Source organism: Glaciibacter kafniensis (genome assembly GCF_039538945.1).
Classification (GTDB): domain Bacteria; phylum Actinomycetota; class Actinomycetes; order Actinomycetales; family Microbacteriaceae; genus Cryobacterium; species Cryobacterium kafniensis.
Map to the genome: position 1 here is coordinate 961,478 of NZ_BAABCN010000002.1, position 112,884 is coordinate 1,074,361.

The following is a 112,884-nucleotide window of genomic DNA, read 5'->3' on the forward strand; positions in this document are numbered from 1 at the left end:
CTACACTTGATCTCATGCCAGAGATGACGACGTCAGACGCCTCAAGCACGCCCGCCGAGCAGAATCCGTATGGAGCGGCTCCGGCCGGACCCAAACGGGTGCGCACTCGGCACTTTCAGACGGCGAAGCAGCAAGGCATCCCGATCACGGGTTTGACCAGCTACGACATGCTGACCGCCCAGATCTTCGATCAGGCTGGCATCGACTTTCTGCTCGTCGGCGACTCAGCAGGCAACAACGTCTTCGGCTACGAGAGCACCCTGCCGGTCACCGTTGATGAGCTCATTCCGTTGACCCGTGCGGTGGCGATGGCTGCGAAACGTGCGCTGGTCGTCGCCGATATGCCGTTCGGCTCGTATGAAGGCGGCAAAGAGGAGGCCCTGCACACAGCGGTGCGGTTTATGAAGGAGTCTCACTCGCACGCGGTCAAGCTCGAGGGCGGGGTGCGCAGCCGCAAGCAGATCAAACGCATCGTCTCAGCCGGAATCCCGGTGATGGGACACATCGGGTTCACGCCGCAGAGCGAGCACGGCTTGGGCGGCCACATGATCCAGGGACGCGGTTCTTCCGGCGCCGAGAAGCTGATCGAGGACGCCTTGGCCGTGCAAGACGCCGGCGCGTTCGCGGTGGTGCTGGAAATGGTTCCGGGGTCGGTCGCCGCCGAGGTGACCAAGCGGCTGGAGATCCCGACGATCGGCGTCGGCGCCGGGCCGGATGTCGACGGACAGTTGATGGTCTGGTCCGATTTTGCCGGAATGACCGAAGGCCGGGTTCCGCGGTTCGTCAAGCAGTACGCGAATCTGCACAGTGTTCTCACGGATGCGGTGAATCACTTCAGAGACGACGTCGCGACCGGTGCCTACCCGGCACCGGAACACAACTACGAGTAGCGGCGGTTCTCGCTAGCGGTCGTCTTCCCGGTCTTCCTCAGCCCACTTCGCGCTGTTCGCACGGAGCTTCTCGAGTGCGTGCGATGCCTCTTCGCGCGTCGCGAAGGGACCGACGCGGTCGGCTGACGGCGACACGAAACCTTGCTCGACGTCACCCGTGCGCATGTTGTACCAAAACTGGTGCTCAGTATCTTCGGCCATAAGCTTGATCCTATGCCTAAGGATTCAGCCGGTCACCTCGTTCCTGGAACGGTCTCAGCGACCCGCCCTGTACCCAGTTCTATTCCGCGTCCGGAATACGTCGGAAAGAAGGGACCTTCTCCCTTCACCGGCTCTGACGGGTACTCGCCGGAAAAGATTGCGCTCATTCGCGAGTCTGGTCGGATTGCCGCACAGGCGATCCAGGCAGTGGGCCGCGCCATCCGCCCCGGTGTGACGACCGAAGAGCTTGATGCCATTGGGCATGAGTTCGTGATCTCTCACGGCGCCTACCCGTCGACCCTCGGTTACCGCGGTTACCCCAAGTCGCTCTGCAGCTCGGTGAACGAGGTCATCTGCCATGGCATCCCCGATGACACGGTTCTCGAGAACGGTGACATCGTCAACATCGACATCACGGCGTTCAAGAACGGCGTGCACGGGGACAGCAACGTGACGTTCATCGTCGGCGAGGCGAGCACAGCGGTGACCGATCTCGTCGAACGCACCCGTGAGTCACTCGCCCGCGGCATCAAGGCCGTCGCTCCCGGCCGCGAAGTCAACGTGATCGGCCGCGCCATTGAGTCCTACGCCAAGCGCTTCGGCTACGGCGTCGTGCGCGACTTCACCGGCCACGGCGTCGGCGAAGCATTCCACTCCGGCCTGATCATCCCCCACTACGACTCGGCCCCCGCCTACAACACCGTGATCGAGCCCGGCATGGTCTTCACCATCGAACCGATGCTCACGCTCGGCACCCACGAGTGGGACATGTGGGCCGACGACTGGACCGTCACGACGAAAGACAAGAGCATCACCGCGCAGTTCGAACACACGCTCGTGGTGACCGAGCGTGGCGCTGAAATTCTGACGCTGCCGTAGCCCGGCGCACCTGAACTCACGAGTGCGACCTCGCCCAACGAGACCTCGCCCAACGAGACTTGCCGAGTTTGACCGTTTCGGTCGAGAATCCCTGGTAGAACAGGGGTTCTCGACCGGAAGTGTCAAGCTCGGCGGAAACAGCGGAACGGGCGGGGCGACTAGTCGAAGATCGGTCCGCGCGTGCGCGTGCGCTTGATCTCGAAGAAACCGTCGTACGCCGCCGCCGCGACGACGCCGTCCCAGAGGGCGAGAGCCTGCTCGCCCTTCGGCGCCGGCGAAATCACCGGGCCGAAGAAGGCGACGCCGTTGACCGAGATCACGGGGGTGCCGACATCCTGGCCGACCCGGTTGATGCCCTCGAAGTGGCTCGCCCGCATCTGCGGGTCGTGCGCATCACTGTCGGCGTGCGCGGCGAACTCGGCCGGCAGGCCGACCTCAGCCAAGGCGGCGGGAATGACCTCGGCGGGATCCGTGCTCTCGCCCGGGTGAATCCGGGTGCCGAGCGCGTCATAGAGGGGCTTGACGATCTCCTGACCGTGCAGTTCCTTGGCCGCGGCGACGAGCCGGGTGTACTTGAGCGCCCGGGGGAAGAACGCCTTGTACTCGTCGCTGACGTCTTTGTCTTCGTTCAGCACGGCCAAGCTCATCACGTTCCACGTGACGTCGAGGTCGCGCTGCTTCGCCACCTCGTCCACCCAGCGGGATGTCATCCAGGCCCAGGGGCACGACGGGTCAAACCAGAACTCTACGGAATCAGTCATTCGACTACCCTAAGCGTGCCCACCTGCATGCAACACCGACTCCCAGCGTGGCCGTCGTAGAATTATCTGATGACCTCGGAGCCTCTGTCCCCCGCGACCGCCTCGCACATCGATCCTCACGATCTTGAGGTCGCCCTCCGGGTTCTGGCCTCCCTCGCCGACGTCGATCCAGACGACCCCGACTTCACGACCGTGCGCCAGGCGACGGCCAAGATGTTCAAATCGGTCAAGGTCGTGCGCCGCGCCGAGAAGCGCCAGGCGATCGCAGAAGCCGACCGTGACGTCATCGCTGCGACGGCGACCGGCGCTCCGACCCGCATCGACGACGAGACACGTGGCGCGCAGCTGACGCGGGGCACGGATGCGCCCACCGCCGGCGAGCTGCTCGTCGCACGCCCCTGCTACATCTGTAAGCAGCGCTACACCCTGGTCGATGCGTTCTACCACCAGCTCTGCCCGAGCTGCGCGGCCATGAGCCACGCCAAACGTGACGCCCGCACCGACCTCACCGGAAAGCGCGCCCTGCTCACCGGCGGCCGCGCCAAGATCGGCATGTACATCGCACTGCGTCTGCTGCGCGACGGCGCCCACACCACCATCACCACCCGGTTTCCGCGCGACGCCGTGCGCCGTTTTGCCGCGATGCCCGACTCCGGCGAGTGGCTGCACCGTCTGCGCATCGTCGGCATCGACCTGCGTGACCCGGCCCAGGTGATCGGCTTAGCGGATTCCGTGGCCGAGCAGGGACCACTCGACATTCTGATCAACAACGCCGCGCAGACCGTGCGCCGCTCCCCCGGCTCCTACTCGCCGCTGGTCGAGGCCGAATCGTCGCCGTTGCCCGAAGGCGACATGCCCGAGATCGTGAGCTTCGGGCACACGAACGACGCGCATCCGCTCGCCCTCGCCGCCTCGGTCGCCAGCCACCCCATTTTGGCCGCTGCATCACTCGCCGGTGCGGGTCCGCTCACTGCCGAAGATCTGACCAACCTGGCGTTGGCTCCCGGCTCATCGTCGCTGGCCCGTCTCGCCGACGGCACGGCGATTGATGCGGGCGGCTTGGTTCCCGATCTGCACAAGGAGAACAGCTGGACCGCGAACGTCGAAGACGTCGACCCGCTGGAGATGCTCGAAGTTCAACTCTGCAACACGACGGCGCCGTTCATCCTGGTCAGCCGGCTGCGCGCATCCATGGCCTCGTCGCCGGCCCGACGCACCTACATCGTCAACGTGTCGGCGATGGAGGGTGTCTTCGGTCGCGGTTACAAGGGACCAGGCCACCCGCACACGAACATGGCCAAGGCCGCGATGAACATGCTCACGCGCACCAGCGCCAAGGAGATGCTCAGCGACGGCATTCTGATGACCAGCGTCGACACCGGCTGGATCACCGACGAACGACCGCACCCGACGAAGGTGCGACTGGCCGAGGAAGGCTTTCACGCTCCGCTCGACCTGGTGGATGGCGCAGCGCGCGTCTACGACCCGATCGTACGTGGTGAGGCCGGCGAGGACCTCACCGGAGTCTTCATGAAGGACTACAAGCCCGGCACCTGGTAGGCCCGTCGCTGGGTCGGTCGGGCTGTGGGTGCGGGATTGACGCCGCTTTGACTACAGCGATGCGGTGCCCGCTGCGCGGCGAGCACTCCCTGCGCAGCATGCACCGCCTCGAATGTCAGCCCTTCTTGATGTGCGCGACGGGGTCGGCCTCCTCGGCGGGATGAGCCTTCTCCCTCTTGTTCGCGCGTTTCTGTTTGATCGTCAGGCCGTGCTTTTTATCGTTGTGATGGTGTGGCGACTTGTCAGGCATTTTCTGCTCCTCCGTTGGGGGCCCGGAGGCCCTATTGGCTGTGCAAATTGCTACTGCGCACGGTACGCCTTTTTCCTCGAAACGCACCGGGTACACCTCCATTGCGGCAGCCCTGACGTCCTCCAATGAGGAGCCCGGCCGCATCACCTTGTGCCTCCTTCCGACTCCGACGGGCAGTGACATCGCTGCGTGGCTTGGCGAGCGACAGGCGCCGCAGTGACCGAGCGTATGTACGTGACCTTCACACTCAAGAAATGGATGTGAATCGGCGGCTCACTCAGACCGTGTAGCGACAGCCCCTGCCTCCCGACGCCCGAGGCGCGTATCGTGAAGGGAAGACATCGATGGCCTCGTCAAGGAGGACCCTCATGAACACGACACACCTTCCATCCATCGAACTGTGGTGGCCACGGCTCGACATCCCGGCCAAGCGCTGGCTTCTTGCCCACGAGGAGGAGCCGCTGCCGCCGCATATCCTCGCTGAAATCTCCGCGCTCTGTGGTGTCGATGCCTCCGGGTCGGAGGAGACGATGCTCACCGTCGCCGACCGCAACTACATCGCCACCCAGATGGAGTCGGTGGACTGAGTTCGGTTGCTGCGTTCGGCGACTGCATTTGACGACTGCGTTTGACGTCTGCGTTTGACGTCTGCGTTTGACGTCTGCGTTTGACGTCTGCGTTTGACGTCTGCGTTTGACGTCTGCGTCGCCCGCTGAATTGCGCCCTGCGCGTCCGTTCTGACGGGGTGGCGGCGGTCAGACATGGCTAGGCTTGATCTCTGTGCACCGGCGCCACGAGCGCCAGTGATTCCTTGAACTGAATTGGAGAAATCGTTGCCCGGAGAAAACCTGACCAGGGTCGAAGCCCAGGAGCGTGCCGCGCTCGTCACCGTTCACAGTTACGACGTCTCGTTGGACCTGACCACCGGTCCCGAGACCTTCGCGAGCACCACCACCGTCACCTTCGCCTCGACGCCGGGCGCCTCGACCTTCATCGACGCGATCACCCGCACCGTGCACTCCGTCACCCTCAACGGAGTCGAGCTTGACCCGTCTGTCGTGAGTGACGGCATCCGTATTCAGCTCGATGATCTCGAAGACGAGAATGAGTTGACCGTCGTCGCCGACGCGGTGTACACGAACACCGGCGAGGGCCTGCACCGTTTCGTCGACCCCGTCGACAATGAGGTCTACCTCTACAGTCAGTTCGAGGTTCCAGACTCCCGCCGCATGTTCGCGGTCTTCGAGCAGCCAGACCTCAAGGCATCCTTCGCATTCACCGTGACCGCGCCGGCCGCCTGGGAGGTCGTCTCCAACTCGACTACGCCCGAGCCGACGGATGCCGGTAACGGTGCCAAAACCTGGGCCTTCGCCCCGACCCACATCATGTCGAGCTACATCACCGCGCTGGTGGCCGGCCCCTACGCCGTCGTGCGCAGCGAGCTCACCTCACGCGACGGTCGCACGATCCCGCTCGGCGTCTTCAGCCGCAAGAGCCTGTCGGAGTTTCTCGACGCCGACTACATCTTCGAGAAGACCCGCCAGGGCTTCGGCTACTTCGAGGAGAAGTTCGACTTCGCCTACCCGTTCGACAAGTACGACCAGCTCTTCGTTCCCGAGTTCAACGCCGGCGCCATGGAGAACGCCGGCGCTGTCACATTCACCGAGAGCTACGTCTTTCGCTCGAAGGTTACAGACGCCATCAAGGAACGCCGCGTCGTCACGATCCTGCACGAGCTGGCCCACATGTGGTTCGGTGACCTGGTCACCATGAAGTGGTGGAACGACCTCTGGCTGAACGAGTCGTTCGCCGAGTGGGCGTCGACCATCGCCACCGCCGAGGCCACCGAGTGGACCGAAGCCTGGACCACCTTCGCCGCCATGGAGAAGAGCTGGGCCTACAAGCAGGACCAGCTGCCGTCGACGCACCCCGTCGTCGCCACGATCAACGACCTCGAAGACGTGCTCGTCAACTTCGACGGCATCACCTACGCCAAGGGTGGTTCGGTGCTCAAGCAGCTCGTCGCCTGGGTCGGCATCGACGCGTTTTTCACCGGCGTCGCCGCGTACTTCAAGAAGCACGCCTGGGGCAACACCGAGCTCAGCGACCTGATGGTCGAGCTGGAGGCCGCCAGCGGACGCGACCTCTCGGAGTGGACGAAGCTGTGGCTCGAGACGGCCGGCGTGAACACGCTGCGTCCCGAGATCGAGGTTGACGCATCCGGAATCATCACCGGATTCGCCGTGCTGCAGAGCGCCGCTGCCGACTACCCGACGATTCGCCCGCACCGCCTGGCGATCGGTCTGTATAACTTCAACACCGCGAATTCTCTGCAGGGCGGCGCGCTCGTGCGCACCAACCGCATCGAACTCGACGTCGACGGCGTACGCACGGATGTCCCCGAGCTCGTTGGTCAGGCACGTCCCGACCTCGTTTTGCTCAACGACGACGACCTCGCCTACGCCAAGATCCGGCTCGACGCTGCATCGCTCAGCGTGGCCATCGAGAACCTGGCCGCGATCGAAAGCCCGCTGGCCCGGTCTCTCGTCTGGGGTTCGGCGTGGGATGCGACCCGCGACGCCGAGACGTCGCCGCGCGACTTCGTGCGCCTGGTACTGAACAACATCGCCACCGAAACCGAGTCGACCACGCTGCGCACGGTGCTCGGCCAGGTCGTGCTGACGGCGACCAACTACGTGTCGGAGGCGCACCGTGCCGAGACCGTGACCGAGGTTGGCGACGCGCTCTGGGCTCTGGCCCAGAACGCCGAAGCCGGCAGCGACGCGCAGTTCCAGTTCGTGAAGTTCTTCGCAGCCATTGCCTCGACCGACGCGCAGCTTGACGCCATCGCGGCCCTGCTCGACGGTTCGGCGCCGTTGGCCCAGCTGGAGATCGACACCGACCTGGCTTGGGAGCTGCTCACCGCCCTCGTCGCAGGTGCACGTGCCGGAACCGCCGAGATCGATGCGGCGTTGGCGAAGGACAACACCGCGAACGGCGCACAGTCGGCCGCTCAGGCTCGGGCTTCGATTCCGACCGCAGAAGGCAAGCTCGCCGCATGGGCATCGCTGATCGACGTCGACACGGCGCCGAACACGATCGTTCGGGTGACCGCAGCCGGGTTTCTGCGCGCAAACGACACCGCGCTGCTCGAGCCGTTCGTCGCGAAGTACTTCGACGCACTGCAGACCGTCTGGGCATCGCGTGCTTACGCGATCGCCGAAAAGCTGATCATCGGCCTGTACCCGTCGCCGCTGGCGAACCAGGAGCTGGTCGACGCGACTCACGTGTGGCTGAACGCGAACGCTGAGCCGCCGGCCCTGCGTCGCCTCGTGATCGAGAACGTCGCCGGTGTTGAGCGTGCACTCGCTGCGCAGGCGCGTGACGCGCAGTAGCTAGCCCGCTCGACTGCTCGATGTCGACAGGCTCGATCACCGGTTCTCCGGTGGCCGGGCCTGTCGGTCGTTAACTGCCGCGGGGGGCGGGCGCGAGCCTCAGGGTTTGCCGAGGTGGCCCTCGGTAGACTGGTCCGAATATGAATCTTGACTCTTTCTGGGCCTCGGTCGACGACTTCTTCAAGGTCCCGTTCTTCGGCAATCTTGTCGCCATCGTCATCATCGTTGCCATCGCTTTTCTCATTCGCTGGGTTTTGCACTTCGTCATTGATCGCGTTGTGCAACAGATCGTCACCGGGGCGAAAAAGAAGCAGAACGCCGTCGACACGCAGGCGCTGATCGTCTCTCCGGTCGCCGCAGTGCGGCTGGTGCAGCGCACCCGCACCCTGGGCTCGGTCCTGACCAACGTCGTCAACGTCGTCATTCTGGTCGTGACGGTACTGCTCGTTGTGAACAAGCTCGATTCCACAATCCTCGGCTCCTTTGCGCTGCTCACCGCCGCCATCGGTGCCGGTCTCGGTTTCGGCGCCCAGAACATTGTGAAGGACACGCTCAACGGCCTGTTCATGGTGATGGAAGACCAGCTCGGAGTCGGCGACGTCGTCGATGTGGGCCCCGCGACCGGAATGGTCGAGGCTGTCGGCATCCGCATCACTCAGGTGCGTGACGTGAACGGCATCCTGTGGTTTGTGCGCAACGGCGAGATTCTGCGCGTCGGAAACATGTCACAGGGCTGGGCCCGCGCGATCATCGATCTCGCCGTGCCATACGATACGGATGTGGACGCAGTGCAGACCGAAGTGCTGCGCGTTGCCACCGACATGGCCTCGAACGGAAAGTGGCGTTCGCGCATTCTTGAAAAGCCCGAGGTCTGGGGACTCGAGTCGATCTCTGACGATGCGCTCGTCATCCGTCTCGTGGTGAAGACGCGTACGTCGACCAAGGATGACGTGTCCCGCGAGCTGCGTCTGCGGCTGAAGAGGGCTCTCGACGACATGGGCGTCAAGCTTCCGTCGCTCACCAGCGTCGTGCTGACCGGTTTCGATGGCGCCGACAGCATTACCGGTGCACGCCCGCCGCGCACCCGACCGATGCCGATCGTTCCCGAGCTCGTCAAACCGTTGCGCAAGTCGAAGCGCTCCGCGTCGGCAGCCCTCGCAGCCACCGCCACGTCGAGCGCCGACAGCTCGACCCCGGCCAACTCGACCCCGGCCAACTCGACCCCGACGACCGCGCACCCTGCATCCATGCCCCGCGTGCGCCCCACGACCAAAAACACCACACCGGAGAATCCTCATGAAGCCTGACCCCACCGGTGTGCACCTCCGCGACGGAGAAAACGGCGCCGCCATCGGGCCGTCGTTCTACGAGCAGGTCGGCGGCCGTGAGTTCTTCTCGGCACTCGTCACCGAGTTCTACCGCGGTGTCGCCGGTGACCCGGTACTCAAGCCGATGTATCCCGAAGAGGACCTCGCCGGGGCCATTGAGCGATTCACAATGTTCCTCGAGCAGTACTGGGGCGGACCAGGCACCTACAGTGAGCAGCGCGGCCACCCCCGTCTGCGGATGCGCCACCAACCGTTCAAGGTGAACCCGGATGCCCGCGATCGCTGGCTCGGGCACATGAGCGATGCGCTCGACACCATGGAGATCTCCCCGCTGCACCGCGAAGTGCTCTGGGACTACCTCGACCGCGCCGCGCACGCCATGGTCAACACGTTCGACGCGTAGGCGCCAGCGCAGCTCGGGATGCCCGGTGCTAGCCTCAAAGCATGACACCGTATGAGCTCGAGAACCTCGCGCATCTGCGTCGGGCACGCGATCTGATCGACCGGGACTATGCACTCCCCCTCGACGTACCGTCACTCGCCGCTCATGCGCTGATGTCTCCCGCACATTTCTCCCGCCAGTTTCGGGCTGCCTATGGCGAGACGCCGTATGCCTACGTGATGACCCGCCGGATCGAACGCGCTATGGCACTGCTGCGCGCGGGAGCCAGCGTGACCGACGCCTGTATGGCTGTCGGCTGTACATCGTTGGGCTCGTTCAGCTCGCGCTTCAGCGAACTCGTCGGCGAGTCACCGAGCGCGTACCGGGCCAGGGAGCACGAGGCCGTCGCGGCGATGCCGTCCTGCGTCGCGCAGGTGCGCACCCGGCCGGTTCCGATGAAAACCAGACCGAGCAGGATTCAAGAAGCGGTCTGACTTCGGCGATTCTAGAGTGGGTTTCATGTCAATCTCACTTCACTACACCAACATCACCGTCAACGATCCAGACGAGGCGCTGCCGTTCTATCGCGACGCGCTCGGACTTGAGGTGCGCAATGACGTCGCATCCGGCGGTCACCGCTGGGTGACGCTCGGTAGCGACGCCCAGCCGGAGGTCGAAATCGTGATCTCCGACCCTCACGCCGGCCGCTCACAAGCCGACGGCGACGCCATGCAGGAACTGCTGACCAAGGGCGTTCTGCCGATGCTCGTCTTTCGCACCGATGACCTCGACGCCACCTTCGAGAAGGTACGCGCGTCGGGCGCCGAAGTGCTGCAGGAGCCCATCGACCAGCCCTGGGGACCGCGCGACTGTGCTTTCCGTGACCCGTCTGGCAACGTTGTGCGCATCTCGCAGGCCGCTACTCAGTGACGGTGACCTCCGCGGCATATCCCGCACACGATCCCCCGCCGTCATCACAGTGATCGGCCGGGCTTCCGGTCACGATGATGTACGCAGTTCCGATCGGAAAATCTGACGGGACAGCAATCTGTTCACTGAATGATCCGTCGGTCGCGACCGAAACGTCAACGGCCGGCGACTGGACATCCTTCGCCATGATGCTGACCGAGTAGGTCTTTCCCACCTCGTAGTGCACATCGCAACGGGATTTCGGACTCGACAGTGTGACGACTCCGCCCCGCTCCACGTCGTGGGGAGACGCCGTAAGCTCCGCCGGCATGCAGCTTCTCGGGGAGATCGAGCAGCCTGTGAGCCCGAGGCCAGCCCAGGCCAGGACCACGACCGCGCCTGCCGCGATTACTCCCCGACGCATCGCGATCTACATTCCGCTCGTCTGAACTTTGGGGATGTCGCCGCAGCTGGAGCCCATCGCCGCCACAACCTGGGGATCGGACTCTGGCAATCCGGTTGCCACTGTCGATGACGTGCCGTTGGTCGCCAGGAGTCCGTCACCGGACACCGTCACGACGGTGTTCACGATGCCGTAGTTGCCGCTGGAGTCACGCGCCGCGAGCACGCCGATCAGCTGGCGCCCGCCGTTGCCGTCGCTGCATTCCACGCCAGTGCCGGTCTCGCCGAATCCGTTGAGCAGAAAGCGGTACGGGTTGCCGTCGACTCCCTTCGTGGTGACGAAACCGCAGTCAACGAACGCGTGAAGCGTGGCGGTGCGCCCATCGTCCAGCACGGTGATCACTGTCTCGTTTTCGAGTAGTGCCGACCAGCCGCCGTGCCGACCGGGCCCGGCGAGGTCATCGGCCAGCGAGATCGTCGCGCCGGAGGCCGTCTGGATGCCGTACTCAAACGTCGGCGACTCCGAGTAGTACTCGACGTCTGGTTTGCCGTCGCCGTCGACGTCTTCAATCGTCGCGGTGTCCGCGCCGGCCGGGATGCTCGCACCGTTCGGCGCGCATCCCGTTGCAGTCGTCGACGTCGGAGTCGGAGTCGAGGGAGAGGTCGTCGCATCCGTCGGTCCGGCGCTCGGCATCACCGTAGCGCCGGTCGCGCTGGGCAGAATCGGGCCTGGCGTGCCACCGGTCGGCCCGGCGCATCCCGTGACACCAACTGCCACGCACGCAGCCAGGAGAACGGGAAGACCCAGGTTTCGCATGTGGACGCTCATTTCAGTCAGTCTGGGCTGAAGAGCGGGCGGTGTCCACCTTTTCGACCGCGCGATTCTGAATCGTAACTCTGTCGCGGAGGAGTCCCGCAGCGAGTATCGAAACCCACCCATTCGACGGAGATTGATCGCCAAACAGGCCATATTGGGCTGGATACGCTCGCGACGGGAAAATTCTCCGTCGAATGGGTGGGGGCGAGACCGCTCTGGGTGGTTCGAACACCCGCGCTGTTCTCCCCGTCGCAGCGAGACTCTCCCCTTAGAATCGGCAGACATTGTGACGAAGGAGACACGCATGTCGTACCCACCCACCGAAGCCGATGTCATCGTTGTGGGAGCCGGCCTGGCCGGGCTCGTCGCCACGGCCGAGCTGGTGGATGCCGGCAAACGCGTGCTGCTTGTCGATCAGGAACCCGCCGCCTCATTGGGCGGCCAGGCCTGGTGGTCATTCGGTGGACTCTTCTTGATCGACTCCCCCGAACAACGCCGGATGGGGGTCAAGGACTCGCTCGAGCTCGCCAGCCAGGATTGGCACGGGAGCGCGGGTTTCGACCGCGAAGAAGACGCCTGGCCGAAGCGCTGGGCCGAGGCCTACCTCGACTTCGCCGCCGGCGAGAAACGCGCCTGGCTGCACGAGAAGGGCGTGCGCTTCTTTCCCGTCGTCGGCTGGGCCGAGCGCGGCGGCTACACCGCCCTGGAACACGGCAACTCGGTGCCCCGATTCCACATCACCTGGGGCACCGGCCCCGGCGTGCTCGAACCGTTCATCAACCGGGTGCGTGAGGGTGTGCAGGCCGGCCTGGTCACCGCACTCCACCGCCACCGCGTTGAGGAGCTCATTGTCGACAGTGCGGGAGGTGGTGCCGTCGTCGGTGTGCGAGGGAGCCGACTCGCCGAGTCGAACGCCGCCCGCGGCGAGGCCAGTTCACGGGATGTGGTCGGCGATTTCGAGCTGCGCGCCCCTGCCGTGATCGTCACGAGCGGCGGAATCGGCGGCAACCACGACCTGGTGCGCGAGCAATGGCCGAAGCGGATGGGCACTCCCCCGGCCAGCCTGCTCTCCGGCGTTCCCGCACACGTCGACGGCCTCATGCTCGGCGTCGCCGAGAAGGCCGGCGCCCGCCTGATCAACGGCGACCGGATGTGGCACTACACCGAGGGAATCACCAACTGGAATCCGGTCTGGGCGGCCCACGGCATCCGGATTCTTCCTGGTCCGTCATCGCTGTGGCTCGACGCGACGGGTAAACGACTGCCCGGCCCGCTGTTTCCGGGCTTTGACACGCTCGGTACACTCGAGCACATTCTGCAGACCGGCTACGAGCACAGCTGGTTCGTGCTCACTCAGAAGATCATTGAGAAAGAGTTCGCCCTCTCAGGCAGCGAGCAGAACCCCGACCTGACCGGCAAAGATCTCAAACTCTTGGCCAAGCGCGTCACCCCAGGGGCGCCCGGCCCGGTCGAGGCGTTCAAGGAGAAGGGCGTCGATTTCGTCGTCGCGAACACGCTGCCAGAACTGCTGGCCGGAATGCAGGAACTCTCGCCGGAGGTCGCGCTCGACGTCGAGCGGATCGAACGCGAGATCACCGCGCGCGACAGAGAGGTCGACAACGACTTTTCGAAGGATGCCCAGATCAACGCGATCCGGCAGGCTCGCCACTACCGCGGCGACAAGCTGATTCGGGTGGCCAGTCCTCACAAGCTGCTCGACCCGGCGGCCGGACCGCTGATCGCCGTGAAACTGCACATTCTCACGCGCAAGAGCCTGGGCGGCATCGAAACCGATCTGTCAGCGCGCGCGCTGGGATCCGACGGACAACCAGTGCCTGGGCTCTATGCGGCTGGCGAGGCAAGCGGGTTCGGCGGCGGCGGCGTGCACGGCTACCGCTCGCTCGAGGGCACCTTCCTCGGCGGATGTCTCTTCTCGGGTCGGGTGGCTGGGCGGGCGGTCGCTGCGGCGCTCTGAGGAGCGGCGCTGTATGGAGCGGCCGGCACGATCGCGTGACCATTCCGTTGATCGAGGAGCGCGCGAGCTTGCGAGCACGCGTCTCGAGATCTCGCGAGCCAATCCTTGAACTCGGGTTGAGTTCGAACATCGGCTCGCGAGGTCTCGAGACACTCGCTGGCGCTCGCTCCTCGACCACCGGAATGGTGATATTCGTCCACCACCATGCCGCGCAGAGGCCCGGAAGCTCGAGATCGCGCGAGCCAATCCTTGAACTCGGGTTGAGTTCAAACATGGCTCACGGGGTCTCGAGACTGCCGCGGGCGGCCTCCTCGACCACCGAAATGGTGATATTCGATCGACGAGATCAGACGACCGCCGCCTCCACGATTTCAGCGACCTGCGCCTTCGGATCAACCAGCATCTCGGCGGCCGGCCCCTCCCAGAGACGGTGCAATGCCGCCACCATGGCATCCGCCTGAGCGCGGGTGTCGAAGTCTAGGTCGATCATGACTGCACCCTTGTCATCGACCGGCCGCATGACCCGGTAGGACTTCGCGCCAGACCCTCGTCGGTCAAGCGGATCGGCGTCGAACATGCTCTTCCACGCGTCGTAGCTGTCGACGACATGCTCAACTCGCACGGTAAACATGGGTTCCTCGCTTCTGTCGGCGCGACTCGTGGCCGACCTGGCGCCAGCATATCCCCGTGCATCGACCGCCGCCGCGCCCGACGAAGACGAGGGCGGCGGCCGAATCTGCTACCGGCGGCGCCGACGCCCGATGCTCGCCGGGGCATTCGTGCTCAGCGTCTCGCCCCGGAAGAATGCCGGGCGCAACTTGGCCTGCACCAGCATGATGACAGCGCCGGCGACCAGGATGACCATGCCGAGCACGAAGACCAGGCCGATTCCGAACACGTTCGACCCGCTGCCGTAACCCGGGTCCATGCTGTCGATCAACGTGGTGAAGAACAGGATGCCGAGGATCACGCCACCGACCAGCGGAAACAGGAAGGTGAAGAAGACGTTGCGCACCGAGTCGAACCACTGCTTGCGGAAGTACCAGACGCAGGCGAACGCCGTGAGCCCGTAGTAGAAGCAGATCATCATGCCGAGCGTCGTGATCGTATCCCAGAGCACATCTTCGCTGATGAAACGCATCACCGTGTAGAACACCGCTGCAACGACCGCCGAGACGATGGTGGCGTAGCCGGGGGTGAAGAAGCGTGGGCTGACCTTCGCGAACTTCTGCGGCAGGGCGCCATAGTGGCCCATGGCGAGCAGGGTACGCGCGGGCGAGACGAACGTCGACTGCAGTGACGCAGCGGAACTGGAGAGCACCGCGATCGACACGAGAATGGCGAGCGGTCCGAGCACCGGACCGGCCAAGGCGAAGAAGGTGTTGCTCTGGATGTCGGGGTTGCCGAGTCCGACGCCTGCGCTGCCCGTTCCGGCGAAGGCAATCAAACCCATCGCCACGAAGAGGTAGAGCGCGACGACCAGGGTGACAGTGATAGTGGCTGCCTTGCCGGGAGTTGAGCTCGAACCCTTGGTCTCCTCTGACATCGTGAGCGTGACATCCCAGCCCCAGAAGATGAAGAGCGAGAGCGACAACCCGGCGACGACGGCGGAGAACGAGGTGACAGCGAATGGGTTGAACCACTCCAGCGTGACCGGAGTGGCATCGAAGGCGGTGCCGTTGCCGACGTGCACGAATGCCGCGATGCCGAAGCCGATCATCACGAGAATCTGGAATCCGACGAGCCAGTACTGCAGCTTTTGAGTGGTCTGCATATCGCGATAGGAGACCCAGGTCGCGGCGCCGATGAAGACCAAACAGGTGGCGACGTTGATGAGCGGATTGCCGGCCATCGCCGCGATCTCGGGGTTGTTGCCGAAAATCTGCGACAGCATCAAGAAGAAGAAATCGACCGCGATACCCGCCAGATTCGACAGCACCACAATCGTCGCCGCAATGAGCCCCCAACCGGCCATCCAGCCGATCCAGGGCCCGAACGCACGGCTCGCCCAGGTGAACGAGGTGCCGCTGTCTGGCATTGCCCGGTTGAGCTCGCGGTAGCCGAACGCGACGAGCAGCATCGGGATGAATCCGATCAAGAAGATCGCCGGCAGATGAACGCCGACCTCGGCGACCGTCGGACCGAGCGCTCCGGTCAGCGTGTACGCCGGGGCGATGCACGAGACTCCGATCACGATGGCACCGACGAGTCCGACGGAGCCGGCGCTCAACCCTTTTGAGGAGAGCCCGGTCTTCGTGTCGTCGGTGGATGCTGCGGGTTCAGCGGCTTCGATGGCGCTGTCTTGTACTGTCACTTCGTGTCTACTTCCCCACCGTAACGGTGGAATCTCGCGGCACCACGATCATGGGTACCGGCAGCTCACGCAGCATTTTTGCAGCGATGGAACCGAGGAAAAGATGGTTGGGTTTGGCCAGACGGCTCGAACCGACGAGCACAATTTCGGCCGGATCCCAGTGCAGGGTGCGTACGGCCTCTTCGATACTGTCACCGGATGCGACGCCGGCACTGACCTCGACCTCGTCGGGCAGGTGTGCGCTGGCATAGTCGAGCACCTCCCGAGCGTGCAGAGCGCTGTGCCGTGAGACGAGCGGGTCGTCGAGGCCGCCGGGCAGATCGAGCGCGACGAGCGAGACCAGCCGGAGGGGCGCATCCGTGGTGCGTGCGACGGCGATTGCCGTGTTCATCAGCACCTCTGCGCCGATTTTCGTGCCGACGGCGCAGGTCACCCTGCTCACGCCCTTGTCAACGTCGAGCTCGCGCGTGCCCTCTGGCGCCAGCGCGACCGGCACGTGGGAGGCGTGGAGCAGCGCGCTGGCGACGCTGCCGACGGTGAAACGACCGAGAAGCCCATTGCGGGCCGCTCCGACGACGATCATGTCTGCCTGGTCGTCACGCGCAGCGTCGAGGAGTCCCTGCGCGAATGACTCGGCGTACACGATGTGCGTCTGGGCAGCGACATCAGCCGGAACCGATGCCGCAGCCTCGCGCAGCCACTGTGCTGCCGTCTTCGAGAGGTAGTGCTCGTAGCCCGGATCGGTGGGAACGAGCGTCGCTCGTTCCTCACTGTTCAAGACGATGACGACGTCGAGCGAGGCGCCGCCAGATCTGGCCAGGCGAACCCCGAGCGCAAGCGCGTCCGCCCCGGCGTCGGTCGCGGTGTATCCGACCAGAATTCGCATCGGAGTTATGCCTTCAGGTCGGTGATGATGGCTGCGGCGGTCTCGCGTCCGACGCGGATGGCGCCGTCGACGTGCTGGTAGCCCTTGCCGGCCATGTCGCTGCAGGAGAAGGAGATCGGGCCGACCGGCGTGCGCAGGTCAGCGCCGTAGCGGGCGAGCCCACCCATGTCGAAGCTGGCCGCGTAGGCGCCGCGGGTCCATTCTTCGCTGCCCCAGTCGCTTTCGTAGTAGACGACCGGGCTGAGTGCCTTGTCGCCGTAGTAGTGCGAGAGCGAGGTGAGGATGCGGGTCTTGCGCTCCTCGGCCGTCAGGGTGAAGACACCGTCGGCGTGCTCATCGGAGACGAAGCCGACGAGCGTGCCACGCGGGTCTTCGAAGTTCGTGTTGTCGTAGGCCTCGTGCACGAGCTCGTAGGGGCTGAACGCGGTGCCGGACAGGCCGTCTTCGCGCCAGAACGGCGTTTCGTAGACGGCGTGAACCTTGATCACGAAGCCCATCGACAGGTGCTGGTGCAGCTGCTGCTGGCGGCGCGGCAACGGGGGCTCGAACGAAATGCGGCTGATCAGAATCGGCGGAACAGCGATGATCACGCGGCGCGCGTTCACCGTCAGTTCGTCGGTTACCGCGGTGACACCGGCGTCGCTCCAGCGCACGGTGCGCACCGGCTGGCCGAGGTGCACGTCGTCACCAAGGCGCTCGGCGAGCAGAATCGGCACCTGCTGCAGGCCACCGACAACGCGCGCGTCGAGAATGAAGTCGGCGTCAACGAGGTTGCTGAAGCTGCCGGCGCTGGCGGCCATCAGCAGAGCCTGCAGTGCCGAGAAGGCGTGGGCCGGCTTGGTGAGCATTGCTCCGGCGATGAACATGCCGATGTTTTCGATGGCTTCGGCGTCGTCGGTCTGGGTCTCGAGCCAGCGGCTGAAGGAGATCTCATCGAGTTCCTTCGCACGCGGGTGTCCCCACGGGCGGTCAGGGTCGATCTCGGCGACGAGCGCGTCGAGCTTCTCGATCAGCGAGACGATCTCGTGTTCGGTCTGCGCCGGAACCGGGAAGATGTCGCCTTCGAAGCGGCTGAGCTCGCCGGTTGCGTTGATGTAGACGTTCTCGCCCTCGCGGTACCGGTCGTAGGTTTTCAGGCCCAGTTCGGCCAGGGTCTCCTTGAGGGCATCCTGGTCTGGCGAGACCCACTGGCCACCGATTTCGAGCATGGCACCGTCGATGTCGTCGGTCCAGAGACGGCCGCCGACACGGTCACGAGCTTCCAGCACGGCAACGGTGAGGCCGGCCTTCTTCAGCTCGGTGGCGGCGGTGAGGCCGGATGCCCCGGCGCCGATGATGATGACGTCACGGTCAATCGTGGTCATGGTGTACTCCTGTGGTGCTGCATTAAGAGGGTGGTGAAGAAGAAAAGATAGCAAAACAGCCAGGCTGCCCGATCTCCGGACAGCCTGACTGCGGTGATTAGGAGAGCGGGCTCAGCGTGTATTTCGTGGAGAGGTACTCGTGGATTCCCTCGAGACCGCCTTCGCGACCAAGGCCCGACTGCTTGACACCGCCGAACGGTGCCGCCGCGTTCGAAACCAGGCCGGTGTTCAGGCCCATCATTCCGGTGTCGAGCTTGTCGATCATCCGCTGCCCGCGGGCGTGGTCGGTGGTGAACACGTAGCCGATCAGGCCGTACTCGGTGGAGTTCGCCAGGCGAACCGCTTCGTCTTCGTCGCTGAAGGTGGTGATGCCGACGAGGGGTCCGAAGATCTCTTCCTTCAACAGTCGGCTGTCGGCCGGCACATCGGTGAGCACCGTCGGCGGGTAGAACGAGCCGGGGCCGTCGGGACGAGCGCCACCGATCAGGAGTGTGGCTCCGCGGCCGAGGGCGTCCTGAACCATTGCGTCTGTCGAATCGACCGCTGCGTCGTTGACGAGTGGGCCGATCGTGACGCCGTCTTCGGTGCCACGCCCGATTTTCAATGCGGCGACACGCTCGGTGAGGCGACGACCGAACTCGGCGGCAATCGACTCGTGCACGATGAAGCGGTTCGCCGCTGTACAGGCCTGGCCGACGTTGCGGAACTTCGCCAGCATCGCGCCGTGTACCGCCTTGTCGAGGTCGGCGTCTTCGAACACGACGAACGGGGCGTTGCCGCCCAGTTCCATGCTCGTGCGCAAAACACCCTGTGCGGCCTGCGCGAGCAGACGCTGACCGACCGGGGTGGAGCCGGTGAAGCTCAGTTTGCGGAGGCGCGGGTCTCCGATGATCGGTGCCGAAACCGCTGACGACGTCGACGTGGTGATGACGTTGACGACGCCGGCGGGCAGGCCGACCTCTTCGAGCAGTTTGACGAAGTACAGCGTCGTGAGTGGCGTGAGCTCGGCGGGCTTGACGACGACGGTGCACCCGGCGGCCAGCGCCGGCGCGATCTTGCGCGTGGCCATGGCAAGCGGAAAGTTCCAGGGCGTGATCAGGAAGCACGGACCAACCGGGCGCTGCGTCACGATCATGTGGCCGGTGCCTTCTGGATTCATCCCGTAGCGGCCGCTGATGCGCACCGCTTCTTCGCTGAACCAGCGCAGGAACTCTCCGCCGTAGCCGACCTCGCCGAGGGCTTCCGCATAGGGCTTGCCCATTTCGATGGTCATCAGCAGTGCGAACTCTTCTTTGCGCTCCTGCAGCAGGTCGAACGCGCGGCGCAGCAGTTCGCCACGCTGGCGGGGGGCCGTCGCGGCCCAGGAATCCTGAGCGGCGACAGCCGCGTCGAGCGCCGCTGCACCGTCTTCGACGGTCGCGTCGGCGATGCTGAGCAGGTCGAGGCCGGTTGCCGGGTCGGAGACAGTCAACGTCTTACCTGAGCTGCTCGGACGCCATTCTCCTCCGATGAATAGACCAGTCGGAACCTTGGCGAGCAGGGCAGTTTCTTTCTCAGACACGGGTGGTGCTCCTTTGCTCACGGGTAGAGTCCGCGAATGAGGTGGGCCTCGGCGACGCGTTCGACGGCGAGGATGGTGGCGGCGGCGCGCAGCGTGAGCTCGCGCTTGGCCGCATAGTCGACGACCTGACGCCAGGCTGCGAGCATCCGCTCGGCCAGTTTGTCTTCGACTTCTTCGGCGTTCCACCAATAGGCCTGGTTGGCCTGCACCCACTCGAAGTAGGACACAATGACGCCGCCGGCGTTGGCGAGAATATCGGGGACCACCAGAATACCGTTGGCCTCGAAGATGCGGTCGGCGACCGGGGAGGTCGGGCCGTTGGCGCCTTCGACGATGACCTTCGCCTGCACTCGGGAGGCGTTGCCTTCGTGCAGCACGCCTTCGACGGCGGCGGGCACCAGCAGGTCGACGGGCAGTTCAAGCAAGGCGGTGCCGTCGATGACCTCGGAGCCGGGGAATCCGACAACCGAACCTGTTTCGCGCAGGAACGCGCTGAGCGCCGGCACGTCGAGGCCGCGCTCGTTGTAGATGGCGCCGTACTGGTCGCTGATGCCGACAACCCGCACCCCGGCCTCCGCCAGGAAGAGCGCGGCGTCGTGACCGACCTTGCCGAAGCCCTGCACCGCCGCTGACGCACCGTCAACACGGATACCGCGGTGGGCGAGAGCGGCCAGAGCGATGTGGGTGACGCCGCGCGAGGTGGCGCTGGCACGACCGTGCGACCCGCCGAGACTGATCGGCTTTCCGGTGACGATCCCGGGAACCGTGTAGCCCTTGTTCACCGAGTAGGTGTCCATGATCCAGGCCATCGTCTGCTCGTCGGTGCCGATGTCGGGGGCCGGGATATCGCGCTCCGGGCCGATGATCGGCAGGATCTCGCTGGTGTAGCGACGCGTCACCCGCTCGAGTTCTGCCTTCGAGTGCTGGCGTGGGTCGATGTTGATGCCGCCCTTGGCGCCGCCGTATGGCACGTCGAGCAGGGCGCACTTCCAGGTCATCCACATCGCCAAGGCGCGCACCTCGTCGAGGTTCACGCCCGGGCTGTAGCGCAGCCCGCCCTTGGCCGGGCCGCGGGAGAAGTTGTGCTGCACCCGGTGGCCGATGTAGAGGCGGCTCGAGCCGTCATCCATGCGCAGCGGCACCGACACCGTCAGTTCGCGGCGCGGGGTGGAGAGCAGCTGGTAGATGCCTTCGTCGTAGCCGAGCACGGCCACGGCCTCGGCCAGCTGAACCCGGGCGTCGTCGAGGGGGGTGGCTGCCGGCGCGATGCCCTGGCCAGCCAGAATCAGGCTCATGCCGACGCCAGCGCGTCGGCAATGACGCCGATGCCCTCGATGAGCAGCTCGTCGGTGATCGACAGCGGCGGGAGGAAGCGGATGACATTGCCGTAGGTGCCGCAGGTGAGCACGATGACGCCCTGCTTGTGGGACTCGGCGGCGATGCGGTTGGTGAGTGCGGCATCGGGCTCACCGGTGACCGGGTCGATCAATTCGATGGCGATCAGGGCGCCGCGCCCACGCACATCTCCGATGCGGGGGTCGTTGACGCGCAGTGCGTTGAGACGACCGGTCAGGATGGCGCCGATCTCCCTGGCGCGCTCCACCAGGTTGTCCTGCTCGTAGCTTTCGATCGTGGCGAGAGCAGCCACACAGGCCAGCGGGTTTCCGCCGTACGTTCCGCCGAGGCCGCCGACGTGGGCGGAGTCCATGATCTCGGCGCGGCCGGTGACGGCCGACAGCGGAAGGCCGCCGGCGATGCCCTTGGCCGTGACGATGACGTCGGGAACGATGCCCTCGTGGTCACTGGCGAACATGTCGCCGGTGCGAGCGAAACCGGTCTGCACCTCGTCGGCAATGAAGACGACGTTGTTCGCGGCGGCCCAGGCGACCAGGGTCGGCAGGAAGCCGTCGGCGGGAACGATGAAGCCACCCTCACCCTGAATCGGCTCGATCATGACGGCGGCGAGGTTGGCGGCACCGATCTGCTTCTCGATCATCGAGATGGCCTTCTTGGCGGCGGTCACGCCGTCGAGGCCGTCGTGGAACGGGTAGGACATCGGGGCGCGGTAGACCTCGGGGGCGAACGGGCCGAAGCCGCTCTTGTACGGCATGCTCTTGGCTGTGAGGGCCATCGTGAGGTTGGTGCGACCGTGGTAGGCGTGGTCGAACACGACGACGGCCTGCTTACCGGTGTAGTGACGCGCGATCTTGACCGCGTTCTCGACGGCCTCGGCACCCGAGTTGAACAGGGCGCTGCGCTTGTCGTGGTCGCCCGGCGTCAGGCGGTTGAGCGCCTCGGCGACCTCGACGTAGGAGTCGTACGGAGCAACGGTGAAACAGGTGTGGGTGAACTGGTTGAGCTGGGCGGTGACGGCAGCAACGACGCGGGCGTTGCTGTTTCCGACGCTCGTCACGGCGATGCCGGAACCCAGGTCGATGAGGGAGTTGCCGTCGACGTCGACGAGCACACCGCCGCCGGCTGCGACGGTGAAGACGGGGATAGTGGTTCCGACACCGGATGCCACAGCAGCGGCTTTGCGCTTCATGCGCTCGATTGACTTCGGGCCGGGAATGGCGGTCACCAAGCGTCGTTCCTGCGGCAGCGACGGGCCGCCAAGCGGAATGTCGAGGGACGAATCGAGGCGGGGGGAATCGACGATGGTCATGGCTACTCCAGTTCTCACAGCACTGTGCACCGTCGCCCGGAAGGCAACGGTGCCGATACCGCAATGCTAGAGAGCAGCGACGCTCAACCCGGCTGCCGCGTCGTATAGTAGGGCTACCATTGTTCGCCACGCTGTACAAATGCCGCGTTTCTGGAGGAATTCCTCGTGCTCCCCACTGTTCGTCACCTGCTCAGTCAGCCCGACCTGGACTTGCGCTTGCTCACACCCGCGACGACCCTGCCCGAGCGGGCGCTGGAACAGAGCGTCGAATGGGTGCACAGCTCCGACCTCAGTGACCCCACTCCCTTTCTCTCCCCCGGCCAGGTGCTCCTGACCACCGGAACGCAGTTCGACACCGAGGCACACGGCGACGAGCTGTACACCGCCTACGTCGCACGGCTGCGACAGCGCGGCATTGCAGCACTCGGCTTCGGAACAGAGGTCATTCGGGACGGAACGCCGGACGGCCTCGTCGATGCCTGCCTTGCCGACGGCCTTCCCCTGTTTGAGGTGCCATACCGCACCCCGTTCATCGCGGTGGTTCGCTCAGCAGCCGACATGGTTGCCGAGGAACGCTACGCCAGGCACACCTGGGCGCTCAGCGCTCAGCGGGCCATCTCACTCGCGGCGCTTCGGCCAGACGGGTTGAGTGCGACGCTGAGCGAGCTCTCCCATCAGCTGCACCACTGGGTGGCACTGTTCGATGCCAGTGGCACCCTGGACCGTGTTTTTCCGCGCGATGCCTTCGCCGGGGCTGGCCTCCCCGGCACCTCCTTCGAGACGGTGCAGCGCGAAGCCGGCCGGCTGCTCGGGCGCGGTCAGCGCGCCAGCGCCACGGTCTTGGCCGGGGGCGAGACGCTCACCCTGCAGACCCTCGGGCGGCGCGACCAACTGCGTGGCGTGCTCGCGCTCGGCGGCGTGCGTGAGCTTGATGCGGCGAGCCAGGATGTCGTCACCTCGGTGATCGCACTCGCCGGCCTCGCCCTCGAACAGAACCATGCGCTGGCCGGCGCCCGCGGGCACCTGCGGGCCGGCCTCCTGCACGCACTTCTCGGCGGAAGCCGTGACCTCGCCGAGACCATCTCGACCGAGATGTGGGGACCGCTGCCATCCGCTCCCGTGCAACTGGTCGTGACCGATGCTCCGGCCGGACGACTCGATGCGATCATCGAGTTTCTCGAGTTGCGGGTGGAGGAGCAGCCGGATCGACTGTTCTTCGCCACCCAGAACGACCGCGTGGTGCTCATCCTCGACCGCACCGGGCGCCTTCTGCTCGAGGATCTCTGTCGCACCTTCGGACTTCACGCTGGGCTCTCGGATCAGACCGACTACCGCGATCTCCCCCGTGCGCTCGCCCAGGCGGAGCAAGCCTGCGAGCGGTCGAAGGAGGGCGAGGCGGGCGTGGTGGAGTTCGACGACATTTCAAGGCAGGGAGTGCTCGCCTTCCTGGCCCGCACCGATGCACGCGAAGTGGGACGGGCGACCCTTCTGCCCCTGATCAACCACGACGAACTGAACGGGTCAGAATTGCTCAAGACCGTGCAGGTCTGGCTGCAACACAATGGTGCCTTCGATGCCGCCGGCCGGGTGCTGGGCGTGCACCGCCATACCGTGCGCAGTCGGATCGAGCTCGCCGAGACGCTCCTCGGTCGCGATCTCGGCACGTTCCACGCGCGAGCGGATGTCTGGGCGGCGCTGTTGGCGACGGCATCGGTGCCCGGTTAGCTCTTAGCCCTTGAGGGTCCAGGCCTTGCGACGCACGAGAATGTGCCCGCGGCTCGTCGTCAGACGGGTCCAGGGGCCGGTTTCAAAGAGCTGAACCGGTTCGTCGCCGGCCAGAAACCCGAGGCTGAACGCCGCGAAACCGGCTCCGGCCGGAATATGTTCCAGTCCGTCGATCGGTCGACCCCACACCTCGGAGCGCACGCGCTGCACGATCTGCTCACCGGTGCCGGTCGGGATGACGGAGGCGACCTCATCGATGCCGGCGCGGGCCGCGGACTCCAGACGCGCGGCATCCGTCTGCCCCTGCGCCTGCCACCCGCCCTTGGGCGGCGAGATTCCCGCCCAGGTCACCGTGCTCACCTGAAGCGGTACCGCGATCTTCACCGGCGCGTCGGCTTCGTCGCCGCGGGTTTTCGCCGCGGTGTGAAGTCGGGCGACCCGGTCGAGCAGGGAGCGGATCGGCACGACGACGTCGAGCTCCACCGGCTCGCTCAACGCGAAAGTGCGGAGCGCCAGCACCGTGGGGCTCGAGTCGAGCAGCCCGCGCGGATAGAGGATCGCGGTATAGACGGCGAGAACGCCGGCCGCCGAAATCAGGCGCACCGAACCGTCCTCGACCCGGCTAGCGCGTGCCAGATAGACCTGAAGGTCGCCGAGGGAATGGGAGTCTGTGAGGGAGAATGATTGGCTCATCTCCTCCTAAACTACCAAGGTGGCGTGCGGTTGACGATGCAATCGCGCCGCGAGCCTGAGGAGGCAGCATGAACAAGCCGATGGAGGGTCTCCTGGCCGCCCTGGATCTGACCGATACGGGTGCACGTACCAACGAAGACATCTTCACCGGCCCCTCACAGTGGATGCCGCTCGGTCGCGTTTTCGGCGGACAGGTTCTCGCCCAGTCACTGATTGCCGCCATGCGCACGGTGGCCGACGACCGTAGCGTGCATTCAATGCACGGCTACTTTCTGCGCCCGGGCGACGTCAACCACCCGATCACCTTTTCGGTCGACCGAATTCACGACGGCCGCTCCTTCTCGACCCGCCGCACCCAGGCGTACCAGAACGGGCTGCCGATCCTGTCGGCGATCGCCTCGTTCCAAGATGACGACGAAGGCCTCGAACATCACCTCGAGATGCCGGCTGACCTGCCTGACCCCGAGTCGCTGCCGACCGCAGCGGAAACGCTGAGTCAGGTCGACCACTCGATCGCCCGCTACTGGGCGAGCGAACGCCCCTTCGACATCCGTCACGTGCCGTCGCCGATCTATCTCAAGGTCGACGGCGAACACACCGCGCGTCAAGCCGTCTGGATGAAGACCTTCGACGCCCTTCCCGACGACCCGAACATTCACCGCGCCGCCCTCGCCTACGCCAGCGACTACTCGATCATCGAACCGATCCTGCGCCGCCACGGCGTGGCCTGGGCCACGCGCGGGCTCAAGGCGGCGAGCCTCGACCATGCGATGTGGTGGCACCGTTTCGGCCGCGCCGACGAATGGGTGCTGTTCGTGCAGGACTCCCCGTCCGCCCAGGGCGGGCGCGGCCTGTCGACCGGCAGCATTTACAGCCGCGACGGCCTGCTTCTGGCCAGCGTCGCGCAGGAAGCCATGATCCGGGTTCCCACCAACCAGGAGTAATGACGGGCTCAGCGCCATCGGGAGGAGTTCACCCGAACCCACGTCACTCCATCGTCTGGAACGGCCACACCTCCGTCGGTAGCGTTGTCACCCGCGTCGCTCGATCGGCCCAGGCGACGGCCGCGGCACGATCGGGCACGTCGACGATCCAGAACCCGCCGAGGTGCTCCTTGCCCTCGATGTATGGTCCATCGGTGGTCATGACTTCCCCGTCCTGCATGCGCAGAACGGCGGCGTCGCCGGCGGGGCGCAGTCCCCCTGTAAACACCCAGGCTCCGGCATCACGGATCTCCTGGTTCAGAGCCTCCAGCTGTGCCATCACCGTTTCGAGATACTCCGGGGGCGGAACGACGCCATCCGGCTGATACATCGCGAGTAGATACTGAGTCATGAGCTGCTCCTTCTTCGGTTGCATGCCGGACCATTCCGGCCTCTCACTCTTTCTACGAACAGCTTCGACAGAAATCGACACCCTCGCCAGATCTCACGCGAAACTCACGGCCCGAGGTGCGAAGAGAGAAGCACGTGACCGGTTGCCACCGAACGGATGTCCACACTCGCGATGTCGCCAGAGGCCACCTGGGTCGTTCCCACCGGTTCGACCGTCGACCCCGGACCGGCTACCCAACTCGCCACCAGGCTCGACGCTCCAGTCCGATCCGTCACGTACATGGCGTAGCCCTGTACCCCCGATCCGTAGTTCCGGCCCGGCGCGGACGTGGGATCAGGGGCCGCGTAGCTGCAGGTCGATTCGATGCGGGTTCCCCACGGCTCGGAGACCAGCCGAACGTCGGCAGACAGCGGGCTCGGTTGCACCTGTGTCAGGGTCACCGGTGGGGCGGCACTGGGCGCCGACTGTTCGGCAGGTGCAAGGAGACCCGGCAGCACGAGTGCCACCGCGACCACTGCCGCGGCAGCGAGAAGCACGGTTGCGGTGACATACCGCCGCGTGCGCCGGCGCTGCGCGCGTGCGGCGTCGCGAAGCCGCGGCCAGCCGCGGGTCGCCGGCGACGCGTCAGCAGCGACGTGATCAGGGCCGGTCGGGGCGGCATCCGTCAGCGCCGCATCCGTCGGAAACACGGCTGTCGCCAGCACCTGATCGGCGGGAACCAGAGCCAGAAGCGGCGGCACGCCCGCCAGTTCGGCCAACGACCGGGCGCACGTCGCACAGTCGGCGAGGTGCTGCTCATAGGCCCAGCGTTCATCAGGCGCCAGTGCGCCCAACAGGTAGGCCGCATCCCAATCCGCGAATTCGTCGGACTCTCGAGTCATGGCGCCGTCACCCCCCGCTCTTGCAGCGCCAGGCGCATGGCCCGCAGCGCGTAGTGCAGGCGCGATTTGACGGTTCCCGAAGGAATGTCGAGCGCCTCGGCCGTCTCGGCCACCGAACGGCCCTGGTAGTACGCAGAGATGACGACGGCGCGATGGTCGTCCGACAAGCCGGCCAGGGCATCCGCCACCAACCAGGCGTCGAACACGGCGTCGGTTCGGTCAGGATTCTCCCGCTCGGGAAGGGTATCGGTGGGTATTTCATGCTGCGCACGGGCTGAACGCCACTCGTCGATCACGAGGTTGCGGGCAACGGTGAAGAGCCAGGCGCGGGCCGAAGTCTCGGATTGGTCGAGCACCTGCGGTCGGCGCCAGGCACGCAACAGGGTTTCTTGCACGACGTCATCGGCGAAGGCGGTGTCCCGGGTCAGCCTCACGACATAGCGCCAGAGCGCCGGTGCGTGCTCATCGTGGAGCACACGCAACAGTTCGATCCGATCGTCGACCATTGCACACCTCCGAGAATTAACACGGGATGCCGCTCTGATCGGTTCAGTTACTCTTACTGAACCAAACAGCGATCCATCCCGTTGTCATAAAGAAGCAGTGCCAACCTACTCGCAGAGCTTGATGAGGAGCACCATGACTCACCTTCCGGATGTCTCACGCCGCACCGCGATCGTCGCCAGCGGCGTCGGAACCGCGCTCCTTCTCGCCGCGTGCGCGCCAACGCCCACCGCGCCCTCTGACGGCAGCCCGGTCAATCCGACGCCATCAGGTTCCGCACCAGACGCGGGCGGCGCGACGTCAGGGCCGACCGGCGGCAATCAGGTGGAGGTCGCGCTGCTGTCGGACATTCCCGTAGGCGGCTCAATTTCTGCGACCCTCGACGGAGATCCGATTCTGCTGGCCCAGCCCGTCGCCGGCACCGTCGTCGCCTTCAGCGCGATCTGCACCCATCAGGGTTGTGTCGTGCTGCCGGCGAAGACTGAGTTCGATTGCCCGTGCCACGGGTCCCGGTACGACGCGGCGACGGGCGCGGTCTTGGACGGTCCGGCGCCGTCCCCGCTTCCGGAGATCGCGGTGACACTCGACGGTGACTCGGTGCGAGCCGGCTGACCGCCATGGACATCTATCAGGTGAACGGTCTCCCACTTCACGTTCTGCTCGTACACGTCGTGGTCATCCTGGTGCCCGCCACCGCGCTCTGCCTGGTTCTCTTCGCCCTGTGGCCGGCCGCTCGTCGCCGGTTGGGGATCGTCATGGCGATCCTCGGCGCCATCGTGATCGCCGTGGTTCCGGTTACCGCTCAGGCCGGCCAATGGCTGAAAGACCGGGTCGCCGACACTCCCCGAATCGACGCCCACGCGAATCTCGCCCGCGGCCTCTGGCCGTGGACGTTGGCTCTCGGGATTCTCGCAATCGCGTCCTGGCTCTGGTACTTCTTTCTGTCTCGGAGAGACACTCAGCGCGCACCTCGCGCAGGCACTCGGCGCGCTATCGCCATTCTGATCGCCGTGCTCGCGATCGGCATCGGTGGGTACGCCACGTACCAGACCGTGCTCATTGGCGAGGCAGGGAGCCGAGCGATCTGGGAGAATTCGTTTAGCGATACTCCGTTGCGCTAGCGACCTGGACGACTGGACGAAGCGTCAGCCCGAGGCGTCAGTCCGACTCGTCAGTCAGACGAGCGTGACGGGCGGCGAGCGAAAACCACTGTCTCGTCTAGATACGGCGTCCACGCAGATCGCTCAACATCATTGATGCGGCGCGGATGGTTGGTCTCGGCATCAACTAACACAATTGTCGTGCTGGCCCGGGCATACAGCACGGCCGGCTGCTCGCCGCCCGGACCCCAGACCTCGTAGCAGACCTCGAGGCTGGCACCCCCGAGGTTACCGATCCAGAGTTGGATGTCGATCGGCTGGCGCAGGTAGGGCACCGGCGCCAGATACTCGATCTCCTGGCGCGCGATCAGCGTGAGCGTCGCCGCCCCCGGGCGGCCGTCGAGCACCGCAGTGCTCGCGCCGCCCGCGGAGACGGTTCCGTCAGGCTCATCGGTTGCCCAGAACGCTTGGATGCGCGCCTCCTCCAGGAGGCGCAACATCACAGCGTTATTCACATGGCCGTAGGCGTCGAGGTCAGACCAACGCAGCCGGATCGGCACATGCAGTTTCATCAGTTGCAGACTAGTCGCGCGTCAGCTTGCGGTACGCGGAGCGGTGAGGCTTCGCGGCATCCGGTCCGAGACGCTCAATCTTGTTCTCCTCGTAGGACTCGAAGTTGCCCTCGAACCAGTACCAGTTCGCCGGGTCTTCTTCGGTTCCCTCATAGGAGAGGATGTGGGTGGCGATGCGGTCGAGGAACCACCGGTCGTGAGTGATCACCACAGCGCAACCCGGGTACTCGAGAAGGGCGTTCTCGAGAGAACCGAGGGTTTCGACGTCAAGGTCGTTAGTCGGTTCGTCGAGCAGCAGGAGGTTTCCGCCCTGCTTGAGCGTCAGGGCCAGGTTCAGACGGTTGCGCTCACCACCGGAGAGCACACCTGCCTTCTTCTGCTGGTCAGGACCCTTGAACCCGAAGGTCGACACGTAGGCACGCGATGGGATCTCAGTCTTGCCGACCTGGATGTAGTCCTGGCCGTCGGAGACGACCTCCCACAGCGACTTGTTCGGGTCGATGCCGCCACGGCTCTGGTCGACATAGGAGATCTCAACCGTTTCACCGATCTTCAGCTCTCCGGCGTCGAGCGGCTCGAGGCCGACGATCGTCTTGAACAGGGTGGTCTTACCCACACCGTTCGGGCCGATGACGCCGACGATGCCGTTGCGCGGAAGGGTGAAGCTGAGGTTGTCGATGAGCACGCGCCCCTCGAAACCCTTCTGCAGCTTCTTCGCGTCGATGACCTGAGCGCCGAGGCGGGGTCCGACCGGAATCACGATCTCTTCGAAGTCGAGCTTTCTGGTGCGCTCTGCTTCGGTGACCATCTCTTCGTAGCGGGCGAGGCGAGCCTTCGACTTGGCCTGACGGCCCTTGGCGTTGGAGCGCACCCAGGCGAGTTCTTCGGCCAGTCGCTTCGACAGCTTGGCGTCTTTCTTACCCTGAACCTGCAGACGTTCCTGCTTCTTCTCGAGGTAGGTCGAGTAGTTGCCCTCGTACGGGTAGAGGTGACCGCGGTCGACTTCGGCAATCCACTCGGCGACGTGGTCGAGGAAGTACCGGTCGTGGGTGACGGCGAGCACGGCGCCCGGGTACTTGGCGAGGTGCTGCTCAAGCCAGAGCACGCTTTCAGCGTCGAGGTGGTTAGTGGGCTCGTCGAGAAGCAGCAGGTCGGGCTTCTGCAGCAGCAGCTTGGTCAGCGCCACGCGGCGCTTCTCACCACCGGACAGATTGGCGACCGGCGAGTCTCCCGGCGGGGTGCGCAGGGCGTCCATTGCCTGCTCAAGCTGGGAGTCGAGGTCCCACGCGTCAGCGTGATCGATCTCTTCCTGCAAGACACCCATTTCGGCCAACAACGAGTCGAAGTCGGCGTCAGGTTCGGCCATCGCAAGAGAGATCTCGTTGAAGCGGTCGACCTTGGCCTTGATCTCGCCAACGCCTTCTTGCACGTTTTCGAGCACCGTCTTGGTCTCGTCGAGCTCCGGCTCCTGCATCAGAATGCCGACGGTGTAGCCAGGTGACAGCTTGGCTTCACCGTTGCTCGGGGTGTCGAGCCCGGCCATGATCTTGAGAATGGTGGATTTTCCGGCACCGTTCGGCCCGACCACGCCGATCTTGGCGCCGGGGAAGAACGACATCGTGACGTCGTCGAGAATGAGCTTGTCGCCAACCGCTTTACGCGCTCGGACCATCGAGTAAATAAATTCGGCCATAGTGTCTACCAGTCTATTTGGCGGGTGGTGCCCACGAGACACATCCCGGTGGCGAGAATCGGTGCAACCATGCTGTGATAGCCCTGCGTGGCCGGACCATTCTGTCCGATCAGGCATTGGTCGTTGATGCGCACAGAGAATTGAATCGAGTCGGCCGCGAGGTCGACGGCAGTGCGATCGAAAGTGACCTGCATCTGCGTCTTGTCGAAACCATTGGCGCTGAGGGCATTGATGAAGTCAGCTCCACCGGCTTCCGCGTTCGCGGCGAGGACTCCCATCGACACATGGTCGAAGAACGCGAGGTTGGCTTTCGCATCCCCGGCGGGATCCAAAGTCGGCACTGCGGTGGGAGTCGCGGTCGGGGTCGGCGACACCGAATGACTCGCGGTCGGTGCCGTCTTTGTCGACAGTGCGCTGCAGCCAGACACGATGATCACCAGCGACACGGCGAGCACGCCGGCCCCCGCTGCACCGAACTTCCGCCGTTTCGCGCGCGCGATTTCTGACACCCGTGGTCCTCCCCTGACCGCCTGGCGGTCGACTCCCTCCGAGTCTACGAGACGACAGTGATCAGGCTCGACGGTTCATTCGGCAGAAATCCGTCGCCCGAACCGTCACCCGACTCGTCGTCCTGCCCAACTTCCAAGCCGTCATGCACCTCTTCGTCAGACAGAGTCGTGGGCCATTCAACGGCGTCGTTCGGAGGGAACTCGTCTCGGTCGGGAGCCGACTCCGCGTCGCGAGGCGTCACCGGTGCGCTCTTGCCAGGGGCGCTGCGCAGAAACCGAGTCGTGCACCAGGTGAGATCGTGACCGATGCTCTCAGCCTCAATCTCCACAGTCGTGCCCTTGCGTTCGCCGTTCTCCCACTGCCGAATGCGCACGCGGCCGCTCACGATCACGTGCTCACCTTTGTTCACCGAGTTCTGAACGTTATGTGCCAGGTGTCGAAAAGTGGAAACGCTGTACCAATTGGTGTCTGCGTCGACCCAGGCGTTCTGAGCGCGATCGAATCGGCGTTGCCCTGAGGCCAGCCGAAACGAGGTGATGGCGAGTCCGTTGGTCGTGACGAGATGGTTCGGAGTCGTTGCCACGATTCCCGTCAACGTGATGATGTCGCTCATGTTTTCTCCCGGCACGGATGCGTGGGTGCCCAGCGATCGCTCGGCACGCACGACCCGAGGGTGACCACTCGTGCCAGGTTTTGCCACACCCGGGTCGCGCACCTCTGAGTGTGCGACGACGCAAACGTTGAGATCCGGCGGGTTGGCGATCGGTGCACAAGTCGACAACGTCCCGTGTGTGGAGGCCAGCTGCATCGCCAAGAGTTTGCGCGGTCCTAGAGTATTCGCATGACCTTTGTCGCCGATGATGACCGCTATTCCTCAATGAACTATCGCCGCACCGGACGAAGCGGCCTGAAACTGCCCGCTCTGTCGCTTGGACTCTGGCACAACTTCGGGCACGAACGCCCAATCGACACCCAGCGGGCCATCCTGCGCCGCGCCTTCGACCTCGGCGTGACCCACTTCGACCTCGCCAACAACTACGGGCCCCCTCCCGGAGCCGCTGAGACGAACTTCGGCAAGATCTTCGCGGAAGACTTCAGGTCATACCGAGATGAGATGATCATTTCGAGCAAGGCCGGCTACGACATGTGGCCGGGGCCGTACGGAGAATGGGGATCCCGCAAGACCCTGCTCTCCTCACTCGATGCAAGCCTCGGACGGCTCGGACTCGACTACGTCGACATCTTCTACTCCCACCGCCCCGACCCGAACACGCCGATCGAAGAGACGATGGGAGCGCTGGCCACCGCGGTTCAGCAGGGCAAGGCGCTCTACGTCGGCATCTCGAACTACTCCCCAGCACAAACTCGCGCTGCCTACGCGGCGCTGGCCGAATACAAGGTGCCTCTGCTGATTCATCAGCCGCGCTACTCGATGTTCGACCGCCAGAGTGAAGACGGGCTGTTCTCGACAATCGAGGAACTCGGGATGGGCAGCATCGCCTTCTCGCCTTTGGCACAGGGGTTGCTCACCGACCGCTACCTCAACGGCACCGTGCCCTCCGGCTCTCGCATCGCGACGAGTCACTTTCTTACCGAATCGGCGCTGTCGGAGACGTATCTGGCGCGGGCGAATGCGCTGAACGCTATCGCCGCGTCACGCAACCAGACGCTCGCGCAACTTGCGATCACCTGGATCCTGCGCCAGCCGGCCGTGACAAGCGTGCTCATCGGCGCGTCGAGCGTTCACCAGCTGGAACAGAACATCGCTGCCCTCGACGCCCCGGCGCTGGCCGCCGATGAGATCGCCGCAATCGAGCCCCACGCCGTGCACGGCACCTCGCGGGACTAACGGTTGGGCTACGTCTATGCGCTCGTAGCCTCACTGCTGTTCGGCCTCAACGGAAGCACGACCAAGGTCATCGTTGAGGCCGGACTCACCCCGGCACAGCTCACTTTCGCCCGCGTCACGATCATCGCCGCGCTCGCGGGCGCGGCGCTGCTCCTCACCAACCGGGCAGCGTTTCGTATCGAACGCCGGCAGCTCGTGTCGCTCGTCATCCTCGGTGTCGCCGGTGTCGCCCTCGTGCAATGGTTCTACGCCGTCGCCATCAGCCTCCTGCCGGTCGGCATCGCGCTGATGCTCGAGTATTCCGGCGTGCTCCTTGTCGCCCTCGCCGCACGCTTCATCTTTCGGGAGCGAGTCAAGGCCCGCATCTGGGTGGCGATCGCAGCGGTTCTGGTCGGGATGGCCGTTGTCGCGCAGATTTGGGCAAGTCCACTTTCAGGGCTCGGTGTTGTAGCCGGTCTTCTCGCCGCACTCTGCCTGGCCGTCTATTTTATCGTGGGCGAGCGCCAGGTCGCATCCGCTTCGCCGTTGGCCGTCTCCTTCTGGTCGATGCTCTTCGCCAGCGTGTTCTGGCTGTTCTTCAGCGGATGGTGGCTCATCGAACCGACAATCTTGACGGCGCCAACCACCCTCGGGGGTAATCTCGACGCGATCACCGTGCCCCTCTGGGGAGTTGTGATCTGGAACGGGGTCGTCGGCTCGTTCCTGCCCTATCTACTGTCCTATCTGGCGCTCGCTCGCCTGAGCGCGACGGCAGCAGGCATCGTCTCGGCATCCGAGGTGATCTTTGCCTTTGGATTCGCGTTTCTCTGGCTCGGTGAAACGCTCGACGGGGTGCAGTTCGTCGGAGTTCTCCTCGTGCTCACCGGCATCGTCGTGGCCCAAACTGCCCGCGCTGGCAAGACGATTGACCTGGATCTGGCGCGCCGCGATGTGACGGTGACGAAGCTGCGCTGAGCGGGCCGGCCGGGATGCGGCACGGATGTCGGTGGCCGCGCCTAGCGTGACACTCACACGACACTCGGCCGCTGACGTTCGGAGGAATCATGGTTTCATCGCTCACCCTGGCACGCACGAGCACCATCACTCTTGTTCCCGTTCGAACCGGCCTCTGGCGGGTTACCCATCGCTCCGGATCCGTGCTCGGCCACATCGAACGCCGCAGCGACCCGGCAGGCGACAGCTTCGCTGCTCGCCGGCTCACCGCGACAAGCCGCACGATCGACGTGGGAACGTTCTGGCGTCTCGATGACGCCACAGACTGTTTTCGCTGAGAGCAACTCACTGCTGAGAAAAATGGGCGGATGTGGCACGCCGCCGCCGCTCCCCCCGAATGGGATTGAAGACCGGTAAAGTGCGGCACATGTACTGGTGGAATAGTTTCTATGCCTGGTTGACCAATGTCAGCACTGAGCCCGTTTTCTTCAGCACAGTGTTGTTCGTTCTCGCGATCATTCTCGCCGGAGTTCTCTCCGCCTGGATCTCGCGAGCGACGCTCAAAAGCCTGATCGACCAGCGTGATCGCGAACAGAAGGCGGCGGCAATCGGCGCTCTCGTCGACGCGGCGACCGAAGCGTCGGTATGGAACTCGCTCACTCCACAGGAGCAAGTTCTGGCCGATCGAGCCGTCGGCCAGGCCGACATCCAGGTGCGGCTCCTGCCCATCAAGGGAGCGGCAGTCGCCGCGAATTGGGCAGCGCACCAGCTCGCTGAGCTCAAGCGCACCTCCGCCACCTTCGGCTACCAGCTTGAACCAGCGGTTCACGAGTTCCGTGATCGTCTCGTCGAGTGGCAGAACAAGCCGGGCAAGGCGCGCAAAGTGTTTCTCGCCGATCTCGCCCGGTGGGGAACCCAGACCTCAACCCCAGAGGGCGCCTTGGTCGCCGAGCAAGACGCCTGGGTCGCGAAGCAGCACCACAACCAGTTCTCGGCCACCGAGGCGACGCCGACCTCACGACCTCGCGCATCCGCGGAAACGACGTCGACAGAGGCGCTTCAGCTTCTCGACGATGTCAAGGCGCTCGATGTACGGCCAGCCCCGGCAGAGCCGCTTCCGGCCAATCCGGCGTAGGTCTGCTTCATCGCCCAGCGGTCAGCTCATGACCGCCCGATAGCTCGGCCCTGCCGCATTGGCCGGCCCAGCAAGGCCGATACGGTAGGGGGATGCCTCACACTCGCTCCGTCCGCGTCTGGGACATCGTGTTGTCCATTGTTCTCATGCTCGCCATGTTCGCCGTGGCCGCATTCGCCCTGATCTTCGCCCTGTTCTTGCCGATGGTGTCAGACGGATGCGGCATCGACTGCAATGTCGACCAGATCCAAGTTGGCTTCATGCTGGCACTGCTGCTGCCTCCGCTGCTCATCACGGCGGCGACCGTGACCACGATCGTGCTGCTGGTCAAGCGTCGGCTGGCCTACTGGGTGCCCCTGGCCGGCATCGGCGCCGTCGTGGTGAGCGGTGTCGCCGGCTCCGCCATCGCGATGCTCGCGGTGCCGAGCTTCTTCAGCTGACACGCACGCGGACGGGCCCCGGTGAGGCTGCCGGCAGCACACCAGCTTGACTGCGAGAAACTGAAGTCTGTTTCTGGGGCCCGGCTGCCGGCGCACTCGGCTGCTTGGTTGCTTGGTTGCTTGGTTGCTTGGTTGCTTGGTTGCTTGGTTGCTTGGTTGCTTGGTTGCTTGGTTGCTTGGTTCCTAACGCCACCAGCTGTCGAACAGAGACGCGGGGACACGGCGTTTGTGTTCGGTGGCGAGGTATCGGGCCTCCACGGCCTCGGCAACGGACTGATCGACCTCTCGACCTTCCAGGTAGTCGTCGATGTCGGCGTAGCGAAGCCCGAGGTTCGCCTCGTCGGTTTGTCCGGGGTTATCGTCGAGTAAATCGGCAGTGGGCAGTTTGAGGTAGAGCCGTTCGGGTGCACCGAGCTCGATGAGCAGAGCACGCCCCTGACGCTTGGTCAGTCCCGACAGCGGGAGAAGGTCAGTCCCCCCGTCGCCGTACTTGGTGAAGAAGCCGGTCACGGCTTCGGCGGCGTGATCTGTTCCGACAACCAGCAGACCGTTCTGGCCGGCCACGGCATACTGGGCGATCATGCGTGACCGCGCCTTCACATTGCCCTTGTTGAAGTCAGTGATCGGCGTCGCAACGCTCTCGGCATACTCGGCTTCGAAGCCTTCCACCGCACGCTGAATGTTGAAGTTGACAGAGGACTGCGGCTTGATGAACTCCAACGCGAGTGCGGCATCGTCTTCGTCGTGCTGCACCGCATGGGGAAGTCGCATCGCAATGAACCGGGCCGGCCGACCTGAAGCGTCAAGCTCCTCGACGGCGAGCTGGCAGAGCCGCCCGGCGAGGCTTGAGTCTTGGCCACCACTGATTCCGAGCACAAACCCTGACGCGCCGGTGCGCACCAGGTACTCTTTCAAAAACTTGACCCGACGCCGCACCTCGGCGGCCGGATCGATCTGGGGTGATACGTGCAGCTCCGCGATGATTCGCGCCTGAAGATCTCGCATGGCTCATAATCTACCCGAGGTGTGCCGGTCACGATCGGCTCCGGCATCCGTTGCAGCGCTACTCCCCCGTCATCGACATGCCGCAGCATTCTCGCCTTCAGCCGGAGGCGTAGTAGTCTCGTCTGGTCGCCCCCGTAGCTCAGGGGATAGAGCAGGAGCCTTCTAATCTCTTGGTCGCAGGTTCGAATCCTGCCGGGGGCACACACAAAGCAAAGCCATCGCGGTGCTTCTCATCTCTTGGTCGCAGGTTCGAATCCTGCCGGGGGCACACACAAAGCAAAGCCATCGCGGTGCTTCTCATCTCTTGGTCGCAGGTTCGAATCCTGCCGGGGGCACACACAACATCGCAGCGCACGAGGGCACAGCCCTCGCGGTGCTTCTCATCTCTTGGTCGCAGGTTCGAATCCTGCCGGGGGCACACACAAAGCAAAGCCATCGCGGTGCTTCTCATCTCTTGGTCGCAGGTTCGAATCCTGCCGATCCCCAGGCGAGATCCAGTTTCAGAGAACTGCTCGCCAAGTTTCGAGACGCGGCCTCCTTCGTCGGCTGCTCCTCAACCAACGAACGGTCGCAGGTTCGAATCCTGCCAGGAACGTTCTCGGATCGTTGTGCGAAGAAGTTCAGGCCGCTGCGATGATTCCACGCCCGAACGTGAACGCGCGGATGATCTGCACAATACCCAGGACGATCAGCGCGATACCCGTCAGAAGAAACAGCAGTTGCGCGCCCCATACCGGCGCAAACAGCAGTGCGATTCCGGCGACGATGCTGATGATGGCAAAGAAGACAGCCCAGCCCTTTGATGGCGTGTCACCGAGCTGCGCCAGAGTTGCCACGCCTTCGACGATCCAGAGGATGCCGATCATGATTCCAAGGAAGACGGCAAGGAACGCCACGGTGCCCGACAGATTAGCGAACGCCAGGCCGGCGCCAATCAAGAAGAGCACACCGACGAAGATGTCGAGCGTCCGAGCCCCACCCGAGATTCCCCGGGAGAAAATGCCGATGCCGAGATACATCAACCCCGCGAAGATGAAGTAGACGCCCAACAAAATGGCGATCGTCGCGGCCGCCGCCTGCGGCTGGAACGTGATCAAGAGTCCAATGATGAGCGCGACAGCGCCACCGACGCCCAGCGCAACGCGGATGCTGGTGACAGCGGACTTCGTGAGCTCAGCTGCGTCGAGCGAGAATCCGCCGAGTGACGAACCGGATGATGTGGTCATGTGAAACCTCCTGCTGCAACGGGTGATCAGTTGTGCTCAGGCTATTCCCAGATTCGCTCCCGCGCCACAATGCTGTGAAGGTAGCTCGTAGATCGCTGGATCTCGCCTCAGGCACTTCGAAAGGGGCAGCAGTCTGTGCGGAACGCGGCTACGGCAGTGCTCAGCACGTTCTCAGCACGTGCTCAGCACGTGCTCTTCACGGCATCCTGCAACGCCGTCAGCGAGGCACCCAACGTCTTGACAGCTGTACTGACGTCAGTGATCCCTTGCACCGAAGGCGAGGTAATGGCCGCGTTGACGCTGGAACTGACCGAGGCAGAAGCCTGCTCGACGGCATCGATCTCGGGGGCGAACTCATCCTTGGCATCTTCCTTGACCGTGGCCAAGTCGGACTTCACCTGGGTGAGGTCGTCTTGCACCTCCGTCAGTGCGCCCTGGTCAAGATCCACGTGCGTCACGGCCGAGACCGACGTCCTCAGCGAGTCGACCGCCGAACAAACCGCGGGCGGTCCGTTCGTACTGCATCCCGCGGTAATCGTTGCCACCAGGAGAACTCCAGCGGCCAGAAACGAAGCAGTGGCCCGATTCATCATGGCGGTCATGGTACTCCCGCGGAGCGGCAGAGGCGAGCCGACTCTGGGCCCAATATCGCTCGGCTTTCTCCGGGGATTCACCATCGTCAAACGGCGCGAAAACCGCCCTGCAGTACGACTTCGAATGTCTCGTCGACGACGCCGAGATCGGCGTTCGGCTCGCCATCGAGTCCCCATTCCTTGAGGCACACGGCGTTTCAGGACGATGGTCGCCTCGACGAGCCTTCCATCAGCGGTTCGACGGGCAGCGAGCCGATCTCGGACAAGGACTCGACCCGGATGAGCCCGTTCAATGACGCCTGTCGATCAATACCGACAGTCCGAACGCTCCAGAAACTTCGCAACAGCCATCGCGAAGCAGCCAGACCGAGGAGGTCCTCCGGCCTCAGAAGGCGTTCGACAAGCTCGCACTTGAAGCGACTATCCAGCAACCGGTGCTGTGGATGCTCGAGAAATTCTGCGACCTCGTGAACCACATCCGACCGACCGCCACTCTCGAAATCCACGAGGTGGGCGACCTCCTGGTCCCAGAGAATATTGTCGAGTGCGGGATCCCCACGACCGACACACGAACGCCGGTTCTCGGCGCCCAGTAGCGCTGGCACGCGAAGCCGATCTGAGCTCGACTCCCAGTCGGCTCGCGCTTGCTCCCCCAGGGCTTCGCCGATCATCGAACTCGTTCTCGCCAACATGCGCAACGGCGGCCAGGCTACGTCCGGCAGGTGCATTGAACCGGGATCGACTGCATAAAGTTGCGTCAGCGTCGCGAGAATGCCGACGGCCAACTTCCGCGAGATGTTGCCGTCAGTCACGGGGATTCCTGGAATCTTGGACATGAGCACACTCGTGCTGTCTTCGTCGGCAGCAAGAACAACGGGAACTTTCGAGGTCATCGTCGCGGCGAGCACACGCAACAGTGTCACTTCGCGATGAAAACCATCTCGGCGGTCATCCCGAAAGAACTTGATGCAGAGTTGCTGTTCGCTACCGCAGACTTCATAGACCTCATTGTTCCGGCCGCCCACGAGCTGCGGCCCCAGCCACAATTCGGAGCCCTGCATGCCGGCGATCGCGGCACAGTTTCGGAGCCCCTCAGAGACACGTATCGCGGAGAGCTGAGTCATGGCTCAATACCCTTCAGGCCGCCCGGCTCGCCCATCAGCGAGGCCACACGCTGGTCCACACGCCGCGCCACGGGTTACAGCGCCTTGGCCGCCGCCACCAATACCTGATCGAGCGTCGGGGCGCCGACAGCCCTGAAGACTTCAACACCTTCGGCTGTGCGAACCAGCACGGTCGGCGTTGAACGGATGCCGTTGGCCTCCGCCTCGCCGTTGTCGCGCGCCACGTCGAACTCAATAACCGTCGCCTGGGGCACCATCCGTTCGACCTCGGCGAGTACCGCGCGCGTCTGAGCGCACGGCTCGCAGAATGACGACGAGAAGAGAATCAGGTCCATCGCAGCTCCTTAGCCGGTGATGAGGGCGACAACCCCCACGATCAATGAAACAACAGCCAGCACCAGAGAAATTCCTATCAGCACCGCATGCACAATCAGAAACTTCGTCGGCTTGCCCGCGGCATCCCTGGCCCGTGAATCACGGCTGACCCGCTTGTAAAACTGAGGCCAGACCACAAAATTCCAGGCAGCGTTGACGATGAGCAGGATGGCGAGTGTCGTAAGCATTGCCTCAAGTCTACGAACAGCGCCGGCTCACGCACACCGCGTCAGCCGGCGCTGTCTGCACCCCCCGTTAGACTCGGGGCATGACAAACAGCAGTGACCGGTTGGTATGGATCGATTGCGAAATGACCGGCCTCAATCTTGAAACAGATGAGCTCGTCGAGATCGCCGTCGTGATCACCGACTACGACCTCAATCTGGTTGACCCTGGCATCAACATCGTGATCAAGCCTGACGCTTCGGCGTTGGAGCAAATGGGCGACTTTGTGCGCAACATGCACACCACCTCGGGTCTGATCGAAGAAATTCCCAACGGCGTGACCGCTGCCGAGGCCGAGTTCGAGGTGATTGAGTACCTCCTCAAGTTCATCCCTGCCGAGCAGAAGGCACCATTGGCCGGCAATTCCATCGGTACAGACCGGGGGTTTCTGACCCGCTACATGCCCCGCCTCGACAACCACCTGCACTATCGCAACGTCGATGTCTCGTCGATCAAGGAACTTGCGCGCCGCTGGTACCCGCGCGTGTACTTCCAGGCGCCTACGAAAGACGGCGGACACCGGGCTCTTGCCGACATTCTTGAATCAATTCGAGAATTGGCATATTACAGAAAAGCCCTGTTCGTGGGCGATCCTGGACCGTCAACTGACGAGGCGAAGGCCATTGCAACCGAGGTGGTGAACAACTTCACTCCAAAGATGTAATAGTATTCTTGAGTTGCCTTCGCCGAGAGGTGGAGAACAACGCATGGTGGGTATAGCTCAGTTGGCAGAGCGCCTGGTTGTGGTCCAGGAGGTCGCGGGTTCAATCCCCGTTACTCACCCCATGTAGCGCCTGGTTGTGGTGCAGCACCCAACAACAGGTCGCGGGTTCAATCCCCGTTACTCACCCCATGTAGCGCCTGGTTGTGGTGCAGCACCCAACAACAGGTCGCGGGTTCAAACCCCGTTACTCACCCCATGTAGCGCCTGGTTGTGGTGCAGCACCCAACAACAGGTCGCGGGTTCAAACCCCGTTACTCACCCCAATGAAATTCAAGCCTTCGGGCTTTTCTCCGACAGCATCCGAGTTCGCCGTCCTGATTGGCACGCGAGTCACACAGGTCGTGAGAAGCTAAACGGATGCTGCAGCTCGATTCTGACGAATTCGAACGTCTCGTCATCGATGAACTCGATCTTCTTCCCGACGACATGGTTGACGGTCTCGACAACCTGATCTTCGTGGTTGAGGATCGTCCGGAAGACGGAACGCTCGATGTGCTCGGCCTCTACGATGGCGTCGCCCTGACCGAACGCGGTCAGTACGGCTTCGGCGAGATGCCCGATCGGATCATTCTCTACCGCGAGCCACTTCTGGCCATCTGCGAGTCGTTCGACGAGCTGCGCGACCAGATTCACATCACCCTCGTGCACGAAATTGCTCACTTCTACGGGATCGACGACGACAGGCTGCACGACCTCGGCTGGGCGTGATCCCGGCTCCGATAGCCTGAGTTATGGGCACATTTCGGGTAGGACGTTTCGTCGGAGTATTGGGCGGAGCCGTCGTAATCCTGGGCGCAGGAGTCTATGGCCCTGCCACCCTTCTCGGTCCGCTCCCCGCGGCGTCGGTGACTCTCCTCACCCCTCATGCCGCTCCCACCACCGACACTCCCCCGGTGCTCCCCGCCGCCGGCGCAAGCGCCATCGCAGCACTGCCACTGGCCGATTCAGCGGCGGATGCTGGGGCTACCGATGCCGCGGCGACGGCTGATACGGCAATGCCCGTTCCGATTGCCTCCGCCGGCAGGGCGACGGCTCTCCCCATGGCCTCAGCCGCAAAGCTGATCACCGCGCTCGTCACGCTCGATGCGCATCCGCTCGCACCCGGCGAAACCGGAGAATCATTCGCTGCAACTCAGGACGATTTTCAGGGCTATCTCGACTATGCCGCGGCCGGCGCACGCACCGTCTCTCTGTACCCCGGGGAGGTCTGGACCGAGCGAGAGCTCCTGCAGGCTGTGATCCTCGCCTCCAGCAACAATCACGCCGACACGCTCGCCCGCTGGGCCTTCGGCTCACTCGAGAAATATCGTGCCGAGGCTTCCGAGTGGCTCACAGCCCACGGGCTTGACGACACCACCGTCGTCGACGCCACCGGGCTCGACGAAGCGAGCGCCGGCACCGCCGCCGACCTCGCCCGGCTGGCCGGTCTCGCTGCCGGCAACCCGACAATCGCCGAGGTCCTCACAAACCCTGAGTCGAAACTTGCCGACCGAAGCGGAGTCGACAACACCACAGCGACCCTTGAGATCGACGGCGTGAGCACGCTGGCACGCAGCTACACGGATGCCGCGGGCGTCTGCTTTCTGTTCACGGCAACGGTGGGCAGCGATGCATCGTCATTCACCATGTCAGGAGCCTTCCTCGGCGAGCCAGACTACGACACGCTCACTGCCGATCTCACGGCCCTGATGGCGAGTGCGCGGGCGGGAGTCGCCCTGCAGCCGGTTCTGAGCGCCGGCGACGCCTACGCTCGTTTTGAAACACCGTGGGGTGACACCGCTGACGGAGTCGTGCGCGCGACGAAGACCCGACTGGGCTGGCCGTCGAGCGCCGCAGACACCGCGTCGGCGACGGTCGAAAGTGTGACGACGGGTCGCACGGGCCAACGCGTCGGCACCGTAGAGTTGGCCGCCGGCCCGGCGGGGACTGGCATCTCCGCCCCTCTCGTGCTCGACAGCGGTCTCAGCGATCCCGGTCCCGGCTGGCGCCTGCTCAATCCGATTCCGATGATCTCCGCGTTGATTCACTCACAACAGAGCGATACAACGGGCGACGATGCGGCGGAGCCGACGCCGTAGCCCCGTCCGCTCCGCGTCTTGCTTGAGATGCAGCCTTGCTCGGGACGCAGCCTTGCTCGGGACGCAGCCTTGCTCGGGACGCAGCCTTGCTCGGGACGCAGCCTTGCTCGCGATTCAGTCTTGCTCGTGATTCGATTCGACCGGGTCGCTCTCACCGCTGTCGAAGGTATAGCGCACGTGCAGCCGACCCTGCACATCCCGCTGCTCGGCTTTGTCGTACCAGAAGAGCGACTCCAAGCCGTCGACCGCCGCCACCATGCTGATGCGCGGTTCCGCAGCTCCGCGCACAAGAACCCGCGTATCGGTCTGCCCTTCCAGGGGGCCGTCGAGAAACTCGGCGATGTAGTCCACGCTGTCTGAATCTGGTGCTGTCATGGCACCAACTTAGTCCTCGGCGGGGCTCGGCGGGCCTGTCCCGCCCAATTCTCTTGACTCAGCTCGGAGCGAAAAGCCTCAGAGTCGCCTCCTCCGCGGGGTTTTCGCGCAGCAGATAGCTCTCCCATTCCTGCTGCCACTCATCCCAATGCGCAAGAAAACGGTCACCATCACGCGCAATGGCGCGGCGCTTGCGACTCTGATCCTCGGCGTCGAGCCAGACCCTGATGTCAGACAAAGCGGTGTTAGCCCTGGCCAGCGCTCCGCACCCTTCCACGATGAGCGGCAGACCTGGGTCGACGCTGTGCCATTCCAATGGTGCTTCGACGGTCCAATCGAATCGTTGCCATGCTGCGGGGCGACCCGCGCGGCGCGGGGCGAGAACGTGCCTTTCTAGATGCACGATGCCGGCATCGAGCCCTCCCCAACCGGGATAGATGTCGTCGAGACGTATCAGCGTCGGCCGACGATTCCCCGGCCAAGCGGCAAGCACCTGGTCCGCGAGCGTGGATTTTCCGGCTCCGCTCGGTCCGTCGATGAGAACCACGGCCGTGGCCGGGGCAGCCGCCACGGATGCGAGCACGTCGGCAGCGAAGTTGGTCTCGGCCAACCGCGCATCGCTATCTCGCGCATCCACATCTCCCGCATCGATATCTCCCCCATCCGACGCCGCGAAGGCGCCGATAGTGAGCGGACGCGAAATCAGATCAGGCGAGGACAAAGTTCCAACTTCCCGTTGCAATCGACACTCCTGCGGCCAGCAGGGCGATGCCGAGGCCCAGTGCGATCAGGGCCCATTCACGCAAACCGAACGGCGAGGGCCGGGCCCAGGTGCGCGGTGTCGGGGCGCCGAAACCCCGCGCCTCCATGGCGGTTGCAAGTTTGCTTCCGCGGCGAATCGACAGCACGAGCAAGGCGAACGCCTGACCGGCCAGACGACGCAGAACGTGCCCGTCGGCGATCCCTCTGGCCCGCCGCGCGAGTTCCAGAGCGCGCCAGTCTTCGATGAACAACCCGACAAGGCGCAACCCGGCGAGCCCACCGAGCACGAAGCGGGCCGGAAGTCTGACGACCTGTGCGAGCCCATCGGCCAGATCTGTCGGGTCGACGGTGATGAACAAGACAACCGCCGGAAGACCAATGGCCAGCACCCGCAACGTCGTGGCGATGGCGAGGCCGATAGAGCCGTCGGTGATTTGAATCAGACCGAACGACCAGTACTCGGCGCCTGCGGCTTTTCCGTAGAGCAGGGTGGTCAACCCCGTGGCGGGTGCCGCGATCCAGACGAGTGCGGTGCGGGAGAAGAAGATACGCGGGGAGAGCCCGACAAAGAGAAAGAGCACGAGCTCGCAGCCGAGCGCGACCGCCGCCGACACCCAGTCGATCGTCAACACGAGAACCGCGGCGAGTACGAGCGCGGCGGCCAGCTTGGCCACCGGATTGACCCGGTCGATTGCCCGAAGCGTCGGAGTCGTGATGGTGGACGCGATGGCGGTCATCGGTCGACCTTCCCTGTGCGAGCAGCGCCGAGGCTCGCCGCACCGAGCCGGTAGTGTTCGTCGGCGATCGCTGCCACGAACTCGGGGTCGTGTGACACCGCAACCAGCGCGGTGCCCTCATCCAGCAGCTCGGTGAGCAACACGATGATCTCCTGCCAGGTGCGAAAATCTTGACCGAACGTCGGTTCGTCGAGAATCAGCACGCGGGGTGCACTGGCCAGAACTGTCGCTACCGACAGGCGCCGTTTCTCGCCTCCGGACAGCGTGAACGGATTCGCCTCGGCCAGATGATCGAGTCTCAGCCGAGCGAGGAGTCCGTCGACTCGCGTCGCGATCTCGGTGTCGGCCAGGCCAAGAGCCTTCGGACCGACCGCGAGTTCGGCACGCACCGTCCCTGCAACGAATTGGTGTTCCGGATCTTGAAACACCGTGCCGATGCGGGTCAGCAGCTGCGACGACTTCCAGTCGATCGGTGACGCGGATGCCCCCTGGGCGAGATCGGAGCCGGCGACGACGTGTCCGCCGCTCGGCTTCAGCAGCCCAGCCAAGGTCAGCGCCAGTGTCGACTTGCCGACGCCGTTCGGGCCCGTCAGGGCCAGCGCGGCGCCGGGACGCACCTGCAGGTCGATGGCTCGAGCCACGTCGGCGCCCTTGACCCGCGAGACTGCCAGGTTCTGTGCCGTCAGCAACGGATCGAGCGCGCTGCTGGGCGTCCGTCGGCGAACCGGAAGCGCATGCTTGACTCCGGGTACCCACACGCCGGCCTGGGCCAGCCGTTCGCCCTGCGACGCAAGCACCTCATCGGGGTGACCGTCGGCAGCGACTCCGCCTCCGGCATCCAGCACGACAACACGGTTGACCAGATGGCGCCACACGTCAACCCGGTGTTCGATCACGACGAAGGTGGCCTCCGACGACTCAAGCACACGGGCCACGGAATCGCGCACCTCACGCACGCCGTCAGGGTCGAGGTTCGCCGTCGGCTCGTCGAGCAGAATGAGGCTGGGCCGCATGGCCAACACCCCGGCCAAGGCCAGCCGTTGCTTCTGCCCTCCGGAGAGGCGTGACGTCGGGTGATTCAACGGCAGGTCCAGGCCCACCATCTGGAGCGCGTCGGCCACACGCCGCCAAATCTCGTCACGCGGCACGCCGAGGTTCTCACAGCCGAACGCGACGTCGTCGCCGACCCTGGCCAAGATCACCTGTGAGTCGGGGTCTTGCAAGACCAGGCCAACCTGGCCACGCGCTGCATCGGGTTGGCTGCCGCTGATGAGCAGCTCCCCCGTCTGCTCCCCTTCTTCGTCGCCACCGAGCACACCGGCGAGGGCGTGAAGCAGCGTTGATTTACCGGCTCCCGACGCACCGAGCAGCAGGATGCGTTCGCCCGGCTCAATCCGCAGATCAAGCCCGGAGACGGCAAAGGCGCGTCGTCCGGCGTGACGCCAGCCCCAGCCGCGGGCGTCGACTGACGCGCCCGCGGCCGACGCCGACTGTGAGTACGGAGCAACCATTGACAGAGCCTTAGACCTCGCGTGTGATCTGACGCCCGGCGGCGAAACGGTTGAGCGCCCCGGTTCGGGCCAGTCCGCGCATGGCCAGCCACGAAAGCACACCGGCCACGACCGCGCCAGAGACCAGAGCAGAGATCACGTAGATGATGCTGAATTCGTTGCTTGCCCCCGGGTACCAAAGGAGCAGGTCATTGACAGCCATCGCGAGGCCGGCACCGGCACCGGCGAGAATCGCGACGTAGAGGCGGTAGTTGGCGTAGAGGAAGAGCGCGAAGACAATTTCGGCTCCGAGGCCCTGAACCGCGCCCGACACGAGGGTCAGCGGGCCCCACTCGTTTCCGCCGACCAATGTCGAGACGACGGCGGCGACCAGTTCGGTGAAGAGCGCGGCGCCTGGCTTGCGGATAATGAGACCACCGAGCACTGCGGCGAAGAGCCAGCCGCCGCCGAGCAGCGCCTGCAGGCCAGGCAGTACAGGGCTGAGCACCGCGCTGAGCGGATTCGAGGCCTGGTTCCAGACAATGAAAATAAGGCCGCTGGCGACGCCGATGACGCTGGCGACGACGATGTCGACGACCCGCCAGCGCAAAGAGCGCGGCTTACGTTGAGTCGACGAGGTGTGAAGAGTTGTTGATGCGTGCACTGTACGTGCCCTTTCCGTAGTTGAATACAGGGCACGGGTTTGAGAAGCCTTCCTGCGCTGGCATGATCCAGATCAGGTTCGACGGTCGAAGCTTGAGAAGCTTCCTCTCAGCCCGGCTCACCGGACTCCCGTGTTCACTCCTCACTATACCGCCGCCTAGAATCGCTTAGATGGGTTCAGTCGGCACGCGCGCGGGCACACGCCGCACTCTACGTCGTCAGGGCGGTCGAAAATGATCGTTCTGCTGGTGCTCGCCGTCTTGATGCTGGTGCTCATCCGGTCATTCATTCGCCGCCGGCGTCGACAGCATCTGGGTCTCCCGGTGCACGGCCCCTGGCATATCCCCGAGTGGGTGCGTCAGCGCTGGCAGAACCGCCGGCTGATTCGACTGCGGTGCCCGGGCAAAAGCCGCTAGCGCGAGAGCGTGCGAATCGCCCTAGCGCTTGAGTGCGCGGATCACTCGAGCAAGAGCATGGCCGCTCACCCAGACGAACGGGATGCCGACGGCCAGCAGCGAGATCAGGTTCGGCTCGAATCGCGCACGACCGTTCTCGGTGACGTACGCACCGACCGGAATCGACAGCCCGCCGCCGCCACCACCGCTGGATGACGCGCCGCGCTCCTCGCTGTCGGCGTCATCGCCGTTGTCTTCTGTACCGCCGTCTGTGCCGGCGCCGAACCCAAATTGCACAAAAGCGACCGGAAGAATGGTCACCCCGTCAACGGTGACCGGCTCCCCATAGGCAGCCTTGACGCCGATCGTGCCGATGTTCTCTGCGAGCTTCACAATGAGATTGGTCATGCGGTTCAGGCTACTCCCTCGGTCCAGGTGGGCGCGAAGATTTCAGCTGCGACGCAGGCCTCACGGTGCCGCGGCCGAACCGGGCGGTCAAAGAATCGACCGCCAGCTCGGCTTCTCGCCAGCCCTCATCCGGATCCCAGAGACCGAGTCCCACGCCGTCTGGGTCGCCCAACTGTTCGATACGCACCCCGATCAAGCGCACGCGGATGCCGGAGCGCGCGAGAGTGTCGAAACTCGCGACCGCTTCCTCGTAGATCCGCCGACCGACATTCGTTGATTCGGCCAGCGTGCGCGAGCGCGACACCGTGCTGAAATCGGTGTACCGAAGCTTGAGCACCACCGTTCGGCCGACCAACCCGGAGCGGCGCAGCCGAGCCGCCACCTCGTCGGACAATCGCAGAATCTCGCTGCGCAACTGGGCGACATCCGTCACATCGTGTTCAAAGGTGACCTCATGCCCGATGCTCTTCTCTTCGCGTTCGAGGGAGATTTGGCGCGGGTCACGGCCCCAGGAGAGCTCGAAGAGCTTCTGCCCTGACGCGACCCCCAATGTCGATTGCAAAACCGGCAGTGGCGTGTTGGCGATATCGCCGATGGTGCGCAATCCGAGCCGGGTGAGATTTTCCTCAGTGCTGGCGCCGACACCCCACATCGCGGAGACCGGCAGCGGGTGCAAGAACGCGAGGGTATCCTCGGCGGGAATCACGAGGAGGCCGTCAGGTTTGGCCCTGCCAGAGGCGAGCTTGGCAATGAACTTGGTGGATGCAGCGCCCACCGAACAGGTGAGCCCGGTTTCGGCCTGCACCCGGCGTCGAATCAGCGCGCCGATCTCAGCCGGGCCGCCGTGCAGCCGTCGGGCACCGGCCACGTCGAGAAACGCCTCGTCGATGCCGAGGACCTCAACGAGCGGAGTCACGTCCCCGAAAATCTGCATCACCTGGTGCGACAGCGCCTTGTAGCGGTCGAAGTGAGGTTCGAGTACGACGGCGTCGGGGCAGCGGCGCAGCGCGACCGACATCGGCATGGCCGAGTTCACGCCGTAGCGGCGGGCCACATAGTTGGCGGCGGTGACGACCGAACGCCCCGAACGGTGCCCGACGACAACCGGTTTGTTCACCAATTCGGGGTGGTCGAGCAGTTCGACAGACGCAAAGAAGGCATCCAGGTCGATGTGCAACATTGTGGCTGAGCGATCATCGACGGTGTGCGCCGAGACTTGTCTGCCCCGCCCATCCTGTTTGCTCATACTGCGACCCTAACCCGGTCGGCTGAAGAGTCACGAACTGAGGGAATGCCTGGGGCGTGGCGACCGTTGCAGAAGACAAGATTGATCGAGAGTTACTGAAAAGCGCGGAGGAAACGCCCATGTCGAGTGACTGGTTGACACTACAAACGCAAGCCCATCGCGAGTTCTCTGACCGAGTCGCCGCCATCACCGATTGGGACGCGGCCACTCCCGACACCGAGTGGAGCGTTCGGGACTTGGTGCGGCACGTCATCGTGGAACAGCAGTGGATTCCGCCGCTCCTGCGGGGGCTGAGCCTACGCGATGCCCGACGGGAGCTCGCTCCGCTCGGAGCAGATCTGGCTGCCGAGTGGCAGAAGCACTCGGCCCTCGCGACGGAGGCGTGGCGTTCGACGCCGCCGCATGTCTCTGTACAGCTTTCGTATGACACGGTGACAGCCGAGGACTACCTGCGCGAGCAGGTGTCGGATGTCACGATCCACAGCTGGGACCTCGCCCGTGCCACGGCGGCCGATGAAACTCTCGACGACGCCTTGGTCGCTGCGGTGTGGACGGTGTTCGAGCCGCAGAAAGACACGCTGCAGGCGAGCGGGTTGTTTGCCTCACCCGTGCCGCTGGCCGATGACGCTCCCCTGCAGTCACGCCTGCTGGCGTTGACAGGGCGCGACGATCGCGTCAGATCTGCACAGGTCGGCTAGGCGCCGGATGGTCGGCTAGGTCGACGAGGTCGCTAGCCGACCGACGGGCTAACCGACCGACGTGCCGAACAGCAGACCGAGCAGGTAGGTCACTCCCGCCGCACCGAGACCGATCGCCACCTGCCGAAGTGCACGCTTGAGCGGCGGAGCACCGGAGAGCAATCCGACGATCGCACCGGTGCCGAGCAGTGCGATTCCGACGAGAACCGCGGCAACAACGACGGCAGCGATCCCCTGCATCCCGAAGAGGTACGGGAGAATCGGGAGCAAGGCACCAGAGGCAAAGAAGCAGAAACTCGAGATCGCGGCGCTCATGCCGGTTCCGACCGCTTCGTGCTCGTCGACATCCGCCGCAGTCGGCGCACCGTCTGCCGCGGCGCCGCCGGCGGTCACACTGATCGAGCCTGTCGCCAAGGCAACGCCCCGCAGCACCTCTTCGGCATGACGAGCAGCCTCATCGGGAGCCATGCCGCGTGCGCGGTAAACCAAGGTCAGCTCGTTGGCTGCCAGGTCGAGATGCGGAAGCGCGCTCTGCGTCTCGGGGTTAGGCGAGGATGCCTCCAACAACTCGCGCTGGGAGCGCACGGAGACGTACTCCCCCGCGCCCATCGACAGGGCGCCGGCCAGCAGACCCGCGACCCCGGTGAACAAGATCGTCGAGGCGGGAACACCCGTCGCTCCGATACCGAGCACCAGAGCGAGGTTGCTGACAAGTCCGTCGTTGACACCGAACACCGCGGCGCGAAAGGTTCCGGAGAGGCGCTTGCGGCCACGGGCGGCCAATCCCCTGACCACCTCTTCATGGATGCGTTCATCGGCGGCCATCGCGTCGGTGGCGTCGACATCCGCTTCGTAGGGTGATCGCGACTCGGCCCGCTGCGCGAGCGCCAACACGAACACCGACCCGAACCGGCGGGCCAGAAACGCGAGGAACCGGGTGCGCAATGCCCCCTTGCGCGGCGCGCCGACGTTGTCGCCCAGGAGGATGCGCCAATGCTCCTCGTGACGGCCTTCGGCCTCGGCAAGAGCCAACAGGATGTCGCGCTCCTCGCCGGCGCGTCGACCGGCGAGGTCGCGGTAGACCGCAGCCTCGGCCTGCTCATCGGCCAGGTAGCGACGCCACCGGCGAATCTCAGCCTGGCTGGGGATGCGGTCAACCATCACGTCGGTCACGCCTCAGGCGCGATCGACAACAGACTTTCGGGCACCTTGACCGATTCGTGCGGACCGGAGCCGTCGAGCGCAAAGAACGGCTCGTCGAATTGCACCTCCCAGATCGGTTCTCGAGCGCTTACCGGCGCAAGGAACGCGGCGCCCATCATTTCGCCGGGAGCCACGATCACGCCGACGGGGTCGCTGATCTCCGTGTCGGGGAAGCGGCTCCGGTCGAGGCGCACGACGACCTGCACGCCGACACCGAATCCGGTGCCGGCGGGCGTTGAAGTGCTCGAGTCAGTCGAGCCGTGTCGTCTCCACATAGCTATTCGGCGCTTCCGGCTCGTTCGAGAACCAGCTCGCGCACCCGGGCGGCATCCGCCTGGCCGCGCATTGCCTTCATCACGGCGCCGATCACTGCGCCAGCGGCCTGCACCTTGCCGTCGCGGATCTTCGCCAGCACGTCGGGCTGCGACGCGAGAGCCTCATCGATGGCAATGATCAGCGGGCCGTCGTCGCTGACAACAGCCAGGCCGCGGGAGGCAACAACGTCGGCAGGGGTGCCCTCACCGGCGATGACGCCTTCAAGTACCTGGCGGGCCAGACGGTCGGTCAGCGTGCCGTCATCAACGAGTGCGATCAGGGCAGCGACCTGCGCGGGGTCGACGAGGGTGTCGGAGGCGACACCAGCGGCGTTGGCGAGACGAGCGATCTCACCAGTCCACCATTTGCGGGCAGACTGCGCACCAGCACCGGCGGCGACGGTCGCCTCAACGGCGTCGAGCAGCTCGGAGTTCACGACATCCTGGAACTCCAGGTTCGCGAAGCCCCAGTCGGCCTGCAGGCGCTTGCGGCGGGCGGCGGGCGGCTCGGGCAGAGTGGCACGCAGCTCCTCGACCCATTCGCGCGACGGCGCCATCGGCAGCAGGTCGGGCTCCGGAAAGTAGCGGTAGTCGTCGGCATCAGACTTCGGCCGACCAGCGCTCGTGACGCCGGTGTCTTCGTGCCAGTGCCGGGTCTCCTGGGTGATGGTTCCCCCGGCAGAGAGCACTGCAGCCTGACGCTGGATTTCGTAGCGCACCGCGCGCTCGACCGAGCGCAGCGAGTTGACGTTCTTGGTCTCGGTGCGGGTGCCGAGCACGTCGGAGCCACGCGGGCGCAGGGAGACGTTGGCGTCGCAACGCACGTTTCCCTCTTCCATGCGGGCGTTGGAGACGCCGAGCGCTTTAACGATCTCCCGCACGGCGGCGACATAGGTCTTCGCGATCTCGGGCGAGTCGGCCTCGCCGCCCTCGATCATGCGGGTCACGATCTCGACGAGGGGCACGCCGCCACGGTTGTAGTCGACCAGCGAGTAGTCGGCGCCCTGGATGCGTCCGGTCGAGCCACCCTTGTGGGTGAGCTTTCCGGCGTCGTCTTCCATGTGAGCGCGCTCGATGTCGACGGTGACCAGACGGCCGCTTTCGAGTTCGATCGTGAGCGAACCATCGAAGGCGATCGGATCGTCATACTGCGAGGTCTGAAAGTTCTTCGCTGTGTCTGGATAGAAATAGTTCTTGCGGGCGAACCGCGAGTTTTCGGCGATCTCGCAGCCCAAGGCGAGGCCCAGACGGATGCTCGACTCGACCGCCTGCTTGTTCACCTGCGGCAAACCACCGGGCAGGCCCAGGCAGGTCGGGCAGGTATTGGTGTTGGCGCCCTGGCCGAATTCGTTGGCGCAGCCGCAGAACATCTTGGTCTTGGTGTTGAGTTCGACGTGCACCTCGAAGCCGAGCACCGGCTCGTACAGTTCGAGGGCTTTATCGAAGTCCATCAGTTCAGCCTTCTTCATCAGAGGACTCCCCCTTCGGTTGCGAATGCTGGGTGGGACAGGGTGGAGCCGGACAACGCGGGCGCCTGGCTGAGCAGTGTGTGACCCCAGGTCTGCTCCTGCAGACGCTCGATGGCCGCGCCGATGGTGTAGAGGCGGGCGTCTTCTCTGGCCGGAGCCATGATCTGAAGCCCAACCGGCAAGCCGTCTTCGGGGGCGAGCCCGATCGGCAGGCTCATGCCAGGGATGCCGGCCAGGTTGGCCGGAATCGTGGTCACGTCGTTGAGGTACATCGCCATCGGGTCTTCGCGCTTCTCGCCGAACTTGAACGCGGTGGTCGGGGCGCTCGGGGAGATGAGCACATCCACCTGACTGAACGCGGCTGCGAAGTCACGCTGGATCAGCGTGCGCACCTTCTGCGCGCTGCCGTAGTAAGCGTCGTAGTACCCGGCCGACAGCGCGTAGGTGCCGAGGATGATGCGGCGTTTGACCTCTGGTCCGAAGCCGACGTCGCGGGTGGCCGCCATCACGCGCTCGCTCGTCATCGGCCCGTCTGCCGGGTCGACACGGATGCCGAAACGCACGGAGTCGAAGCGGGCGAGGTTGCTCGAAGCTTCGGCCGGCAGGATCAGGTAGTAGGCCGCGACGGCGTACTCGAAGTTCGGTGCGCTGACCTCGGTGATCTCGGCGCCAGCAGCGGAAAGCAGAGCAAGCGTTTCGTTGAAGCGCTGCTTGACTCCGGCCTGGAAGCCTTCGCCATTCAGTTCCTTCACCACACCGACCTTGACGCCCTTGAGGGCGCCGTCTGCCAGGCCTGCGCGAGCGGCAGCGGCCATCGAAGGCCAGGAATCGGTGAGCGAGGTGGAGTCGAGCGGGTCGTGCCCGCCGATGACGTCGTGCAGCAGCGCAGAGTCGTACACGGTGCGGGAGACTGGGCCGACCTGGTCGAGCGAGGAGGCCAGGGCGATCGCGCCGTAGCGGGAAACGCCGCCGTAAGTCGGCTTGACGCCGACGGAACCGGTGACGGCTGCAGGCTGGCGGATCGATCCGCCGGTGTCGCTCCCGAGCGCGAGCGGTGCTTCGAAGGCACTGACGGCGGCAGCTGAGCCACCACCGGATCCGCCGGGAATGCGGTCACGGTCCCACGGGTTGCGGGTCACACCGTACGCGGAATGCTCGGTCGACGAGCCCATCGCGAACTCGTCCATGTTCGTCTTACCGAGCGGAATCAGGTCGGCGTTGCGCAGACGGGCGACGACTGTCGCGTCGTAGGGCGGAATCCAGCCTTCGAGAATCTTCGATCCGGAGGTCGTCGGCATGTCCTGAGTGGCGAGCACGTCTTTGATGGCGATTGGAACGCCGGCAAGCGGGCCGAGAGCGTCACCGGCGGCGCGGCGGGCGTCGACGTCCGCGGCAGTCGCGAGGGCGGCATCCGCTGAAACGTGCAGAAAGGCATGAAGGTCGGTGTCGACCGCAGCGATCTGGTCGAGGTGGGCGCGGGTGACCTCGACGGCGCTGACCGAGCGGTCAGAGAGCAGCGTGCTGAGGTTTGCTGCGGAGAGGGCGATCAGGTCGGTCATGGTTACTCCTCATCCAGGATCGCGGGCACGCGGAACTTGTCGCCGTCACGCGCCGGTGCACCGGAGAGCGCCTGCTCGACGGTCAGCGACGGAACGACGACGTCTTCGCGGTAGACGTTGGTCAGTGGCATCGGGTGGCTGGTCGCCGGAACGTCGGGCGTGGCGACGGCTGTCACCTTTGCGACGGAGTCGACAATCTGGCCAAGGTCAGCGGTGAGATTCGCGATCTCTTCTGGACTGAGGTCGATCCGGGCGAGGTGCGCCAGATGGGCCACCTGCTCGGCCGTGATTTCAGACATGTGTCTCCGTACGGGTTCGTCGAGTGAATCCGTCAATTCTATTCGGAGCGGCCAGTGACCTGTTTCGCATAGCCGGTTCCGATGAGCGCCATGTTGTGAAGCGATTCACTTCCGGGGGTGAAGTATTCGTTGTGGCCGAACGAGGCTTTCAGCCATTTGCCGCTCAGGGCATCGCGGTTTCCCGACACACCCAGGCGGTGTGCACCGTACGAGCTGGCGCCGGGGTCACTGCCGAAGAAGCCGCTGTTCACCGCCGGATCCCAGTCAGCCTCCCCCACGAACACTTCACCACCATTGACATTCAGGTCGGAGGCCGATTGCGAGGCGCTGCCGGGCGAGCCCACCATGGTGAACGTGTCGACGGAGAGAGTGCCGCGCGCCAATGCCACGAGAGACAGCACCGAACCATACGAGTGCCCGATGATACTGAGGAACGGCTGGTCGTCTCCACGCACCTCACGGAGTCCGTTGATTGCACGCTCCAGCTGATCGGCACCGTTCTCAGCACGGTCCAACCCGCCGACCGAGAAGAGGTCGGGAGTCTCGTATCCGATCCAGGCAATTGTGGCGACCTGCTTGGCCGGTAAGGTCGGGTCGGAGCGTTCCCGCAGAACGCGTTTCTGCTCGGCATAGAGGGCTTCGGCCGTGGCCGACCAGTTGACGAGCTGCTCCTGCACGCCGTAGTTCATGCCGGGAACCAGGTAGGTCACGAAATCTGCGGTGTCGGGGTTGCCGATGACCACCACGGCCCGGCCGCCGTCGGCCGGATCGAGCTGCATGAGATAGCGGGCCGCATGCCCTGCCCCCTCTGCGACAGCCAGCTTGACCTGGCGAAGAATCGAGAGCTCCTGCGTCAGGCCTGTCTGCTCGCCTCGCGAGTGGCCGCTGGCCAAACGTTGGCGGATGTCTGCATCGGTCTCGCTGAGGTACCGCAGATTCGCGACGCTGCGTTCGCTCACCGGGATGCCCTCCAGGTTTCCGACAACTCGCGGTGCGGCGGAGAGCCAGGCCGTCTGATCGCTGTTGCCGAGGCCACGCCACCATCCGCTCACCGTGGCCGCAGCTGGTGGAGAGGCGAGGAGCGCGTCAATCTTCGACGGGTAGGCGGACAGAAACTCTGAGATGCCGGCCATGCCGAGACGTGTCAACTCGCTCAGCAGCCGTGCACCGGTCGTCGTACCCAGCGCGGCAGTACCGAGATCGGCACGAGAGGGCACTAGCGGAGAGACGATGGGGAGGACCGGTGAGCTGCCGACACTCATGCCGCGAGACGATGTGCCACGCACGCCGTCTGCCGCGGTGGGGACCATCGAACGCAGATCGCCTGAAAGCTGACGCGTTGGGACCGTCAGGACCGTCTGCATCGCGACATTCTCAGCCACGACGGACATCGACGCGGGGCTTTCGAGCATGCGAGAACCCGAGCCCGCATCAACCATTCCACCGAAGGCCAGCGAGACCGCAACTACAGCTGCCACGTTGACCAGCAAACTCGAGTACGTCCCCTCGTACACATCGAGCACGCCATTGGCTCGACCCCAGGCAGAACGCCCGGTGGTCCCAGCCTACTGAGGGAAGGCCGGCCTAAACCACATTTGTAGCCCCCCGTCCTGGGGGCATATGAGGGCAGGAATAATCAGTCGAACTCGGGCAGCCCAGCTGGACCGGCAGCAAGCAGAATTCGAAAACCGTCGGCATCCAGCACCCGAACACCGAGCTGCTCGGCCTTGGCCAGTTTCGAACCGGCTCCGGGTCCGGCCGCAACAAAGTCGGTGTTTTTCGACACGCTCGACGCGGATTTGCCGCCCGCCGCGATGATCGCCTCCTGCGCACCCTCGCGGGTGAATCCCTCGAGGGAGCCGGTGGCCACGACAGTGAGTCCGGCGAGCACCCCACCGGCGGCCGCAGCCGCACCAGGACCTGGGTGGTCGGGGGTCGCGAATTGCACGCCGGCGCGCGCCCATTCGGCCACGATGTCCTGATGCCAGTCGATGTCGAACCACGCGAGCACCGCATCGGCAATGATCCCGCCGACCCCGTCGACTTCGGCCAGCTCCTCGCGTGAGGCAGCGCGTATTGCATCGAGCGAACCGAAGTGGCCGGCCAATGCACGTGCTGCGACGGGACCGACATGGCGGATGCTCAGGGCGACGATGATGCGCCAGAGCGGCTTGGTCTTGGCGAGCTCGAGGTTCGCGAGCAGCTCAAGCGCATTCTTCGACGGCACCGAGTCTTCGTCGCCCGTGAACACGGCGGCCTCAGGATCGAACGCCGGGTCGGCATCCTTCCCGGTCTTCTTGCGTTTGCGGCGAAAAGGGGTATCGGTCTTCGGCTCGCCGTTCTCGCCAAGCTTGGGCAGACCCGTCTCGGCGTCCCTCACGATCACGGTGACCGGAAAAAGATCTTCGACCCGCAGCGTGAATAGTCCAGCCTCGGTGTGCAGCGGAGGCTCGGCCGGCTCGAGTGGCTGGGTCAGCGCGGCTGCGGCCACCTCGCCCAGCGCCTCAACGTCGAGCGCACCCCGGGAGCCGGCATGCTCGACGCGCCCGCGCACTTGGGCAGGGCAGTTCTTCGCGTTCGGGCAGCGCAGGTCGATGTCGCCCTCTTTCATCGCCCGCAGCGGTGTGCCGCATTCCGGGCAGAACTCCGGCATCACGAACTCGCGCTCAGTGCCGTCTCGTAGCTCAACCACCGGACCGAGAATCTCGGGAATGACGTCGCCCGCCTTGCGCAGAACAACGACGTCCCCGAGCAGAACGCCCTTGGCCTTGACCACGTCTTGATTGTGTAGCGTGGCCTGACGCACGACACTGCCCGCGACACGCACGGGCTCCATGACGGCGTACGGTGTAGCCCGGCCGGTGCGGCCGACACCGACGATGATGTCGAGAAGTTTGGTGTTCACCTGCTCCGGTGGGTACTTGTACGCAATGGCCCAGCGCGGCGCGCGGCTGGTCGCACCGAGCTCGGCGTGTAAGGCGAGCTCGTCGATCTTGATGACAATGCCGTCGATCTCATGCTCGACACTCCCCCGATGCTCACCGAAATAGGCGATGAACTCTGCAGCGTCAGCAGCCGCTGAGTTGACGCGATAGTGGGTGCTGGTGGGTAGGCCCCAGGTGGCCAACAACTCGTACACCTCGGACTGGGCGTCAACGGGAGGACGCTCCCAGGCGCCGATACCGTGCACAAGCATCCGCAGTCGGCCGAGTCTGGCGTGCATGATGCGCAACTGATCGGCGTTCTTCTTCTCGGCCTTCTGGCGCAGCGACCCGCTGGCGGCGTTGCGCGGGTTGGCGAAGACGCGTTCGCCGGCCGCGGCCTGCTCGGCGTTGAGCTCGCGAAATGAGGCGACGGGAAAGAAGACCTCGCCACGCACCTCGACGAGCGGCGGATGCCCGCTGCCGGACAGCCGCTTCGGAATCCCCGGCACGAGGGCGATGTTCTCGGTGACATCTTCACCGACGACGCCGTCACCACGGGTCGCCGCGGTGACCAGCACGCCGTTCTCGTAGCGGAGGTTGATCGCCAGACCGTCGATCTTGAGCTCACAGAGGTAGTGCACCGGGCGACCGGCGTCACGTTCGACTTTGGCTGCCCAGGCCTCGAACTCTTCGATGCTGAACACGTTGTCGAGGCTGAGCATCCGCTCGGTGTGTTGCACCGGGTCGAATAGACTCTGGGCGCGACCGCCCACAGTTTGGGTCGGGCTGTCCTGGCTCTGCAGCTCAGGGAAGAGCCGCTCGAGTTCTTCGAGCCGGTGCATCAGCGCGTCGTACTCCTCGTCGGAGGCGATGGCGGCGCTCTTCTCGTAGTACGCCTCGCGCAGCTCGAGAATGCGCGTCGTCAGCTGGGCCGCTTCGCCTTGGGCGGCGTGCACATCGTCGTCAAGCGATCCGGCGTCGTGAAAGTCGTTGGTCTTCGGTGTCTCTGCCACCCGATCAGTTTACGGAACTGAGGTCAGACGCTCAGTACTGATCTTTCGAGTCGGCGTCAGCGGGATGTGCGTGAATCCTTTTTCGGCGATGCATCGGCTGGGCGTGCACGGAATCCCAGAACCGACCTGTTGCGCCCGCTGGCCCGGCTGTCCCATTGCCCCCGCGTTGCAAGCGCCATCAGGGCGATCCCGGCCAGAATCAGCCAGAAATAGACCGGCGACTGCTCAAGCACGAGCCGAAGCGCTCCGGTCATGATCGCGAACACACCACAGGCAAAGAGAAGTCGGGTGACCTTCCACCCGAATAATGCGCGTCGCTGAGTCATGGTGACACTCTACGCACCGCGCTCCGGTCAGTCGCGTGACATACTCACGACACGCCTACCGAGTGCAACGTCGTCTGCTTCGGGCAGCCACCTAGGCTGTTGCACGACGAAGACGACTGCCTCTGGGGGGCGAAAGGCGTGTGACATGACGACATTGCTGACGGATGTCGAGGCTGTTGCGGCCTCGCTTGAGCCGGTCTATCAGGATCTCCACGCGCATCCGGAGCTGTCGTTCGCCGAACACCGCACAGCCGGCATCGTCGCTGAACGCCTCAGAGCCTTGGGATACGACGTCATCACCGGGATCGGCGGCACGGGCGTTGTCGGGGTACTGAAGAACGGTGCCGGCCGCACCGTGTTGCTCAGAGCCGACATGGATGCTCTTCCGGTGCGGGAAGCGACGGGGCTCAGCTATGCGAGCACCGCACACGCAATCGATCTCGATGGCCACGACGTTCCGGTCATGCACGCCTGTGGGCACGACGTTCACGTCACGTGTCTGCTGGGGGCTGCCGAAATTCTTCTCCGCCAGGCCGTCGACTGGTCGGGTACCCTGGTCGTGCTTTTCCAGCCGGCCGAGGAGCAGGGCGGCGGTGCGCGGGCGATGGTCGATGACGGCTTGTACGAGCGCATTCCCGTGCCGGATGTCGTGCTCGGCCAGCATGTTGCTCCGGTTCCGGCCGGCGTGCTCGGCGTTCATGCCGGTGAGGCCTTTGCCGGGGCCGATTCGTTGCTCGTGCGACTCTTCGGTCGCGGTGGTCACGGATCCCGCCCCGAAACCACCATCGACCCGGTTGTGATGGCTGCAGCAGCGGTCATGCGCCTGCAGACCGTCGTCTCGCGGGATGTTGCCGGCAGCGACACCGCGGTGGTGACGGTGGGGCAGATTCACTCGGGCACCAAGAACAACATCATCCCCGATGAGGCGACGCTCGGGCTCAGCATCCGTTCGACGACGACCGTTGTTCGCGATCGGATCATTGCGTCTGTGCACCGCATCGTCACGGCAGAGGCCGCGGCCTCCGGGGCCGAGCGCGAACCCGAGTTCATTGCGCAGGAGTCATTTCCGGTGCTGGTCAACGATCCGGCAGCCACGGCCCGAACTGTCGGAGCGTTCCGTGAGGCGTTTGGGGACCAGCGCGTGCTTGACCCGGGTGCGGTGACCGGAAGCGAAGATGTCGGTGAACTCTCGACCGCGGTCGGTGCGCCTCTGGTCTATTGGATTCTCGGCGGACACGATCCTGAGCAGTTTGCTGCCGCGACTGCTGCGGGCACTGTGGAGCGGGACATCCCGTCGAATCACTCACCGTATTTTGCTCCCGTCATGCGTCCGACCCTCGATACCGGGATCGCGGCGCTGACCGTTGCGGCGCGTGAGTGGTTCAAGCCCTAACAGTGTGTCTCGTGGATTCTTCGCCAGCGTGATGTGAAACAAGGTTCTGCCCGGAAGGTCGCGCTTGTCGGTGATTGTGCCGCTGGTCGAGCCTGTCGGGACCGGGTGGGCCGGTCTCCATTCCGGTGGTCGAGCTTGTCGGGACCAGGTAGGCCGATCTCTTGACGTGGGTTGCGTTTGAACATTCGCTCACGAGGTCTCGAGCTTCGGGGCCGCTGTGCGGCATGGTGGTGGACGAATGTGACCATTTCGTTGGTCGAGGAGGCCGCCCGCGATCGGGTCGAGACCCCGTGAGCCAATGTTTGAACGCAACTCGAGTTCAAGGATCGGCTCGCGAGATCTCGAGACGCGTGCTCGCAAGCTCGCGCGCTCCTCGATCAACGAAAAGGCCATATACCTAATAGACGCTCGCTGGCGCTCGCTCCTCGACCAACGAGATGGTGATACTCGTTCACCACCATGCCGCGCGGCGGCACCGAAGCTCGATTCCCGGTCGCGAGATCTCGACAGGCTCAACCGATAACGGGGTTCAGCCGGTCAGTCTTGTCGGGTGTTCCGACGGGTGCGCCGACGGATGCTTCGGCGGGTGCTTCGGCGGGAACCGTTCCAGCATCAGCGGACTCTTGCTCGGCATCGGGAGCGGTGTCTGCTCGGCATCGACGGTGACGGGTGGGAGGAGCCAGTAGTCGGCGCCGGTGCGGAACACGTGCCAGTGGTTGTCGTGGAGTAGCAGGTGGTGGGCTTTGCAGAGCAGGATGCCGTCGGCGATATCGGTTTTGCCGTGGTCGGCTTTCCAATGCTCGATGTGGTGTGCTTCGCACCAGGACGCGGGCCGGTCGCAGCCGGGCCAGCGGCAGCCGCCGTCGCGGGCGGCGAGACCGGTGCGTTGTCGTTGGGTGAAGAGGCGTTGGTCGCGGCCGACGTTGATGCATTGGCCGTCGTCGTCGAACTCGATGCCGGTGTACCCGGAACAGAGCAGCCGTTTCACGGTGTCCATCGAGACCGGGTCGGAGTGTCCCTCGATCTGGCCGTGCCCGGGCGGGGCCAGGCCGGTCGAATCGGGGCCGGTCGGCGACATTGCGGTCGGCGACGGTCCGGTCGCTGTCGGACGAGTCAGCGCCTGACCGACCGGTGTCTGACCCGCCAAGTCCTGACCGGCCGGGTTCTGACCGGACAGGTTCTGAAAGGCCGGATCGGGGATGGTGTGCGCGAGGTCGTGTTCGGTGACGAGGATCCGCACGGCCGGGCGGCGGCCGAAGAACACCGTGTTCGGGTCCGCCTCCGCCCCCAGCTGCAAGAGGGCGAGGATCGCATCGGCGGCGATCTGCTCGGTCGTGCGTTCGTCATCGCGGAGGGCGTCGGCGCGGGCCTGCGTCGCCGCATCCACGAACCGGGGGCCGCCGCGTCGGGGCGAGGTGGCGCCGTCGACGATCAACTCGACGAGGCGGCCGTCCTCCGGCGGCAGCAACGCCGACACCCGGTACATCCCGTCGTCCTGACGCCAGATCCGGAAGCTGCGGGCGTCGCGCTGGGTCTTCTCCCGCCGGGCGATGCCGTCCGCGTCGAGCTCGTCGCGCAGGCGGCGGGCGCGGCGGAGCAACTGGTCCGCGTTCAAGGACGCGGCCTCTTCGAGCAGGAACTGCGCGGCGGCGGCGAGCTTCTCGGCGGGCACGCCCGGGTCGATGTCGCCCAGGCCCTTGCGGATCGCCTCCGCCGCATCGATCGAGAGGGTGCCGGCGCGCACCGCGCCGGCAACGACGGCCAGCCAGGGCAGGGTGGCGAACGGAGAACCCGGGTCGGCCTGTTGGAGCTCTTCGGCAGCCTCGGTGTCGGTCATCAGCGTGCCGACCGCGACGAGTTTCGCGGCCTCCGCCCGGGTACCGCCGGTCTCCGATTGAATCAACGCTTCCGGGGTGAGGAAGCCGTGGCGTTGGGCCAGCCCGGAGAAGCCGAGTGCGCGGGAGGAGCGCCGGGCGATCTCGCCGGCCACCCACGCCGCATGCGTGTCGTAGTTCCGACGGATCCGTGCAATTTGTTTCTGGGAGTCGAGCAAGTCCAGCTCGTTAAGTGCTGCGTAGCCGGCCGCACCGTCACCGATGTCCGCGGACGCGACGGCGGCCTGCCGGAGCTGATCGGTGAGATTCTGCATACTTCAAGACTAGAAAAAGGGGAAGACGCAAACCCGAGATTGCGCGCATCCGTGAGCAACTTCTCGACCACTCGCCTGTGGAGGACAGTGGTGGCGGCTGACGCACGTGAGGGCCGGTGTCGAGGCCGACTGGTGAGGTCTCGACGGGCACGACCATCGGGCTGGACGGGATGGATAGGACTCGAAAACAGCTTGCGGGGCCTCGACACGCTCGACCAACGGGTGGGACGACTCAAGGACGACCGACCCGGTCTCGGAAGGCTCAACCACCGGGCTGGTCGGGGACGCGGTCCACCGATCACGAATTGGTCGCTTGTCACGTGCAGCGAGCGGCTGCAGTGTTGACAGCGTGAATTCAACTTCTACCGCCGTTCCGCTCGTTCTCCGCTACACCGCGTTCCCCGCACCCGCTGCATCCGCCGACGAAGCAAGGTATGTCGGCGGAAACCCAGCCGGAGTCGTGCTCGATGCCGCAGGGCTGAGCGATGCGGCAATGCAGCGCATTGCCGCCGACATCGGGTACTCCGAAACGGCATTCGTGACCGAAACGACGACCGATATCGCAACGACGACGACCGATGAGCCGGCGACGGCGACGGCGACGGCGACGGCGAAGGCGAAGGCGACGGCGACGGCGACGGCGACGGCGAAGGCGAAGGCGACGGCGACGGCGACGGCCGACGCAACAGCTGAGACGCGCCGCAGCATCCGCTATTTCTCCCCCGGCGCCGAGGTACCGTTCTGCGGTCACGCGACCATCGCAACGGCGATCGCACTGGCCGAGCGCACGGGCACCGGACGATTCACCTTTGACACCCCGATCGGAGCTGTCGTCATTCAGACGTCCACCGAAGCAGGACACATTGTCGCAGCGTTCACCAGCGTGGTTCCGGAGGTGAAGGCCCTTGACCCTGCAGTGCGGACAGCATTGCTAGCGCTGCTTGGTCTCGCCGAATCCGATCTCGACGAACGTTTTCCGCTGCTCGCCGCCTACGCCGGAAACTGGCATCCGCTGGTCTTCGTGCGCGACCTGGCCACCTTCGACGCGCTGACGTTCGATCCGGTCGACGCTCGACGGATGATGGATGCCGAGGGCTGGGCGGGCACGATCAGCGTGCTGCATGCCCCGGCTGAGTTCAATGCTGGCCTCAACAGTCAGCACGAATTCGAGGCGCGAAACGTCTTTCCGGTGGGCACGATCACCGAAGACCCGGCGACCGGCTCGGCCGCGGCGTCGCTCGGCGGCTACCTGCGTGAGACCGGTCTGCTCGCCACACCAGCGCGCGTGCTGATTCACCAAGGACGCCACGTCGGTCGGCCGAGTCTGCTGACCGTCGATATTCCGGCGGCGGGCGGCATCGTCGTGAGCGGCACCGCCGTGCCCATCGTCTGAATCGCACGCCTCGGCCGAGCAGCACTGCCGCTGGCGTCAATCGGGCTCGTGCCGGCAGGGGCTGTCGAATCGATCGCGGTGCCAACCCGCGCTTCCAATCCGCCGCCCGCGGTGCCAGCCCGCAGTGTCAGCCCCCGCCGTGTCAAAGATCGCCGGCATGGCCCGTCGCCGGCGGATGCAATCGGCCCCGGTGCACCTCCACAGTGCGCGAATTTCCTGGAGAGGCCGGGTCATCGACGATCGGCTGGTCAGCCATGAATGAGCGGATGACGTGGGCGAGTTCGCCCGGATGACTGAAGTTGATCGCGTGCGCTGCCCCCTCAATCAGAACGACGAGCACGTGGTTGTCGGTCTGGCGGGCAATCTCACGGACGCGAGTTGGGCTCGGCATCAACGGATCCCGGCTGCCGATCACCACGAGAGTCGGGATCTCCAAGGCGAGCAGCCGCTGGAGCGACGGGTAGCGAGTAAGTGCCCGGAACATCTTGACCGTGCTCGGAACACCGAATCGCAGGTAGTCGGGGGTCGCCACTCGGATCATGCTCGGGGGTTCACGTCCGCCATCGCGGGCGAGTTGTCCGACGGCCCGGCGTAGCGGCTGGTTGTGCAGCCCGCCGGCTGGTGACACGAGAATGGCGCGGTCGATGCGATCGGGGTGGTGGTACGCGAACTCGCAGATGACCGGGCATCCCATCGAGTTGCCGACCAGGGTGGCTGAGGCCACTCCGCGGTCGTCGAGGAATCGGACAGCGGCGTGCGCGAGGCCGGGGATGTCGAGGGGTTCGGTCGGTTTACCACTCCGCCCAAAACCGGGGAGGTCGGGAACGAGGGTGTGGAATTCGTCGGCGAGCAATTCTGCCGTCGGCAGGAGATAGCGCCCCGAGAGACCGAAGCCGTGCACGTGCATCATCGCCGGCGCATCCGGCGGCACCGGAGATTCCCGATAGAACACGTCAACGCCATCGATTGTGGTCCACCGCTCGGCCAGCGCAGACGCGGGCCGCTTCGGCGTCAATCGATCCTGGTGTCGAGACGACGATGACGCCTTCGAATGTGTCGACATCGCACACTCCCATCCCTCGGCGGCTTCCGGACGCTAGGCGACAAGCCGACCGTGCCAGTCACGAGCCGATCGCCCTCTGCGCACTCATGCGAGCAGCATCCCTGGCCGCCCAATACCTCGACCGTTTCACCGGTTGTCATCGAAGTCAATCCCCACGGGCGTGCAGTGCTGCCACGGGCGGTTGACCAGGATCTAACCGGGCAGGCCGTTGCCGGTTCGGCAACTTTTCTTGGCGAGGGATTCGTCGCGGATGCATGCTGGGGTGATGTACAGAAGCAACGACGTCCCCGCCGCCGACCCCGCTGGCACCAGTCACGATCCGCCCGACCCCGCCGCGGCATCCGCTCGTCACGCGCCTCAAGATCAGAGCACGGTCGAATCTCTGTGGGACCAGCGCTACGCCGACAGGGAGCACCTGTGGAGCGGGAAGCCCAACGCGACGCTGGTCACAGAGGCGCGTGGACTTCGTGCAGGGCGTGCACTGGATGTCGGCTGCGGTGAGGGGGCGGATGCCCTGTGGCTGGCAGAACACGGCTGGGATGTCACTGCGTTGGACGTCTCTCAGGTGGCACTCGACCGAGCCGTCCTTCAGGCCGAAGTGCTCGGTGCGCGGGTGCGTTGGCTGCACTCTGGCCTCATCGAGGCGGCGCTGCCGCCGGCCAGCTTCGACCTGGTCTCCGCGCAGTATCCCGCACTCCTGCGCACCGATGACAATGCCGCGGAGTTCGCGTTGCTGAATGCGGTCGCGCCCGGCGGAGTACTCCTCATCGTGCATCATCCCGTTCCCCGCACTGAGGAGGCCAGCGCCCACGGCTTCGATCCTCACGACTACGTCAGCCCGGCCACCGTCGCTGCCCTGCTCGATGACCGCTGGCGAATCGAGGTCAACGAGACCCGGCCGCGGCACCTGACCGCCGGTGCCGGAGCGCACCACACCGAGGACATCGTGGTGCGTGCGCGACGACTCCGCTGACTCAGACGAAGGATTGTCGACGAAAGCGGCGGACGTGACTTCGGCGGCGTCCAGGTGATCGCGCGGCAGTTGTACGAGCGACATGGTTTCGTTTTCGAACGGGAGGACAGCATCGATGCCTTCATGGTGGCGCCGCAGCCGTTGCGCAGGTCCTCTTTCGCTCACGCGGCGGGCCGCGATGCGACACCTAGACTGACCGCATGCATGATGCAACCCTCGAATGGCCACTTGTCGCCGCCACCGGCATGACAGGAATGATCGGTCGGCGGGCGAAAGAGCTGTTCCCTGAGCTGGGCTGGGATTCTTTGGGGGTGGACATCACCGACCAGTCAGCGGTTGATGCCGCCGTAGCCAGCACGCGCGCCTCGGTCATCATCAATCTGGCGGCCTATACCGACGTCTCAGGTGCCAGGCAGCAACACGACGACATCGATGCACCCTGTTTCCGGATTAATGTCGATGGCGCCCGCAACCTCGCCGCTGCCTGCGCGAGGTCAGGAAAGCACTTCGTGCAGGTGTCCACCGACTATGTGTTCGAAGGAGACCGAGCGGGCCCCTACCTCGAGAGTGACGACGGTGATGCTCGAAGCGATTGGTACGGAGTCACCAAAAGCCTCGCTGAAGGCCTCATCAAGCAATCAGACGGAGGCTGGGCAATCGCTCGTTTGTCGTTTCCTTACCAGCAGCACTCCCAGCGCAAGACCGACATCGTTCGCCGCATCGGAGCGCAGCTGAAAACGGGCAGCATCTCAGCGATGTTCAGCGACCAAATCATCACTCCAACCTTCAGCGACGACGCGGTGGGAACACTGGCGCACATCGCCCGCACTCGAGCGCAGGGCGTGTTCCATGCGGTCGGACCCGAATGGCTTTCACCGCACCAGGTTGCGACTCGCGTGGCCGAGAGTCTCGGTCTCGACGCTGCGACAGTCCCATCGGGTTCGCTCAAGTCGTATGTCAACGCGGGCGGGCGCCCGTTCCCTCAGACGCTCAGAATGAGCAGTGAAGCGACGAAGTCTCTGTTGAACCAGCCAACGCACACCCTGAGCGAGGCCCTTCGGCTCCCGGGCTGGGTGTTTTGATCGTCAGCGATTCTCATCGGGCCGTGCTGCAGAACTGCGATGCCCCGCAATGGGTTCGACCGCGTGCCAGCAGATACCCCGGGCTGAAGCCGGCTCACTCGACGACCGGGCGCCCGCAGCCGATTCGTCGGAGCCCGCATGAAGGAACTCAGTGAAACGTCAGAACGGCTTGCTCTTCCGACGAGTGCCCACTGTCATGAGGCTCATCGGCCAGGGCGTCTTGACAGCGGCTCTGATCCTCTGTGACGTCGTGAAATCTGGGTCGGGCGGAGGTAACTCCTCATCGGTGGTGATGCCAGTTGTCATTCCGACCTCGGAATCAGATGCACCGTTGATCACTCCCGACCGGAAAACGCCCCAGCGACGCCGCGGCACGAGGGGCCTGACAAATTAGGGCCCGGCTTCGGGATGTGATCGGTGCGGTTCTCGTGTGGGTGCCGCTCACCGTTGTGGTCACGACGTTTCTTGCTTGGCGCCACAAGCTTCCCGAGGATCTTCCCCGCCAGTGGGGTGCCAATGGCGTTGCGTCGACGATGCCGACCTGGCTGTTTCTCACCGTCGCGCTCATGCTGACTCTCTGCGCGGCGATCGGTGCGACCCTTGCTCTCCCCGCTGGTGCGGCCCCCAACCGCCCGACGATCTACCTCGCGTCTGGGTGCGTAGCCGCAATCGTGGCCGGCATCTGGCTCGCAACTGTCGGGGTGACCGTTGCCGCGGGTGAACATGCGGTGCCTGAGATCGGCGGCTGGCCGCTCCTTGCCATCCTGGGTGGCGTCTACGGCCTGATCCCGTTCTTGCTGGCGCGCAGCGGAACCGTGCGCGACGAGACGATGGCGTAGCACGACGAGGCGAGTACACGACGAGGCGAGTACACACCGCGACCGGCGCGCTCAGATCACTGACAGGCGCGGCACAACCAGCTCGGTGACCCGCGCCACATAGCCGGCCGGATCGTCGCCGCGCGGTGACAACCAGACCTGGCCGATTCCCACCGCGGCATACGCCTCCATCAACATGAGGAATCCATCGACGTCGGCGAGCGGATCGAAGAACGACAGCATCGTGCGCGTGATCTCCGCCGGGTCACGGTTCAGATCGGCACAATGCCGATCGATCACCTCGAGCTTGTGCACGACGGCATCCAGGCCGAGATCGAACAGATTGCAGGCATCCGCGTACTGGGCAACGAGCCGCAGCGTCTTCTGCTCGCCCGAACCGCCGATCATGATCGGCGGCCGGGGCGATTGAAGGGGACGCGGGCTGCAGATCGTCTCGGCCAACTGGTAGTAGCGACCGTCGTACGGACCGTCGTTGTCGCTCCACATCTGCTCACAGATCTGAATCGCCTCCTCCAACCGACCGAAGCGTTCGGTCAGCGGCGGAAACGGAACCCCGAGCGCGAGATGCTCCCGTTCATACCAAGCGGCCCCGAGTCCGAGAAACGCGCGGCCTTCGGAGAGCACATCGAGCGTTGCGACGATCTTCGCGAGGAGCCCCGGATGACGATAGGTGACGCCGGTTACCAGCAGGCCGAGTTTCAGACGTGTCGTCTGCCCGGCGAGAAACCCGAGCGTCGTGTATCCCTCAAGCATCGGCTCGGTCGCCGGGGCCCTCCGCTCCATCTGAAACCAATGGTCCATGAGCGTCATCGTCGTACAGCCGCCATCATCGGCCGCGCGTGCCGTCGACGCGATCAGTTTCGACAACGAGCCAGGTGCCCCTGGATAGCTGAAGTTTGGGAAGTGGATAGCCAGCTTCATGCCCTCAGGTTAGACCTCAACCCGTCATCATCCACCCGTCTGCGAGCTGTGAAAGCTCACATGCGAACGACAGCGTCGGGCTAGGCCGACTGCGCCGCGACAGGCTGCAGTTCGAGCGGCAGCGCCGACACCGTGCGGTCGATCGTGCACTGACCGAGCACGCGTGTTCCGACGTAGACAACGGCGGTCTGCCCGGGTGCGACACCGTTCAGCGGATTGTTCGGCGTGATCTTCAGCTCGAGCGTTCCCTCGACACCGGTTGTCGCGGTCGTTGACACGACCTGTGCAACGGCCGGAACCGGGTCGGCGTGCGCACGAATCTGCACCTCGCAGTCGAATGCGACCTCTGGATTCTCCGGAGCGAGTCCGGCCCAGGTGAACTTGGTGCCGGCGATCTCGGCGATGTCGAGGGCTTCGCGCGGTCCGACAATGACCTCGTTGGTCTTCGGGCGCACCTCGAGCACGAAGCGCGGCTTGCCATCATTGGTCGGGAAGCCGACGCTGATGCCCTTGCGCTGGCCGACGGTGAACGCGTGAGCACCCTCGTGCTTGCCGATCACCTCACCGTTGCGGTCGAGCACAGCACCCTGTTCGGCGCCGACGCGCTCGGCGAGCCAACCGCGGGTGTCGCCATCCGGAATGAAGCAAATGTCGTGGGAGTCCGGCTTGTTCGCCACCGAGAAGCCGCGCTCGGCAGCTTCGGCCCGCACCTCGGCCTTCGACGGCGTCGCGCCGAGCGGGAACATCGAGTGCGCGAGCTGCTCTGCGGTGAGCACACCCAGCACGTAGGACTGGTCTTTCGCCCAGGCGGCGGCGCGGTGGAGTTCGTTGTTGCCGTTCGAGTCGGTCACGATGGTGGCGTAGTGCCCGGTCGCCACGGCATCGAAACCGAGGGCGAGCGCCTTCTCGAGCAGCGCAGCGAACTTGATGCGCTCATTGCAGCGCATGCACGGGTTCGGGGTGCGGCCGGCGGTGTACTCGGCGATGAAGTCATCGACGACGTCGAGCTTGAAGCGCTCGGAGAAGTCCCAGACGTAGTACGGGATGCCGATGATGTTCGCGGCCCGTTGCGCATCCATCGAGTCTTCGATGGTGCAGCAGCCGCGGCTGCCGGTGCGCAGGGTTCCGGGCATGCGGCTGAGGGCCAGATGTACGCCGACGACCTCGTGCCCCGCCTCAACGGCGCGGGCTGCGGCGACGGCGGAGTCGACCCCGCCACTCATTGCTGCTAAAACCTTCACCGGTTAAGTGTACGCGCGCCCGGCCGACGGTTCTCCCGCGCTCTTTCCGCGCGCACTCCACTCGCCGAGTTTGACCATTCCGGTCGAGGTACCCCGGTGCGCCGGGGAAAGTCGACCGGAAGTGTCAAACTCGGTGCCAGAAAACTCCGCGCAGGCGCTCAGAAGGTCGGCGTGCGGTCGGCCAAGCCGGCCCGAGATGCCTGCGCGTGGGCGGCGGGAAGCGCGGCCAGGAACGCGTCGACATCGGTGTCGGTCGACGTGCGGCCGAGGGTGATCCGCAGCGCTCCCCTGGCCTCGATCTCGCTGCGTCCCATCGCCCGGAGCACATGCGACGGCTCGGGAATTCCGGCCTGGCAGGCCGATCCGGTCGACACCGACACTCCGGCCGCGTCGAGCAGGAACAGCAGGGAGTCTCCCTCGCACCCGGCAAAGGTGAAGTGTGCGTTGCCGGCGATCCGGCCGGCCGGCTGCGGGTCGCCGTTCGAGACCGCTCCGGGAATCGAAGCCAGCACCCCGGCAACCAGGCGTTCACGCAACGCGGCAAGGCGCAGCTGCTCGCCGAGCAGATCCTTCGTCGCCGCAACCGCCGCAACCGCGAAGGAGACCGCAGCCGCCACATCCTGAGTGCCGCTCCGCACCTGCCTCTGCTGGCCGCCACCGTGAATGAGCGGAACAACCGTGGCCCGACGCGACAGAATCAACGCGCCGATTCCGACGGGACCTCCGATCTTGTGCGCCGAGATGCTGAGCGCCGAGACACCGGCTGCGGCGAGCGCCGCAAAGTCGATGGGGAGATGTCCGTAGGCCGAGACCGCGTCAACGTGCACCGGGATGCCGTGGGCCGCGGCGAGCGCCGCAACCTCAGCGATCGGCTGCACGGTTCCGACCTCGTTGTTGGCCATCAGCAGGGTGACGAGTGCGACATCACTGGGGTTGCTGGCAATCGCCTGCTCGAGTGCTGTCAGGTCGATGCGACCGAGTGTGTCGAGGGGAATCCATTCGACGTGGGCGCCTTCCTGCGCGGCAAGCCATTCGACGGTGTCGAGCGTGGCGTGGTGTTCGCCCCCCGGCACGAGGATGCGGGTGCGCGGTGCGCGGGCCCAATAGAGCCCCTTGATCCCCAGGTTGATGGCTTCGGTACCCCCAGCGGTGAACACCACTTCGATGGGGTCGCAGCCGACGCTGGCGGCCACGTGCTCGCGTGCTTCTTCGAGCATCCGTTTCGCGTTTTGCCCTTGGCTATGGATCGATGCCGGGTTTCCGACGACGGTCATCGCCTCCGCGTATGCGGCAATCGCCGCGGGGAGCATCGGTGTCGTCGCCGCGTGGTCTAGATAGACGGTCATTTCACACCTCTCACACTCATTACTCTAGAACGCATGAGTGCGGCCGATTCCCTGCGTAACCTCGGAGTGCGCCTCACCCCGTCCGGTGGTGAGCTGCGGGTCTGGTCCGAGAGCGCCGACGCGATCGAGCTGTGCATCTTCGACGACACCGATCCCCAGTGGATCGTCAAGACGGTTCCGATGACGCGTGATGCCCACAACGTTTGGCTGGCGAAGACACGCACGCTCTCCCCCGGCCGGCGCTACGGCATTCGGGTATCGGGGCCGACCGGACCCCGGCATGCCTTTCATCCCGAGCTGGTGCTGGTCGAACCGTACTCCCGCGGGGTGTCGCGCCTGAGTGCCGGTCGGCGGCACTCTGTCGTGGTTGACGGTGGTTTCGATTGGGCGGATGCGGTCAAGCCGGCGATCCCCCTCGACCACACCGTGGTCTACGAGGCGCATGTGCGCGGGATCAGCAAGCTCAATCCCGCAGTCCCGGCCGAATTGCGCGGCACCTATGCCGGTCTCGCTCATACGGCCACGATCGAGTATCTGAAAGATCTCGGCGTGACGTCGATCGAGTTGCTTCCCATTCAGACGTTTGTACCTGAGCAACGTCTGACCAAACAGGGTCTCGTCAACTACTGGGGCTACAACACCTTCAACTTCTTCACCCCCCATGCGCCGTACGCCACTGCGGCGGCGCAGGCCGAGGGGCCGGAGGCCGTGCTGCGGGAGTTCAAGGGCATGGTCAAGCTGCTGCACGAGGCCGGCCTCGAGGTCATCCTCGACGTGGTCTACAACCACACCTCAGAGGAGGGCCTCGGCGGCCCGGTGTCGAGCCTGCGTGGAATCGACAACTCGGCGTACTACCGCCAGGACGACACCGGCGCCTATCAGGATGTGACGGGGTGCGGCAACACCGTCGACTTCGGTCATGACGTCCCGCAACGGTTGGTACTCGACTCCCTGCGCTATTGGGCCAACGAGGTGCAGATCGACGGCTTTCGGTTCGATCTCGCCACCACGCTCGGTCGTGGCTCCGCCGGTGGTGACGGTGACGGCAGTTACGATCCGCACCATCCCCTCCTCGCCGCGATCCGCGATGACCCTGCGCTCGCCGGGGTGAAACTGATCGCCGAGCCGTGGGATGTCGGCCCCGGCGGCTGGCAGACCGGCAACTTTCCGCAGGGCTGGACAGAGTGGAACGACCGCTACCGTGATCGGATGCGTGACTTCTGGTTGCGCGACATCGCGGCTGCCCGCGCAACGGGCTCCGCGGGGAGCGGCATCGGGCGCTTCGCCACCCGGCTCGCCGGCTCCTCGAACACGTTCTCGATCGATCGCGGCCCCCTGGCCTCCCTCAACTTCATCACCGCCCACGACGGCTTCACCCTCGCCGATCTGACCAGCTACGACGTCAAGCACAATGTCGGAAACGGCGAGTCGAACCGTGACGGTACCGACAGCAACAACTCGTTCAACCATGGTGTCGAGGGCCCGACCGAGGATGTGGGCATCCTGCGCACCCGTCGCAAAGCGATGCGCAACCTGCTGGGCACACTGCTGCTCTCAGCCGGAGTGCCGATGCTGACGGCCGGCGATGAGTTCGGGCGTAGCCAGCGCGGTAACAACAACGCCTACTGCCATGACAGCGAGCTCACCTGGCTCAGCTGGAACAGGGATGACTGGCAGCACGATCTGCACCGCGTCACCCGGCGCCTGCTGCAACTGCGCCGCGAGAACCCGGCCCTGCGGCCCTCCCGCTATGGGCGGCCCGGTGAGAGTGTGCCCAGTGCCAGCCAGATGGACTGGTATGACGCCGACGGTGGGTCGATGTCTGAAGACGACTGGAACTCGCCCAGCCAGCGCACCCTGCAATACCTGGTCGCAAGCACCCCGGAGCACGAGGCCTTCAACCGGGTTTTGCTCGTCGTGCATTCCCTCGAACAAGACGTCACCGTCACCCTTCCCGCGCATGAGGGCGTCGCGTCGTACACCGCGCTCTGGGATTCGAACCGCGACACGGTGGAGCCCGAGTCCCGCGGCGCGCACTCCGACCAGCCGCGTTCACCGAAGCCGGGCGTGCTCGCGCCGGGTACCACGCTGATCGTGGCCGGCACCTCCATGCAACTCTTCCGAGCGAACGCGACGACCAGTGGCTAAGAAAACGGATGTTGGAGCCGGCACACCGGCCACCGTCGCGCTGACGAGGGCAGGCATCGCTTTCGTGCCCCACCTCTACGAACACGATCCGGCGGCGACGAACTTCGGTCTCGAAGCCGCCGAGAAGCTTGGGCTGGATCCCGACCGGGTGTTCAAGACGCTGTTGGCCGACGCCGATGGGATGCTCGTGGTCGGCATCGTTCCGGTGACGGGCCTACTCGACCTCAAAGCCCTGGCGCACGCCGTCGGTGCGAAGAAGGCGGTGATGGCCGACCCGAAGCTCGCTGAACGCAAGAGCGGCTATGTCGTCGGCGGGATCAGCCCGATCGGCCAGAAGACCCCGCTCACCACGGTCATCGACGAGACGGCCGAGCTGTCGGAGACGGTGTTCGTCTCGGGCGGGCGACGCGGCTTCGACATCGAACTGACGCCCGCCGATCTGGCAGGGGCGACGAACGGCACCTTCGCGGCGATCGCACGCTGAACCGAGGCTCTGCTGCGGGCGAACGCGGGGCGCGATTCGCTCAGACGTGACGAGAATTGGAGCATGGCCGAAGACGAGGCGCTCGACGCCTACTCGCGAACCGTCGTGCGTGTGACTGAGCTGCTGCTCCCCAGCGTCGCGAGCCTCGCTGTGCAGACCGCTCGCGGGATCGGCGCGGGGAGCGCCAGTGTGATCACTGACGACGGGTTTCTGCTCACCAGTGCTCACGTCGTCGCCGGAGCACGGCAGGCAGTTGTCTCGTTTGCCGACGGCACCCAGCGCGATGCCGATGTGGTGGGCCGTGACTCTCTGTCGGATCTCGCCGTTCTGCTCGCACGCGGTGGCTGTCCCCCGCCCGTCGAGTTGGGCGACGCCGCTACCCTCCGGGTGGGTCAGCTCGTTGTTGCTCTCGGCAATCCCCTGGGACTTGCCGGCAGTGTGACGGCGGGGATTGTGTCGGCGCTCGGCCGGTCGCTCCCGACCGCATCCGGTCGGGTGATCGACGAGGTCATCCAGACTGACGCCTCGCTCAATCCCGGCAACAGTGGCGGGGTCCTGGCCGATGGCACGGGACGCATGATCGGCGTCAACACCGCGGTCGCCGGAATCGGCCTGGGACTCGCCGTCCCCATCAATGCGACGACGAAGGGAATCATCGACACCCTGATGACGTCCGGCCGCGTGCGCCGAGCCTGGCTGGGCATCGCGGGCGCCGAGATCGTGCTCAGCCCCGAATTGGCCGCCCGAATCGGCTCACCGACCGGACTTCAGGTCGCCGGAGTGTCGGCGGCCAGCCCGGCCGAGGCTGCCGGCATCCATCCGGGTGACATTGTGGTCGAACTCGATCGCCAGCGCATCGTCACAACCACCGCGGTGCAACGCCTGATGGTCGAAGATGCCATCGACCGCCCGATCGAGATCACCCTGTGGCGCAACGGAGCCCTCGTCGACGTCATCGCGGTGCCGAGGGAACTCCCCCGAGAGTGAGTGCTCCCCCGAGAGTGAGACGCGGGCGCCCGGTCAGCTCGCGACGGCCACCAGGCCCATCTCGGCCGGAGATACCAGCAGGTCGTGGCGCGGAAGCACGCGCACGGTATAGCCGAAGCCCCCTGCACTGTTCAGCAGAACCGTGCCGGTGAACAGGAACGGTCCGTTTCCGGTCACCGCATCGGGGGCGGCATCCGGGTCGGCGCCGCGCGCCATCGTCAAATCGGCCGTGTGGGTGTCACTCAGCTCGTCGCCCAGTTGGCTCCGGCCATAGACGACCTGCACCGTGACATCCGTGGGCTGCAGCCCGTTCAGCTGCACATGGGCGCGCAGGTGCAACTCGTCGCCCACCTGCGGCACAGCGGCCACTCCGCCCGATTCCACATGACTGACCACCACACCGGGCCAGGCGGCACTCACACGCTGCTTCCACGCGGCCAGCTCGCGCGCCGCCCGGTAGCCGTCACGCGACAGTCTCGCCTCTGACCGAGCGGCGGGCCGGTACAGCTTCTCCACGTATTCCCGCACCATCCGGTCTGCGGAGAGCTCCGGCGACAGACCGTCCAGGGTGTGACGGATGGCGGCCACCCACCGAGTCGGCACCCCGTCGGCACCGCGGTCGTAGAACGGCGGCGCCACCTGGTGCTCGATGAGGTCGTAGAGTGCTTCGGCCTCCAGGCGGTCCCGCTCGGCCGAGTCGCCGGCGGCATCCGCTGAGGGAATCGCCCAGCCGTTCTTGCCGTCGTAGTATTCGGGCCACCAGCCGTCGAGGATCGACAGGTTCAACGCTCCGTTCAGCGCCGCCTTCATGCCCGACGTGCCGCAGGCTTCGAGCGGGCGCAGCGGATTGTTCAACCAGACGTCGGTGCCGGGGTACATCAGCTGCGCCATCGCGATGTTGTAGTCGGGAAGAAATGCGATCCGTCCGCGCACCGCCGGGTCGGCGGCGAACTGCACGATCCGCTGAATCAACCGTTTTCCCTCGTCGTCGGCCGGATGCGATTTGCCGGCGATCACGATCTGAATCGGATGCTCCGGGTGCGTCAGCAACGCGCGCAAGCGTTCGGGGTCGTGCAACATCAGGGTGAGTCGCTTGTAGGTCGGCACTCGGCGGGCGAACCCGATCGTCAGCACCTCAGGGTCGAAGACTTGGCCCAGCCAGGTCGGCACGATGCCGCCGGGATTCTGTTCACGCCACGCGGCGGCCAGTCGCAGCCGCACATCGTCGACGAAGGCACGGCGCATGGTCGACCGAACCGTCCAGAGATCCTGATCCGAGACGGCGGCGGAAGCCCAGTCGGCCGTCGACGTATTGCTGGTTCCCAACCGGCTCTCAGCCAGCGCGAGAAGCGCCGGGTCGGTCCAGGTGGGCGCGTGCACGCCGTTGGTGATCGAGTCGATCGGCACCTCAGACTCGTCGAAGCCCGGCCACAGTCCCTTGAACATGCGCCGGCTCACCTCGCCGTGCAGGCGGGAGACGCCGTTGGCGTGTTGTCCGAGACGCAAACCCATCAGCGCCATGTTGAACACGTCTGGTGCCCCGTCGGCCGTCTCAGCGCCGAGGGCGAGCAGATCGTCGACGTTCACTCCGGGCAGCAGATCTGTTTCGAAGTACCGGCGGATCAGGGGCACAGGAAACCGGTCGATCCCCGCGGCGACCGGGGTGTGGGTGGTGAAGACGGTGCCGGCCCGCGCCACCTGGAGCGCCTCCTGAAAACTCAGCCCCTCGCCGACCAGGCTCGAGATGCGTTCGAGGCCGAGGAAGCCCGCGTGCCCCTCGTTGGTGTGGAACACTTCGGGCTCCGGATGCCCCGACAGCTCAATCCAGCGTCTGACCGCGCGTGCCCCGCCGATGCCCAGCAGCAGCTCCTGCAGCAGCCGGTGCTCACCGCTCCCGCCGTAGAGCCGATCGGTGACCTGACGCAGGTCGTCGTCGTTTTCGGGGATGTCGGTGTCCAGCAGCAGCAGGGTGATGCGCCCCACCTGCGCCTGCCAGATTCTGGCATGCAGGGTGCGGTTGTCCGGCAGGGCGAGCGTTACAGGCACGGCTGAGCCGTCGGGACGCCGCGCCACCGAAAGCGGCAGGCCGTCCGGATCGAGCAGCGGGTAGCTTTCCAACTGCCAGCCATCGGCGGAGATCGCTTGACTGAAGTAGCCGGCCCGGTAGAACAGGCCGACGCCGATCAGCGGCACCCCGAGGTCTGAGGCGCTCTTCAGATGGTCACCGGCCAGAATGCCGAGGCCGCCCGAGTATTGCGGAAGCGCGGCGGCGATCCCGAACTCGGGCGAGAAGTAGGCGATCGACGCCGGCTTCTCCCCCTCCAGCTGCTGGTACCACCGCGGGTTGTCCAGGTAGGCGCGCAGGTCGTCCCGCAACGCAGCCACGCCGGCCACATAGTCGGCATCACCGGCGAGCTCTTCAAGGCGGGCCGGATCGACGCCGCCGAGCAGGGCCGTTGGATCATGCCCCACCTCGCGCCAGACATCCGGAGAAATGTGCTCAAACAGCTGCCGGGTCGGTTCATGCCACGACCACCGCAGATTGCCGGCCAACTCTTCGAGCGCAGCCAGCGCCGGGGGCAGAACTGCACGGACTATAAACTTGCGGATCGCCTTCACGGCTCCACCCTACGGGCGCAATGTGTCGAATGTGTAGCGTGTCGGATGCGTACGGTGTCGATCGGGTTACAGCCCGTGGGTTGAATGCTTCGGTTTCGCGCTACGGTCGAGATGTGGCCACGCGAGCGAAGAAACCAGCCGTCAGCAAGACAGAGCGCATTGCGCAGCAGGACGCACCGGAGCGTGCGGATGTGGTGCCACGCGTCGGCCGCATCCCGCTACTTGATCTCTCACCGCAGCTGAACGACGATCTGTGGCCGGCCAAGGCGTTCGCCGGGGAGGTCGTGCCCTTTCAGGTCACCGCGTTTCGCGAAGGTCACGACGCCATCGGTGTCGTTCTGCTCCTCACCGCGCCAGACGGCACCGTGTCCCGGCATCCGATGCGCCTGGTCGCTGAGGGCACCGACCGCTACGAAGCGCAGGTGCAGCTTGCCACGCAAGGCCTCTGGCAGTACCAGGTGCACGGTTACGCCGACCTGTTCGCCACGTGGGCCCACAATGCGGCCATCAAGATTGCTGCCGGCGTCGATGTCGAGCTGATGTTCACGCTCGGTGCGGAGGTCTGTATCGAGGCAGCCCGGCAATCCGAACGCGGTCCCGTGGAATGCGCCCTGCTCGCCGCAGCCGCCGAGACGCTCGGCAACCCAGACCTGCCCGTCGGGACGCGCCTGGCGGTGCTTGATGACGAGGAGGTGCGTGCGGCACTGGATGCGCGGCCGGTCACCCGACTCGACACCCTCTCCGGCACGCGGACGGTGCGGGTCGAACGCACCCGTGCAGGGGTCGGCGCCTGGTACGAGTTCTTTCCGCGCTCCGAAGGAGCCGTCCGACGCCCCGACGGTTCCTGGCAGAGCGGCACCTTTGCCTCAGCGAGCGGGCGGCTCGCCGAGGTGGCCGAGATGGGCTTCGACGTGGTCTACCTGCCGCCGATCCACCCGATCGGACACGCGTTTCGCAAGGGCCCGAACAACACCCTGACCGCGGGCGAGCATGACCCCGGCTCCCCCTGGGCAATCGGTTCGGCCGACGGCGGTCACGACGCCATCCACCCCGATCTCGGCACCGAGGCAGACTTTGCGGCGTTTCTCGCCGAAGCCCGGTCGGTGGGCATTGAGATCGCCCTCGATTTCGCGCTCCAGGCCTCACCCGACCATCCCTGGGTGGCCGACCATCCCGAGTGGTTCACGACCCTGCCCGATGGCACCATCGCCTACGCCGAGAACCCGCCGAAGAAGTATCAAGACATCTACCCGATCAACTTCGACAACGACCCCATCGGCATCCGCAACGAGGCGCTGCGCATCCTGCGCCACTGGATCAGCCTGGGCGTCACCATCTTCCGGGTCGATAACCCGCACACGAAGCCGCTCGATTTCTGGGAGTGGCTGATCGCAACCGTGAACGCCGAGAGCCCGGATGTCGTCTTTCTGGCCGAGGCGTTCACCCGGCCCGCCCTGCTTCAGGCTCTGGCCAAGGTGGGCTTCTCACAGTCGTACACCTACTTCACCTGGCGCAACACGAAAGACGAACTCGCGGAGTTCCTCGATGCGTTGGCTCATGACACAGCCGACTACCTGCGCCCGAATCTGTTCGTCAACACCCCAGACATCCTCACCGAGTACCTGCAGTTCGGCGGCCCGGCCGCATTCACCATTCGCGCCGCGCTCGCCGCGACAGCGTCACCCACCTGGGGCGTGTACGCCGGATTCGAGCTCTTCGAGAGCGTGGCCAGGCCCGGCGCCGAAGAGAACATCGACAGCGAGAAGTACGAGTACCGGCCCCGTGCCTTCGAGCAGGCCGAGCGGCGCGGCAAGTCGCTGGCTCCGTTTCTGACCCAGCTCAATCGCATCCGTGCCGCACATCCGGCGCTTCGCCAGCTGCGCAACCTCCACATTCACGACAGCGACGACAGCGCGATTCTCGTGTTCAGCAAATTCCTGGCCGGAAAGTTCACCGAAACCGGTCAGGACGACGCTCTCATCATCGTCGCCAACGTCGACCCGCACTCGGTACGTGAAAGCGTCGTGCACCTCGACGTGACCCGATTCGGCATTCCGGTCGGCGAGGCCTTCGAGGTGCGCGACCTGATCACCGGCAGCGTCTGGACCTGGTCGGCCGACAACTATGTGCGCCTCGACGCGTTCACCGAACCCGTGCACATCCTGCACGTCACCCCGCTGCGAAAGGGGCTTCCCGCATGAGCCGCCGTCTTCCCGACCAGGTGTTCGAGCTTCCCGAGATCGCCGAAGAAGTTCTGAACGCCGTCGCCGCCGGCCGCTACCACGACCCGCACGCGGTGCTCGGTCAGCACCTCGTGAGCGTGCCAGGCGTGAGCGACCGTCTCACGATCATCCGTGCCCTGCGGCCGCTCGCCACCGAGGTCGTTGCGATCCTGTCGACCGGTGCCCGCGTGGAACTCGTGCACCTGCACAACGGCATCTGGCAGGGCGTGTCAACGATCGGGCTGCTCGACTACGAGATCGAAGCCCACTACGCGGATGCGTCTGAATGGCGGGTCGACGACCCGTACCGCTACCTTCCCACGCTCGGCGAACTCGACCTGCACCTCATCGGTGAGGGCCGTCACGAACATCTCTGGGAGGTACTCGGCGCCCACTTCCGAGATCATGCCGGGGTGCTCGGCCAGACGAGCGGCACCGCGTTTGCCGTCTGGGCCCCGCACGCGAAAGCCGTGCGCATCGTGAGCGATTTCAACGGCTGGAACGGTGTCGGTCATGCCATGCGCAATATGGGCAGCACGGGCGTCTGGGAGCTGTTCGTTCCGGGAGCTGTCCCCGGGGCTGCCTACAAGTTCGAGCTGCTCACCCAGGCCGGCCACTGGGTCACCAAGGCCGACCCGCTCGCCCGCTACACCGAGGTCCCGCCGAAGACCGCGTCGGTGATCGGGCAGAGCCGCTACAGCTGGGCCGACGACGAGTGGATGTCCGCCCGCCGCGGCACCGATCCGCACAGCCAGCCAATGAGCGTCTACGAGATGCACGTCGGCTCGTGGCGGCCCGGACTCGGCTACCGCGATCTCGCGGATGAGCTGATCGGCTACCTGCATGAACTCGCCTACACACACGTCGAGTTCATGCCCCTCGCCGAGCATCCGTATGGCCCGTCGTGGGGCTACCAGGTCACCGGCTACTTCGCGCCGACGAGCAGATTCGGGCACCCCGACGACCTGCGCTACCTGATCGACCGGCTGCACCAGGCCGGGATCGGCGTGATCATGGATTGGGTGCCTGGTCACTTTCCGAAAGACGAATTCGCCCTGGCCAGGTTCGACGGGCAGGCGCTCTACGAGCATGCCGATCCGCGCCGCGGTGAGCAGATGGACTGGGGCACCTATGTCTTCGATTTCGGTCAGCCGCAGGTGCGCAACTTCCTGGTCGCCAACGCCCTCTACTGGCTCGAGGAGTTTCACATCGATGGGCTGCGGGTCGACGCCGTCGCCTCGATGCTCTATCTCGACTACTCGCGTGAAGACGGCCAATGGGAACCGAACCAGTACGGCGGGCGGGAGAATCTCGAGGCGATCGCCCTGCTCCAAGAGGTGACGGCGACGGCCTATAAGCGTAACCCCGGCGTCGTTTTGATTGCCGAGGAGTCAACCAGCTGGGGCGGCGTCACGGCGCCGACGGTGACCGGCGGGCTCGGCTTCGGTCTCAAATGGAATATGGGCTGGATGCACGACTCCCTGCAGTACATGCAGGTCGATCCGCTCTACCGCTCGTACCACCACAACGACATCACCTTCTCGTTCGCGTATGCGTTCAGTGAGAACTTTCTGTTGCCGATCAGCCATGACGAGGTCGTGCACGGCAAAGGCGCACTCGTGTCGAAGATGCCGGGTGACTCCTGGCAACAGCTGGCGAATGTGCGCGTGTACCTCGCCTTCATGTGGGCGCACCCGGGCAAGCAACTGCTCTTCATGGGCCAGGAATTCGGGCAGCGCTCCGAGTGGAGCGAGCAGCGCGGCCTCGACTGGTGGATGCTCGATCAGCCGGACCACCGCGGGCTGTTCACCCTGGTCGGCCAGTTGAACCGCAGCTACCGGGAGAACCGGGCGCTCTGGGCGCTCGACAATGACGCGGCCGGTTTTGAATGGCTCGACGGCGGCGCCGCAGCCGACAACGTGGTGTCGTTCCTGCGCTGGGACGATCAGGGCAACCCGATCGCCTGCCTGTTCAACTTCTCCGGCGCCCCGCACACCGACTATCGGGTGGGCTTGCCGTTCGCGGGCGTGTGGTCGGAGATTCTCAACACCGATGCGGCCGAATACGGCGGGTCAGGGGTCGGAAACCTGGGCCAGGTCGAGGCCGTGACCGAATCCTGGGCCGGTCGCCCCGCATCCGCGACCCTCACCCTGCCGCCGCTCGGCGGTCTCTGGCTTCGGCTGGTGCGCTGAGCCGACCCCGCCGAGTTTGACCATTCCGGTCGAGATACCCTGGTGCGCCGGGCAAACTCGACCGGAACGGTCAAGCTCGGCGAGACACCCCGAGCGCGGGGCACGACCACAGGTCGGCCGGCGGAGGTCTCGACAAGCTCGACCACCGACTCTGCGGCAGCTCGTCAGGCTCGATCGCCGCGACTAGTAGAGCAGCGCCGCGAGACGCGCGCGCGCCGGAGGCACCCGGGGGTCGTCGAGTCCGACGACCTCGAACAGCTCGAGCAGGCGCTGACGAATGAGGTTCTTTCCGGCGGCGTCTTGCTTCGGAAAGAGTGTGAGCAGACGATCGAACGCATCGTCGATGTGCCCGCCCGACAGGTCAAGATCGGCGACGAGCAGCTGAGCCTCGACATCGTCGGGTGCAGCGGCCGCCTCCGAGCGGATGGCCTGGATGGTTTTGCCCGTCAACCGGTCGAGCAGGCTGACCTGGGCGAGCCCGGCAACGGCCATGGTGTCGCGGGGGTCGCTGGCCAGAGCCGCCTTGTACTCGGCAATTGCCGCAGGGTAGTCCCCTCGTTCGATCGCGTCGTAGGCGGCCTGGTGGTGCGGCGGAAGCGGCACCTCGACAGGCTCGACGGGAGTCGCGTCAGCGACGGCCGCATCGGCATCCGCTGCCGCTGCGCTTCCGGTGACCCCGTTCGACGCCGCGAGCTCCAGCACTCGTTCGAACACCTCACGCACCTGTGCCTCTGGCACGGCGCCGGAGAAGAGCTGCACCGGCTGACCACCGATCACTGCTGCGACGGTGGGGATCGACTGAGCCGCAAAAGCCTGTGACAGCTGCGGGTTGGAGTCGACGTCGACGGTGGCCAAAACGAGGCGTCCGCCGAACTCGGCGATCAGCTTTTCCAGCACAGGGGTGAGCGTCTTGCAGGGTTCGCACCACTCAGCCCAGAGGTCAACAATGACCGGCACGATCTTCGAGAGCTCCAGAAGCTCCCCGAAGTTCGCGTCGGTGCCTTCGAGCACCAGGCTGGGCACCGGAATGACTGTGCCGGCCGGCACTCCGGCCGCACCAGCGACACCGGGCGCACCGGCCGCCGCAGGGGCCGGCCGGTTGACGAGCGACGACAGGTCGACCGCTCCACGCAGGTTTACTCCAGAAGGGGGAACGGTGGTCATGGGAGCTCCGCAGATGAGATCAGACCCTGGGCGAATCCCAGGAGGACGATTTTTTCGTTCGAGCCGGCGGCGGGAACGTGGAACAGTAGCTGGTCGCCGTAGGTGCTTTGAATTCCCTTGGCCGTTGCTGTGACGCCGGAGAGCGCCGCACTGGCGCCAGACGGACTCACCGTGGCGCCGGCATCCACCGGCTTCACCGTTTCGGTCTCGTTCACGTTGATCGCGACAATGCCACCCGAGTCAATGGTGCCGAGGGCAATGGCAGGGCCGGGGCCGGGAGCAGCCCCGAATTCGATCGACGCGGTGGTCGGCAATCCCGACTTCTTCGCCTGCTGATCCTGTGCGATCTGGGCGCGGAACGAGTCGCCGTCCGCCTCGAACAGAGAGTAGAACGAACTCGCTTCACCGTTCGAGAGAATGTCGGAATAGGCGGCAGCGATCTGGTCAGGCGGCAGAACCAACAGCTTGATATCGGGCTTGATGATCGGCGCACCGATCGTGGCCGGGGCAACTTCGGGCACTGGAGCGCCGGGCTCCAGCTGCACGGCATAGTCGACGAGGTAATTGGCTCGAGCCGAATCTTGGGTGAGCACGAGCGCTGTCGGGGCGACACTCGGATCGGTCTTCACCTTGACGACGGTCATCACCGTGCGTGGCCAGCCGGCCGACTGCTGGGGCAGGGTGAGCTCGAACTCGGAGTCAGGAATTGAGATGGCCGCCGCAAAATCCGCGATTTTCGCGCGAATCGCATAATTGGCCAGCCGCTGCTCAAGTGCAGGACCGGTGAACCGGGTCGCGATCGCGTCGACATCGAGATTGGCATCAGCCTCAGTCGCGACCTGAGAGATGTGCCTCACGATCTGTTCAAGCTGAGGCACAGTGACGGCCGGCGGCGGAACATCTGCGGCGGCGTCTGGGGTGAGGGTGGCATCAGGTGTCGGAGTTGCGGACACCGACGACGACGACGGAGCAGGGGCCGGCCAGAAGTCAGGTGAGCAACCGGTGAGCACGAGGCCAGACACGAGCACGACCGGAACGACGGCGCCCAGGGAGCGCGCGATGGAACGGCGTTGCCCGGTGATCTCACTGGCCTTGATCATCTTCGGGCGCGGGGCACGCGGCAGCTTCGGCATGCGCGGGCCGCGCGGGAGGTTTCGACGGGGTCCGCGGGAGCGGCGCAGGTGAAGCAGCGCCCACAGGTAGAGCACCAATCCGATCAGCGCGAGAAGCGCGCCGCCCACGATGAGAGGACCGGCCCAGGGTGTGGCGTTGTTGGTGGGCCAGGAGACACTGATCTTCGTCGGTGCGGGGGCGGTGCCGTCCGAAGCGACGATCATCGAAATGTCCTCTGGCACGTTGATCGTTGTGGTGAGCGACCCTTTGCCCGTGAACTCTTCGAGCCACAGGTCTGAGCCGGCGGGGTTCGTCGGCAGGCCAACGGCCGGGGTGGCTTCAGGTGCGCTTGTCGCGCCGGCGTCAGCTGCTTTCTCGACACGTGCCGAGAGCGTGTCGGCACCCTTCTTGAGTGTGACCGCGGCGAAGCGAGCGTCACCGACCCAGGCCTGAACATCCGCGCTGCGGCCATAGGCCACGAAAATGGGACCAGAGCCACTGACCGTCACCGTCTGTGACCCGTCGTGTGCGGTGAGCGCCTTGGAATCGACGACGACATAGCGAGCGTCGTCGGGTACCGTTGCGGAGAGACTGGTGAACGCAGGTTCGAGAAAGACCGTCCTCTGGGCGATGCCCAGCACAATCATCACTGCTGCGAGAACAAATGCCACGATGGCAAAAACAAAACGCACGAAAACCCTCCTGTGTTGCCAGTTCGAGATCGCGAGACCTGCACGCGCTCCCCTGTTCGGGCCCGAATGACAACAGACACAGACCGATCACGTTACTGGATCTCCCTGAGTGCCGCCTAATAGTAGCCTGAGCCAGGCGCACGAATCAGTCTGTGCGTCAGGCTAAAATTGCAAGGCTCGCGTTGATCGGGCTTGATGTAAGGAGAACACAGTGGCGACCGACGAGGGTGATTTCACTCAGGCCTTTCGCGGCTATGACAAGGACGAAGTCGACAAGGCAATTCAAGGCCTGCGACGCGACCTGATTCAGTCGAATGCGCAGAGTACCGAGGCAGCCAAAGAGGTCAAGCGACTGTCCCAGCGCATCGAGGAGCTCAACGCGGAGATCGAAGAGGTGGGCAGCCCCACCTTCTCCGGCCTGGGCACCAAGCTGGAGAACACGCTCCGCGTGGCCGAAGAGCAGTCGACGCGCGTCATCGCGCAAGCCGACATAGACGCCGACAAGCTGCGCGCAGCGGTCGATGCCGAAGTTTTCACGCTCCGCCGTGATGCGACTGAGCACGCCGAGCGCACGCTGTCCGATGCCGCGGTGAAGGCCCGGCGCATCCTCGAAGATGCTCGTGCCGAGGCAGACGACTTCGTCGCTCGCGCCGAGGAGGAGCGCGAGTTGATCACTCAGGATGCCGCCCACGAGGCTGCATTTGCCCGTGGCGCCGTTGCGACGGAGGTTGCCGAGTTGCGCGCGACCGTCAAGCGCGAAGTCGCGGCCATCCGCTCCGAAGCTGATCGTGAGGCCGCCGAAGTGCGTGTCGTCGCCCAGCGTGAGGCAACCGAAGCCCGTGAGATCGCAGCCGGCCTGACCAGCGAAACCGAACTGACACGCGCCGAAGTTGCACATGAACTCGACCAGCAGCGTGCCGATCTTGCCCGTGAAACTGAACAGGCTCGCATCGACCTGGCCACCGAAACCGAACAGACGCGTGTCGACCTGGCCAAGGAGACCGCCGCAGCACGGCTCCTGATCGCTCAGGAGAGCGAGACGGCACGCGCCGATCTCGACGCCGAGATCGAACAGGCCCGCACCGACCTCGCGCGCGAAATCGAGCAGGCCAGGGCTGATCTCGCTGTCGAGAGCGACCAGGCGCACACCGACCTGTCCCGTGAGCTCGACCGCAAGCGCGCCGCCGTCGCCCATGAGATCGAGCTCGCCCGTGCCGACCTCGCCGCTGAGATTCAGCAGTCTGCCGCCGACCTGGCCCGCAGCACCGAGCAGGCACGTGCCGACTTCGACGCCGAAAGCGAGCAGGCGCGCATTGATCTGGAGAACCACCTGACCGCTGCCCGCAAGCGCGGAGAGCATGAGGCGGCTCGCCAGAAGCGTGAGATCGAACAGACGCGCGCCGACCTCGAGGTCGAGCTCAAGGCCCGCAGAGATGAGGCTGAGAAGGAACTCCTGGCCCGTCACCAGGAGGCCGTTGCCCAGACGCAGAAGTTCCAGGCCGACGCGACGAACCAGCTGAGTGAGACCACGAACCGCACCACCGAGCTGCGCGCGCTGAACGAGCAACTCGATTCGGTTGCCCGTGAGGAAGCCAAAGCTCAGAAGAAGCAGGCCGATGACAACGCCGAGCGCATTGTTCACGAGGCCGAGGACAAAGCGCGCGAGCTGATTCGCGAGACTGAGGAACGCACCCGCGGGCTGGTATCCGATGCCGAATCCCGTCTCGCCCAGATCAGGGTCGAGCGGGATGCCGTCGCCGGTTACTTCGAGAGCCTCCGTGGCGTCCTCACGCAGGCGGAGAGAATCACCGCCGACGACGAGTAGCATCGGCAGTCAGGACTGGCACCAGGTGGCATGGCCACGACAGAGGGGGTTGAGGCGATGAAGATCAACAACGCTTTTCGCTTGGGATTGATCGGTACGCTCGGCGTGGGAGTCGGTTTGCTGATCATCTCCTCGGTGATCACACTGCAGACAATCATCATCTATATCGGTGCGGCACTTTTTCTGTCGCTCGGTCTCGATCCCGCGGTGTCTTGGCTGGAAAAGAAGAAATTCCCCCGCTGGGCGGCAATCCTGACCGTGCTGCTTGGCGTCGTGGCCGTGCTGACCGGAATCATCCTCGCGATCGTGCCGATCGTGGTCGACCAGGTCTCCAAACTGGCAAAGATCATCCCTCAGCTCATCGACGGCATCAATACCTCCACGTTGATCGACGATCTGAAGAATCAATTTCCCGGCCTTGACGTCGACAAGATCATCACGTCGGTGACCGACTATCTCGGTGGAAATCTCACCACGATCACCTCGGCCGTCGTGCAGTCTGGTTTTGCCCTGGTGAGCGGACTCTTCGGCGGCCTGATCATTCTGATTCTCACGTTGTACTTCACGGCATCGCTGCACAACATCAAGCGCGCCAGCTACCAGCTTGTGCCGGCGTCCAAGCGCGCACGCTTCGCCGACCTCAGTGAACAGATCACCACGGCGGTCGGTCGCTACGTGGTGGGACAGGCCGCTCTCGCCGCCTGCAACGGCGTATTGAGCTTCATCTTCCTCTCCATCATCGGTGCCCCGTTCCCTGCCCTGCTCGCGGCTATCGCCTTCCTGCTCTCGCTGATCCCACTGGTCGGCACCATCACCGGGTCGGTGATCATCGTGTTGACCTGCCTGATCCCCGGAATCGGCAGCTCGACCCTCACTGCGTTTGTCGCCGCGATCTACTACCTCATCTACATGCAGGTCGAGGCATACGTTTTGAGCCCGAACATCATGAATCGCGCAGTCGCTGTTCCCGGCGCGGTCGTGGTGATTGCCGCTCTGGCCGGCGGAAGCCTGCTCGGGCTGCTGGGCGCACTCGTGGCGATCCCGGTCGCTGCCTCGGTGTTGATGATCATCAAGCAGGTGGTCATCCCTCGCCAGAACGAGCTCTGACCCTCAGACGAGATGGTTCTGGACAACCTGGTCTGTGTGACAGCCTGGTCAGTGACAGCTCGCCTCTGAGCCCGCCTGGACTCTAGTCGGCGATCCATTCGGTGGGGAGTGGAGCCGCCGCCGGGTTGACCTGCGCCACGATCTCATCGAGGATGCGCCGCGACTGGGTCTCCCCCACCCAGAGATGTTTTCCGCCGTCAACGGCAATCAGCTGTGCGTTCGGCACCCCGGCGAAACGCGAGACCGCTTCGTCAGGGCGCAGGTAGTCGTCATGTTCAGGGATCACGGCGATCAAGCGACGCGAGTTGCCCGACCAGGCGGCCAAGTCGGCATCCGTGGCTCTGTGCAGCGGAGGCGACAGCAGGATCGCACCGACGATGGGGTGCTCGAGGCCGTATTTGACTGCGAGCTCCGTGCCGAATGACCAGCCGACGAGCCAGGGGTTTGGTAGCTGGCGCTCCGCGACGAAGGCCATTGCTGCGGCGACATCGGCGCGTTCGGTGATTCCCTCGCCAAACTCACCGTCGCTGACGCCACGCGGAGACTGAGTCCCGCGGGTGTTGAACCGAAGCACGGCCAGGTCGGCGAGGGCGGGGAGCCGGGCGGCGGCCTTGCGCAGAATGTGGGAGTCCATGAATCCGCCGTGGGTGGGCAACGGATGCAGGGTGACGAGGGTGGCGACCGGGGAACGATCCACCGGGGTGGCCAGTTCGCCGACGAGGGTCAGCCCGTCTTTCGTGTGCAATTCGATCTGCTCACGGACAGCAGGAAGCTCCATGCCGCCGCGGATCTCGACTGGGTGGGAACCCATCTGTGCTCCTTCTCGTCAGCGGCGCTACTTGAGTCGCCAGCAGTGTGTGTGCCAGTGTCGGCGTGCGGCAAGATCGGCTGCATCGCCGGTCACACCGTCGGCGCGCCAGGCGACGAGGTGCTCGCGGCCGGTCGCGATCTCCAGGCTGCAGCCCGGGCAGAGGTACACCTTCAGGGCCTTGGCTGCGGGAACGGGTTGCACATTCCATTCGCCGTCACGCTTCGATTCGGTGTGGCGCCATCCGGACAGCAGAGTCGACAGGTCTGGTTCGACCGCGTCGCCGCTTCCGGGTTTGCGGCCCCGAGGTCGGTTACTGCGCGGCATCACACCAGTCTAAACGGTGCGTCAGCGCTCGCCCGCTCGCGCGCGGCGTGCGACTAGTACCAGCCGGCATCCTCAGAGTGTGCCCACGCGCCACAGGGGCTGCCGTAACGCCCGCTGATGTAGCCGAGGCCCCATTCGATCTGGGTTGCCGCGTTCGTCTCCCAGTCGGATCCGGCCGAGGCCATCTTCGACCCGGGCAGGGCCTGCGGAATTCCGTACGCACCGCTTGAGCTATTCGCAGCGTTGACGCGCCATCCTGACTCGCGACTCCAGAGAGACACCAGGCAGTTGAACTGATCGTCACCCCAGCCGCGTGAAGCGACGGCACCTGCCGCATAGGCCTGAGCCGACCCGGGGTCGGGAATTGCCGCTGTGGGCGCGCTGAAGGTCTTGGCCGCCTCGACAGGAGGCGGGGGCGGCGGCGGCGGAGCGGCGGTGTACGTGAATGTGTCGCGGGTAATGGTGTTGGTGAACCCGCTCGCGACGAACATGCTCTGCTCGTCCTGGCCGCCAAATCGCTCGCCGACAGCCTGAAAGTACGGTGACGCTGTCGCACCGGAGTACGGGTCGACCACATTGACCAGCACGAAGGCGGATGCCGCGGTGAACGCGAAGACGAAGAGGGAGGCGTGGCTCCGGGAGAAGGGTCTGTGCATCACGGCCTTCGCCGGTTTGGTGACCGCTACTGGCTCTATTGCGTTCCTGAAACTACCCATCGGTTACCGACCATAGCCCAGTTTGAGGGTCAGAGCGAGAATTCACTGCGCGCGTCAGCGAACGGCCAACATCACTTCGACGACGCCATCGAGCACAGCGTCGACCTGAACCTCGCGGTAGCCCCCGCGCTGCGGGCGAAAGACCGCTCCACGAACGTCGTCGACGGTGAGCGGAAAGTCGTTGTCGAAGTACTTCACGACGCGACCGGCGAACCTGTCGACATCCGCCCGGTTGTAGCCGAGGCTCAGAAAACTGACGCGGGAGAAACGGTGCCCTGCGTCACGACGCAACCGGGCGGTAATCACCTCGGAGTCGGCCTGGGCCTTCTCTGCCCACGCCTGGGTTCCGGCCTGCGCCAGTGCCTGCGCACGTTCACGAGCGGCGAACGCGTCCTCGAGACGCTCGAGGGCCGCATCGACGTGTTCGGGCGAATAGCCGTTCTTGGTCATCGAGAACGCCATGCCCCTGATCTGCTCAGCGGTCAGCGCCGCTGTCGCGTCAGACTCGTCATAGGCGCCACGTGCGGTCGCAAGAAACTTCTCAACCTCGCTGACTGAATAGCCACGGGTCTTCTTGCCGGTTCGGGGAAACGTAGTACTCACGGCCTCATTCTCCCCTACTCCGGATCGACTTGTCGAAAACAGACACGGCTAGGCGAAGATCAGGTACAGCGCGTATGCGGCAGCGGCCGACGGCAAGATCGAATCGAGTCGGTCGAGGAATCCCCCGTGACCCGGTAGCCACGAACTCATGTCCTTGATGCCGAGATCGCGCTTGATCAGGGATTCAGCCAGATCGCCGAAGGTCGCACTGAGCACAATCACCGCACCGAAGATGAGGCCGAACCACCACGGCTGGCCGAGCATGAACAGCGCAAGAAGTACGCCGACAATCAGGCAGGTGACGACGGCGCCCAGAAAACCTTCCCAGGTCTTTTTGGGGCTGATCTTCGGCGCCATCTTGTGTTTGCCGAAGTTCAGACCGCTCACATACGCGCCGGTGTCAGCCGAGATGACGAGCAGGATGAACGCGAGAGTCCACCATTGTCCGCCCGGCTGAGTGGTCAGAAGTACCGCGAAACTCGCGAGAAAAACGACATAGATCTGCACGAGGAAGCCCGCGCCGATGTCTTTCAACACGTCGCTGACGGGGGCGCGATAGCGCGGCCAGGCGCCCTGAATCACACGCCAGAGCCCGATCAGTAGAATGCCGCCCAGCGTCGCAAGCCATTGCCCGGCCGCATCCCAATAGAACGCGGCAGGAACCACCGACACGGCGGCGAGAACAACGGGTATACGCGGAAGGGTGCGTCCGGCGTGACTGAGCGCCTGCGCGAATTCGAACGCGGTGAAACCAACGATCACGATCGCGAAGATCATGAACAGTTCTTTGATGAAGATCAGGCTCACCACGAGCACCAAACCGAGCGCGAGCCCGATCAGGATCGCCAGAATCAGATTGCGCCCGGTCTTGGCTTGAATCCGTGCATTTGTCGCATCGAGCTGCGCCCGGGTGGCCTGCACCTGACGCTCCACATCGGCTCGAGCCGCGCGCACTTGTGCGCGCAACTCGGCCCGGCTCACGCCGTGGCCACGCCGATGCGGGCGTTCCCCCTGAGGATCCTCCACCATGACGATGACCCCCCTAGATCTCGAGGAGTTCGGTTTCCTTGCGCTTCAGAGCATCGTCGATCGCGTCGACGTGCGTCTTCGTGATCTGTTCGAGCTCCTTTTCGGCGCGCGCTACCTCGTCGTCGCCGACTTCACTCTTCAGCGCGTCGAGCTCGTCTTTCGCCTTACGACGGATGTTGCGCACCGACACCTTGGCGTCTTCACCCTTGGTGCGCACGATCTTCACGAACTCTTTGCGACGGTCCTGGGTGAGTTCCGGCAGCGACGCACGAATCACGGCGCCGTCGTTTCCGACGTTGGCTCCAAGGTTCGGGGTGTCGCGGATGGCCTGCTCGATGTCGCGCAGGGCTCCCTTGTCGTAGGGGGTGATCAGAAGCGTGCGGGCTTCCTGGTTCTGCATAGCGGCAAGCTGATTGAGCGGCGTCGGCGTGCCGTAGTAGCTCACCAGAATCTTGGAGAACAGCTGAGGGTTTGCACGCCCGGTGCGCACGGTCCCGAAGTCATCTTTTGCGGCTTCGAGGGCCTTGCTCATGCGTGCGGTGGCGTCGGACAGAACATCCGTGATCACGGTGACTCCTTCTGTGGGGGCTTCACTAATCTTAGTTGGAGACGAGGGTGCCGAGGTCGGCGCCGAGGATGGCAGAGGTGACGTTGCCGTCCGGCGCCATCCCGAAGACCTGCATCGGCATCCCGTTGTCCATGCAGAGGCTGAAAGCCGTCGAGTCGACGACCTTGAGTCCACGCTGCAAGGCGTCCTGGTAGGTGATTTTGTCGATCTTGTGTGCGTCGGGGTTGGTGCGCGGGTCGTCGGAGTACACACCGTCGACACCGTTCTTCGCAACCAACACGATGTCGGCGGCAATTTCGAGGGCGCGCTGGGCGGCGACCGTGTCGGTCGAGAAGTACGGGAGTCCGGCGCCGGCGCCGAAAATGACGACACGGCCCTTCTCCAGGTGGCGCTCAGCGCGACGAGGAATGTAGGGCTCGGCAACCTGCGTCATGGCGATCGCCGACTGAACACGCGTCTCAGCGCCGGCCTGCTCGAGGAAGTCCTGCAGCGCGAGGGCGTTCATCACGGTGCCGAGCATGCCCATGTAGTCGGCACGGCCGCGGTCCATTCCGCGCTGCGACAGTTCGGCGCCGCGGAAGAAGTTGCCTCCACCGACGACAATCGCGATTTCGACCTGCTTGGCCGCTTCAGCGATTTCGCGGGCGAGTGCACTGACGACGTCGGGATTGACACCGAGGCCGCCGGCACCGAATGCCTCGCCGGACAGCTTGAGGAGAACCCTGCGCTTCTTGTTTGTCTGGCCCTGGCCTGTTTCTGACATGCGTGGGAGTCCTTCCGTTGTGTCCTGGTGATAAAGCTACTGGACGCTTGCGCGCACAGAAAAGGGAGACCGGATCGCTTCCGCTATCCGGTCTCCCTCATTGTCTGACTTAAGCGCCGACCTTGAATCGGGCGAAGCCTGAGACGGTTACTCCCGCATCGGAGAGAACCTTGGCCACTGACAACTTGTTGTCCTTGGCGTAGTCCTGTTCGAGCAGCGCAACCTGCTTGAAGAACGCCTGAACGCGACCCTCAACGATCTTGGGCAGTGCCGCTTCCGGCTTGCCTTCGTTCTTCGAGATCTCGGTGACGATCTTGCGCTCGGCCTCAACGGCTTCGGCGGGAACGTCTTCGCGGGTCAGGTACTCGGGGTTCGCGAACGAGATGTGCTGAGCAACGCTGCGCGCCGTCTCAGCGTCATCACCGGAGTAGCCGACAACAACGCCGACCTGCGGGGGCAGGTCCTTGCTGGTCTTGTGCAGGTAGATCGCGAAGTGCTCACCCGTGACGGATGCGACGCGACGCAGTTCGATCTTCTCGCCGAGGATTGCGGCCTCGTCGTTGATGAGCGTTGCGACGTCGACGCTTCCGGCCGGAGCAGCGAGGCCCTCTTCGACCGAGGTGGCGCCTGCAGCGGCAACCGCGTCAAGAACCTTCTCGGCCAGCGCGACGAACTTGTCACCCTTGGCGACGAAGTCGGTCTCGCAAGCGAGCTCGATCAGGGTTGCGGTGTTGCCGATTTCCTTGGCGGCCACGAGGCCCTCAGAGGTGGAACGGTCAGCGCGCTTGGCGTTGCCCTTTGCACCCTTGAGACGCAGGATTTCGACGGCCTTCTCCATGTCGCCGTCGGCTTCGACGAGGGCGTTCTTGGTGTCGACCATGCCCGTGCCGAGACGCTCGCGCAGGGCCTTGACGTCAGCGAGGCTGATGCTTGCCATGTGGGGGGTTCCTTACTTGGTCTCTTCGGCAGCGTCTGCTGCAACAACTGCAGCGTCTTCTGCAACAACAGCAGCAACTTCGCCTTCGACGAAGTCGGCTTCGGCGGCGGCAACTGCAACGTCGGCGACCTTGGCGGTCTCGGCGGAGGACTGTGCCGGAGTGGCGTCGGCGTCGATGATCTCTGACGTCTGGAGAAGCTCGGCTTCCCAAGCGGCCAGCGGCTCAACCTCTGCACCTTCTTCGGGCTTCTGGTGACGCTGGATGAGGCCCTCGGCTGCAGCGTCCGCGATGATGCGGGTCAGCAGGCCAACGGAACGGATGGCGTCGTCGTTGCCCGGGATCGGGTACTGAACGTCATCGGGGTCGCAGTTGGTGTCGAGGATCGCGATGACGGGGATGCCAAGCTTCTTGGCTTCGTCGATGGCGAGGTGCTCCTTGTTGGTGTCGACAACCCACAGCGCCGACGGCGTCTTCGTGAGGTTGCGGATTCCGCCGAGGCTCTTGTGAAGCTTGACGAGCTCGCGCTTCTTGATGAGCAGTTCCTTCTTCGTGAAACCGCTCTTCGCGGTGTCTTCGAAGTCCAGCTCTTCCAGTTCCTTCATGCGAGCGAGACGCTTCGACACGGTCTGGAAGTTGGTGAGGAGGCCACCGAGCCAGCGCTGGTTGACGTAGGGCTGGCCGACGCGCGTTGCCTGCTCGGAGATGGACTCCTGAGCCTGCTTCTTGGTGCCGACGAAGAGGATGGTGCCACCGTGGGCAACCGTCTCCTTGACGAAGTCGTAGGCCTTGTCGACGAATGCAAGCGACTGCTGCAGGTCAATGATGTAGATGCCCGAGCGCTCGGTGAAGATGAAGCGCTTCATCTTCGGGTTCCAACGACGGGTCTGGTGCCCGAAGTGCACACCACTATCGAGCATCTGGCGGATTGTTACGACGGCCATGAGCCGTTCTCCTTATCCGACGCACGCGGCAAAGCCGCACGTTGCGCCAATCGGTTTGCGCGGTGATCGGTCGATCACCACTCCTGGTGCCCGGCACGCATCCGCCAAACATCAAAAAGATGAAAGGACCGAGTGGATGTTGGAGCCGAGTGGGCACGCGTAGTCATCCCGAATCACCGGGATGCTTCGAAAACTCTATCACCTCCACGCAGCCCCGATTGTCTCCGAACGGGTTGGCTCCTGCACAGGACGACAACGTTCACGCTCTCCACGGATGTCTCACCTGCGTTCACACCGCGCCCACGTACTCGGCACGGTTGAGGCATGCATCTCATGACTCGGTTCGCCGTCATCGTCATCCTGGTTCCGCTTGGCGCAGGTGTCGCCGCCGGAGCACCACTGGCACGCGAACCGGTCGGCACCGAATTGCGCGCACCGCCCGTCTACGCACCGCCCGTCTACGCACCGCCCGTCTATTCCCCGCCCGTCTACTCCCCGCACTTCGTGCGTCTTGACATGACAGATGACTGGGAATGGCCGCGCGGCCTTCCCATCGAGGTCAGCGGCCCGTTCATCGCTCCTCTGACTCCATACGCGACAGGGCACCGGGGCATCGATTTGGCTGCCGCACCGGGAACCGCGGTGCTCGCACCGTTCGACGGCACCATCAGCTATGCCGGCGTCGTCGTCGATCGACCTGTGATCGCGATCGATCATGCCGGCGATCTACGTTCGAGTTTCGAGCCGGTTGAGGCCACCGTCGCCGTTGGCGACCGGGTGTCGACCGGCCAGCAGATCGGCACGGTCACCGTCGGCGGTCACTGCTCCCCCGGGTGCTTTCATTTCGGGGTGCGCCTGCACGGTCAGTATCTGTCACCGCTCGTGCTGCTCGGCGGAGTCCCCCGCGCCGTGTTGTTGCCGCGCGTTCCGAAGTAGCCCGCACCGATACCGGCACGAGTCACGCCCGGGGGTGGGCCGTGAGATAGGTCTGTTTCAGGCGTTCAGTGGAGACATGCGTGTAGATCTGGGTGGTTCCGAGGCTCGCGTGTCCGAGAAGCTCCTGCACGGCACGCAAGTCGGCTCCGCCGTCGAGCAGATGCGTGGCCGCGGTGTGACGCAGGGCGTGGGGACCGGCCGGGCCGGTGCCGGGCAGGTCGGCGACGAGCGCTGCGACGACGCGGTAGACCGCACGCACGCCGAGCCGCTTCTGCGCGGTGCCGAGAAACAGCGCGCTGCTCGGCGCACCGCCAGGCGAGGGCGGCACAGTCGGCGCACCGGCCAGGGCCGGGCGTGCGCGCCGCAGATAGTCGACGATCGCCGAATGTGCCGGGACTCCGAATGGCACCACCCGCTCCTTTGACCCCTTGCCGGTCACGCGCACAGTGAGCCGGTCGAGATCGACGTCAGCGACGTCGAGTCCGACCAGTTCCGACACGCGCAGCGCCGATGCGTAGAGCAGCTCAACGATGGCCAGATCGCGCAGAGCGTTCGGCTCCCCCGTCGACGCCCGCAGTTCAAGGGACGCGAGCAGTTCCTGCATCTGCACCCTGTTGATCACCCGGGGTAGTGGCCGGCTGGGCTTCGGCGACTTCAACCGCACTCCGGGGTCAGACGGCAGCGCGCCGCTCTTCGCCAACCACGCGGTGAAGCTGCGCACCGATGCGGCCCGACGCGACAGCGTGGCCTTGGCCAGCCCCGCTTGGCTGCTTGCCCACACCCAGTCGCGCAGCAGTTCAAGGGTGAGCCCGTCTGGCGCGTCCACTCCGTGCCCGGCCGCGAACGACGCCAACTGCAGGAGGTCGGTCCGGTACGCCCGCACGGTGTGTGGAGAGAACCCGCGCTCAAGCGTGAGGAACAGCAGATACTGCTCGATCTGGGCATCCATCGTCACACCGCGTGGCTCGTCAGGCATGCCGGGAGAACGCTTCGAGACGTTCGTCGGCGCTCAGAGCTTCCATCCGATCGAGGAACGACGCCGAAAAGTGCGTCGTAACGTCGAATGCACCAATCGGAACCACGGAATGCACGATTTGATCGTCGTACACATGCACCAGGTTGAGAGAGGTGCCGCCTGCGACCCCGCTGAGCTCGCGTTCCGGTGCGCTCACATCCATCGTGTAGCAGGTGGCCGCCGCCACCGACACCGGGATTCCGGCGAACATGCCGGTCGTCGCGTAGTGGAGATGACCACCGAGGATCGCACGGATGTCGCTGCCCTCGATGACATCGGCGAGTCGCGTCTGTTCGCGCAGCTCAATCAGGCTCATCAGCGGTAGCGGGGTCGGCACCGGCGGGTGGTGCAACGCCAACAGCGTGCCCCGTGCGGCGGGTGTGCTGAGAACGTCGACGAGCCAGGCGAGCTGCGCTTCGGTGAGGTCACCATGGTGATAGCCGGGAACAGTCGTATCGAGAGCGATGATGCGCAGGCCGTCGATGTCGAACACCTGGTCGACGGGGAGCTCGATGGAATGCCGTTCCGCTGAAGGCTGGTCGGTGGAATGGTATTCCACTGGGTGTTCGATAGGCGCGGGTTCGATAGGCACGGCTTCGCGCAGGAGCGTCGAGCGAAATGCCGCTCGATCATCGTGATTGCCCATCACCCAGACGACGACGGAACCGAGCCGCTCGGCCGTCGTCTCGACGATCTTCCGCACTCGTTGGTAGGCATCGGCCTCGCCTCGATCGGCGATGTCGCCCGTCAGCACGATCGCTGCCGGGCGCAAACCCGATCGTTCGAGTTGTGCCATCGCCTGAGTGACGGATCCGTCGGTGTCGACAGAGCCGTACAGGGCGGCGGAGTCGGCAAGAAAGTGGGTGTCGCTCAGATGAACGATCAGGCTCGTCGCCGGAGGGTACTGGCCGAACTGTGGAGTCGTTGATATCTGATCTGCGGCTGTCATGATGTCCTTTCGCGCTCATCACAACACTAGGCGGCAGCGCCGACAGCACAGCGGAACCACACCATCGCGCCTCGTCTACCGCGCTCTCACCCAGCCGGACTCCCGAAGCCTGACGGCCCCCTCCATCTCAAGCGTGCCGAGCGCTCCGATCACGGCTCCCGTTGAGAGCCCTGCACGTCGAGCGAGATCGGGGATGGGGCGCGGGGCACGGGTACTCAGCGCATCGAACACGCGCACCTGCTCACTTGTGCGGCCAGAACCGATTGCTCCCTGAGGTTCAGGGTCGTCAAAAGAATCGAACGCCATCTGCGTCATCGAGCCGGCAAGTTCTGCCATTTCAGCGGCATTGGTCACGCACACCGCGTCATACTCTCGCAGGAGCTTGTGGCATCCGGCGGAGTTGGGCGAGGTCACCGGCCCTGGCACAGCCCCCAGCGGACGTCCGAGTTCCGCAGCGTGGCCTGCCGTGTTGATGGTGCCCGACCGCCAGCCCGCCTCGAGCACGACGGTGGCAGAGCTTGACGCTGCGATGAGTCGGTTTCGGGCGAGAAACCTCCATTTGGTCGGGGCGGCCCCGCACGGCAGCTCAGATACCACCGCCCCAGACGAGACGATGCGAGAGAGCAACTCATCGTGTCCACTGGGGTAGAAGCGATCGACGCCTCCGGCCAGGAACGCAACGGTGTGCCCCCGGCTGGCCAGCGCTGATCGATGTGCCATGCCGTCAATTCCGTATGCTGCGCCTGAAACGATGGCGAAGCCACGGTCGACAAGGCCCGCTGCGGCCTCCATCGCGACATGCTCGCCATAGCCTGTCGCCGCCCGCGCCCCCACGAGCGAAATCGCGTTTTCAAGCGCCAGTAGGGCATTGGGCACTCCGCGCCACCAGAGCGCAATGGGCGTTCGGTCACCGAGATCGTTCAGCGCACGTGGCCACAGCCGATGACCGGGCACAAGCAATCCGGCACTGACCCGCGCGCTCTGTTTCAGAACCCGGATGACCTCTGCCGATGACAACCGGTGCCGCCAGCGCTGCAGCCCGTCGTCGAGCCGTGAAGCCAGATCGTCGTCCACCACACCGCTCGCATCCTGCACAGCACCGATCAGATGCTCAATCGTCCACGTCTCCAGAAGCGCCGTCAGCGCTGTCGATGCCCCGAGCGAACCGACGAGCATGCCGGCAACACCGTCACCGGGTTCCGTGATGCAGGTCCAGGCCGCGCGGGCGAAGAGATCGGCCATCGCAACCTCATCCTCCACCGGCTCGACGGCGACCGCGCCGACCAAATCTCGGACCTGTGATTCATCGATGCCGAACTGTTTCACGAGGTTCTCCCTTTGCGTAGGTACAGCGCTTGCCCGACCTGTTCAGCGCCCGGACGACTCACACCTTCTAGGTCGGCGATCGTCCAGGCCAATCTCAGAACGCGATCGTAGCCGCGCATCGTGATGCCCCCGAGTTCCAACGCACGGTCGATGGGCGCGGTCGTCGCGCCGCCGAGCCGTGCGTGCGGGCCACGCAACCAGGGACCGGGAACGTGAGAGTTCAGCGACCATGGCGTGCCGGTCAGTCGTTCGGCGGCCGTCGCCCGTGCGTCGACGACGCGGGCCCTCACCATCGCGCTCGTCACCCGCGGTTCGGCTTCAGCCAGCCGCAGATGCGCAGCCGTGATGCGGCTCACTGTCAGCTGAATGTCGATTCGGTCGAGGAGGGGCCCTGAGATGCGCGCCAGGTAGCGGCGGCGGGCGCTTGGTGGACAGGTGCAGTCATGGTCGGCCGCGCCGAACTGACCGCACGGGCAGGGGTTGGCGGCCATCACGAGCTGGAATCGCGCAGGGAATTGAGCTGTGCCGTTTGCTCGATGAATCGTGATCACGCCCGACTCCAATGGTTGACGCAGCGCATCGAGCACGGCCGATTGAAATTCGGGTGCCTCGTCTAGAAAAAGTACGCCGTGCGACGCGCGGGCTGCGGCCCCTGGCCGGATCAGCCCTGACCCACCGCCCACCATTGCCGCCGCCGTTGCCGTGTGATGCGGCGATTCGAGTGGCGGACGAACGATGAGGGATGCCCCGACTCTCTGCCCGTTCAACGATCGCAGAGAACTCACCTCCAAGGATGCCTCCGCGTCGAGATCGGGCAGAAGCCCCGGCAAACGGGCGGCGAGCATGGTCTTGCCGGCACCGGGAGGCCCAATCATGAACACGTGATGCCCACCGGCTGCCGCGATCTGCAGCGCAAGAATGGCATCATCATTGCCGACGACGTCGGCGAGGTCGGGCTCCTCGGCGTCTGGCACGCTCTCGACGGGCAGCAGCATGGCGTCGACCGGGATCGGCTGCAGCTGCGCGCCATGCCAGATGGCGGCATCCCGCAGCGACGTGACGGCAATCACCCGCATGCCAGGCACGAGCGCTGCCTCATCAGCGTTGCCAGCTGGCACCATGACCGTGGTGTAACCGGCGCGCGATGCCGCCAGAACTGCGGGGAGCATTCCGCGTGTCGGGCGCAACCGGCCGTCCAGAGCGAGCTCGCCGATGTGCACGACCGAGCTCACCGACGCGGGTGCGACCACGCCGTCGGCGGCGAGGCACGCCAACGCGATTGCCAAGTCAAACCCGGAGCCATGCTTGGGCAGTGCGGCGGGCGAGAGGTTGATGGTGAGCAGGTTGCGAGTCAGCGAGCAGCCGGAATTCTTCGCGGCCGCCCGCACACGTTGCTTGGCCTCAGACAGCGCGGTATCGGGCAGACCGATCAAAATCATGCCGGGCAGCTGCCCCGAGATGTCGGCCTCGACCTCAACGAGCGCTCCCGTCAGACCGAGAAGCGCGACGGCGTGCGTGCGCGCGTGACCCATCAGCGGATCCCCCGGCGAACTGCGGTGAACACGAGGCGACTCATCAGAACAGCCCCTGCCGGTGCTCGATCACTGGTTCGGCTCCGGCGGCCGCCACAATCGCCACCGCATCGATGCGGATGCGCCGCGGCGGCGGGTCAGCCTCCGCGCACCACGCGTAGGCCAGTCGACGCAGCCGCGCGAGCTTGGCCGCGGTGATCGCCTCAAACGGATGACCGAATCTCACGCTGGATCGTGTCTTCACCTCGACGAAGACCACCTCGCCGCCCCGCTCAACGATCAAATCAACCTCACCCTGCGCACACCGCCAGTTGCGCTCAACCAGCTGATAGCCGGCAGCACAGAGGTAGCTCAGCGCATAGTTTTCGCCGCGCCTGCCCAAATCGTCTTTCGCCGCCATGAGAGCCTCCACTGATCAGAGTGGGCGACGCACTCTGCGCGAACCGCGGCCAAGCGACGATCGGTAGAAAACTCGCGGCCCCCAGCTGCTGTGGAAAAGCAGCTGGGGGCCGTGAGTTTTGGGATGAAGCCAAACGGTGCCGGAGTTATAGAGCAGTGAAGTTACAGAGCAGTGAAGTTACAGAGCAGCGAAGTTACAGTACGGCGACAGGGAATGCCCGCGGGTGAACTCCCGCCATCTCCTCCAGCACACGCACGACCTGGCAGCTGTAGCCGAACTCGTTGTCGTACCAGACGTAGAGAATGGCCTTCTTGCCCGTGGCGATCGTTGCCAGCCCGTCGACGATGCCGGCCCGGCGTGAGCCGAGGAAGTCGCTGGAGACGACCTCGGGCGAGTCGATGAAATCGATCTGTTTGTGCAGCGATGAGTACAAAGACATGTCGCGCAGGTAGGCGTTGAGTTCGTCTTTGGTCGTGCCGTTCGTGAGGCTCAGGTGCAAGATCGCCATCGACACGTCAGGCGTCGGAACGCGGATCGCGTTTCCGGTGAGCTTGCCGGCCAGCTCGGGGAGCGCTTTCGCGACAGCCTTCGCGGCGCCGGTCTCGGTGATCACCATGTTCAGTGCGGCAGAGCGGCCCCGGCGATCTCCCTTGTGAAAGTTGTCGATGAGGTTCTGGTCGTTGGTGAAGGAGTGAACCGTCTCCACGTGGCCGTCAATGATGCCGAAGCGGTCGTTCATCGCCTTGAGCACCGGCGTGATCGCATTCGTCGTGCACGAGGCGGCAGTGACAATCGCGTCGTCAGCGGTGATCGAGTCGTGGTTGATGCCGTGCACGATGTTCTTGAGGTCGCCCTTGCCCGGAGCGGTCAGCAGAACGCGCGACACCCCTGGGCAGGCGAGGTGCTGCGAGAGGCCGTCGGCATCTCGCCAGCGGCCCGTGTTGTCGACGACGATCGCGTCGGTGATGCCGTACGCGGTGTAGTCGATGCTGGCCGGGTCGCTCGAATAGATCACCTGAATCAAGGTGCCGTTGGCGAGGATCGTGTTCGCCTCTTCGTCGACGACGATGGTGCCATCGAACGGGCCGTGCACCGAGTCGCGGCGCAACAGGCTCGCGCGCTTGATCAGGTCGTTGTCGGATCCCTTGCGCACCACAACGGCGCGCAGGCGCAGGCCGTGGCCGCCCCCGGCGTGTTCGATCAGGATGCGCGCGACGAGTCGCCCGATCCGGCCGAAACCGTAGAGCACAACGTCGGTGCTGCTGCGATCGTCGCGACCGTAGCCGTCGGTGATCTCGGCGAGCTGCGCTCTCACATACTCGTCGATGGTCAGGCTCGACCCCGACTCCTTCGACTTCTCGGCCTTGTAGCCGAGACTGAGGCGGGCCAGGTCGACCGAGGCGGCCCCGAGCTTCATTTCGCTCATGGCCCGCAGCATCGGCAGTGTCTCGTCGAGCTCGAGTTCGACATCGTCGAGCTGACGGGCGAATCGGTGAGCCTTCACCAGGCCCATCACCGACTGGTTGATCAGGCTGCGGCCATGAATTGAGGTCACGACATTGTTGTCGCGATACAGACCGCCGATCAGAGGAATCATGGCTTCCGCCAGCGCCTCCCGTTCGATCCAGGATTGTCGACGCTGATCAAATTCCTGCTTCACTGCTGTCATGCCTTTCTGAGGCTATTCGTCGAGTGCCAGCTCTTTCGGCAACTCGAATTCTTTCGACGCGAGTTCTTCGACGTTGACGTCTTTGAACGTCAACACACGCACCGATTTCACAAAGCGATCCGAGCGGTACACGTCCCAGACCCAGACATCTTTCATCGTCAATTCGAAGTAGAAGTCGTGCTCCGTGTCGCGGCGCACCAATTCGACCTCATTGGCGAGATAGAAGCGTCTCTCGGTCTCGACAACGTACTGAAACTGCCCCACAACATCGCGGTACTCGCGGTACAGGGCCAGCTCGACCTCGCGGTCGTAGTCCTCGAATTCGTCTTCTTCCATGGTGCTTCAATCCTACGCTGAGATCTTCAGCCACGATTTGCGGTGCAGGTCGTGCGCGCCGAGCTCGGCGATGGCACTCATATGCGCCGCACTTCCGTAGCCCTTATTGCCGGCCCAGCCGTAGCCGGGCGTCTCGGCGTGAGCGTCAATCATCAGCCGGTCTCGGTGCACCTTGGCAATGACGGATGCCGCGGCGACAGACCCGCAATCGCGGTCCGCTTTGACCCGGGTGACGACGTTCAGCGGTGTCGAGAGCGCTTTGTTCAGCCAGTCGTCGTTGCCGTCGAGCAGAACGACGCTGCCGGTGATGTCGACCCCTGCCTCGTGCAGCGCGGTCAACGCGCGTTTACCCGCCAGCCCCAGACAGGCGATGATGCCGAGCTCGTCGACTTCCCGTGCAGAGGCGAGTCCGACGGCCGAGTGCAACACCCACGCTTTCGCGAGGGGCTCCAGGGCCTCGCGGCGCGGTTCGCTGAGGAGCTTCGAGTCACGAAGGCCAGCCGGAATCGCCGCGATGCCCGCGTCGATCACTGCCACACCGACGGCGACGGGGCCGGCGAGGGCTCCACGACCGACCTCGTCGCATCCGATCACCGTGCGGGCGCCGGCCAAGAGAAGCGCGTGCTCAATCTCGAGGGTGGGTTCGGCGACGGCCATCAGCGCTGGCCCTCTTCGACGCCACGGAAGACCTCGGGATAGTCGTCGAGCCAGGTCCAACGGCTGATCGGCCAGCTGATGACGAGTGCGCGCCCGACGACGTTGTCAATCGGCACGAACCCCTTGCCTGGGGTATCGCCGTTGTAGCGGGAGTCGCGCGAGTTGTAGCGGTTGTCCCCCATCACCCACAGTGAATTCGGCGGAACTGTCGTGTCGAAGTCGTCTTCAGACACCTTCGTCACCCCCGGCGGAAGCTTGATATACGGCTCGTCGAGGGGCACGCCGTTGACGCTCATCTGACCGAGCGCGTTGCAGCAGACGACATGGTCGCCCGGCAACCCGATGACCCGTTTGATGAGGTGATCGTTGCTGTCTGGGGCAGAGAGACCGACGACGGAGAGCAGCCAGTCGATGCTGGCGACCAACGGATTCTGGTCGGTCTCGGCCTGTGGCATCAGCCATCCGCCCGGATCCTTGAAGACGATGACGTCGCCGCGATCGATCGGGATCAATTTCGGCTCGAGTTGGTTGACCAGGATGCGGTCGTTCACGTGCAGCGTTTCTTCCATCGACCCGGACGGAATGTAGAACGACCGAATCAGAAAGGTCTTGATCAAGAATGAGATCAAAAGTGCAACGACGAAGATGACCAAAAGGTCACGAATAAAGAGGGCGACGCCGCGCTTCTTGCGCCGTGCGTCTTTGGCCCGGCGATCTGCTCGCGTGGGCACACTGTTGTCTGTCATTTAACCGCCTGAGCTCCTCAGCCAGTTTATGGGATGAGGAGCTCAGTCACGCGCAGGTGAACCCGTGAGGGTGAGTCTGACTAGCGCTTTTCCTTGATCTTTGCCTTCTTGCCGCGCAGGTTGCGCAGGTAGTACAGCTTCGCGCGACGAACGTCACCACGGGTGATGACCTCGATCTCAGCGATGACCGGGGAGTGCACCGGGAAGGTACGCTCGACGCCAACCTGGAAGCTGACCTTGCGAACGCAGAACGTTTCGCGAACGCCTTCGCCCGAGCGGCCGATAACGACGCCCTGGAAGACCTGCACACGTGAGCGAGTGCCTTCAATGATGTTGACGTGAACCTTGACGGTGTCGCCGGCACGGAAGGCGGGGATGTCCGACTTCAGGGATGCGGCATCCACGTGGTCGAGAATATGCATAATTTTTCGCTCTCTGCACCCGCCACAGGTCGAATACGGCTTTGTGCTCTGCTCTCGCGCGAGACGCGCGAGGGTAAGAGAAATTGAATGAGTGAGTGCGTGCCGACTGGTGCAGCTCCCCTGTGGCAGAGGCTTGCCGCGGCACAATCGTCTATTCTGCCACGAAACTGTGACTGCCCGCAAAATCACGGCCTCCCCGGCACTCTGAACGGCTAGAGCGACGTCGGCTTCTCCCGCACGATGATCACATTCGGGTCGGGCGTCGGCGTGTGGCCCGAGGTGTGGCCCGACGTCTGGCCCGAGGTCTGGTCCGACGTGCGGCCGGCACCTGGCTCGGTGAATCCGGGTGCGCCGAAGCCGGCCGGTGGGCGCACAGCGCCCGGTTGCGCGGTCTGCTCGAGCAGGTCCATCATCGCTTGCATCCGTCGACGGGCTGCAGTGAACAGCTCCCAGAGCGCGAACCAGAACGCGCAGATTCCAATCACGACAACGGCGACCGACAGCCACGACGCGGCGGATGCGTAGAAACCGACGGCGATGATCGTCACGTGCCACAGACTCAGCACACCGACATCCGCCCAGGACACCGCTCGCTCAACCCTGACTTCTTTGCGGGCAAAGAACAGCAGCGCGATGACGAGAAGGCCGAGGCCCAGGATCAGCGCGCCCAGGGCGACACCGAAAACCTGCCAGCCGCCTGCGCCGAAGATCGGCCAGCCGATCACGAGCCAGAGCGGAAGAACGAAGGCAGCGATGAACTGCCAGTAATAGAACGCGCGACGGATGATCACGCCTCCAGAATAGCCAGGCTTGGCTGACTATTCCTCCGAGTTCGCCGCAGGCAGAAGGTCAGGTCGCACGCGCCGGGTGCGCTCGACCTGCTGGTCGTGGCGCCAGGCGGCGATGGCGCCGTGGTTGCCGCTGAGCAAGACGGGAGGAACCTCCCGGCCGCGCCAGCTGGCGGGCTTGGTGTAGCTGGGGTACTCGAGTAGGCCGTTCTCGTGCGATTCCTCGACAAGGCTGGCCGGATTGCCGACCACACCGGGAATCAGGCGTCCGATGGCCTCGATCATGGCCATCACGGCGACCTCGCCGCCGTTCAGCACGTAGTCGCCGAGGCTGACCATGCGCACGCGCGCCTTGGTCGCGGTGTCGTCGATGACGCGCTGGTCGATGCCCTCGTAGCGACCGCAGCCGAAGACGAGGTGCTTCTCCAGAGCGAGTTCCTTGGCCATGGCCTGGTTGAAAACCTCGCCGGCCGGCGACGGGAAGATGACGACGGGCAGGTCGACGGCTACGTCATCCGTCGCTGCGTCGTCCGTGGCTGGGTCATCGGTGGCTACGTCGTCCGTGGCTACGTCATCCGTGGCCGGGTCAAGAATCGCGTCGAACGCCTCGCCCCACGGCTCCGGCTTCATCACCATGCCGGCCCCCCCGCCGTACGGGGTGTCGTCGACGGTGCGGTGACGGTCATGCGTGTGGTCGCGCAGGTTATGCACGCCAAGGTCGATCAGGCCACTCTGACGGGCCTTGCCGAGAAGCGAGATGTCCAGCACATCGAAGAACTCGGGAAAAATCGTGACGATGTCGATGCGCATGGTGACAATTCTACGAGAGCGCGCACCCGTCGGTTCCTTGGTACCCCTCGTGCACGGCCCGGTAGCGGTCGAGTACGAGTTCGACGAGCGAGGCAGGCGGATGCTCGGACGCCAGAAGGAGCGGGTCGGTCACGACATCTGCTCCCCCGTTCTGACAGAGCGACGCGAAGTAGCCGGGAGCGAGGAGGTAGGTACTGACGATCACGCGGCGCGTCGGTCGCGCTGAACGCACCGCCTGTACCGCGTCGGCCAGGCGCGGGGTGGCTGCCGAGATGAATCCCACCGTCACGGGCGCGAGCAAGCGCGCCGACAGCATCCGCCCCACCTCGACGCAGTCATCAACGGCGCGCGCGTCGCTGGAGCCCGCCGCGGCCATCACAACCGAGTCGCCCTCCCGGTAGCCCGCACGCAGGAGACGCATCTCGAGCACGTCGATCAACCGGGTGTCCGGGCCGAGAGCGGCGGAGATGGCGCTGTCTCTGTCGGCTTCTGCCGATTCGACGACCAGGTCGACGTGAACGTGGTAGCCGGCTGACAGCAGCAGCGGAACGATCACCGCCGGCATGTGGGGGTCGAGCGCACCCAAGGTTGCGGCAACATCCGGCTGCTGCACATCGACGAATCCTCCCGAGATGTCGAGGTCGGGGCGGCGGTAGGCCACTGCGTCGACGAGGGCAGCAACCGCGGCCTGTCCGTCAGGAGAGGAGGTCCCGTGGGAGATGGCGACGAGCGCCGGGTGGGTGAGCGTCGCGGTCACGCGTCGACCGCCACTTCGATGAAACCACCGACCACTCGCGTGCTGTAGGTGCGCAAGTACAGCGACGGGTCGGTGAAGCATTCGCCGGTTCCCAGGTCATAGACCTGTTTGTGAAGCGGCGACGCGACGGTGGGGCGATCACCCCGAGAGCCGACGATGCCCCTGGCCATGACGTACGAATCGGTGTGCGGATCACGATGTGCGACGGCGTAGATCTCACGCGGAGAGATGAGAAACAGGGCGATCTGTTTCATGCGCACCAGCGCGGCTTCACCCCACGACGGCTCCAGGTCGCTCACGGCACAGGCACGTTCCCACACGATCGCCGCCGGAGCGGCCGTTACTGCATTCGCTGTCATCGTCATGTCGCACTCCCTGGTGGCTCTGCCTGGTGGTCGTTGGTGTTAGCCACCGTACGTGTCGCAGATTTCGGCGAGACGCCCGTGATGTTTCGCCCGGGTGAAACCAACCTCACAGCAGCGGCGCACGGCTGTGTGTGTTTCGTAACTGAGCGATACCTCGGGGAAACACCGGGGTAATTGCCCGCTCGTACGCTCAGACTCACCACCGCATGCCGAGCGAACAGGACACGTCGATGCCACCCCTCTCCTCCTCCCGCGAATCCCCCCGACAACCGAAACAGCATGTCGTCGTCATTGGCGGCGGGCCCGCCGCGCACCGGCTGACGGATGCGATCAACTCCCGCTCCGACAACACAGTGGCGGTCACCGTCATCGCTGAGGAGAGCTATCGGCCGTACGACCGGGTGGCGCTCAGCCAGCGCCTGGTCGGCGACGTTGACCTCACCCTCCACCCCACCTCCCTGTGGGACGAGGACCACATCACCCTGCACACGAGCACACGGGCGATCGCGGTCGATCCTGCACGCCGGAGCGTCACGCTCGACGGGGGAAGCGAGATCCATTACGACGAGTTGGTCTTCGCGACAGGGTCGAGCGCCCCCGTTCCCGAGATTCCGGGCGCCGGCCTGGCCCGGGTGTATCGCACGATCGACGATGTCGAGAACCTGGCCGCAGAGATCGCCACCCTGGCCGGCACACTCGGGAGGCCGCCCCGCGTGGTGGTGGCCGGCGGCGGCCTGCTCGGTCTGGAAGCAGCAGGCGGCGCCGTTGCCCTCGGGGCAGAAGCTGCCGTCGTGCATTCCGGATCCTGGTTGATGAGCGCGCAACTCGATGAGGGCGGCGGCCAGGCGCTCGGCCGGTTGATCGCCGCCCAAGGAATCACCCTGCACACGGGAACCCGGCCGCGCGACATCCTGACCAGCGACGACGGCACGCAGGTGATCGGCCTGCGGCTGAGCAACGGCCAGAAAATTCCCGCCGATGTCGTCGTCTTCGCCATCGGCATCCGCCCCCGCGATGAGCTGGCCGCGGCCGCCGGCCTCACGCTCGGTGCGCGCGGGGGCATCGCTATCGGCGACGACTGCCGCAGCAGCGATCCCACGATTTGGGCCATCGGCGAGGTCGCCAGCTACCAGGACCAGTGCGTCGGCCTGGTCGCTCCGGCCAACGCCATGGCCGAGGTCGTCGCCGACCGGCTCCTCGGCGGGCACGCGACCTTCACCACCATCGACGACGCGACCAAGCTCAAGCTGTCGGGCGTGGATGTTGCGAGTTTCGGCGATGCTCTCGCGACAACGCCCGGCGCCCTGGAGATCGTTTACGCTGACCCGGCCAGGGGTCTGTACCAAAAACTGGTGGTGACCGATGACGCCAAGACGCTCCTCGGCGGAATCTTCGTCGGAGACGCCAGCCCCTATTCCTCCCTGCGCCCCCTCGTCGGGCGTGAGCTGGCCGGGGAACCGGCCAGCTACCTCTCCGCGGCCGGTGCCGGGGCCCCCGGCGGTGACGAGCTCCCCGACGACGCGGTGCTCTGTTCCTGCAGCAACGTGTCGGTCGGCGATGTGCGTGCCGCCGTTCGCGGCGACCACGACGAAGCCTGCACCCAGCTCGGCCCGCTCAAGGCGTGCACGCGCGCCGGCACCCAGTGCGGGTCGTGCGTGCCGTTGGTCAAGAAGATTCTGGAGAGTGAGCTCACGAAGTCGGGCGTTGCGGTGTCCCGCGCGCTCTGCGAGCACTTCAGTCTCAGCCGCCAGGAGTTGTTTGAATCGGTTCGGGTGCTGGAACTGGCTTCGTTCGAGGAGATCTTCGCCCGGTTCGGCAGCGGGCGCGGCTGTGACGTCTGCAAGCCGGCCCTGGCGTCGATTCTGGCAAGCCAGCAGGGTGCCTATATCCTCGATGCCGGTCGCGGCACCCTCCAGGACACCAACGACCGCGCCATGGCGAACATGCAGAAAGACGGCACGTACTCCGTTGTACCCCGCATTCCAGGCGGAGAGATCACGCCGGCCAAACTCGCCGTCATCGCGCAGGTTGCGACGGATTATGGCCTGTACACGAAGATCACCGGAGGCCAGCGCATCGACCTGTTCGGTGCTCGACTCGAGCAACTTCCCGACATCTGGCGCGTTCTCGTCGACGCGGGTTTCGAATCGGGCCAGGCCTACGGAAAGGCGCTGCGCAACGTGAAATCGTGCGTCGGCTCCACCTGGTGCCGTTTCGGTGTGCAGGATTCCGTCGGTCTGGCGATTCGTCTCGAGTTGCGTTTTCGGGGCCTGCGCGCCCCGCACAAGTTCAAGTTCGGCGTGTCCGGCTGCGCCAGAGAATGTGCGGAAGCCCGGGGGAAGGATGTCGGCATCATCGCGTCGGAGTCCGGCTGGAACCTCTACGTCGGCGGCAATGGGGGTTTTCAGCCGACCCATGGCCAACTGTTGGCCGCGGACCTCGACGAGCAAACGCTCATCCGCTACATCGATCGCTACATGATGTATTACATCCGAACCGCCGACCGGCTGCAGCGCACCGCCCGCTGGATCGAAGACCTGCCCGGCGGGCTCGATCATGTGCGGGAGGTCGTCGTCGAAGACTCTCTCGGCCTCGGCGCCGAACTCGAGCAGGCGATGAACAAGCACGTCGACACCTACGAGGACGAGTGGGCTGCGACACTCGCCGATCCGGAACGGTTGCGCCGTTTTCGGTCGTTCGTGAATGCGCCGAGCAGGGCAGACCCGAGCATCGCGCAGGTCGCCGAACGTGATCAAATGCGTCCTGCCACGTCGGAGGAACGCTCAAATACCAGTACCGTTCTTCTGAGTGGGAGTCGTATTCCCATCAGAGGCGAATGAGGATGCGTGCACAGATGAGCGACGAGAGAACAGCAGGCGCCGGCCGCGTGACGCTGGTCGGCGGGGGCCCCGGTGACGTCGGACTGCTCACTGTCGCCGCGCGTGACGCTCTCGCGACCGCCCACGTCGTGCTCTATGACCGGCTGTCACCCCACGCGAACCTGCGGGAGCTCTCCCCCGCCGCGACGCTCATCAACGTCGGCAAGCTGCCCGGAAACCACCCCGTGAGCCAAACCGGCATTGAGGACCTGATCGTGTCACATGCCCTCGCCGGTGCCCACGTCGTTCGCTTGAAGGGCGGCGATCCCTATGTGTTCGGTCGCGGCAGCGAAGAGGTGCTGGCCTGCCACGCCAACGGCATCCCGGTGTCGGTGCTGTCCGGGGTCACCAGCGCACTGGCCGTGCCCGCTGCGGCCGGCATCCCCTTGACCCATCGCGGGCTCAGCCACTCATTCACCGTGATCTCGGGGCACGCCCCGTTGGCCGTGAACGAGTTGCAAGCGCTGTGCCTGCTTGGCGGCACCATTGTCGTTCTGATGGGCGTCGGCACCCTGCCCACCCTGACTCAGGGATTGATCAGGCATGGCATGACGCCCGCGATGCCGGTCGCGATCATTGAGAACGGCTTCAGCCAGAATCAGCGCACCACGATCGCCACCCTCGCCACCGTGCTCACGGAGGCGGCACTCACCAAGGTCTCGTCACCCGCTGTTCTCGTGATCGGCCAGGTCGTGACGCTCGCCTACAGCGCCGACGCGTCGGCGGAAGAGCTGATGGTGCGAGCCAGCCGACTCACAGACCTGGTCCCGGCCGCAGGAATTGGTGTTCGTGGAGCTGAGTGAGCAGCCGCCACTCCATTTCGATCCCCAGCAGCTGGACGGATTCCGCATTGGGGTGACGAGCGACCGGCGCTCCGGAGATCTGATCGACGCCTTCGAACGGCGCGGGGCAAAAGTCACCCATGCGCCCACACTGCGCATCGCGAACTCCCAGCAAGAGGGTCCGCTCATGCACGACACCGCACGGCTGATCGCGGCACGGCCCGACCTGCTATTGGCCACCACGGGGTATGGCGTGCGCCGCTGGTTTGAGGTAGCGGATGCCGCCGGCCTCGGCCAGGATCTGCTCGACTCACTGGCCGAAACGGATGTCCTCGTGCGCGGCCCGAAGGCACGGGGCGGCATCCGTGCGGCCGGGCTCAACGACAGCGGGATGAGCGATGAGGAGACGACGGCGTCGTTGATCTCCAAGGTGCTTGCCGAGTATCCCCGCGGGCTCACCATCGCCATCCAGGTGCACGGGTTCACCGATGAGCAGCAATTGGACCGGCTGAGAGCGGCCGGACACGAGGTCATCACCGTGGCCCCCTACCGATGGATCGCCCTCGACGACACGGACGAACGGGTGCAGAAACTCGTGGAGGCCATCTGCACGCGGCAACTCGATTGCGTCACCTTCACCAGTGCCCCGTCGGTACACGCGCTCTTCGCGGCGGCGGAGGGAATGGGTGTGTACCCACAACTCATTTCGGCGCTCAGCACGTCCGTGGTTACGGCGGCGGTTGGACCCGTCACCGCGGTTCCGCTGACTGCCGCCGGAATCGCCCCGCTCCAGCCCACGCGGTTTCGGATGGGCGCCCTGATCCGGCTGGTCTGTGAGCACCTCGACGAGCGCGGGGCCGTGCACCTCGAGACGGTACAGGGACCGATCGTGCTCAGGGGGACTCGACTCGACGTCGTCCTGATCGGCGCCGCACCGCGACGCATCCACCTGCCGCCGTCGGCCTTGGCCATATTCCGCACACTGCTGGGGGCACGGGGATCCGTGGTTTCCCGGGATGAGCTGGTCGCAGCGCTCGGTAGCGCGACACTCGGACCGGCGCCGGACGATCACGCCATGGAGGTGTCGCTCGGACGCCTGCGGCAGATCATCGGCGTTCCCGGCTTGGTGTCGACCGTCGTCAAACGCGGATACCGCCTCGCGACTTAGGCGGCACGCTCAGTAGTTCGTCGGGGCCCGTCGAGACCTGGTGCGCCAGTCTCGAGACCCGGTCGCGTGATCTCGACAGGCTCGATCACCGGATCGATGACCGAGCCATGTCGGCGTGCAGATCAGGCCGAGACAGTCTCGCGAGACGTCTCAGCCTCGACCGCGGCAACGGAAATATCGGAGGTTTCCACCGCGACCGCCGGGCCGAGCACCGGCCGAGCCGTGCGGGCTACCTTCGTGCGGTGCGAGAAGTAGAGCAACGCTGCGGTCAAGGTGACCCCGCCGACGAAGTTGCCGAGGAGCACCGGCAGCTGGTTCCATCCCCACCAGTCAAGGAAGCCCACGTGGGCTCCGAGCAGCATGCCGGCCGGGATGACGAACATGTTCACGACGGCGTGCTCGAATCCAAGGGCAAAGAACATGGTCACGGGAAGCCACATCGCGAGGATCTTTCCACCGGTGGTCGTCGAGGTGAACGCCAACACGGCGCCGAGAGTCACCATCCAGTTGCAGAGCACTGCCTTGATGAAGACCAGGGCAAGCCCCGAAGCACCCAATGCC

113 protein-coding genes, 2 tRNA genes and 1 riboswitch (1 of these 116 running past the window's edge) are annotated in these 112,884 nt (G+C 65.0%); of the genes, 42 read left to right on the plus strand and 73 right to left on the minus strand.

Annotation, left to right across the window (positions count from 1 at the left end; genetic code table 11):
• Positions 1–23 precede the first annotated feature (23 nt).
• Positions 24–890: a 3-methyl-2-oxobutanoate hydroxymethyltransferase gene (panB, locus tag ABD791_RS04980; protein ID WP_345064499.1), complete on the plus strand. Its 867-nt coding sequence runs from the start codon at positions 24–26 to the stop codon at positions 888–890.
• 12 nt (positions 891–902) lie between these two features.
• Here the strand turns inward: panB and ABD791_RS04985 are convergent, their stop codons facing one another.
• Positions 903–1,091, minus strand: a complete 189-nt coding sequence (locus ABD791_RS04985) for an SPOR domain-containing protein (RefSeq protein ID WP_345062863.1) — start codon at positions 1,089–1,091, stop codon at positions 903–905.
• Positions 1,092–1,103: 12 nt separating this feature from the next.
• Here ABD791_RS04985 and map point away from each other — a divergent pair, with 12 nt between their 5' ends.
• Positions 1,104–1,970: a type I methionyl aminopeptidase gene (gene map, locus ABD791_RS04990; protein ID WP_345062865.1), complete on the plus strand. Its 867-nt coding sequence runs from the start codon at positions 1,104–1,106 to the stop codon at positions 1,968–1,970.
• A 158-nt stretch (positions 1,971–2,128) separates the two neighbouring features.
• Here the strand turns inward: map and ABD791_RS04995 are convergent, their stop codons facing one another.
• Positions 2,129–2,731, minus strand: coding sequence for a mycothiol-dependent nitroreductase Rv2466c family protein (locus tag ABD791_RS04995; RefSeq protein WP_345062867.1), 603 nt, complete (start codon positions 2,729–2,731; stop codon positions 2,129–2,131).
• Between the two features lie 69 nt (positions 2,732–2,800).
• Here ABD791_RS04995 and ABD791_RS05000 point away from each other — a divergent pair, with 69 nt between their 5' ends.
• The gene (locus ABD791_RS05000; RefSeq protein WP_345062869.1) at positions 2,801–4,291 is read left to right on the plus strand and encodes an SDR family NAD(P)-dependent oxidoreductase; all 1,491 of its coding nucleotides are present in this window, start codon (positions 2,801–2,803) and stop codon (positions 4,289–4,291) included.
• A 115-nt stretch (positions 4,292–4,406) separates the two neighbouring features.
• Here ABD791_RS05000 and ABD791_RS05005 read toward each other — a convergent pair whose 3' ends face one another.
• The gene (locus ABD791_RS05005) at positions 4,407–4,541 is read right to left on the minus strand and encodes a hypothetical protein (protein WP_345062871.1); all 135 of its coding nucleotides are present in this window, start codon (positions 4,539–4,541) and stop codon (positions 4,407–4,409) included.
• 368 nt (positions 4,542–4,909) lie between these two features.
• On the opposite strand from ABD791_RS05005, the gene ABD791_RS05010 reads away from it, so the two are divergent.
• The 6 genes from ABD791_RS05010 (at position 4,910) to ABD791_RS05035 (ending at position 10,576) form a co-directional block, all read left to right on the plus strand.
• The gene (locus ABD791_RS05010; RefSeq protein ID WP_345062873.1) at positions 4,910–5,128 is read left to right on the plus strand and encodes a hypothetical protein; all 219 of its coding nucleotides are present in this window, start codon (positions 4,910–4,912) and stop codon (positions 5,126–5,128) included.
• 246 nt (positions 5,129–5,374) lie between these two features.
• Positions 5,375–7,936, plus strand: coding sequence for an aminopeptidase N (pepN, locus tag ABD791_RS05015; protein ID WP_345062875.1), 2,562 nt, complete (start codon positions 5,375–5,377; stop codon positions 7,934–7,936).
• Positions 7,937–8,076: 140 nt separating this feature from the next.
• Positions 8,077–9,243: a mechanosensitive ion channel family protein gene (locus ABD791_RS05020; protein WP_345062877.1), complete on the plus strand. Its 1,167-nt coding sequence runs from the start codon at positions 8,077–8,079 to the stop codon at positions 9,241–9,243.
• Complete coding sequence (locus ABD791_RS05025; protein ID WP_345062879.1) at positions 9,233–9,667, plus strand: globin; 435 nt, start codon at positions 9,233–9,235, stop codon at positions 9,665–9,667. The genes ABD791_RS05020 and ABD791_RS05025 overlap by 11 nt, the downstream gene beginning before the upstream one ends.
• 41 nt (positions 9,668–9,708) lie before the next feature.
• Positions 9,709–10,140, plus strand: coding sequence for a helix-turn-helix transcriptional regulator (locus tag ABD791_RS05030; protein ID WP_345062882.1), 432 nt, complete (start codon positions 9,709–9,711; stop codon positions 10,138–10,140).
• Between the two features lie 25 nt (positions 10,141–10,165).
• Positions 10,166–10,576 (plus strand): VOC family protein, encoded by a 411-nt coding sequence (locus ABD791_RS05035; RefSeq protein WP_345062885.1) that lies wholly within the window; start codon positions 10,166–10,168, stop codon positions 10,574–10,576.
• On the opposite strand, the gene ABD791_RS05040 is transcribed toward ABD791_RS05035, so the two are convergent.
• Together ABD791_RS05040 and ABD791_RS05045 are read right to left on the minus strand one after the other, a co-directional pair.
• Complete coding sequence (locus ABD791_RS05040) at positions 10,566–10,886, minus strand: hypothetical protein (RefSeq protein ID WP_345062888.1); 321 nt, start codon at positions 10,884–10,886, stop codon at positions 10,566–10,568. The genes ABD791_RS05035 and ABD791_RS05040 overlap by 11 nt on opposite strands.
• A 99-nt stretch (positions 10,887–10,985) precedes the next feature.
• Positions 10,986–11,786, minus strand: coding sequence for a hypothetical protein (locus tag ABD791_RS05045; RefSeq protein ID WP_345062891.1), 801 nt, complete (start codon positions 11,784–11,786; stop codon positions 10,986–10,988).
• Between the two features lie 292 nt (positions 11,787–12,078).
• Between ABD791_RS05045 and ABD791_RS05050 the strand changes: the two genes are divergently transcribed.
• On the plus strand, positions 12,079–13,749 hold the full coding sequence (locus ABD791_RS05050) for an FAD-binding dehydrogenase (RefSeq protein ID WP_345062894.1): 1,671 nt from the start codon (positions 12,079–12,081) through the stop codon (positions 13,747–13,749).
• A 346-nt stretch (positions 13,750–14,095) separates the two neighbouring features.
• On the opposite strand, the gene ABD791_RS05055 is transcribed toward ABD791_RS05050, so the two are convergent.
• From ABD791_RS05055 to gabT, 7 genes are all read right to left on the minus strand, one after another.
• Positions 14,096–14,380, minus strand: coding sequence for a hypothetical protein (locus ABD791_RS05055; RefSeq protein WP_345062897.1), 285 nt, complete (start codon positions 14,378–14,380; stop codon positions 14,096–14,098).
• Positions 14,381–14,488: 108 nt separating this feature from the next.
• A complete protein-coding gene (locus tag ABD791_RS05060) occupies positions 14,489–16,063 on the minus strand; it encodes an APC family permease (protein ID WP_425562219.1) in 1,575 nt (524 codons plus the stop codon).
• Between the two features lie 7 nt (positions 16,064–16,070).
• Positions 16,071–16,949, minus strand: a complete 879-nt coding sequence (locus tag ABD791_RS05065; protein ID WP_345062900.1) for a universal stress protein — start codon at positions 16,947–16,949, stop codon at positions 16,071–16,073.
• 5 nt (positions 16,950–16,954) lie between these two features.
• Positions 16,955–18,313 carry a flavin monoamine oxidase family protein gene (locus ABD791_RS05070; protein ID WP_345062902.1) on the minus strand — a complete coding sequence of 453 codons (1,359 nt, stop codon included), beginning with the start codon at positions 18,311–18,313 and terminating at the stop codon, positions 16,955–16,957.
• Positions 18,314–18,410: 97 nt separating this feature from the next.
• Positions 18,411–19,874, minus strand: a complete 1,464-nt coding sequence (locus ABD791_RS05075) for an NAD-dependent succinate-semialdehyde dehydrogenase (protein WP_345062905.1) — start codon at positions 19,872–19,874, stop codon at positions 18,411–18,413.
• Between the two features lie 17 nt (positions 19,875–19,891).
• Complete coding sequence (locus ABD791_RS05080; RefSeq protein ID WP_345062908.1) at positions 19,892–21,169, minus strand: Glu/Leu/Phe/Val family dehydrogenase; 1,278 nt, start codon at positions 21,167–21,169, stop codon at positions 19,892–19,894.
• Positions 21,166–22,539 (minus strand): 4-aminobutyrate--2-oxoglutarate transaminase, encoded by a 1,374-nt coding sequence (gene gabT / locus ABD791_RS05085; protein ID WP_345062911.1) that lies wholly within the window; start codon positions 22,537–22,539, stop codon positions 21,166–21,168. Before gabT ends, ABD791_RS05080 begins: the two co-directional genes overlap by 4 nt.
• Positions 22,540–22,704: 165 nt before the next feature.
• Here gabT and ABD791_RS05090 point away from each other — a divergent pair, with 165 nt between their 5' ends.
• Complete coding sequence (locus ABD791_RS05090) at positions 22,705–24,264, plus strand: PucR family transcriptional regulator (protein WP_345062914.1); 1,560 nt, start codon at positions 22,705–22,707, stop codon at positions 24,262–24,264.
• Positions 24,265–24,267: 3 nt separating this feature from the next.
• Here the strand turns inward: ABD791_RS05090 and ABD791_RS05095 are convergent, their stop codons facing one another.
• Positions 24,268–24,957, minus strand: a complete 690-nt coding sequence (locus ABD791_RS05095; protein WP_345062917.1) for a DUF8185 domain-containing protein — start codon at positions 24,955–24,957, stop codon at positions 24,268–24,270.
• Between the two features lie 68 nt (positions 24,958–25,025).
• On the opposite strand from ABD791_RS05095, the gene ABD791_RS05100 reads away from it, so the two are divergent.
• Positions 25,026–25,901, plus strand: coding sequence for an acyl-CoA thioesterase (locus tag ABD791_RS05100; protein ID WP_345062920.1), 876 nt, complete (start codon positions 25,026–25,028; stop codon positions 25,899–25,901).
• Positions 25,902–25,944: 43 nt separating this feature from the next.
• Here ABD791_RS05100 and ABD791_RS05105 read toward each other — a convergent pair whose 3' ends face one another.
• The 3 genes from ABD791_RS05105 to ABD791_RS05115 form a co-directional block, all read right to left on the minus strand.
• Positions 25,945–26,292, minus strand: a complete 348-nt coding sequence (locus tag ABD791_RS05105) for a YciI family protein (RefSeq protein WP_345062924.1) — start codon at positions 26,290–26,292, stop codon at positions 25,945–25,947.
• A gap of 104 nt (positions 26,293–26,396) precedes the next feature.
• Positions 26,397–27,173: an anti-sigma factor family protein gene (locus ABD791_RS05110; RefSeq protein ID WP_345062926.1), complete on the minus strand. Its 777-nt coding sequence runs from the start codon at positions 27,171–27,173 to the stop codon at positions 26,397–26,399.
• Positions 27,170–27,679 (minus strand): sigma-70 family RNA polymerase sigma factor, encoded by a 510-nt coding sequence (locus ABD791_RS05115; RefSeq protein ID WP_345062929.1) that lies wholly within the window; start codon positions 27,677–27,679, stop codon positions 27,170–27,172. Before ABD791_RS05115 ends, ABD791_RS05110 begins: the two co-directional genes overlap by 4 nt.
• A gap of 133 nt (positions 27,680–27,812) precedes the next feature.
• On the opposite strand from ABD791_RS05115, the gene ABD791_RS05120 reads away from it, so the two are divergent.
• Both ABD791_RS05120 and ABD791_RS05125 read left to right on the plus strand, forming a co-directional pair.
• On the plus strand, positions 27,813–28,289 hold the full coding sequence (locus ABD791_RS05120; protein WP_345062932.1) for a QcrA and Rieske domain-containing protein: 477 nt from the start codon (positions 27,813–27,815) through the stop codon (positions 28,287–28,289).
• A gap of 5 nt (positions 28,290–28,294) precedes the next feature.
• Positions 28,295–28,798: a DUF2231 domain-containing protein gene (locus ABD791_RS05125; RefSeq protein WP_345062935.1), complete on the plus strand. Its 504-nt coding sequence runs from the start codon at positions 28,295–28,297 to the stop codon at positions 28,796–28,798.
• A gap of 50 nt (positions 28,799–28,848) precedes the next feature.
• Here the strand turns inward: ABD791_RS05125 and ABD791_RS05130 are convergent, their stop codons facing one another.
• Genes ABD791_RS05130 through ssb form a run of 4 tightly spaced genes read right to left on the minus strand, consistent with a single transcriptional unit; the run spans position 28,849 to position 32,165 of the window.
• Positions 28,849–29,349: an acyl-CoA thioesterase gene (locus tag ABD791_RS05130; protein ID WP_345062938.1), complete on the minus strand. Its 501-nt coding sequence runs from the start codon at positions 29,347–29,349 to the stop codon at positions 28,849–28,851.
• 10 nt (positions 29,350–29,359) lie between these two features.
• Positions 29,360–31,042 (minus strand): energy-dependent translational throttle protein EttA, encoded by a 1,683-nt coding sequence (ettA, locus tag ABD791_RS05135; RefSeq protein WP_345062941.1) that lies wholly within the window; start codon positions 31,040–31,042, stop codon positions 29,360–29,362.
• A gap of 5 nt (positions 31,043–31,047) precedes the next feature.
• Positions 31,048–31,551, minus strand: a complete 504-nt coding sequence (locus tag ABD791_RS05140; RefSeq protein WP_345062943.1) for a DUF6993 domain-containing protein — start codon at positions 31,549–31,551, stop codon at positions 31,048–31,050.
• A 44-nt stretch (positions 31,552–31,595) separates the two neighbouring features.
• Entirely contained in the window at positions 31,596–32,165 is a 570-nt protein-coding gene (gene ssb / locus ABD791_RS05145) for a single-stranded DNA-binding protein (RefSeq protein WP_345062946.1), read from the minus strand.
• Between the two features lie 228 nt (positions 32,166–32,393).
• Here ssb and mgrA point away from each other — a divergent pair, with 228 nt between their 5' ends.
• The 5 genes from mgrA (at position 32,394) to ABD791_RS05170 (ending at position 35,909) form a co-directional block, all read left to right on the plus strand.
• Entirely contained in the window at positions 32,394–33,401 is a 1,008-nt protein-coding gene (mgrA, locus tag ABD791_RS05150) for an L-glyceraldehyde 3-phosphate reductase (protein WP_345062949.1), read from the plus strand.
• A 3-nt stretch (positions 33,402–33,404) separates the two neighbouring features.
• Complete coding sequence (locus ABD791_RS05155; protein ID WP_345062952.1) at positions 33,405–34,355, plus strand: DMT family transporter; 951 nt, start codon at positions 33,405–33,407, stop codon at positions 34,353–34,355.
• An 89-nt stretch (positions 34,356–34,444) separates the two neighbouring features.
• Complete coding sequence (locus ABD791_RS05160; protein WP_345062955.1) at positions 34,445–34,672, plus strand: hypothetical protein; 228 nt, start codon at positions 34,445–34,447, stop codon at positions 34,670–34,672.
• Positions 34,673–34,761: 89 nt separating this feature from the next.
• Positions 34,762–35,469 carry a hypothetical protein gene (locus ABD791_RS05165; RefSeq protein WP_345062958.1) on the plus strand — a complete coding sequence of 236 codons (708 nt, stop codon included), beginning with the start codon at positions 34,762–34,764 and terminating at the stop codon, positions 35,467–35,469.
• A gap of 92 nt (positions 35,470–35,561) precedes the next feature.
• Positions 35,562–35,909 carry a hypothetical protein gene (locus ABD791_RS05170; protein WP_345062961.1) on the plus strand — a complete coding sequence of 116 codons (348 nt, stop codon included), beginning with the start codon at positions 35,562–35,564 and terminating at the stop codon, positions 35,907–35,909.
• 183 nt (positions 35,910–36,092) lie between these two features.
• Here ABD791_RS05170 and nadE read toward each other — a convergent pair whose 3' ends face one another.
• Positions 36,093–36,914, minus strand: a complete 822-nt coding sequence (gene nadE, locus ABD791_RS05175) for an ammonia-dependent NAD(+) synthetase (protein WP_345062964.1) — start codon at positions 36,912–36,914, stop codon at positions 36,093–36,095.
• Between the two features lie 128 nt (positions 36,915–37,042).
• Between nadE and ABD791_RS05180 the strand changes: the two genes are divergently transcribed.
• Positions 37,043–37,115: transfer RNA gene (locus ABD791_RS05180), tRNA-Arg, on the plus strand.
• Positions 37,116–37,534: 419 nt separating this feature from the next.
• Here the strand turns inward: ABD791_RS05180 and ABD791_RS05185 are convergent.
• The 5 genes from ABD791_RS05185 to ABD791_RS05205 all read right to left on the minus strand — a co-directional run bounded on the left by ABD791_RS05185 (position 37,535) and on the right by ABD791_RS05205 (position 40,420).
• Positions 37,535–38,140 (minus strand): HdeD family acid-resistance protein, encoded by a 606-nt coding sequence (locus ABD791_RS05185; RefSeq protein ID WP_345062967.1) that lies wholly within the window; start codon positions 38,138–38,140, stop codon positions 37,535–37,537.
• A 182-nt stretch (positions 38,141–38,322) separates the two neighbouring features.
• Entirely contained in the window at positions 38,323–38,598 is a 276-nt protein-coding gene (locus ABD791_RS05190; RefSeq protein ID WP_345062970.1) for a hypothetical protein, read from the minus strand.
• A gap of 332 nt (positions 38,599–38,930) precedes the next feature.
• The gene (locus ABD791_RS05195; protein ID WP_345062974.1) at positions 38,931–39,794 is read right to left on the minus strand and encodes an aminoglycoside phosphotransferase family protein; all 864 of its coding nucleotides are present in this window, start codon (positions 39,792–39,794) and stop codon (positions 38,931–38,933) included.
• 137 nt (positions 39,795–39,931) lie between these two features.
• Complete coding sequence (locus tag ABD791_RS05200; protein ID WP_345062977.1) at positions 39,932–40,192, minus strand: thioredoxin family protein; 261 nt, start codon at positions 40,190–40,192, stop codon at positions 39,932–39,934.
• Between the two features lie 9 nt (positions 40,193–40,201).
• Positions 40,202–40,420 (minus strand): SCO4848 family membrane protein, encoded by a 219-nt coding sequence (locus tag ABD791_RS05205; RefSeq protein ID WP_345062980.1) that lies wholly within the window; start codon positions 40,418–40,420, stop codon positions 40,202–40,204.
• 80 nt (positions 40,421–40,500) lie between these two features.
• On the opposite strand from ABD791_RS05205, the gene orn reads away from it, so the two are divergent.
• The 4 genes from orn (at position 40,501) to ABD791_RS05225 (ending at position 43,259) form a co-directional block, all read left to right on the plus strand.
• The gene (gene orn / locus ABD791_RS05210; protein ID WP_345062983.1) at positions 40,501–41,121 is read left to right on the plus strand and encodes an oligoribonuclease; all 621 of its coding nucleotides are present in this window, start codon (positions 40,501–40,503) and stop codon (positions 41,119–41,121) included.
• A 46-nt stretch (positions 41,122–41,167) separates the two neighbouring features.
• Positions 41,168–41,243: transfer RNA gene (locus ABD791_RS05215), tRNA-His, on the plus strand.
• 295 nt (positions 41,244–41,538) lie between these two features.
• On the plus strand, positions 41,539–41,889 hold the full coding sequence (locus tag ABD791_RS05220; protein WP_345062985.1) for a metallopeptidase family protein: 351 nt from the start codon (positions 41,539–41,541) through the stop codon (positions 41,887–41,889).
• A 23-nt stretch (positions 41,890–41,912) separates the two neighbouring features.
• Positions 41,913–43,259, plus strand: coding sequence for a D-alanyl-D-alanine carboxypeptidase family protein (locus tag ABD791_RS05225; RefSeq protein WP_345062988.1), 1,347 nt, complete (start codon positions 41,913–41,915; stop codon positions 43,257–43,259).
• A gap of 114 nt (positions 43,260–43,373) precedes the next feature.
• Here ABD791_RS05225 and ABD791_RS05230 read toward each other — a convergent pair whose 3' ends face one another.
• From ABD791_RS05230 to ABD791_RS05250, 5 genes are read right to left on the minus strand one after another with little or no spacing between them, the layout of a single operon-like run.
• Entirely contained in the window at positions 43,374–43,634 is a 261-nt protein-coding gene (locus ABD791_RS05230; RefSeq protein WP_345062991.1) for a hypothetical protein, read from the minus strand.
• Positions 43,635–43,692: 58 nt separating this feature from the next.
• Complete coding sequence (locus ABD791_RS05235; RefSeq protein ID WP_345062994.1) at positions 43,693–44,355, minus strand: nucleoside/nucleotide kinase family protein; 663 nt, start codon at positions 44,353–44,355, stop codon at positions 43,693–43,695.
• Positions 44,342–45,133, minus strand: a complete 792-nt coding sequence (locus tag ABD791_RS05240; RefSeq protein WP_345062996.1) for an energy-coupling factor transporter transmembrane component T family protein — start codon at positions 45,131–45,133, stop codon at positions 44,342–44,344. Before ABD791_RS05240 ends, ABD791_RS05235 begins: the two co-directional genes overlap by 14 nt.
• Entirely contained in the window at positions 45,130–46,644 is a 1,515-nt protein-coding gene (locus ABD791_RS05245) for an ABC transporter ATP-binding protein (RefSeq protein WP_345062999.1), read from the minus strand. Before ABD791_RS05245 ends, ABD791_RS05240 begins: the two co-directional genes overlap by 4 nt.
• 10 nt (positions 46,645–46,654) lie before the next feature.
• Positions 46,655–47,287 (minus strand): ECF transporter S component, encoded by a 633-nt coding sequence (locus tag ABD791_RS05250; protein WP_345063001.1) that lies wholly within the window; start codon positions 47,285–47,287, stop codon positions 46,655–46,657.
• Positions 47,288–47,319: 32 nt separating this feature from the next.
• Positions 47,320–47,420: riboswitch (TPP riboswitch) on the minus strand.
• 99 nt (positions 47,421–47,519) lie between these two features.
• Here ABD791_RS05250 and ABD791_RS05255 point away from each other — a divergent pair.
• Entirely contained in the window at positions 47,520–47,702 is a 183-nt protein-coding gene (locus tag ABD791_RS05255) for a hypothetical protein (RefSeq protein ID WP_345063004.1), read from the plus strand.
• Positions 47,703–47,723: 21 nt separating this feature from the next.
• Here ABD791_RS05255 and ABD791_RS05260 read toward each other — a convergent pair whose 3' ends face one another.
• Together ABD791_RS05260 and ABD791_RS05265 are read right to left on the minus strand one after the other, a co-directional pair.
• Complete coding sequence (locus tag ABD791_RS05260; RefSeq protein WP_345063007.1) at positions 47,724–48,089, minus strand: spore germination protein GerW family protein; 366 nt, start codon at positions 48,087–48,089, stop codon at positions 47,724–47,726.
• A gap of 10 nt (positions 48,090–48,099) precedes the next feature.
• Positions 48,100–49,335, minus strand: a complete 1,236-nt coding sequence (locus ABD791_RS05265) for a DNA polymerase IV (protein WP_345063010.1) — start codon at positions 49,333–49,335, stop codon at positions 48,100–48,102.
• A 134-nt stretch (positions 49,336–49,469) separates the two neighbouring features.
• Between ABD791_RS05265 and ABD791_RS05270 the strand changes: the two genes are divergently transcribed.
• Positions 49,470–50,033, plus strand: a complete 564-nt coding sequence (locus tag ABD791_RS05270) for a TIGR03086 family metal-binding protein (protein ID WP_345063012.1) — start codon at positions 49,470–49,472, stop codon at positions 50,031–50,033.
• A 48-nt stretch (positions 50,034–50,081) separates the two neighbouring features.
• Here the strand turns inward: ABD791_RS05270 and ABD791_RS05275 are convergent, their stop codons facing one another.
• The 8 genes from ABD791_RS05275 to ABD791_RS05310 all read right to left on the minus strand — a co-directional run bounded on the left by ABD791_RS05275 (position 50,082) and on the right by ABD791_RS05310 (position 59,140).
• Positions 50,082–51,194, minus strand: coding sequence for a VIT1/CCC1 transporter family protein (locus ABD791_RS05275; RefSeq protein ID WP_345063014.1), 1,113 nt, complete (start codon positions 51,192–51,194; stop codon positions 50,082–50,084).
• Positions 51,195–51,202: 8 nt separating this feature from the next.
• Positions 51,203–51,511 (minus strand): hypothetical protein, encoded by a 309-nt coding sequence (locus ABD791_RS05280; protein ID WP_345063017.1) that lies wholly within the window; start codon positions 51,509–51,511, stop codon positions 51,203–51,205.
• Positions 51,512–51,513: 2 nt separating this feature from the next.
• On the minus strand, positions 51,514–53,019 hold the full coding sequence (gene gatB / locus ABD791_RS05285) for an Asp-tRNA(Asn)/Glu-tRNA(Gln) amidotransferase subunit GatB (RefSeq protein WP_345063020.1): 1,506 nt from the start codon (positions 53,017–53,019) through the stop codon (positions 51,514–51,516).
• On the minus strand, positions 53,019–54,578 hold the full coding sequence (gene gatA, locus ABD791_RS05290; protein WP_345063023.1) for an Asp-tRNA(Asn)/Glu-tRNA(Gln) amidotransferase subunit GatA: 1,560 nt from the start codon (positions 54,576–54,578) through the stop codon (positions 53,019–53,021). The genes gatB and gatA overlap by 1 nt, the downstream gene beginning before the upstream one ends.
• A gap of 2 nt (positions 54,579–54,580) precedes the next feature.
• On the minus strand, positions 54,581–54,877 hold the full coding sequence (gatC, locus tag ABD791_RS05295) for an Asp-tRNA(Asn)/Glu-tRNA(Gln) amidotransferase subunit GatC (RefSeq protein ID WP_345063026.1): 297 nt from the start codon (positions 54,875–54,877) through the stop codon (positions 54,581–54,583).
• A 38-nt stretch (positions 54,878–54,915) separates the two neighbouring features.
• On the minus strand, positions 54,916–56,355 hold the full coding sequence (locus tag ABD791_RS05300) for an alpha/beta hydrolase (protein WP_345063029.1): 1,440 nt from the start codon (positions 56,353–56,355) through the stop codon (positions 54,916–54,918).
• A gap of 158 nt (positions 56,356–56,513) precedes the next feature.
• The gene (gene ligA / locus ABD791_RS05305; RefSeq protein ID WP_425562220.1) at positions 56,514–58,814 is read right to left on the minus strand and encodes an NAD-dependent DNA ligase LigA; all 2,301 of its coding nucleotides are present in this window, start codon (positions 58,812–58,814) and stop codon (positions 56,514–56,516) included.
• 56 nt (positions 58,815–58,870) lie between these two features.
• On the minus strand, positions 58,871–59,140 hold the full coding sequence (locus ABD791_RS05310) for a hypothetical protein (RefSeq protein WP_345063031.1): 270 nt from the start codon (positions 59,138–59,140) through the stop codon (positions 58,871–58,873).
• Between the two features lie 145 nt (positions 59,141–59,285).
• On the opposite strand from ABD791_RS05310, the gene ABD791_RS05315 reads away from it, so the two are divergent.
• A complete protein-coding gene (locus tag ABD791_RS05315; RefSeq protein WP_345063033.1) occupies positions 59,286–60,533 on the plus strand; it encodes an amidohydrolase in 1,248 nt (415 codons plus the stop codon).
• A 529-nt stretch (positions 60,534–61,062) separates the two neighbouring features.
• On the opposite strand, the gene ABD791_RS05320 is transcribed toward ABD791_RS05315, so the two are convergent.
• A complete protein-coding gene (locus ABD791_RS05320; RefSeq protein ID WP_345063036.1) occupies positions 61,063–62,682 on the minus strand; it encodes an HNH endonuclease signature motif containing protein in 1,620 nt (539 codons plus the stop codon).
• Positions 62,683–63,031: 349 nt separating this feature from the next.
• Between ABD791_RS05320 and ABD791_RS05325 the strand changes: the two genes are divergently transcribed.
• Positions 63,032–64,075: a PhzF family phenazine biosynthesis protein gene (locus tag ABD791_RS05325; protein ID WP_345063038.1), complete on the plus strand. Its 1,044-nt coding sequence runs from the start codon at positions 63,032–63,034 to the stop codon at positions 64,073–64,075.
• Between the two features lie 142 nt (positions 64,076–64,217).
• Here the strand turns inward: ABD791_RS05325 and ABD791_RS05330 are convergent, their stop codons facing one another.
• Positions 64,218–65,138, minus strand: coding sequence for an alpha/beta fold hydrolase (locus ABD791_RS05330; RefSeq protein ID WP_345063040.1), 921 nt, complete (start codon positions 65,136–65,138; stop codon positions 64,218–64,220).
• 265 nt (positions 65,139–65,403) lie between these two features.
• Here ABD791_RS05330 and ABD791_RS05335 point away from each other — a divergent pair, with 265 nt between their 5' ends.
• From ABD791_RS05335 to ABD791_RS05345, 3 genes are all read left to right on the plus strand, one after another.
• Positions 65,404–66,111 carry a class I SAM-dependent methyltransferase gene (locus ABD791_RS05335; RefSeq protein ID WP_345063043.1) on the plus strand — a complete coding sequence of 236 codons (708 nt, stop codon included), beginning with the start codon at positions 65,404–65,406 and terminating at the stop codon, positions 66,109–66,111.
• A 200-nt stretch (positions 66,112–66,311) separates the two neighbouring features.
• The gene (locus ABD791_RS05340) at positions 66,312–67,193 is read left to right on the plus strand and encodes an SDR family oxidoreductase (protein ID WP_345063046.1); all 882 of its coding nucleotides are present in this window, start codon (positions 66,312–66,314) and stop codon (positions 67,191–67,193) included.
• Positions 67,194–67,603: 410 nt separating this feature from the next.
• Complete coding sequence (locus tag ABD791_RS05345; RefSeq protein WP_345063048.1) at positions 67,604–68,032, plus strand: hypothetical protein; 429 nt, start codon at positions 67,604–67,606, stop codon at positions 68,030–68,032.
• A 51-nt stretch (positions 68,033–68,083) separates the two neighbouring features.
• Here ABD791_RS05345 and ABD791_RS05350 read toward each other — a convergent pair whose 3' ends face one another.
• The 3 genes from ABD791_RS05350 to ABD791_RS05360 all read right to left on the minus strand — a co-directional run bounded on the left by ABD791_RS05350 (position 68,084) and on the right by ABD791_RS05360 (position 71,540).
• Complete coding sequence (locus tag ABD791_RS05350; RefSeq protein WP_345063051.1) at positions 68,084–68,953, minus strand: LLM class F420-dependent oxidoreductase; 870 nt, start codon at positions 68,951–68,953, stop codon at positions 68,084–68,086.
• 80 nt (positions 68,954–69,033) lie between these two features.
• Positions 69,034–70,194 (minus strand): tRNA 2-thiouridine(34) synthase MnmA, encoded by a 1,161-nt coding sequence (gene mnmA / locus ABD791_RS05355; protein ID WP_345063054.1) that lies wholly within the window; start codon positions 70,192–70,194, stop codon positions 69,034–69,036.
• Between the two features lie 158 nt (positions 70,195–70,352).
• Positions 70,353–71,540, minus strand: a complete 1,188-nt coding sequence (locus ABD791_RS05360; protein ID WP_345063056.1) for a cysteine desulfurase family protein — start codon at positions 71,538–71,540, stop codon at positions 70,353–70,355.
• A gap of 33 nt (positions 71,541–71,573) precedes the next feature.
• Here ABD791_RS05360 and glgX point away from each other — a divergent pair, with 33 nt between their 5' ends.
• The 3 genes from glgX (at position 71,574) to ABD791_RS05375 (ending at position 75,159) form a co-directional block, all read left to right on the plus strand.
• Positions 71,574–73,688 (plus strand): glycogen debranching protein GlgX, encoded by a 2,115-nt coding sequence (glgX, locus tag ABD791_RS05365; RefSeq protein ID WP_345063059.1) that lies wholly within the window; start codon positions 71,574–71,576, stop codon positions 73,686–73,688.
• A complete protein-coding gene (gene ybaK, locus ABD791_RS05370; RefSeq protein ID WP_345063062.1) occupies positions 73,681–74,172 on the plus strand; it encodes a Cys-tRNA(Pro) deacylase in 492 nt (163 codons plus the stop codon). The genes glgX and ybaK overlap by 8 nt, the downstream gene beginning before the upstream one ends.
• 63 nt (positions 74,173–74,235) lie before the next feature.
• Complete coding sequence (locus ABD791_RS05375) at positions 74,236–75,159, plus strand: S1C family serine protease (protein ID WP_345063065.1); 924 nt, start codon at positions 74,236–74,238, stop codon at positions 75,157–75,159.
• A gap of 33 nt (positions 75,160–75,192) precedes the next feature.
• On the opposite strand, the gene glgP is transcribed toward ABD791_RS05375, so the two are convergent.
• Entirely contained in the window at positions 75,193–77,778 is a 2,586-nt protein-coding gene (gene glgP, locus ABD791_RS05380) for an alpha-glucan family phosphorylase (RefSeq protein ID WP_345063067.1), read from the minus strand.
• A 113-nt stretch (positions 77,779–77,891) separates the two neighbouring features.
• Here glgP and ABD791_RS05385 point away from each other — a divergent pair, with 113 nt between their 5' ends.
• On the plus strand, positions 77,892–79,979 hold the full coding sequence (locus ABD791_RS05385; protein ID WP_345063070.1) for an alpha-1,4-glucan--maltose-1-phosphate maltosyltransferase: 2,088 nt from the start codon (positions 77,892–77,894) through the stop codon (positions 79,977–79,979).
• Positions 79,976–82,192 (plus strand): 1,4-alpha-glucan branching protein GlgB, encoded by a 2,217-nt coding sequence (gene glgB, locus ABD791_RS05390; RefSeq protein WP_345063073.1) that lies wholly within the window; start codon positions 79,976–79,978, stop codon positions 82,190–82,192. Before ABD791_RS05385 ends, glgB begins: the two co-directional genes overlap by 4 nt.
• A 183-nt stretch (positions 82,193–82,375) precedes the next feature.
• On the opposite strand, the gene ABD791_RS05395 is transcribed toward glgB, so the two are convergent.
• Together ABD791_RS05395 and ABD791_RS05400 are read right to left on the minus strand one after the other, a co-directional pair.
• Entirely contained in the window at positions 82,376–83,356 is a 981-nt protein-coding gene (locus tag ABD791_RS05395; RefSeq protein ID WP_345063076.1) for a tetratricopeptide repeat protein, read from the minus strand.
• Positions 83,353–85,161: a DUF8094 domain-containing protein gene (locus ABD791_RS05400; protein WP_345063079.1), complete on the minus strand. Its 1,809-nt coding sequence runs from the start codon at positions 85,159–85,161 to the stop codon at positions 83,353–83,355. The genes ABD791_RS05395 and ABD791_RS05400 overlap by 4 nt, the downstream gene beginning before the upstream one ends.
• A gap of 211 nt (positions 85,162–85,372) precedes the next feature.
• Here ABD791_RS05400 and ABD791_RS05405 point away from each other — a divergent pair, with 211 nt between their 5' ends.
• Positions 85,373–86,986: a coiled-coil domain-containing protein gene (locus ABD791_RS05405; protein ID WP_345063082.1), complete on the plus strand. Its 1,614-nt coding sequence runs from the start codon at positions 85,373–85,375 to the stop codon at positions 86,984–86,986.
• A 57-nt stretch (positions 86,987–87,043) separates the two neighbouring features.
• Positions 87,044–88,093, plus strand: coding sequence for an AI-2E family transporter (locus tag ABD791_RS05410; protein WP_345064508.1), 1,050 nt, complete (start codon positions 87,044–87,046; stop codon positions 88,091–88,093).
• Positions 88,094–88,175: 82 nt separating this feature from the next.
• Here ABD791_RS05410 and ABD791_RS05415 read toward each other — a convergent pair whose 3' ends face one another.
• The 9 genes from ABD791_RS05415 to rpsB form a co-directional block, all read right to left on the minus strand.
• Complete coding sequence (locus ABD791_RS05415) at positions 88,176–88,904, minus strand: alpha/beta hydrolase (RefSeq protein ID WP_345063085.1); 729 nt, start codon at positions 88,902–88,904, stop codon at positions 88,176–88,178.
• Between the two features lie 24 nt (positions 88,905–88,928).
• The gene (locus tag ABD791_RS05420) at positions 88,929–89,228 is read right to left on the minus strand and encodes a hypothetical protein (protein WP_345063088.1); all 300 of its coding nucleotides are present in this window, start codon (positions 89,226–89,228) and stop codon (positions 88,929–88,931) included.
• 53 nt (positions 89,229–89,281) lie between these two features.
• Entirely contained in the window at positions 89,282–89,884 is a 603-nt protein-coding gene (locus ABD791_RS05425; protein WP_345063091.1) for an aggregation-promoting factor C-terminal-like domain-containing protein, read from the minus strand.
• Positions 89,885–89,998: 114 nt separating this feature from the next.
• Positions 89,999–90,547 carry a DivIVA domain-containing protein gene (locus tag ABD791_RS05430; RefSeq protein WP_345063094.1) on the minus strand — a complete coding sequence of 183 codons (549 nt, stop codon included), beginning with the start codon at positions 90,545–90,547 and terminating at the stop codon, positions 89,999–90,001.
• A gap of 48 nt (positions 90,548–90,595) precedes the next feature.
• On the minus strand, positions 90,596–91,576 hold the full coding sequence (locus tag ABD791_RS05435; protein ID WP_345063097.1) for a phosphatidate cytidylyltransferase: 981 nt from the start codon (positions 91,574–91,576) through the stop codon (positions 90,596–90,598).
• A 13-nt stretch (positions 91,577–91,589) separates the two neighbouring features.
• The gene (gene frr, locus ABD791_RS05440) at positions 91,590–92,144 is read right to left on the minus strand and encodes a ribosome recycling factor (RefSeq protein ID WP_345063100.1); all 555 of its coding nucleotides are present in this window, start codon (positions 92,142–92,144) and stop codon (positions 91,590–91,592) included.
• A 31-nt stretch (positions 92,145–92,175) separates the two neighbouring features.
• Positions 92,176–92,907, minus strand: coding sequence for a UMP kinase (gene pyrH, locus ABD791_RS05445; protein WP_345063103.1), 732 nt, complete (start codon positions 92,905–92,907; stop codon positions 92,176–92,178).
• Positions 92,908–93,016: 109 nt separating this feature from the next.
• The gene (gene tsf, locus ABD791_RS05450; protein WP_345063106.1) at positions 93,017–93,844 is read right to left on the minus strand and encodes a translation elongation factor Ts; all 828 of its coding nucleotides are present in this window, start codon (positions 93,842–93,844) and stop codon (positions 93,017–93,019) included.
• Positions 93,845–93,856: 12 nt separating this feature from the next.
• Positions 93,857–94,786 carry a 30S ribosomal protein S2 gene (gene rpsB, locus ABD791_RS05455; protein WP_345063108.1) on the minus strand — a complete coding sequence of 310 codons (930 nt, stop codon included), beginning with the start codon at positions 94,784–94,786 and terminating at the stop codon, positions 93,857–93,859.
• Positions 94,787–95,110: 324 nt separating this feature from the next.
• Between rpsB and ABD791_RS05460 the strand changes: the two genes are divergently transcribed.
• Entirely contained in the window at positions 95,111–95,722 is a 612-nt protein-coding gene (locus ABD791_RS05460) for a M23 family metallopeptidase (protein ID WP_345063110.1), read from the plus strand.
• A gap of 22 nt (positions 95,723–95,744) precedes the next feature.
• On the opposite strand, the gene ABD791_RS05465 is transcribed toward ABD791_RS05460, so the two are convergent.
• The 14 genes from ABD791_RS05465 to nirD all read right to left on the minus strand — a co-directional run bounded on the left by ABD791_RS05465 (position 95,745) and on the right by nirD (position 107,494).
• The gene (locus ABD791_RS05465; RefSeq protein ID WP_425562221.1) at positions 95,745–96,698 is read right to left on the minus strand and encodes a tyrosine recombinase XerC; all 954 of its coding nucleotides are present in this window, start codon (positions 96,696–96,698) and stop codon (positions 95,745–95,747) included.
• A complete protein-coding gene (locus ABD791_RS05470; RefSeq protein ID WP_345063112.1) occupies positions 96,691–97,686 on the minus strand; it encodes a phosphodiesterase in 996 nt (331 codons plus the stop codon). The genes ABD791_RS05465 and ABD791_RS05470 overlap by 8 nt, the downstream gene beginning before the upstream one ends.
• A 75-nt stretch (positions 97,687–97,761) precedes the next feature.
• Positions 97,762–99,012 carry a DNA-processing protein DprA gene (locus tag ABD791_RS05475; RefSeq protein ID WP_345063115.1) on the minus strand — a complete coding sequence of 417 codons (1,251 nt, stop codon included), beginning with the start codon at positions 99,010–99,012 and terminating at the stop codon, positions 97,762–97,764.
• Entirely contained in the window at positions 99,009–100,544 is a 1,536-nt protein-coding gene (locus ABD791_RS05480) for a YifB family Mg chelatase-like AAA ATPase (protein ID WP_345063119.1), read from the minus strand. Before ABD791_RS05480 ends, ABD791_RS05475 begins: the two co-directional genes overlap by 4 nt.
• Before the next feature lie 43 nt (positions 100,545–100,587).
• Positions 100,588–100,944, minus strand: coding sequence for a YraN family protein (locus ABD791_RS05485; RefSeq protein ID WP_345063121.1), 357 nt, complete (start codon positions 100,942–100,944; stop codon positions 100,588–100,590).
• Positions 100,945–101,137: 193 nt separating this feature from the next.
• Positions 101,138–102,613 carry a glyceraldehyde-3-phosphate dehydrogenase gene (locus ABD791_RS05490; RefSeq protein WP_345063124.1) on the minus strand — a complete coding sequence of 492 codons (1,476 nt, stop codon included), beginning with the start codon at positions 102,611–102,613 and terminating at the stop codon, positions 101,138–101,140.
• A 12-nt stretch (positions 102,614–102,625) separates the two neighbouring features.
• Positions 102,626–102,949 carry a DUF2469 family protein gene (locus ABD791_RS05495; protein ID WP_066596196.1) on the minus strand — a complete coding sequence of 108 codons (324 nt, stop codon included), beginning with the start codon at positions 102,947–102,949 and terminating at the stop codon, positions 102,626–102,628.
• Between the two features lie 12 nt (positions 102,950–102,961).
• Entirely contained in the window at positions 102,962–103,606 is a 645-nt protein-coding gene (locus tag ABD791_RS05500) for a ribonuclease HII (RefSeq protein ID WP_345063159.1), read from the minus strand.
• Positions 103,606–104,352 carry a signal peptidase I gene (lepB, locus tag ABD791_RS05505; RefSeq protein WP_345063162.1) on the minus strand — a complete coding sequence of 249 codons (747 nt, stop codon included), beginning with the start codon at positions 104,350–104,352 and terminating at the stop codon, positions 103,606–103,608. Before lepB ends, ABD791_RS05500 begins: the two co-directional genes overlap by 1 nt.
• Positions 104,353–104,432: 80 nt before the next feature.
• On the minus strand, positions 104,433–104,774 hold the full coding sequence (gene rplS, locus ABD791_RS05510; protein WP_345063165.1) for a 50S ribosomal protein L19: 342 nt from the start codon (positions 104,772–104,774) through the stop codon (positions 104,433–104,435).
• A gap of 212 nt (positions 104,775–104,986) precedes the next feature.
• The gene (locus tag ABD791_RS05515) at positions 104,987–105,565 is read right to left on the minus strand and encodes a hypothetical protein (protein ID WP_345063167.1); all 579 of its coding nucleotides are present in this window, start codon (positions 105,563–105,565) and stop codon (positions 104,987–104,989) included.
• A gap of 27 nt (positions 105,566–105,592) precedes the next feature.
• Positions 105,593–106,372: a tRNA (guanosine(37)-N1)-methyltransferase TrmD gene (trmD, locus tag ABD791_RS05520; RefSeq protein ID WP_345063170.1), complete on the minus strand. Its 780-nt coding sequence runs from the start codon at positions 106,370–106,372 to the stop codon at positions 105,593–105,595.
• A 10-nt stretch (positions 106,373–106,382) separates the two neighbouring features.
• Positions 106,383–107,129, minus strand: coding sequence for a sirohydrochlorin chelatase (locus ABD791_RS05525; RefSeq protein WP_345063173.1), 747 nt, complete (start codon positions 107,127–107,129; stop codon positions 106,383–106,385).
• Positions 107,126–107,494, minus strand: coding sequence for a nitrite reductase small subunit NirD (gene nirD, locus ABD791_RS05530; RefSeq protein ID WP_345063175.1), 369 nt, complete (start codon positions 107,492–107,494; stop codon positions 107,126–107,128). Before nirD ends, ABD791_RS05525 begins: the two co-directional genes overlap by 4 nt.
• 230 nt (positions 107,495–107,724) lie before the next feature.
• Here nirD and nirB point away from each other — a divergent pair, with 230 nt between their 5' ends.
• From nirB to ABD791_RS05545, 3 genes are read left to right on the plus strand one after another with little or no spacing between them, the layout of a single operon-like run.
• Entirely contained in the window at positions 107,725–110,334 is a 2,610-nt protein-coding gene (gene nirB / locus ABD791_RS05535) for a nitrite reductase large subunit NirB (protein WP_345064514.1), read from the plus strand.
• Between the two features lie 14 nt (positions 110,335–110,348).
• Positions 110,349–111,176, plus strand: a complete 828-nt coding sequence (gene cobA, locus ABD791_RS05540) for a uroporphyrinogen-III C-methyltransferase (protein ID WP_345063177.1) — start codon at positions 110,349–110,351, stop codon at positions 111,174–111,176.
• Complete coding sequence (locus ABD791_RS05545) at positions 111,163–112,323, plus strand: uroporphyrinogen-III synthase (protein WP_345063179.1); 1,161 nt, start codon at positions 111,163–111,165, stop codon at positions 112,321–112,323. Before cobA ends, ABD791_RS05545 begins: the two co-directional genes overlap by 14 nt.
• Before the next feature lie 122 nt (positions 112,324–112,445).
• Here the strand turns inward: ABD791_RS05545 and ABD791_RS05550 are convergent, their stop codons facing one another.
• On the minus strand, positions 112,446–112,884 hold the 3' end of the coding sequence (locus ABD791_RS05550) for a formate/nitrite transporter family protein (protein WP_345063181.1). 455 nt of this gene lie beyond the right edge of the window; only the last 439 of its 894 coding nucleotides appear in the window; the start codon falls outside the window, past its right edge — the gene reads right to left on this strand; the stop codon is at positions 112,446–112,448.

Excerpts from the sequence above, each read along its gene's own strand:
- ABD791_RS05275 (WP_345063014.1), bottom strand. The coding sequence starts at position 51,194 with ATGGTTGACCGCATCCCCAGCCAGGCTGAGATTCGCCGGTGGCGTCGC.
- ABD791_RS05170 (WP_345062961.1), top strand. The coding sequence starts at position 35,562 with ATGCCTCACACTCGCTCCGTCCGCGTCTGGGACATCGTGTTGTCCATT.
- ABD791_RS05240 (WP_345062996.1), bottom strand. The coding sequence starts at position 45,133 with ATGACCGCCATCGCGTCCACCATCACGACTCCGACGCTTCGGGCAATC.
- ABD791_RS05100 (WP_345062920.1), top strand. The coding sequence starts at position 25,026 with ATGAACAAGCCGATGGAGGGTCTCCTGGCCGCCCTGGATCTGACCGAT.
- rplS (WP_345063165.1), bottom strand. The coding sequence starts at position 104,774 with ATGCATATTCTCGACCACGTGGATGCCGCATCCCTGAAGTCGGACATC.
- ABD791_RS05105 (WP_345062924.1), bottom strand. The coding sequence starts at position 26,292 with ATGACTCAGTATCTACTCGCGATGTATCAGCCGGATGGCGTCGTTCCG.
- ABD791_RS05040 (WP_345062888.1), bottom strand. The coding sequence starts at position 10,886 with ATGCCGGCGGAGCTTACGGCGTCTCCCCACGACGTGGAGCGGGGCGGA.
- trmD (WP_345063170.1), bottom strand. The coding sequence starts at position 106,372 with ATGCGCATCGACATCGTCACGATTTTTCCCGAGTTCTTCGATGTGCTG.
- ABD791_RS05310 (WP_345063031.1), bottom strand. The coding sequence starts at position 59,140 with ATGACTCAGCGACGCGCATTATTCGGGTGGAAGGTCACCCGACTTCTC.
- ABD791_RS05020 (WP_345062877.1), top strand. The coding sequence starts at position 8,077 with ATGAATCTTGACTCTTTCTGGGCCTCGGTCGACGACTTCTTCAAGGTC.
- gabT (WP_345062911.1), bottom strand. The coding sequence starts at position 22,539 with ATGACCATCGTCGATTCCCCCCGCCTCGATTCGTCCCTCGACATTCCG.
- ABD791_RS05395 (WP_345063076.1), bottom strand. The coding sequence starts at position 83,356 with ATGACCACCGTTCCCCCTTCTGGAGTAAACCTGCGTGGAGCGGTCGAC.
- ABD791_RS05185 (WP_345062967.1), bottom strand. The coding sequence starts at position 38,140 with ATGACCACATCATCCGGTTCGTCACTCGGCGGATTCTCGCTCGACGCA.
- ABD791_RS05220 (WP_345062985.1), top strand. The coding sequence starts at position 41,539 with ATGCTGCAGCTCGATTCTGACGAATTCGAACGTCTCGTCATCGATGAA.
- ABD791_RS05160 (WP_345062955.1), top strand. The coding sequence starts at position 34,445 with ATGGTTTCATCGCTCACCCTGGCACGCACGAGCACCATCACTCTTGTT.
- ABD791_RS05230 (WP_345062991.1), bottom strand. The coding sequence starts at position 43,634 with ATGACAGCACCAGATTCAGACAGCGTGGACTACATCGCCGAGTTTCTC.
- lepB (WP_345063162.1), bottom strand. The coding sequence starts at position 104,352 with ATGACAGACAACAGTGTGCCCACGCGAGCAGATCGCCGGGCCAAAGAC.
- ABD791_RS05000 (WP_345062869.1), top strand. The coding sequence starts at position 2,801 with ATGACCTCGGAGCCTCTGTCCCCCGCGACCGCCTCGCACATCGATCCT.
- ABD791_RS05200 (WP_345062977.1), bottom strand. The coding sequence starts at position 40,192 with ATGGACCTGATTCTCTTCTCGTCGTCATTCTGCGAGCCGTGCGCTCAG.
- ABD791_RS05335 (WP_345063043.1), top strand. The coding sequence starts at position 65,404 with ATGTACAGAAGCAACGACGTCCCCGCCGCCGACCCCGCTGGCACCAGT.
- ABD791_RS05320 (WP_345063036.1), bottom strand. The coding sequence starts at position 62,682 with ATGCAGAATCTCACCGATCAGCTCCGGCAGGCCGCCGTCGCGTCCGCG.
- ABD791_RS05035 (WP_345062885.1), top strand. The coding sequence starts at position 10,166 with ATGTCAATCTCACTTCACTACACCAACATCACCGTCAACGATCCAGAC.
- ABD791_RS05165 (WP_345062958.1), top strand. The coding sequence starts at position 34,762 with ATGTACTGGTGGAATAGTTTCTATGCCTGGTTGACCAATGTCAGCACT.
- nadE (WP_345062964.1), bottom strand. The coding sequence starts at position 36,914 with ATGCGAGATCTTCAGGCGCGAATCATCGCGGAGCTGCACGTATCACCC.
- ABD791_RS05080 (WP_345062908.1), bottom strand. The coding sequence starts at position 21,169 with ATGAGCCTGATTCTGGCTGGCCAGGGCATCGCGCCGGCAGCCACCCCC.
- gatC (WP_345063026.1), bottom strand. The coding sequence starts at position 54,877 with ATGTCTGAAATCACGGCCGAGCAGGTGGCCCATCTGGCGCACCTCGCC.
- panB (WP_345064499.1), top strand. The coding sequence starts at position 24 with ATGACGACGTCAGACGCCTCAAGCACGCCCGCCGAGCAGAATCCGTAT.
- ABD791_RS05110 (WP_345062926.1), bottom strand. The coding sequence starts at position 27,173 with ATGACTCGAGAGTCCGACGAATTCGCGGATTGGGATGCGGCCTACCTG.
- ABD791_RS05470 (WP_345063112.1), bottom strand. The coding sequence starts at position 97,686 with ATGACAGCCGCAGATCAGATATCAACGACTCCACAGTTCGGCCAGTAC.
- ettA (WP_345062941.1), bottom strand. The coding sequence starts at position 31,042 with ATGGCCGAATTTATTTACTCGATGGTCCGAGCGCGTAAAGCGGTTGGC.
- ABD791_RS05130 (WP_345062938.1), bottom strand. The coding sequence starts at position 29,349 with ATGAAACTGCATGTGCCGATCCGGCTGCGTTGGTCTGACCTCGACGCC.
- ABD791_RS05025 (WP_345062879.1), top strand. The coding sequence starts at position 9,233 with ATGAAGCCTGACCCCACCGGTGTGCACCTCCGCGACGGAGAAAACGGC.
- glgX (WP_345063059.1), top strand. The coding sequence starts at position 71,574 with ATGAGTGCGGCCGATTCCCTGCGTAACCTCGGAGTGCGCCTCACCCCG.
- ABD791_RS05330 (WP_345063040.1), bottom strand. The coding sequence starts at position 65,138 with ATGTCGACACATTCGAAGGCGTCATCGTCGTCTCGACACCAGGATCGA.
- orn (WP_345062983.1), top strand. The coding sequence starts at position 40,501 with ATGACAAACAGCAGTGACCGGTTGGTATGGATCGATTGCGAAATGACC.
- ABD791_RS05340 (WP_345063046.1), top strand. The coding sequence starts at position 66,312 with ATGCATGATGCAACCCTCGAATGGCCACTTGTCGCCGCCACCGGCATG.
- ABD791_RS05485 (WP_345063121.1), bottom strand. The coding sequence starts at position 100,944 with ATGGCGGCGAAAGACGATTTGGGCAGGCGCGGCGAAAACTATGCGCTG.
- ABD791_RS05435 (WP_345063097.1), bottom strand. The coding sequence starts at position 91,576 with ATGGTGGAGGATCCTCAGGGGGAACGCCCGCATCGGCGTGGCCACGGC.
- ABD791_RS05050 (WP_345062894.1), top strand. The coding sequence starts at position 12,079 with ATGTCGTACCCACCCACCGAAGCCGATGTCATCGTTGTGGGAGCCGGC.
- ABD791_RS05480 (WP_345063119.1), bottom strand. The coding sequence starts at position 100,544 with ATGGGTCACGCGCGCACGCACGCCGTCGCGCTTCTCGGTCTGACGGGA.
- glgB (WP_345063073.1), top strand. The coding sequence starts at position 79,976 with ATGAGCCGCCGTCTTCCCGACCAGGTGTTCGAGCTTCCCGAGATCGCC.
- ABD791_RS05415 (WP_345063085.1), bottom strand. The coding sequence starts at position 88,904 with ATGGGTTCCCACCCAGTCGAGATCCGCGGCGGCATGGAGCTTCCTGCT.
- map (WP_345062865.1), top strand. The coding sequence starts at position 1,104 with ATGCCTAAGGATTCAGCCGGTCACCTCGTTCCTGGAACGGTCTCAGCG.
- ABD791_RS05095 (WP_345062917.1), bottom strand. The coding sequence starts at position 24,957 with ATGAGCCAATCATTCTCCCTCACAGACTCCCATTCCCTCGGCGACCTT.
- ABD791_RS05360 (WP_345063056.1), bottom strand. The coding sequence starts at position 71,540 with ATGACCGTCTATCTAGACCACGCGGCGACGACACCGATGCTCCCCGCG.
- ABD791_RS05465 (WP_425562221.1), bottom strand. The coding sequence starts at position 96,698 with ATGCCTGACGAGCCACGCGGTGTGACGATGGATGCCCAGATCGAGCAG.
- ABD791_RS05500 (WP_345063159.1), bottom strand. The coding sequence starts at position 103,606 with ATGGCCGTCGCCGAACCCACCCTCGAGATTGAGCACGCGCTTCTCTTG.
- ABD791_RS05065 (WP_345062900.1), bottom strand. The coding sequence starts at position 16,949 with ATGCGAATTCTGGTCGGATACACCGCGACCGACGCCGGGGCGGACGCG.
- mgrA (WP_345062949.1), top strand. The coding sequence starts at position 32,394 with ATGACCTTTGTCGCCGATGATGACCGCTATTCCTCAATGAACTATCGC.
- ABD791_RS05030 (WP_345062882.1), top strand. The coding sequence starts at position 9,709 with ATGACACCGTATGAGCTCGAGAACCTCGCGCATCTGCGTCGGGCACGC.
- ABD791_RS05055 (WP_345062897.1), bottom strand. The coding sequence starts at position 14,380 with ATGTTTACCGTGCGAGTTGAGCATGTCGTCGACAGCTACGACGCGTGG.
- cobA (WP_345063177.1), top strand. The coding sequence starts at position 110,349 with ATGAGCGACGAGAGAACAGCAGGCGCCGGCCGCGTGACGCTGGTCGGC.
- ABD791_RS05070 (WP_345062902.1), bottom strand. The coding sequence starts at position 18,313 with ATGACCACGATTGACCGTGACGTCATCATCATCGGCGCCGGGGCATCC.
- ABD791_RS05010 (WP_345062873.1), top strand. The coding sequence starts at position 4,910 with ATGAACACGACACACCTTCCATCCATCGAACTGTGGTGGCCACGGCTC.
- ABD791_RS05205 (WP_345062980.1), bottom strand. The coding sequence starts at position 40,420 with ATGCTTACGACACTCGCCATCCTGCTCATCGTCAACGCTGCCTGGAAT.
- ABD791_RS04985 (WP_345062863.1), bottom strand. The coding sequence starts at position 1,091 with ATGGCCGAAGATACTGAGCACCAGTTTTGGTACAACATGCGCACGGGT.
- gatB (WP_345063020.1), bottom strand. The coding sequence starts at position 53,019 with ATGAAGAAGGCTGAACTGATGGACTTCGATAAAGCCCTCGAACTGTAC.
- pyrH (WP_345063103.1), bottom strand. The coding sequence starts at position 92,907 with ATGTCAGAAACAGGCCAGGGCCAGACAAACAAGAAGCGCAGGGTTCTC.
- ABD791_RS05120 (WP_345062932.1), top strand. The coding sequence starts at position 27,813 with ATGACTCACCTTCCGGATGTCTCACGCCGCACCGCGATCGTCGCCAGC.
- ABD791_RS05260 (WP_345063007.1), bottom strand. The coding sequence starts at position 48,089 with ATGACCAATCTCATTGTGAAGCTCGCAGAGAACATCGGCACGATCGGC.
- ABD791_RS05125 (WP_345062935.1), top strand. The coding sequence starts at position 28,295 with ATGGACATCTATCAGGTGAACGGTCTCCCACTTCACGTTCTGCTCGTA.
- gatA (WP_345063023.1), bottom strand. The coding sequence starts at position 54,578 with ATGACCGACCTGATCGCCCTCTCCGCAGCAAACCTCAGCACGCTGCTC.
- rpsB (WP_345063108.1), bottom strand. The coding sequence starts at position 94,786 with ATGGCCGTCGTAACAATCCGCCAGATGCTCGATAGTGGTGTGCACTTC.
- ABD791_RS05115 (WP_345062929.1), bottom strand. The coding sequence starts at position 27,679 with ATGGTCGACGATCGGATCGAACTGTTGCGTGTGCTCCACGATGAGCAC.
- ABD791_RS05195 (WP_345062974.1), bottom strand. The coding sequence starts at position 39,794 with ATGCAGGGCTCCGAATTGTGGCTGGGGCCGCAGCTCGTGGGCGGCCGG.
- nirD (WP_345063175.1), bottom strand. The coding sequence starts at position 107,494 with ATGACGATGACAGCGAATGCAGTAACGGCCGCTCCGGCGGCGATCGTG.
- ABD791_RS05225 (WP_345062988.1), top strand. The coding sequence starts at position 41,913 with ATGGGCACATTTCGGGTAGGACGTTTCGTCGGAGTATTGGGCGGAGCC.
- ABD791_RS05495 (WP_066596196.1), bottom strand. The coding sequence starts at position 102,949 with ATGGAAGAAGACGAATTCGAGGACTACGACCGCGAGGTCGAGCTGGCC.
- ABD791_RS04995 (WP_345062867.1), bottom strand. The coding sequence starts at position 2,731 with ATGACTGATTCCGTAGAGTTCTGGTTTGACCCGTCGTGCCCCTGGGCC.
- ABD791_RS05045 (WP_345062891.1), bottom strand. The coding sequence starts at position 11,786 with ATGAGCGTCCACATGCGAAACCTGGGTCTTCCCGTTCTCCTGGCTGCG.
- ABD791_RS05375 (WP_345063065.1), top strand. The coding sequence starts at position 74,236 with ATGGCCGAAGACGAGGCGCTCGACGCCTACTCGCGAACCGTCGTGCGT.
- nirB (WP_345064514.1), top strand. The coding sequence starts at position 107,725 with ATGCCACCCCTCTCCTCCTCCCGCGAATCCCCCCGACAACCGAAACAG.
- ABD791_RS05410 (WP_345064508.1), top strand. The coding sequence starts at position 87,044 with ATGAAGATCAACAACGCTTTTCGCTTGGGATTGATCGGTACGCTCGGC.
- ABD791_RS05350 (WP_345063051.1), bottom strand. The coding sequence starts at position 68,953 with ATGAAGCTGGCTATCCACTTCCCAAACTTCAGCTATCCAGGGGCACCT.
- ssb (WP_345062946.1), bottom strand. The coding sequence starts at position 32,165 with ATGAGCGACATCATCACGTTGACGGGAATCGTGGCAACGACTCCGAAC.
- ABD791_RS05460 (WP_345063110.1), top strand. The coding sequence starts at position 95,111 with ATGCATCTCATGACTCGGTTCGCCGTCATCGTCATCCTGGTTCCGCTT.
- ABD791_RS05425 (WP_345063091.1), bottom strand. The coding sequence starts at position 89,884 with ATGCACAGACCCTTCTCCCGGAGCCACGCCTCCCTCTTCGTCTTCGCG.
- ABD791_RS05265 (WP_345063010.1), bottom strand. The coding sequence starts at position 49,335 with ATGAGCAAACAGGATGGGCGGGGCAGACAAGTCTCGGCGCACACCGTC.
- ABD791_RS05255 (WP_345063004.1), top strand. The coding sequence starts at position 47,520 with ATGATCGTTCTGCTGGTGCTCGCCGTCTTGATGCTGGTGCTCATCCGG.
- ABD791_RS05005 (WP_345062871.1), bottom strand. The coding sequence starts at position 4,541 with ATGCCTGACAAGTCGCCACACCATCACAACGATAAAAAGCACGGCCTG.
- ABD791_RS05315 (WP_345063033.1), top strand. The coding sequence starts at position 59,286 with ATGACGACATTGCTGACGGATGTCGAGGCTGTTGCGGCCTCGCTTGAG.
- ABD791_RS05420 (WP_345063088.1), bottom strand. The coding sequence starts at position 89,228 with ATGCCGCGCAGTAACCGACCTCGGGGCCGCAAACCCGGAAGCGGCGAC.
- tsf (WP_345063106.1), bottom strand. The coding sequence starts at position 93,844 with ATGGCAAGCATCAGCCTCGCTGACGTCAAGGCCCTGCGCGAGCGTCTC.
- ABD791_RS05280 (WP_345063017.1), bottom strand. The coding sequence starts at position 51,511 with ATGTGGAGACGACACGGCTCGACTGACTCGAGCACTTCAACGCCCGCC.
- ABD791_RS05245 (WP_345062999.1), bottom strand. The coding sequence starts at position 46,644 with ATGGTTGCTCCGTACTCACAGTCGGCGTCGGCCGCGGGCGCGTCAGTC.
- ABD791_RS05490 (WP_345063124.1), bottom strand. The coding sequence starts at position 102,613 with ATGACAGCAGTGAAGCAGGAATTTGATCAGCGTCGACAATCCTGGATC.